The organism is Nocardia sp. NPDC051750, assembly GCF_044453135.1.
Taxonomy (GTDB): Bacteria; Actinomycetota; Actinomycetes; order Mycobacteriales; family Mycobacteriaceae; genus Nocardia.
In genome coordinates this window covers 569415-684757 of the sequence record NZ_JBITCK010000001.1, presented here as the reverse complement: position 1 = coordinate 684757, position 115343 = coordinate 569415, and the positions used below count along the sequence as shown (strand labels likewise).

The window sequence follows — 115343 nt, the reverse complement described above, 5'->3', positions numbered from 1 at the left end:
GTCATGGGTGACGTACACGGTGGTGGTCGCCAGCCGGCGCTGCAGTTGCGCGATCTGGGTGCGGGTCTGCACCCGCAGTTTCGCGTCGAGGTTGGACAGCGGTTCGTCCATCAGGAACACCTGCGGATCGCGCACGATCGCCCGGCCCATCGCGACCCGCTGCCGCTGCCCGCCGGACAGCGCCTTCGGCAGCCGGTCCAGGAACGGTTCCAGGTCGAGCAGGCGGGCCGCCTCGAGCACCCGGCGCTGCTTCTCGTCCTTGTTCACCTTGGCGAGTTTCAGCGCGAAGCCCATGTTCTCGGCGACGGTCATATGCGGGTACAGCGCATAGTTCTGGAAGACCATCGCGATATCGCGGTCCTTGGGGTCGCTGCTGGTGACATCGCGATCACCGATGAGGATCCGCCCGCCGGTGACGTCCTCGAGCCCGGCCAGCATCCGCAGCGAGGTGGATTTCCCGCAACCCGAGGGGCCGACCAGCACCAGGAACTCGCCGTCGGCGATCTCGAGCTGCAGTTGATCGACAGCGGGCGTCTTCGCTCCCGGATACTGCCGGGTGGCGCGATCAAAGGTCACCGTGGCCACGGCTGTTCACTTCCCTTCACCGATTGGAACACGCGAAGTGGAGCGAATTCGCAACATGTGCGTGGTCATGGCGTCAGAGGCTACCGCTGGTGTTCTCGAGCTCCGCATGGTCTGTGGTTTTCGGTGCAAATCGTGCCAGTGAACCTGTCCACTGTCCACCTGTTCGCCCCATCCCGGCCCAGGTGCCGCCGCCTCGTCTCGGGTGCGGCCGGCGCGGCGGCGCACCGTCGTCAGAAATCATGGATCGGTGTGAGCTCCACATCCGGCGGCGGCCGCAGCCGCCGTAGTGTGCCGTCGAACGAGGTGACGTACAGCGCGTAACCGTCCCCGTCGGACGCGACCCGGACCGAACTCGGCCCGGCCCAGCCCATGGGCAGTGCCGAGGTGACGGCGCACGTAGCGCCCGAATCAGGGTCGACACGATGGATGGTGCCGAGCAGGTGGGCTGTGACGTAGATATCGCCGTCGCCGGTTGTGGCCAGATCGTCGAGGCCGGGAATCAGCCCCGGCACCGTGGTGACCACGGACCAGCGGTCCGGTGCGTCGAGCGGAATCCGGTAGACCTGACCGGTGAACAGATCGTCGGTGTAGACGATTCGCCGATCCGGGCTCGACGCCAGCCCTTCACCCCGCGGCACCGCCGCCCAATTCGGCGTGACCACTCCGGTTTCGCTGTCATAGCGCGAAACACCCCGTGGCGGTCCGCCCTCGGTACCCACCCAGGTGGTCAGGAAGTCCCCGTCGGGCAGCCGCAGCAGGCCGTTGCCCGGTAGATCGGCGAGCCAGGTGAACTCGCCGGTGGTGGTCTCCAGCCGCCACAGCTTCCCGTTCTGGCGGGTGAGGACGTACAGCGTTGTCCCGTCGAGCTGCAGGCCACCGGGTGCAGCCAGATTCTCCAGAATCGTCCGAACCCGCCCGGAACCGTCGACGTGATACACCTTCGTATCCCCCGAGAGGTAGAAGCCGCCCCGCCGGTCGGGTTCGAGGTTCTCCACCTGTTCGAGGCCCGTGGCGAGTGTCTCGATCTGCCAGCCGCCACACTCGGCCGGTTCGGAAGCGAATGCCGGTGCCGCGCAGCCGACTCCCGTCGCCACGGTCACCGCGAGAAGGAGCACCCCGAGGCGCCGCCGATATGTCCCCACTCCCGGAAGTCTAGATCGCGCGAGTGCGCCGATGGTTTCGCCGACCGCTCGGTACCCCGTAATCACTGTTTTGCAGTCTCGTGGTCGTCGAACGCTGTGTCGGGCCTCAGTCCGTGGCTGGACCCGGGTTAGCTTTTGTCCGGCGTGACGCACTCGCGTCGTGTCGTGGCGTGACTGCGCCGTCGTCCCGGTTCTGATGCCGAACCTGTTGATGCCTGCCGCTAGTTTGGCCGGATGGCCGTCCAATCATCGACTCCGCACGATGGACTGTTCAAGGGGGTCTACTCCCGCAAGGCCGAGATCGCCGGAATATTGCGGGCCAACCTGCCGAAAGCGATCATCACCCGCATCGACTTGGGGTGCTTGGAGTTGCAGCCGGGCAGTTATATCGAACAGAACCTGCGCCCGCTCTACAGCGACCTGTTGTTCCGTACCCGCCTGTCGGGCCACGATGCCTACATCTACGTCCTCGTCGAGCACCAGTCCGGCCCGGACCGGTTCATGCCGATGCGGATGCTGCGCTACATACTCGGAATCTGGACCCAGCACCTCGACGCCCACCCGAAGAGCAAGGCCCTTCCCGCAGTTATCCCGCTCGTCGTGCATTCCGGGCCCAGAGGTGAGCGGTGGAACTATCCGACCGAGTTGGCCGAGCTGATCGATGTCGACGACGAGGCCCGCGCCGAACTGGCCGAGCACTTACCGAGCCTGACAATCCTGCTGGACGACCTTTCCCAGGTCGGTATCGCCGCGATCCAGGCCCGGGATCTCACCCCGCCCGCCAGGCTGGTGCTGATCCTGCACAAGATCACCGCCAAGAACCCGAACCTCGGTCACGACCTGCAACCCTTTCTCGCCGACCTGAGCGCGCTGAGCGTGGATGACCTGTGGCGGGTATTCGAGTACATTTTTCTCGAGGGCGATACCGGTCTAGAGGATCTGCAAGCCCTGCTGAATCAACTCGGTCCGCGAGCCAAGGAGGTAGCTGTGACCACAGCAGAACGACTCCGCGCCGAGGGCCGCGCGGAAGGTCGCGTCGAGGGCCGTGCCGAGGGTCGCGTCGAGGGCCGCGCTGAAGGTCGCGCCGAAGGGGAGGCCCGGATACTGCTCAAGCTGTTGGGGGCCAAGTTCGGGACGCTGCCGGCCCAGGTGGTCGACCGGGTGCGCTCGGCGGACACCGACGAACTGGAGGTGTGGACGCCGCGCGTGCTCACCGCGCCCACCCTGAACGAGGTTTTCGGGCCTGCCTGATCCGATCGGAGCAGCGCAAGGTTTGCCCAGGCGCGGCCGAACAGAGACGTCAGGAATCGTGGATCGGTGTGAGCTCCACGCCCGGAGGCGGTCGCCGGCGCGTGCCGTGCAACAGCCTGTGCAGCACGGCGAACCAGCCGGAGCCGTCACAGCGAGAAACAGCGTTCGGCTGGGTCGCCGTTATTCAGCGGGCGAATCGGGCGACCGCTTCGAGGACGGCGGTTTTCATGGCGGGGCCGCCGGTGTGTCCGGAGTCATCGATGACTTGAAGTTCGGCGTCCGGCCAGGCGCGGGCGAGTTCCCAGGCGGTGCGCAGGGGTGCGGACAGGTCGAGGCGGCCGTGGATGAGAATGCCCGGGATTCCGGCGAGCCGGTGCGCGTTGCGCAGCAATTGGCCGGTCTCGAGCCAGGCGGCGTGGGCGAAGTAGTGGGTGCAGATGCGGACGAACGCCGATCGGTCCGCATCCTGGATGGCGCTGTATTGACCGGGTGCGCCGAGGTTTTCGTGTGCGATCGCCGCGTCCTCCCAGGCGCACCAGTTGTGTTCGGCGGTTGCGCGGACCGCCGGGTCGTGGTGTTCCATCAGCCGTCGGTAGGACTCCACCAGGTTCCCGTCCTGCTCCGCAGCGGGTACTCCGCTGCGGAACCGTTCCCACTCGACCGGCAGCAGCAATCGGAGTCCGTGGTAGAGCCAGTCGATTTCCTGCGGGCGGGTCATGGTGACACCGACCAGCACGATCCCGGCGACCCGCTCCGGATGACGTTGTGCGTAGGCGAGAATCAGCGTGGAACCCCACGAACCGCCGTAGAGCAGCCAGCGCTCGATACCGAGGTGTTCCCGCAGCAGCTCCATATCGGCGAGTAGATGCTCGGTGGTGTTGTGCGCCATCTCGACCGAAGGGTCGGCGGCGTGCGGCCGGCTCTCGCCGCATCCGCGCTGATCGAACAGCACGATCCGGAACGCCTCCGGGTCGAACGTGCGCCGGGCCCCGCGCTGTCCGCCGCCACCGGGACCGCCGTGCACCACCAAGGCCGGTCGGCCGTGTGGGTTACCGCTGGTTTCCCAGTAGATCCGGTTGCCGTCGCCGACGTCCAGCAGTCCGGACTCATGGGGGTCGATCGCGGGAAACGGTCTCGGTGATTGAGATGGCGGCATCCGGGAAACGATACGAGCAGGCGATATCCGGCGCTACCCGCCGTTCCCGGTAAATGAAAGCGTTTGCCCCGCTGAGCCATAGGATTCGGCCACCGACGGCCGGCGTTAATTCGGCTCCGCCGCGCGGATTCGGAATTACCGGAATCCGAAAAAGGCTTGTGTAAGAATGATTTCGGGATTCTCGCTCGAAGAGGGGCTGTGCTAGGGTCGGGCGCCGTGAGTAAAGGGTGCGTACGTAAGAAAAAGACTTCGGCGATCGTCCGGATTTCGACTGCCTTGGCGACGGGGGCGCTGGCAACACTCGCTCTGGCACCAGCGGCCAATGCATATCCGGCCGGCCCCTGGGGTGTCGAAGGGCCGTGCCCGGGTAAGTCGTCCGCCGAATGCCAGTGGGTACCGGATCCCGACGGGCTGACCTGGAAGTACTACCTGAACGGCGAGGTGTACAGCACCCAATACTTCGACAAAACCGGCAATTCGGTATGCACCGAGAGTAAGGGTGCGCCTCCTACCGGCCTGTTCTGCGTGCCGATAATGGGCCTAATTCGTGCGTTGCCGCCGTTTCAATTCCCGATCTGACTTCCGACCAGGTATTCGACTCCTCGAATACCTTTGTAGATAACGGATCCATCTGTCCGTCGACCGCGCTCTAGAAAAGGATGAATCGGGCGAAACCGGAAGGCTGTGCCCGAATTGGCACCGGAACCGCTCGGCGGCCTTTGTCGGTGCCTCATGACGAACGCGCCGCGTAACCCTCATCGGTTACGCGGCGCGTTCGGTGCCCGGCTGTTACTGCGCCGGGGCGAGTTCACCTTCCGGCCCGACCTGCGGGCGTTCCGGCTCCTTGGTGAAGAACAGCATGGCGGCCGCGCCGATCAGGCACAGGACCGTCATGACGATGAACCCGCCGTTGTAGGTGCCGGTGCGGCCCACGATGAAGCCCATGACCGAGGGGGCAATGATGCCCGACAGCGCGAAGCAGGCGTCGGCGAAACCGGCGGCCGTACCCGGCTGACTCGGCGCCGCGTCGATCGAGGCAACCCACCAGATTCCGCCGGTGACGAAGCCGAAGCCGACACCGGCCGAGATGCAGATCAGGGCGACCGTGAGATTCCCGGGGAAGAACAGGATCGGGATGATCGAGGCACCCGCGAGCAGTAGCGCTACACCGATGATGAGGAACCGCGACCGGATGCTCTGAGTGCGCTTGTACACCCGGTCGACCAGGATGCCGCCCAGGAGCGCGCCGACCACACCGGCTGCCCACGGTGCCACCGAGAAACCGCCGACTTCCTTGATGGAAAGCCCGAATTCGTGTTCCAGGTACTGCGGCAGCCAGTACATGAACGCCCAGAACATGAAGCCCCACGCGAAGTAGCCGAGGCCGACGAGCCACAGGTTGCGGTTGCGCAGGATCTCGCCCCAGTCGGTGGTCGACTCGTGGCCGCTGTCCTCGCCTTCGAGCTGCCCGGACCGGATGTAATCCAGTTCTTCCTTCGAGACGAACGAGGCTTCGCTGGGCGAGTTCTTCAGGAACGGGTAGGCGAGGACAATCCAGACGATGCCGGCGACCGCGAGCACCCAGAACATGCCCTTCCAGCCGGTCAGCGCGATCAGCTGAGTGAGGATCGGCCCGCCGACGAGGAGGCTGCCGGATACCGCGACGCCGCCGATGAGCGCGAGCGCCTTACCGCGTTCCTGCGCCGGCAGCCAGCGGCTGGCGAGCCGGGTGGCGGCCGGGAAGCACGGTGCTTCACCGGCTCCGAGGACGATGCGCAACAGGATGAGGCCGATGAACCCGCCGGCGAACGGAGTCAGCGCGGTGGCGGCCGCCCAGATGACCATGCCCACCATGAGCACCTGCCGGGAGCCGAACCGGTCGACCAGCGGTCCCGACAACAGCGCGAACAGCATGTAGCCGATCGAGAATGCGGAACTGATGATGCCGTACTGCCCGGGTGTGATCCCGAATTCGGCCTTCAGATCGGTGGCCGCGAACGAGATGGCACTGCGATCGACGTAATTCACCACCACCAGGCCCAGAATGATGGCGATTGTCCACCAACGCGATTTCATTACGTACTCCTCGGATGAAGCAGTCGCGGGGTCAGATGACCCCGCGGGCCCGCAGGTCGTCGATGTCCTCGGGACTGCGTCCGAGGTGGGTGAGGACCTTGTCGGTATCGGCACCGGCGGGTCTACCGGTGTGACGGATCGCACCGGGGGATCGGGTCATGCGCCACATGACGTTCTGCATGCGCATGGGGCCGAGTTCGTCGTCGTCGACAGTGGTGACCATGTCGGTGGCGACGACCTGCGGATCTTTGAGCAGATCGCTCGGCCGGTAGACGGGCGCCACGGCGGCGCCGGCTTCTTCGAAAACGCTGGTGACCTCGTCGCGGGTCCGGGCGGCGATCCAGCCGCCCACGTATTCGTCGAGCAGGTCGGCGTGTTCGGCACGGGTGCGTCCGGTGGCGAACCAGTCCTCGTCGATCACTTCGGGATGCCCGACGATCCGCAGCACCTTTTCGGCGATGGCCTGGGCGCTGGTGGAGATCGCGAGCCAGTGATCGTCGGCGGTGCGGTACAGGTTGCGCGGGGCGTTGTTCTGCGACCTGTTGCCGGTGCGCTGCTGGTCGATGCCGAGCTGATCGGCGTAGATCACCCCGGGCCCGACCGCGGTCATGATCGGGCTGAGTAGATCCAGGTCGATTTCCTGGCCGGTGCCGCCGTTGCGTTCCCGCTCGAACAGCGCCATCGAGACCGCCGACGAGCCGGCGACGCCGGCAATGGAATCGGCGAGCCCGAAGGCGGGCAGGGTGGGTGGCCCGTCGGGCTGGCCGGTGAGATGGGCGAAACCGCTCATCGATTCGACCAGGGTGCCGAACGCGGGACGTTTCGAGTACGGGCCGTGCTGCCCGAACCCGGTGACCCGCAACAGGATCAGGCCCGGATTACGCTCCGACAGTTCGGTGTAGGAAAGACCCCAGCGTTCGAAGGTGCCGGGCCGGAAGTTCTCGACCACGATATCGGCTTCGGCGGCCAGATCCCGGAAGATCGCCTGGCCGTCGGGGGTGCTGAGGTTCAAGGTGACGGTCTGCTTGTTGCGGCTGACCATCTTCCACCACAGCGGAACACCGTCCTTGTCGAGACCGTGCCCGCGCATCCCGTCCGGTTTCTGCGGATGTTCGATCTTGATGACTTCGGCACCGAAATCGCCCAGGATCTGCGCGGCCAGTGGTCCGGCCAGGATGGTGGAGGCATCCAGGACCTTGATACCGCGCAGCGGGCCGGTCGGCTGATTCTCGTCCGTCAACTCCGGTTCCCCTCAGTACGGCCGGGAGATGTAGCGGCCGGTGGGCTCACCGGTGACCACGCCGTCGGTGAGCACCCGGTTGCCACGCACGAAGGTGTCGGTGACGGCCGCGCCGAGCTCGAAACCTTCGAACGGTGTGTATTCCTGGGTGGATTCGGAATCGGCGGCGCGCACGGTCCAGGTGCGGTTCGGGTCGACGATGGCGATATCGGCATCGACACCTTCGGCGAGGCGGCCCTTGCCGGGCAGACCGTAGCGGTCGGCCGGGTTCGAGGCGATGAGCTGGGCGATCCGGCGCAGCGACAGGCCGCGCTTGCGTCCTTCGGTGACCAGTCCTGGCAGCAGATACTCGGTACCGCCGAATCCGGACTTGGCGGCGAACACGTCGTCGCGGTCCTCGCCGAATTTCACCTCGTCCTTGCAGCAGGCGTGGTCGGAGACGACCCAGTCGATATTGCCGGCGAGCAGGTGCTCCCACAGCGCCTCGACGTCCTCGCGCGGGCGGATGGGCGGATTCACCTTGGCGCCCAGGCCGTTCGCGTTGTCGATATCGGTGAGCAGATGCCCGATGGTGACCTCGCGGCGGAAGTTCACATGCGGGAACGCCTCGGCCATCTTCATGGCGGCTTTCAGCGCCTTGGCCGAGCTCAGGTGCAGCAGGTTGATATTCGGCAGACCCGTCTCGTCGGCGAGGAAGGACGCGATGGTCACCGCCAGGCCCTCGGAGTGCTGCGGGCGGGAAGCGCTGTAGGCGGCGAGTCCGCTGAGCGTGCCTTCCTGCTCGACGATCTTGGTGTAGGCGCTCATGATCTCGGCGGTCTCACAGTGCAGCGAGAGCGAGATATGCGGGGCGAGTTCGGGGAACTGCTCGCGGGCCTTCTGCACGCCGCGCATCACGAACTCGAAATGCGCGATGTCGTAGCGTTCGTCCTCGGGGATCATCAGGAAATCGCTCTGCGAGGTAGAGCGCCCGTGCAGCCCGTGGCTGCCGTAGAACATGAAGATCTTGAAGGAGGTCACGCCCTGGTCCGAGGCCAGGTCGGGGATCTCGCCGATATGTTCCTTGGACATCGGCGCCAGGTGGAAGGCGTAGTCGATATAGCTGCGGCCGGCCGAGGCGTCCAGCACCTCGGGGAAGAAGTCGGCGTAGGCGCCGCCCTTGTTCAGGTAGTACTGGCCGGTGCGCATATAGGTGAGCGCGGTGGTGACGCCGCCCTGCGCGCTGGCGCGGGATTCGGTCTGCGTGTCCTCGGCCAGCGGGTTGTAGATACCCCAGTGCTGATGTGCGTCGACGACGCCGGGAAAGACCAACTTGCCTGTCGCGTCGACGATTTCGGCGCCCTCGGCATTCAGATCGGGCCCGATGGCCGCGATCTTGCCGTCGACGATGAGGATATCGGCGGTTTCGCCCTCGGCGGGAGCCGCGTCCTCGGTCCGTACGACGGTGCCGTTCTTGATCAGGTAGGTGGTCATTTCTTCTCCTGGCGAATATCTGGATATGTGTTCAGTTGTCAGGCGGCGACTGCGCTGGTCACGTGCTCGGCGGCGAGGAAGGCCAGGCCGAGTGCGGTGATCAGGCCGTTGCCCGCGAGGTAACCGCCGGCGCCGTGGCCGGAGATTCCGATGGCCGCGCCGCCCGAGGCGTACAGGCCGGGGATCGGTGTGCCACCGGCGAGCACCCGTGCGTGTTCATCGACGACGAGGCCGCCCTGGGTGTGGAACAGCGCCGGCGTGATGGCGATCGCGATGTAGGGCGCGGTCAGCGGGTGGCGGGTATCGGTGCGTCCCTGCCGGTCGGGTTCTTCCCCGGTTGCGGCGCGGTGCGCGGCGGCGAGTTCGTCCTCGAGGGCCGCGGCGGGCACCCCGATGCTCTCGGCCAGCCCCGTCGCGGTGGCAGCCCGGATCAGCGACCCGCTCGCGACGACGGTGCGGAAATCGTCGAATACCGAGCACAGCTCTTCGATGTGCTCGTCGATGACGATCCAGCCGGCACCGCCCGGACGGCCGGCGAGAATGGCGGCGAACTCCGAGTAGCCGGTCGTTTCGGGGGCGAAGCGGCGGCCCGTGCTGTCGACGATGATGCCGCCGTGCACGACGGTGGCCCACCCGATGAGCGTCTGGCTGCGCGAGGAGAGCGCGGCATGGCCCTGGTAGGCGTCGAGGAAACCGCTGTCGGCGCCCAGCTCGCGGCCGATGCGCAGCGCGTCACCGCGGCTGAACTGGCCGCCGTGATAGTGGGCGTCGGCGATCTCGGGCAGATGGCGGCGGACGAGGTCGCGGTCGGCGCCGAACCCGTTCGTCGCCAGCAGAACGGCGGGCGTGGTCAGCTGCTCGCTGTTGCCGTCGGGGGTGGCGATCTCGACCCCGGTCACCCGGCCGTCGGTGGTGTGCACATCCCGCAGGCTCATCGGGGCGATCAGTTCGATCCCGGGATGCGCCTGCGCCCGCTGCACCAGGTGACGCAGCAGCTTGGAGCCGTGCCGGCCCGGGATGCTGTGGCAGCGGTCGGCGGTGTGGCCGGGGTAGCGGAAGTCGGTGACCAGTTCGAGCTCGAGCTCCTGCGCATCGGCCAGCCATGTGACCAGCGATGCGCTCGACTCGGCCAGTGCGCGGGCCACCCGCTGATCGGCGGTGCCCGCCGTTTTGCGGGCGATGTCGTCGAGGAAGCGGTCCGGGCTGTCCTGCACGCCCGCGGCCTGCTGCCAGCGGGTGCCGGCGGCCGGGATCATCGCGGTGCACATCGAGGTGTTGTTACCGCGCTGGAAGTGCTCGTCGGCGTCGATCACCAGGACATTCGCGCCCAGCTCGGCGGCGCGCAGCGCAGCGACCAGCCCGCCGCCGGCACCCGCGACGACGAGATCGAAATCCGGACCCTCCACGCTTCCTCCAATCGTGTTCCGGCTAGCGGAACGCAAGAATGTGGTCCCCTGCACTATGCACGTTCCGCAATCTGGACACAAGTGCCTGATTAAACGATTAACTCCGCAGAAACAGCTAATCCAAGCGCTGGCCGCGTCTGGACAATCGTTTCGCTAAGCGGTACAACTTGTTCAGTTCCTGGTCGATCGCGTCGCTCCCGGCGCGCCCGGCGGAACGACAGATCCCTGACGACAGACGAACCGATCCGGAGAACGGAGCCACGATGGAGACCTCCAGTGGCGGCACCACGTCCGCCGCGCGGGCAGCCGAGGTGCTGCTCGAGTTCGGTCGCCGGTCGAGCGCCCTCGGTGTCTCGGAGATCGCCCGCTCGACCGGGATCTCCAAGGCGGTCGCCCATCGCATCCTCACGACATTCGTGGAATGCGGGCTCCTGCTCTACGAGCCCTCGACCCGCCGCTACCTGCTCGGTCCGGCCGCCGCGACGCTCGGCGCGCGCGCCCTGGACGTCTCCCCGCTGCGCCGGGTGGCGCGCGAGGCGCTGGTCGATCTCCAGCGGGCCACGGGCGAGACCGCGACGGTGACCGGCCGGCTGCCGGGCGGTCGCGTGTACCTCGACCAGGTCGAGAGTACCCAGGAGATAAAAATGACCGTTGAACTGGGCCGTCGCTTCGAACTGCACAGTGGCTCGTCGGGCCGCGTCATCCTTGCCCATCTCTCCGCGGCGGAGCAGGAGGATCTCCTGTCCCGGCCGCTGCCGCGGCTCACCGCGACCACGATCGTCGATCCGGACGCGCTGCGGGCGGCGCTGCGGGAGGCACGCGAACGAGGTGTGTGCCGGTCCACGGGCGAACGCCAGGAGGGTGCGGGGTCGATGGCGGCCCCGGTTTTCGGCGCCGACGGTGCGGTGGTCGGATCGGTTTCGGTCTGCGGGCCGAGCTACCGGATGACCGACGAAGCCTGCGATCGGCACCAGAGCGCCCTGGTCGACGCGGCGCAGCGGGTGTCCCGCGCGCTCGGCCACCGGCCCGCGAACGCCCCGGCGGTGGAGCCGGTATGACCCCGCGCAGCTGGCTGTACGTACCGGGACATCGCGAGGACCGGATCGGTAAGGCGATCGACAGCGCCGCCGACGCCGTGGTGATCGACCTGGAGGACGCGGTACCGGTGGGCGCGAAGGACCGCGCCCTGGAAAACGCACTCGACGCATTGCGCACCGCTCCGCCGGACCGGGCGATCTGGTTGCGGCTCAACGCCATCGGATCGGACTGGCTCGAACAGGAAATCGCCGCGCTGGCGTCCGCTGTGTGTGCGCCCGCCGGGGTCCGGCTGCCGAAAGCCGACAGTCCCGAAACGGTGACGGCGACCGCGGACCGGCTCGGCTGCCCGGTGCACGCCATCGTCGAATCCGCCGCGGGCCTGCTGGCGGCACCGCAGATCGCGCGCTGCCACCCCCGGGTCACCGGGATCGCGCTCGGCGAGGCGGACCTCGCGGCCGATATGCGTACCGAACCCGAGGGACTCGCCTGGGCGCGCGGCTGGATCGTCACCGCGGCACGTGCCGCCGGATTGTCTTCGCCGGTCCAGAGCGTGTGGACGGCTGTGGATGATTCGGCCGGACTGGCCCGGACCTCCGGCGCCGGCCGTGCCCAGGGCTTCTTCGGGCGTTCCGTCATCCACCCGAATCAGATCGACATCGTCAACGAGGCCTATACGCCGTCGGCGGAAGAACGGGACCGGGCACAGCGGATCGTCGACAACGCGGCCGCATCCATGGCAGCCGGCGAATCCGCGGTTCTCGACGAGAACGGCCGATTCATCGACCCGGCCGTCGTCGCGAACGCTCGCGTCGTCCTCGACCGAGCCCGGGCCACAGCAGCACGAGGAGTGAAAGCATGACCGAACAGACCGTCACCGCGGGCCCCGATGCACTGTTGAACGCCGTGGTGGGCAGCGAACTCGACGTGGTCGAGCTGGGGCATCCCTATACGACGGGTATGCCGTGTTCGCCCAACCATCCCGGCTTCCGGATGACCCTGATCCGCCGGCACGGCGATATGGTCCGCCCCGACGGCGGTTCGGCCTCCAACGAGATCATCGTGACCGGCGGGCACGTGGGCACCCATGTGGACGCCCTGTCGCACGTCAGCCACTGTGGCAAACTGCACGGCGATATCGACGCCGAGGAGGCGCAGCGCGGCGGCCGCCACTCCCGGCACGGCGCGGAGAACATCCCGTTCATGCTCCGCCGCGGGCTGCTGCTGGATATCCCGCGGGTGCGCGGTGTCGACGCTCTCGACGCCGGCCAGGCCGTCACCGAACAGGACCTGCGCGCCGCCGCCGACGCCGCCGGGGTGACCCCGCGCCGCGGTGATGTGGTGCTCATCCGCACCGGCTGGGCCCGCCACTTCGACGACGCGCAGCGGTATCTCGGCCAGCAGGACGGTGTGCCGGGCGCCGAGGTCGGCGCGGCGCAATGGCTGGCGGACGCGGGAATCGTGGCGACGGGCGCGGATACCACCGCCTTCGAACACATTCCGCCGGGCAAGGGGCACAGCGTGCTCCCGGTGCATCGTATTCTGCTGGTGGAGAACGGTATCCACATCATCGAACACCTGAACCTCGAGGCCGCGAGCGAGCGCGGGCTCACCGAGTTCACCTTCGTCATGGCGCCGCTGCGGATCACCGGCGGCACCGGTTCGCCTGTTCGACCGGTCGCGGTGGTGTCCCGGTGAGTACTCGTCACGACTTCGAAGGCACTGTTGTCGGCCGCCTCGCGGCGCTCGCCGACCGGACCCGCACCGACGGACTCTCCGCGGACCTGCGCAAAGATGTCGCCCGGCGGGTCCTCGACGTTCTCGGCAACTCGCTCGCGGCGCATGCCCAGCCGTCGGCTCGCGCGGTCACCGCGGTGGCCCGCGATTGGGCCGGTGCGCCCCGGGCCACCGGTATCGGCACCGGGGAACAGTTCCCGGCAGCCACCGCCGCCCTGATCAACGGCACCCTCGCGCATTCGATGGACTCCGACGACACCCACCTGCCGTCGGTCCTGCACCCGTCGGCGTCGGTGATCCCCGCCGCGCTCGCAGTCGGAGAGGCCACCAGTGCGTCCGGCGCCGCGGTCCTCGACGCCGCGGGCGTCGGTATCGAGATCGCGGTCCGCCTCGGAATGGGCGGATACGACGAAGAACTCGGCAATTCCGAGTTCTTCGAACGCGGCCAGCACGCGACCTCCATCTGCGGCGCGGTCGGCTCGGCCGCCGCCGCGGCCATGCTCTACGGCCTGGACGCCGAAGGTATCGCCGACGCCATGGGTATCGCCGCCAGCTTCGGCGCCGGCCTGCTCGAAGCCAACCGGACCGGCGGCACGGTCAAACGCGCACATTGCGGTTGGGCCGCGCATTCCGGTGTCACCGCAGCGGAATTCGCGCGGCACGGTCTCACCGGACCGCCCACGGTGATCGAAGGCCGCTTCGGTTTCCTGCACGCCTTCTGCGGCGACCGCGCGGACACCGCGAAGGTCCTCGACCGGCTCGGCGACCACTGGGAACTCCCCGGTATCTTCTTCAAGCCCTACCCCTGCAACCACTTCACCCACGCCGGAATCGACGCGGCCCGTATCCTTCGCCACGACGTGGATCCCGCCGACATCGTGGAGATCCAGCTCGGCGTCCCGAAACCGGTGCTGCGGACCATCGCCGAACCGCCCGCCGCGAAGGCCGCCCCCGAATCGGGATACCACGCGGCGTTCTCGGGCCCGTTCACCGTGGCCCGCGCACTGCTCGGCGGCTCGGGACTCGGTGTGGGACATGCCGATTTCACCGACGAGGCCGCGAAGGATCCGCGCACTCTGGAACTCGCGCGGTTGGTCACCAGCCACAGCGACGACCGCTGCGACGAGATCTACCCGCACCAATTCCCGGCAGTCCTGCGGGTGCGTACCCGCGACGGCGCCTGGCACCAGGCGCGCGTCGACCACAATCGCGGCGGCCCGGCGAACCCGCTCTCCGACGACGAACTCACCCTGAAGTTCGACCTCAACGTCGAAGACCGGCTGGCCCCGGAAGCTGCCCGCACAGTCGCCGCATACGCGCTCGCCCTCCCCGCGGCGGAATCACTCGACACCCTGATGGCAGCCGTTCGAGGCTGATCCCGCCTCCGCGCCGGGCGAAGGACCGCGTTCCCCAGAAGGCGGGGAACGCGGTCCGGCTCCGCTCAGCTATCGAGGAAATCCAGCAGGTCGGCGTTGAAGCGCTCCTTGTCCCCGGGTACGAGCGCGATACCGTGCGAACCTCCCTCGTACACCTTCAGAGTCGAGTCGGCGATGAGCTCCGCGGATTTGCGGCCGGTGGCATCGATGGGCACGACCTGATCGTCGTCACCGTGCACGATCAGCGTGGGCACATCGAATTTCCGCAGATCCTCGGTGAAGTCCGTATAAGCGAATGCGTCAACGCATTTCACCCCCGCCTCGATGCTCTCGTGCATCGCCATGAACCAGAACGCATCCCGATTCCCCTGAGTTGCTTTGGTGCCCGGACGGTTCGCGCTGAAGAACCCCTCGGACGTGTCTTTCCAGAATTGTGAACGCTCGTTGACGATCCCGGATTTGATCTCCTCGAAAACCTTCTCCGGCACACCTTCTGGATTGGTCTCGGTCTTGATCATCAGTGGCGGAATCGCCGACAGCAGCACCGCCGACTGGACCCGCCCGGTCCCGTGCCGGCCTATATAGCGAGCGAGTTCACCACCGCCCATACTGTGCGCCACCAGCGTCGCATCGTGCACGTCGAGCGCGATGAGCAGGTCGTTCAGGTCGTCCGCGAAGGTGTCGAAGTCATAGCCGTTCCAAGGCTGGTCCGAGCGCCCGTGCCCGCGCCGGTCGTGCGCGATACCGCGATAACCGCGATCGGCCACGGCTTTCATCTGGTCGTCCCAGGCGTCCGCATTGAGCGGCCAGCCGTGGATGAACACCACAGGCCGCCCGGCACCCCAATCCTTGTAATAAATGTTCACATTGTCCCGAGTCGTGCACACAGCCATGAGCAAAAGCCTCCCTCTGTGCGTTATTCGCCGACCCCTCCGCAGGCCGTGACAACGAGACGCGCCCGAAATGCTACCGGCGAAAAACACTCGCAAAACGCCGGTATTCATCCGTTATGAAATCCATGCAGGACTGTCTCCGAGACGGGCAGGCAGCATCGTTGATGGGCAGCGGACCGGCATGCCCTACTCGGCCTGCCCGTCAGTTCGCGCGACGGGCAAATACTCGTCTGAAACGAGGGTTGTCAAGACAGGGGAGTGAATTTTCCTTCCCGGATACCTGCCGCGAGCGAGTCCCATTGCCCTCCGGTGAATACCAATGCGGGGCCATTCGGATCTTTCGAGTCACGAACGCCGACATCGCCGCCTTTCAGCCAAGCCACTTCGACGCACGCACTCTGGCTGCCGCTGCGGCTGCTCTTGAACCACGTCGCTCCGGATAGGTCAAGGATTGTCACGCTCAAACTCTCTCGTAGCCCGGCGGATCAGCTGGCCTGTGTTTCATCCGGGCCTATGGCTTTCGCGCGGGGTGTGGTCAGGTGTCCGTGGTGCGGTAGATGACGATCGGGCGGTCGGCGCGGTGCAGGAGGTTCTGGCTGGTCGAGCCGAGGAGGGCGCCGCGGAAACGGCCCCAGCCTCTACTGCCCACGATCGCCATCTGGGCATCGTCGAGGGCGTGTAGGAGTTCGCGGGCCGCGGACCCCCGCCGGGACAGTGGCTGGACGACGGCGTCGGGGTACTGCTTCAGATATGGCGCGATGATTTTCGAGAGTGTCTCCGCCTCGGCGCGCGCGATTGCTTCCCAATCGACCATCAGACCCGTCGGACCCAGTAATTGCATCGCGGTGGGCATCGCTGCGCCGACGACGGAACTGTCGGTCCAAGTCCGCAGCGGAACCACCGTGACGGATAACAGCTGCGCCCATTCGAACGCGAGATCGGTCGCGGCTTCCGAGGCCGGACTTCCGTCGGTTCCCACCACGATCGGGCGGTTGTCGAGGGCGGCGTTGTCCGGATCGCCGCGCCATATCGCCACCGGGCAGTGCGCGTTGTTGGCGACGCGCAGGGCGGTCGAGCCCAGTAACCACCGTTCGACCGATCCGGCGCCGGTCGCGCCCAATACGATCATCGCCCCCTGCGCTGCTGCCTCGACCAGCCCCTTGGCGGGCGATTCGGTGTCCGCGACCAACTTCAGCTCGACCTCCGGCGCCCACTGCCGCAGCGACGCTTCGGCCGTTGTCAGCAATTCGGTCTGATATTCGCGCTGCTTTTCCGCCAGCTCAGCAGGTGTGCAGGCGGCGTCCGGCATCGGCCCCGGTGCCGGTGACGAGTGCACCAGATGCACCGGTAAGCCCAGCGCGCGGGCGAACGACGCGGCCCATCTGGCGGCTCCCAGCGATGTCTCGGACCCATCGACTCCCGCCACGATGTATTTCCCCGAGGGCTGCATATCGTCCTACCTTTCCGTGTCGACGGCCGCGATGACCTGCCGGTGGCGATGCCGATCGGAGCAACCTGCCGGCCGGGTGACCGGATCGAACCTCCTTCCGCGCGAATTGCCGGCCGCAGGCCGTGACAACAAGACGCACCTGAAATGCTATCGGCGAAAACTACCTGGAAAACGGCTGTATTCATCCGTTACGAAATCCATGCACGATTGTTCGCGCCGATCCGCTCGGCCGGGCCGGCCACCGGATGCGTGGCATCATGTGGATCGGATATTTCGTGAAGTATCAGGGGGGTTCTCCGATGCACCGCTATCGACGGTCGGCATCCGAAGCGATGTCGGCGAAGACAGAAGTGATGATTGCGATCCGGCCGGACGCGGCCACAGCGGGCGCCGGAACCGCGCTTTTTCCGGTCGCCGAAGCACTACCGGACCGGTGTGTCCAGCACGGAATCGTCACTCGAGAACGACAGGCTGTCCGGGTGCGGTTCGCGACCCGTGTGCTCGGCTCCCGGCAGATCACTTTTCGGCAGGGTTTCCGAGGTGGCCGAAGCTGGTTCCGGCTCTTTCGAGATCCACGCGCGGACGCCGTGGTCACCGGGCCGTGGCCGCGCTGCCAACGCTGTCGTAACCGCCGGCTTTTCTTACGCTGCGCGGGAGCGCTTCTGCTGGTGGCCGCGCTGGCGCCGATCGGTCTGCTCCTCGGTGCGTTGGCGGCAACGATCCTGTCCGGCTCGATACCGGACTTTATCGCCCCGAGCTCCAGATCAGGAGCCTTCATGCTGGCAGCGCCCCTCAGCCTCGTCTACGGCATCGTCCTGGCCCGCGCCGCTTTCAGCTATGCACGTCCGATTCTGCGCGCCCGTCTAGACGACGACCGAACCGCGATCGTGGTGCGGGCGCACCCCGAATTCGCCCGGGCGCTGGATGAAATCCGGCGGAAACCACCGGCCGCATCCGCTAGCACGCTGTGGTGATCGGACCGAGCGCACGCACGCTGCTCGGCCGGAGGCCGCGGCGTGGACGCAGTAGCCTCGGATACGGGAGATCAACCCGACGACGAGGAGTCAAAGAAGATGAGCCGACCGGTTCGGATCGGAATTCAACTCCAGCCCCAGCATGCCCCCGATTACGGACTCATTCGCGACGCGGTGTTGCGGGGCGAGGACGCCGGCGTGGACATCGTGTTCAACTGGGACCACTTCTATCCGCTCTACGGCGACCCCGACGGCGCCCATTTCGAATGCTGGACCATGCTCGGTGCGTTCGCCGAACAGACCGAACGCGTCGAGATCGGCGCACTGGTGACCGGCGGCGGCTACCGCAACCCGGATCTGCTCGCCGATATGGCGCGCACGGTCGACCAGATCAGCGGTGGCCGCTTGATCCTGGGGATCGGTTCGGGCTGGTTCGAGCGTGATTACGACGAATACGGCTACGAGTTCGGGACGGCGGGGAGCCGGCTGAACCTGCTCAAGGAATACCTGCCCCGGATCACCGGGCGACTGGCGAAACTGAATCCGCAGCCGGTCCGGCAGATACCGATCCTGATCGGTGGCGGCGGTGAGAAGAAGACGCTGCGGCTGGTCGCCGAATACGCCGATATCTGGCACAGCTTCGGCGAACTGGATGTGTTCACCCGCAAGAGCGGCATCCTGGAGGATCACTGCGCGCAGGTGGGGACCGAGTCGAAGAAGATCGAACGATCGGTGTCCTGGCCCGGTGCCGAGGCGGCACCCGCCTATCTCGCCGCGGGCGCGACGCTGTTCACGATCGGCATCAACGGGCCCGATTACGACCTGACCGAGGTACGGGAGGCGATCGCCTGGCGGGACCAGGTCAATCCGGAACCGGTCGCCGGTATCGCCTGAGGTGCTGATGGTGCGTGCGTCCATGGCCGGCAAGTGGGCAGGCCATGGACGCACCAGTGTTATCGAGTAACACGTACAGCAAGTCCGGCGCAGAGAACCCGGGAGACGGTGCGATGGCACAACTCCCGGGTCACAGTTCCTGAGCGTGGTATCAGTTCTCCGATACAGCCTTCTTCGGTGCCCACTGGGTGGTGCCGGGGGCCGCGCCGAGCGTGTTGACCAGGTCTACCGCCGCGATCACGAGGGCAGGCCCGCCGACCACGATCGTGCCGATGATCCCGCCGATCGTGGCGCCGGTGATCACGCTGGCAATGACAGTCGGACCGCCGATGATGCCGGCGAGCCCGATGAGTGCGCCGATGGCAGTGCCGACGAATCCGCCGATGGCGGTGGCGATTCCGAACTGCGAGGCGAAATTGCTCTGGGCGGCCAAGTTTTCCTGCGGTGACGCCACGAACTCGGTCTCCGGCCGCGCTTCCGCCGGGCGCGCCTTCGCCGGGTCCTTGACCGCGGTGAGTTCCAGAACCCGGCCCTCGTCGCGGATCGCGTGCGGCAGTGGATATTCGGTGGTCCCCTCGCGTACCGCGAGCGGCAGGGTGACCACTGTCGCGCCGGATTCGTCGACGATATCGACGGTTTCGCCGTCGATATCGAACTTTCCGTGCGTCAGGGTGGTCACCACGTTTTTTCCGACGAGTTCGGTGCGGTAACCGATATCGGGGGTGGGGGTGGGGTTTGCGTGGGCGGCTGCCGAGCCGAAGGTCGCGGTGGCAAGCAACGGCACTACGGCCGCGGCAATCTTGCGGATCCTCATGGGTTCACATGTCCGATCTGATCACGATGTCGCCAAGGGTGGTTTACAGCTGGGACGAGCACGCTGTCCGAGTACCGCCGGACCGAATCGCCTGTGTCCCGGCGGTTTCGAACATTTGAGACATTACGCCGCGGAGGGCCTCCGAGCGAAGGAATTTTTTGGAAATCCCTAGAACAAAGTTTAGAGATCGGATGACTCGGTAACTCCACTGGCCCTCGCCGACCCCGCCACCGGGCTTCTGCGGGCTCGTCATCCGCAGGCCGCCGACGTCGATCGCGCTGTGCCGTGGCGGCCGGATCACGCCTTCGCCGCTGTGTTGCTGCGGTGTTCGGCGTATCGGGTCCGGACCGTCCCGGCGGGGTCGGGCGCACTGTATATCGGGAAATCGGTGAATGTCCAGCTATCTGCAGTGATGCGCACTTGATAATGTAACTGTGTGCGTAGTTCCAGCTGACCGATTCGAGGAAAGAAGGAACATCGATGACAACGGCACACGATCAGCACACCGAACACACCCATGTGCACGGCCCGGATTGCGGGCATGTCGCGGTGCCGCACGGCGACCACGTGGATTATGTCCACGACGGGCATCTGCACCGCGAGCACGCCGGCCACTACGACGAATGCGAACCCGAGGGGCATGCCGAACACAGCGCCCACGAGCATGTGCACGGCGAGGGCTGCGGGCATGTCGCGGTGCCGCACGGCGACCATGTCGACTACATCCACGACGGCCACCGCCATGCGCCCCACAACGGGCACTACGACGAACACTGACCGAGCGAACAGGAACCGGTAACCCGGACGAGAAGCCGGTAGGTGACCATCGGCCGGGTCTCAGCCCTGTCCGGCCCGCCGGACCGTGGACCGCGGGTCGTGCCCACCCCGAGATCGGGACGAATCGCTGACAACGCAGCGCATTCGTAGATCCCGCGTGCTATCGAAACGGTCCTGGAGCAGGTGGGGCCGTGTTCGGCGGGCGAGCGGTCAGCGCGGCCGCAGCACGATTTCGGTGGGATGGCCGTCGCGGGGTGTGTCGATCGCTGTGCGTACCGCGCGGGCGACGGTTTCCGGGCGCAGGAACTGCGCGGAGTCATAGGGGCGGCCCTCCCCGGCCACGATGTCGCGCTGCATATCGGTGTCGATCCGCCCGGGATGGATCGACGTCACCCGGATCGAGGGTTCCTCGAGCCGGAGCGCGTCGCCGAAGGCCCGCAGACCGAACTTGCTCGCCGCGTAGGAGGCCCAGCCGGCGTTCGCCCGCAGGCCGGCACCCGAATTGATGAGCACGACATGTCCGTTGGTAGCCCGTAAGGCGGGCAGCAGCAGCCGGGTCAGCTCCACCACGGCGATCAGGTTGCCTTCGAGCGTTTCGCGCCACTGGCGGACCGAGGACTCGGCGATCGTGCCGAGATCGGCGATACCGGCGTTGTGCACGAGGACGTCCAGCCGGTCGATCGGTCGCACGGCCTCGGCGACCGCCGGGTAGTCGGTGAGCTCCACCGGCCAGCTGGTCGCACCCGGGAGCTCGGCCAGGATGGATTCCAGACCGGCGGCCGTGCGCGCGCCCAGCAGCAACCCGTGGTCGGCGGCGAGTTCGCGGGCGATCGCCGCGCCGAGCCCACGCCCGGCTCCGGTGATCAACGCCAAGGGCCGGTCCCGGCCGGATTCATCCGCTGCGTACTCCACGGCACAACCTCCTGTGTTCTGCGGTGCACTTCCGCACGGGGCCCTTACTCCCCAAAACCTACAAGGGCCTCGCCGAGTTCGGCGCCGCCGCCGGGCACGTTCGCGAGCGGTCGGATCCGGCCGGCGCAGTCCGTGGCCGTGACGACGTGGGTGACGCCATGAACACAGCCCATAAACACAGCGGAAATATTGCGCACACAGACGCGAAACCGTAACTGGGTAGATATTGCGATCACCCTCACTGAACCGGGCGTGATGCCCGGCCGAACGAGCAAGATGTAGAGATGGCACACCCGGGTTTCACACCGACCCAACTCGCGGCCCGCGCGGCGTACCTGCTGCGCGGCAACGACTTGGGGACCATGACCAGCGCCGCCCCACGCCTGTATCCGCATATGTGGAGCTGGGACGCGGCGTTCGTGGCGGTGGGATTGGCACCGTTGAGCGTGGAACGCGCCGTGATGGAACTCGACACCCTGCTTTCGGCGCAGTGGAAGAACGGGATGATCCCGCACATCGTGTTCGCCAACGGCGTGGACGGTTACTTCCCGGGCCCGGCGCGCTGGGAATGCCGGCTGCTGGCCGCCGCCGCCCCGGACGGTCCGGATACCTCCGGGATCACCCAGCCGCCGGTGCACGCCATCGCGGTGCAGCGGATCCTGGACCATTCGCGGCGGCACGGGCGCAGCACCCGGTCGGTGGCCGAGGCGTTCCTGAACCGCCGCTGGCCCGATCTGGTGCGCTGGCACCGCTGGCTGGCGCACGCCCGCGACCCCCTGGGCAGTGGCCGGATCACGCTGTACCACGGCTGGGAATCCGGAATGGACAATTCCCCGCGCTGGGACCGGGCCTACCAGAATGTGGTGCCCGGCCCGGACCTGCCGCCCTACCGCCGCGAGGACGTACTCGTCATCGACGACCCCTCACAGCGGCCTACCGACCGCGAATACGACCGGTACCTGTGGCTGGTGGAACAGATGCGGCGCGCCCGCTACGACGACGTCGCATTGAGCACCGCGATGGATTTCGCCGTCGAGGACGTGTTCGTGACCGCGATCTTCGCCCTGGCCTGCGAGGTGCTCGGGCAGATCGGTGAGGAGTATCACCAGCCTCGGGCCGACACCAAGGAACTGTTCGGCTGGGCCGACCGGTTCCGCGCCGGCGTGATCGCCACCACCGATGCCCGCACCGGCGCCGCCCGCGACTACGACACCCGGCTGCACCGCTGGATCACGACCGAGACCCTGGCCATGTTCGCCCCGCTGATCTGCGGCGGGCTGCCCCGCGCGGCCGAACGCAACCTGCTGCGGCTGTTCGAGGGGCCGCGGTTCTGCGGTCACCCCGACCTGCGCTACGCACTACCGCCCTCGACCTCGCCGGTATCGAAGGATTTCCGCCCCCGCGAGTACTGGCGGGGCCCGGTGTGGCCGGTGATGAGCTGGCTGTTCTCCTGGGTCTTCGCTCATCGCGGCTGGGCGGAGCGCTCGTTCATGCTGCGCGCCGAGGCGCTGCGGCAGGCCAGTGACGGTAGCTTCGCCGAATACTACGAACCGTTCACCGGGGAGCCGCTGGGCAGTATGCAGCAGTCGTGGACCGCGGCCTCTGTCCTGGACTGGCTGGGCTGACGGTCAGGCCGGCTGCGATTCGGCGGCGGGTTCGCAGGTGGCCTTCAGCGAACATCCGCCGCAGGACCCGCCGCAGCCGCCGGTCTCCTCCGGTGGGGCGACGGCCTCGGCGGCCCGCGCCCCGGCGTTCGCGCCGGAACCCAGCGTGAACAGGGCGATGACCAGCACGCCGACGGTTACCAGGATCCCGGTGAGCGTTCCGGCGGCCAGGACGACCAGCCCGCCCGCGGCGAGCAGGGCGCCGGAGACGACCGAGGTCGGCGCGGCGACCCGGTTCGCGGTGCGGAAAGCGGTCTCGTCGCGCAGTGCGGCTTCGGTGTGGACGCCGATGTAGCGGTTGCCGGGTAGGCGGCCGATGAGTCCGAGCACGCCCGTCGTCAGGGCAACCAGGGCCAGGACGAACAGCAGAATCGCGACGACAAACACCAGGTGAGATTATCAGCGCCGGTTTCCGGCGCACACCCGAACCCACCGTGACCAGCGCCACCGGCTCCGCCTTTTTGGGCTTGTCAGGCGGTAAGTCTTAGGCTGTTCGACGACGGATTTCTCCCCATCAGCAGCTAGAGAAGGCAGGGCCGTGCAGGACACCCGCGCAACCGAGACCGCCGGGCAGAGCTCGGCAGATACCGGCGCTCCGGGCCGGGCCGACGATACGCCCGCCCACCGGTACACCGCCGGACTTGCCGGGGAGATCGAACGCCGGTGGCAGGAGCGCTGGAACGAGCGCGGGACCTTCCATGCTCCCAACCCGGTCGGTCCGCTGGCCGGGGAGGTGCCCGCCGACAAGCTGTTCGTGCAGGATATGTTCCCGTACCCGTCGGGGGCGGGGCTGCATGTGGGGCATCCTCTGGGCTATATCGCGACCGATGTTTTCGCGCGGTATCACCGGATGCACGGCCGTAATGTGCTGCACGCGCTGGGGTACGACGCCTTCGGGCTGCCGGCCGAGCAGTACGCCGTGCAGACCGGCGCGCATCCCCGCGACACCACCGAGTCCAATATCGCCACCATGCAGGGGCAGCTGGACCGGCTGGGCCTGGGGCACGACCGGCGACGGTCCTTCGCGACCACCGACCCCGAGTACTACAAGTGGACGCAGTGGATCTTCCTGCGCATCTACAACGCCTGGTACGACCAGGAGGCCGACCGCGCCCGGCCGATCGAGGAGCTGGAACGACAGTTCGCGACGGGGGCGCGCCCGGCGCCGGAGGGTAAGGACTGGGCGGCCATGTCCGCCGCGGAACAGCGGGCGCTGATCGACTCGTATCGTCTGGTGTACCAGACCGATTCGATGGTCAACTGGTGTCCGGGTCTGGGCACTGTGCTGTCCAACGAGGAGGTCACCGCCGACGGCCGCAGTGAACGCGGCAACTTCCCGGTGTTCCGTAAACGGCTGTGGCAGTGGATGATGCGCATCACCTCCTATGCCGACCGGCTGATCGACGATCTGGATCGGGTGGACTGGCCGGAGAACGTGAAGGCCATGCAGCGCAACTGGATCGGGCGCTCGCGCGGGGCCCGGGTCGAGTTCGTCACCGCGGCCGGCGAGGTGGAGGTTTTCACCACCCGCCCCGACACCCTGTTCGGCGCGACCTACATGGTGCTGGCTCCGGAACACGAGATGGTCGATCAGCTGACCGCGGCCGCGTGGCCGGACGATACCGACGCCCGCTGGACCGGTGGCAGCGCGACCCCGGCGGCGGCCGTCGCGGCGTATCGCACCGCCATCGCCGCGAAATCGGATCTGGAGCGGCAGGAGAACAAGGAGAAGACCGGTGTCTTCCTCGGTGCCTACGCCACCAACCCGGTCAACGGGGCCCGGATCCCGATCTTCATCGCCGACTATGTGCTGAGCGGATACGGAACCGGCGCGATCATGGCGGTACCGGGCCAGGATCAGCGCGACTGGGATTTCGCGACCGCGTTCGGGCTGCCGATCATCCGGACCGTCGAACCACCCGAAGATTTCGACGGCGACGCGTACTCCGGGGACGGTCCCGCGATCAACTCGGACTACCTGAACGGACTGATCATCGCCGACGCCAAGGCCGCGGTGATCGCGCGCCTGGAAGCCGACGGCCACGGCGCCGGCACCGTGCAGTACAAGCTGCGGGACTGGCTGTTCGCGCGGCAGCGGTACTGGGGTGAACCGTTCCCGATCGTCTACGACGAATCCGGGGCCCCGCACGCGCTGCCGGAATCGATGCTGCCGGTGCGGCTGCCCGAACTGGACGATTTCGCGCCGGTCACCTTCGACCCGGACGACGCGGATTCCGAACCCTCCCCGCCGCTGGCCAAGGCCACCGACTGGGTGCACGTGGAACTGGATCTGGGTGACGGCCCGCGCGTCTACCGGCGCGATACCAATGTCATGCCCAACTGGGCGGGTAGTTCCTGGTACCAGCTGCGCTACGCCGATCCCACCAATTCCGCCGCGTTCTGCGCGAAGGAGAACGAGAACTACTGGCTGGGCCCGCGGACGGCCGAGCACGGCGCGGACGATCCGGGCGGCGTGGACCTGTACGTCGGCGGTGTGGAGCACGCCGTGCTGCATCTGCTGTACGCCCGGTTCTGGCAGAAGGTGCTGTTCGATCTGGGTGAGGTGAGCGGTAGCGAACCGTACCGGCGCCTGTTCAACCAGGGCTATATCCAGGCCTTCGCCTACACCGACGCGCGCGGTGCCTATGTTCCGGCGGCCGAGGTCGTGGAACGGGACGGCAGGTTCTACTGGACCGACGCCGCGGGCACCGAGATCGAGGTGAACCAGGAGTACGGCAAGATCGGCAAATCGCTGAAGAACGCCATCTCGCCCGACGAGATCTGCGAACTATACGGCGCCGATACGTTCCGGTTCTACGAGATGTCGATGGGTCCGCTGGACACCTCCCGGCCGTGGGCCACCAAAGATGTGATCGGTGCGCACCGGTTCCTGCAGCGGGTGTGGCGGCTGGTGGTGGACGAGGAGACCGGCGAGACCCGGGTCACCGAGGACAACCCGTCCGACGAGACCCTGCGGCTGCTGCACCGGACCATCGCCGGAGTGGACGAGGATCTGGCGGCCATGCGCGACAACACCGCCGGCGCCAAACTGATCGAGCTGACCAATCACCTGACCAAGGCCTACCCGAAGGGCGCGCCGCGCTCGGCGGTGGAGCCGGTGGTGCTGATGCTGGCCCCGCTGGCCCCGCATATGACCGAGGAGCTGTGGGAACGGCTGGGTCACAGCCACTCCCTGGCGCACGGTCCGTTCCCGGTGGCCGATCCCGCGCTGCTGACCGCCGAGACCGTGGAGTACCCCATCCAGGTGAACGGGAAGGTCCGCAGCCGTATCCAGGTGGATCCGGACGCCGACAAGGCGGCGATCGAAGCGGCCGCGCTGGCCGACGAGAAAATCGCCGCGCTGCTGGACGGTAAGTCCCCGCGCAAGTTGATCGTGGTGCCGGGCCGGTTGGTCAATATCGTTTCTTGACCCGGCACGGTGGCCTGGGCAACCACCGGGCTACCGTGTTGGCCGGTCGTTAATCTGCGAGACTCCTCGGACTTGCCTGCGTCCGCTAGCGTGCGTGCGTTCAGCCCGGAACAGGAGTCCCACTGTGAAACCTCTTGCGCTCTTCGTCGCCCACGAACCGGCCGGCTCGCGGTCCCGCGTGACCTGCCAGTACAAATGCGGCAACGCCTGCTTCCACGAGGTACCCAACACCTCGTCGAACACCTACTTCGGGGATATCGTGGCCGGCATCTCCCGCCGCCGCGTGCTGCAGGGCGGTGCGGCCGCGGTGGTCGCGATCGGTGCCGTCGGCGCGCTGGCCGCCTGCGGTGACGACGCGGGCGCCGGAACCGCCGACGGCGCGCCGGGTACGGGGACCGGTTTCGCTCCGGTGGCTCCCAACACCGAGGATGCGGTCGTCATCCCGGAAGGGTACGAGCAGGGTGTGGTCATCCGCTGGGGTGATCCGCTGTTCGCGGACGCGCCCGAATTCGATTTCTTCGCGCAGACACCCGCCGCGCAGGCGAAGCAGTTCGGCTACAACAACGACTTCGCCGGGCTGCTGCCGATCGAAGGCCAGGCGGGTAAGTACCTGCTGGTGGTGAACCACGAATACAGCACCGAGGTGTTCATGTTCCCCGGCTACAAGCCCGAGGCCATCAGCAAGGAGCAGGTCGAAATCGCCATGGCCGCGCACGGCCTGACAGTGGTCGAGGTGCACGGCGAATTCGGCACCGGGCGGTTGAAGCCGGTGTTCGGCAAGTACAACCGGCGGATCACTGCCACCACCGAATTCCTGCTGACCGGGCCCGCCGCCGGCAGCCCGCTGCTGAAAACCACCGCCGACCCCACCGGGACCAAGGTGCTGGGCACGATCAACAACTGCTCCGGTGGCGTGACTCCATGGGGGACAGTGCTTTCCGGAGAAGAGAACTTCAACGCCTACTTCATCGGCACGTCCGCGGACCCGGCCACCGCCGCACGGCTGGAGCGCTACGGTATCGGCGAATCCGATTCCCCGCACTTCTGGGAGAAGTTCGACAAGCGGTTCGATGTGGCGGCCGAACCCAACGAGTCCAATCGCTTCGGCTGGGTGGTCGAGGTGGATCCGTGGGATCCGGAATCCACACCGGTCAAACACACCGCGCTCGGCCGCTTCAAGCACGAGGCCGCAAATATTCATGTGACCGAGGACGGCACCGTGGTCGCTTACAGCGGTGACGACGAGCGCTTCGACTACATGTACAAGTTCGTCTCCGCGCGCAAGATCGAACCCGGTACCGGCGCGGCCAGCCGCCGCCACAACCTGACGATCCTGGACGCGGGCACCCTCTACGTCGCGAAACTGACCGGCGATCACCCGGACCGGATCGACGGCTCGGGTTCGGTCCCCTCGGATCAGGGCTTCACCGGTAAGGGACAGTGGATCCCGATCCTGCGTACCGCCGAGGACGGGCGGGGCGAGTCACTGGTGGACGGTATGTCGGCGGAGGAGGTCGCGGTGTTCACCCGCCTCGCCGGTGACAAGGCCGGCGCCACCAAGATGGACCGCCCGGAGGATTTCGAAGCCAACCCGAAGACCGGCAAGGTGTATGTGGCGCTGACCAACAACACCAAACGCGGCACCGACGGTAAGGCCGCGGCCGACGAGGCCAATCCGCGCAACGAGAACAAGAACGGCCAGGTGCTCGAGATCACCGACGATCACGCCGGCACCGAATTCACCTGGTCGCTGCTGCTGGTCTGCGGTGATCCGGCCACCGCCGACACCTACTTCGCCGGTTACGACAAGACGAAAGTCAGTCCGATCTCCTGCCCGGACAACCTCGCGTTCGATCCCTACGGCAATCTGTGGATCAGCACCGACGGCAACGCGCTGGACGCCAACGACGGCCTGTTCGCGGTGGTTCTCGACGGCGACCGCCGCGGCGAAACCAAACAGTTCCTGTCGGTCCCGGTGGGCGGTGAGACCTGCGGTCCGGTGATCACCGAGGAGCGGGTCATCGTGTGCGTGCAGCATCCGGGCGAAACCGACGATGCGTCGGTGGAGAACCCCGCCTCGCACTGGCCGGACGGTGGCACCTGGCAGCCGCGGCCCGCGGTGGTCGCGGTCTGGAAGTCCGGTGGCGGCCGGATCGGCGTCGAGTAGTCCGGCTTCCACGCGGAAGCGGAGAGTTGCTTATCCGCTTCCGCTGCCGGTAAGCCCGCCCATCCGGGCGAACCGGGCGAAATCGCCTTGGGCGCCGCTGTACACATTCACATCGGTGGGGCCGTGGATACCGGGGATGGAACCGGAGTCGGTCTGCTGCCAGAAGGTCCAGGCCGGCCAGCGTCCGGGGACCTCGGGGGCGGGGCGGTCACGATAGTCGGCGATCCACAGCGGGTAGCGGTGGAACTGATCGCTGTCGGCCATCGCTGTCCGCCAGAAGGTCGGGTAGGTGTACACGATCGGGACGCGGCCGGTCAGCGCCTGCACGGTGTTGAGATAGCGGTGCGTCCAGTCGATCAGCGCCGCCGGTGGGAGTCCGCCGGAGTGTTCGATATCGAGGACCGGCGGCATATCCAGCGGCCCGTTCTGGCCCAGCACCACCGCGGCGTACAGCGCCGCCTGCGGTTCCGGCGGGAGTTCGGGGCGCGCGTAGTGGTAGGTCCCCCGGGCGATCCCGGCGACTCGCATGTGCAGGCTGTCCTGGACGAAGAACGGGTTGATGTAATCCAGCCCCTCGGTGGCCTTGACCATCGCGAAACGGTGTCCGGAGGCACGGACCGCGAACCAGTCGATGGGCCGCCCGCCGCTGTGCTGCCAGGACGAGACATCGGGGCCGGTCGGTTCGGCGGTCGCGGTGGAAGGGAAAGCGCCGAGCCCCGCGGTGCAGAGCAGCACCCCGGCCATCGCGGCTTTACGCGAGAGGCTCCGGATCGCGCCGCCGCTGCCGGACGCCTGCTTCCGGACTCCGCGTGGGAGCGCCGGCCCGTATCGACCCGGTGACCGGAGGGTCGCGGGCGCTTTCCGTGAGTTCGTGCAATTCACACCCACGGGGTGGGCCATGTCGAAAGTACGGGTTTCCTCGCGGCGGAAGTGGTCGTGATGCGGGGCTGTGGGCCCGCGCCGCAGGAGGCGGCGCAACGGTGCAGTCGGTCTCCGACGGTCAGGTTTCATGGGTATCGACCCTAGGCATCGACAAGGCCGCTACCTGGTAAGACGGCACCGTGAATCGCTATCGAAATCGAGGCGGTGCTGTGTTGCGTTGTCACAAACCCGGCTGCGGTTCCGCATCCGGCCCGTGCACCGGCGGGCGATAGCGCCGGATCTCCGCACCCTGCTGTGCGACCGGGGGTGAGCAGCGCTTACACCCGAACCGCCACATGTGGTTTACGGTCCTGCCACCGGACCGTCGTGGCGCCGTCGGGATTCGGTCCGGATACTGGTTTCAGCATCGTGCGGAGCCGGAGGTGGGTATGCGCGTAACCGGATGGTCGGCAGCTGAGTCTGTGCTGTCGGCCGGTGAGACCTGGGGGATTTCGAGCTCCGGCTTCCTGCTGCTGTACGTGCCGATCGCGATTTTCGCGGTGGGTGTCGGTTTCCGCTTGCGGTACCGGATGGTCAGCGCCCCCGCCGCCGCTCCCGCGGGAGAACTGACCGTGCCCGAACTGGGGCTGCTGACCAGCGATCGCCGGGCGGTGATGGCCTCGGTGGCGTTGCTGCGCAGCCATGAGTTGATCGACGCGGGCGGGCATCCGACCGGGCAGTCCGCCGCGTCGGCCGGACTCGACCCGTTCACCGCGGCGGTGGCGGGGCGTCTCGACGAGTCGAACCAGAGCATTACCGGGGTGACCCGCCGGGTCCGCGCGGAACTGGACGTACTCCGCGGTTCCCTGGTCGAACGCGGTTATCTTGCCGGTGGCCACTTTACGAAGGAACTGCGGGAGGCGGGGCTGCCGATCGTCGTGGTCGCGCTCTTCGGTGTGGTCCGGCTGATCGCCGGCGTGGCCGCCGGCAACCCGGTGATCTTCCTGGTCATCATCCTGCTGCTGCTGGCCCTGTCCTGGTGGCGGGTCGTGGCCGCCGTCCGGATCACTCCGGCCGGACGGGCCGCTCTGGACCGGGCCATCGCGGACAACCGCTACCTACGCCCGGAGAACGCCCCCGCCTACACGACGTACGGACCGGCGGCGGCCGGTCTTGCGGTGGCGGTGTTCGGGGTCCACGCGCTGGTACTACTCGATCCGGCTCTGAATACGGCGATGTCGGGGTTCGGCAATGAATCCGCGGGCGGCGGCGACAGCGGTGGCGACGGTGGCGGTGGTGACGGCGGAGGCTGCGGTGGTGGCGGTGGGGGCTGCGGCGGTGGTGGGGGCTGCGGTGGATGCGGTGGTTGATCGGTGACCGGTCCGCTCCCCGAATCGGCTCTCGGAATCGGCTGGCGGCCGCAGATCTGCGGGTTGATCGATCAGTTGGACGGTCTCGATTTCTGCGAGGTGATCGCCGAATCGCTGAGCCGTGACGGCCGGGCGGCGGACGCGGTGCGCGTACCCGATGAGCTGGAAGCGCTGCGGGCCCGGGGGACAGCGGTTGTCCCGCACGGTATTTCGCTGTCCCTGGGTGGGGCGGAGCCGGTGCAGGAGGCGCGGGTAGACCATTTGTCGGCCTGTGCGCGGGCGGTGGCGGCGCCACTGGTGAGCGAACATATCGCCTTCGTCCGGGCGGGTGGCCTGGAGGCCGGGCATCTGCTGCCGGTGCCGCGCTCGCGGGATGCGCTCGACGCGCTGACTGCCAATATCGCCCGCACCCGGGCGGCGCTCGAGGTACCGCTGGCCGTGGAGAATATCGCCACGCTGTTCGACTGGCCCGATGACGATTTCACCGAATCGGAATTCCTCGCCGAAATCGTCGAGCGTACCGGTGTGTACCTGCTGCTGGATATCGCGAATGTGTACGCCAACGCGCGCAACCGGGGGCGTGACCCGCATACCGAACTGGCCCGGCTGCCCACCGAGCGGATCGCCTACTGCCATGTCGCGGGCGGTCACGAATCCGGCGGCCGCTACCACGACACACACCTTCATCCGCTGCCGCCCGAGGTGCTCGCCCTGGTCACCGAATTCGTCCACGATCATCCCGTGCCGCTCATGCTCGAACGGGACGGGAATTTCCCGCCGGCGTACGAGTTGCTCGACGAGCTCGACGCCCTCGCCAACGCCGCGGCCCGCGCCCCGATCACCGCGACCGCGCGGGCCGGTCTGCGGTGAACGGGCCGGAAGAACCGAGCCTGGCCGACCGCCAGGCAGCCCTGGTCCGCGCTCTGGTGGCAGGAGAGGCCGTACCCCTCGGTTTCGATGAGGACGCGGTACAGGCGTCGGCCCACGCGCTGTTGCACAAACGCGCCCGGGAGACCGCCGCACGCTATCCCGCGCTCGTGGCGGCTACCGGCCCCGATTTCACCGCGCGCTATATCGGCTGGGCGCGCGACCGGCCGAAGAGCAACACCGCGGCCGATGCGCACCGGTTCGCGCACGACAACGATGTGCCGTGGCCGCCGAGGCCGGGTCCAGGAGCCCGGATCGGGAGACTGTTGCGGATCCGCGGCCCGCGCTGAGCCGGCTGTACACCATTGGCTTCACCGTGCGCGAATATCTCGTGGCGTAGCCCGTCGCCCGCCACTGTCTATGCCTACATGTGAATGTCCCTACCCGACTCGAGCGAAGGCTTGACCATGATGGTGACCGATGTGTCTAAGCCCCCGCGGCGGCGTGATCGCGGAGCCATTCCCGGTAGTGCGTGCCCGCCAGGTGCGCGTCCGGTCCCGCGGTCAGCACGTCGCCGCTGACGGCCGCGAACATACCGGCCGTATCGTCGGTGACAACCATCCGGTCGTCGTGCTGTGCCGCGAGGGTGAGGCGGCCGAGATCGTCCAAGCCGAAGACGTCCGGTCCGGCGATATTGCGTATCCCCTGCAGCGGAGCGTGGGTGGCGACCTCGACGACCCCCTCGACGACGTCCGCGGCGGCCATGGGCTGGATGCGGGTGGCGGGTAGCCGGACGGTGTCGTTGTCGGAAGTCCAGGACATCACCGAATCCATGAACTCGAAGAACTGAGTGGCCCGGACGATCGAGTACGGCGTAGGACCCTGTCGTAGCAACTGCTCCTGCAGGGTCTTGGCCCGGTAGTAGTCCAGTTGCGGCACCTGGTCCACCCCGACGATGGAGAGGACGACCTGATGTTTCACGCCGGCGCGCTCACCCGCGGCCAGCAGAGTGCTCATCGAGGTGCGGAAGAAGTCCAGCGATGCCTCGTCGAAGGTGGGTGAGTTCGCCAGATTGGTCACCACCTCGGCGCCGTCCAGCGCCTCATCCAAGCCCTTTCCGGTGAGGATGTCGACACCGGTGGACGGTGCCGCGGGGACGGCCTCGTGGCCGGCCGCGGTGAGCTTCTGCACCACCTGAGATCCGATTCGTCCGGTACCGCCGACGACTACGTGTTTCATGTTCCCGCCTCTCGCGGCATGCCGCCCCGGGGCTTTCCCGGAGATTTCACGAAGGTCGATTCCCTGCTGTCCGGTGATTCGCGCACGATGACCGCGGTCGATAACCCGCCCGCATCGCAGCGGCCGGTTACCACGGTGCGTGTCCAGCAAACCAGTCGCAGGCCCGATGGGGTATCGCCCGGTTCGGGTGAGGTTCGGTGCGGGGGCGGCCGCGCCATCGGATCCCCGCCGTCGACCGGCGGGATCCCGGCACTTCTAGTTGCGTTCGACCTCGATCGGGTGGGTGGCCAGCAGGGACAGCGGCAGCGGCTGGCGGCGCAGCACCTGGGCCCACATATCGGTGCGGCGACCCGAGAGCGGATCGCTGGGCAATGCCGACACCACGATCCAGTCGTCGTTGGACAGTTCGCTGTCCAATTGGCCGAAGGTCCAGCCGGCGTACCCGGCGAAGATCCGGACACCCTCGACCAGCGGGCCGATCCGGTCCGGATCGGCATCCAGATCCACCAGCACCACCCGGCCGTCCACCCGCCGCAGCCCGGGCACACCCTCGATGGACGAACCCACCCGGACGGTCCCGAGGCACAGTGCGGCGTCCCGTTTGACCGGCCCGCCGACGAACAGATTGCGCGGCTGCGCGCAGACCTCGTTCCACTGCGGCAGCACCTCGTGCACCGCGGTCTCGCTGGGCCGGTTCAGCACGACCCCCAGCGTCCCGGCGTCGTTGTGTTCGATGATGTAGACGACGGTCCGGCGGAACGTGGGCTCGGCCAGGTCGGTCGAGGAAACAAGTAGTGTGCCGGCCCGAACGACCTGCTCACCCTGCCGGTTGCCGCGACGACCAGGTTCGGGATCGTGCCCGCCACCGCGGCCGCCCCGGGTCTTGCGATCATCGGGGTCATCTGCCTGCGCCACCAGGCCATCATCGCAGTTATTGCCCGATCTCGCCCCACTGATCACCCGTTCGCTTCGCGCAGTGTTCGCGCGGGCGTCGGTTCCGGGCCACTCGGCGCTGTGCTGCCACCGCCGGGCCCGGCTCGTAGAGTCAGCCGTATGCGACCCCCAGAGGTGCTTCTCGGCAACAGCGACGACGTGTACGACTTCTACCGTGCGCACCGGCAGAACCGGTTCCAGGCGATGGGGGCCTACGCCCTGCTCGGGCGGCGGTACCGGCCGCGGATCAGCTACGCCGCCGGTGCCCGGCCCGCGATCCGGGACCTGATCCGGGCCCGGACCCCGCTGCTGATCGCCGTCAACCACCTCTCCCGGCTGGACCCCTACACGCTGGCGGCGGCCGCCTGGCGCAGTGAACTGCGGCCCATCATCGGGCGTACCCGGGTGCTGGCCAAGGACGAACTGTTCGAGGAGGCGAAGCTGCGCCGCCGCATCGACATGATGGGCGGGATCCCGGTTTTCCGGGGGAGCGATCACGGCTTGCGGGCGGTGAACGCGGCCGGGCAGCGGATGATGGATATCTGCGCCGAGCGCCTGGCCGACGGCGACAGTCTGGCGATCTTCCCGGAGGGCACCTGCAACGATGCGGACCCGGCGCAGGTACAGCCGATCGGCACCGGGATCGGGCATATCGCGTTCCGGACCGCCAAGCTGGGCGTCCGGCCTGTCCTGCTGAGTCTGGGGCTCAGCTACGGGCCGCGTGCGGACCCGGCGGTGGAACCGACCAAGGAGGAGGTGAGGTCGGCGAGCTTTCATTTCGCCGTGCCGCGCACCGAACTCCCGGCGCGGCCGGCGGAGATCTCCCGGCTGGCGCGGGCCGATCTGCAGCAGGCGCTGGACGGGGCGGTGGCGGCGTACTGAACTCGCACGACCCCGCCGAGTCCGGCGGGGTCGTGCGCGTGCTGATCTGGGTGGGCCTCACCGAGTACCGAGTCCGGCGGGCCCGACCCCGTACAGCGCCCGGCTACTGCGGCAGCCCCAGCCGGTCGCGGGCCCAGTGCGGGACCATCGACAGATACTGCGGCCGGGTTTCGATGAAATGCCCGACCACCCGGCACATGGGCAGGGCGCCGAGTCCTTCGGCTCCGGTCGCGTGCAGCGCCGCTTCGACCAGATCGCGGGCGTAGCCCTGCCCGTCGAAGCGCGCGTCTATCTCGGTGTGGACGAACGCGCGCTCACCGGCGGTGTCCTGGTATTCGATATAGCCCGCGACCGCGCCGTCGACCGTGATCTCGAAGCGTTGCAGGGCGTAGTTGTTGCGGACCTCCGTCGGCATGGCTCGACGCTACTCGGTCGACCGGGAAAATTCGCCTCGATCGACCAGGTGGCGCGGCGGCTCAGGACATTTCGATGATCGCGCGCCCGACGATTTCCCCGCGCGCCAGTGCCTGATAGGCCTCGTCGGCCTGCGCGAGCGGGTAGCGGCGGGTGATGACCTCCTGCGGCCGGACCGTATTCGCCGCGACCATCCGCAGTAGCGCCGGCATATCGGTCCGCGCTTTCGCGCCGTAGGAACCCAGGACCTGTAATTTGCGCCGGACCAGCCGGGCCAGGTCGATGCTGCCGGTCGATCCGGCCGGCGCGATCCCGACCACCACCGCCCGGCCGCCGTCGTCGAGAATATCCAGCGCCGTCGCGAAGGTGGCCGGGCTGCCGAGCGCTTCGAACGCGACCTCCACGCCGTAGCCGCCGGTGAGTTCCCGGACCCGCGCCGCGGCGTCCTCGGTGCGCGAGTTGACCGTGTGGGTGGCGCCGAGCTTCGCGACGGCGGACAGCTTTTCGTCGCTGATATCGATGGCGATGATCTGGCTGACCCCCGCGGCCGCCGCGAACTGAACGATCGACGAACCGACTCCGCCCGCCGCGACCACCGCGATCCGATCGCCGAGGCCCAGCTCGGCGGTGTGCAGCGCGCCGAGCGCGGTGAACGAGCTGCAGCCGAGGATCGATACGGCCTCCAGGCCGACCCCGGCGGGTACCGGGAAGACATCGGAGGCGGGGACGACACAGTATTCGGCCAGGCCGCCCATCGAGTACATGGCCAGCGGTGTCCCGTCCGCCTTGGCCAGCCTGGTGGTCCCGTCGTACAGGGTGCCGTTCAAGCGGTTGTGGGCGAAGAACTTCTCGCACAGATCCTCGGCGCCGCGGACGCAGTGCCGGCAGTCCCCGCACGGCATGATGAAACTGCACACCACACTGTCGCCCATCGCGATGGTGTCGACGCCGTCGCCGACCTGCTCGACAACGCCGGAAACCTCATGGCCGAGCACCGCGGGCGCCGGGAATTTCACCTCGGACCTGAGCACGTGCAGATCCGTATGGCAGACCCCGCACGCGGTGACCCGCAGCAGCACTTCGCCCCGCTGCGGTACCGGGACCGGGATGTCCTCGACGACCAGCCGGGGTTCGGTTCCGTAGAAAACTGCGGCCTGCACAGCACCCTCCTCCACCACTCACTCGCTATACGCCCAGCGGATACCGGCGCCCCGACCACCGTCTCAGAAAACCCCGTCCCAGGCCCCCGATTCCTCCGGAAAGACGGCGACGGTATGCGGTCGGCATGCGGCTTCACCCCATTTCTGTACGTGCGACCGGGTCGGCATGCGGTGGTTCGGGGCCCGTCTCGGATCTGGAGCGACGGAGCGGGGGAGCGAAGCGGAGGAGCGGAGGAGTGAAGATTCGAGACACGAGGGGGCCCCGAACCCGCGCGCGCCAGCGCGCCAAAAACACAGCTCAACTGCGGAGAGCAAACCTGCGCCCGCAAGTTCCGTGACCAAGAGACCGCTCGCGGCCGAATAGAGAGCACTGCTCTTGACTTCTGCGCGCAAGAGTGCGATTGTTGTTCACAACAGAGAGCACCGCTCACAAAGGAGTAAGTTATGACCGCCGCGACCCGCTACCTTGCCCCCACCGGTCTCGACCCGATCTTCAACCGGGTCGTCAATCTGCTGCCCAAGCTCGGTATCAGCGTGGCGGGGTCCCGGCTGCTGGCCGTGCGCGGCCGCACGTCCGGCGAATGGCGGACCACCATGGTGAACGTGCTGACCGCCCCCGACGGAGCCCGCTACCTCGTCGCGCCGCGCGGGCACACCCAGTGGGTTCGCAATCTGCGGGTGGCCGGAGGCGGCGAGCTGCGGCTCGGCCGCAGAACCGAAACGTTCACCGCGGACGAGGTCGCCGACGCCGGCAAGATTCCCGTGCTGCGGCACTACCTCGAACGCTGGGGCTGGGAGGTCGGCCGGTTCTTCGACGGCGTGACAAAGGACGCCACCGATGCTCAGCTCGCCGAAATCGCCCCGGGGTTCCCGGTGTTCCGAATCGCGGGAGGTCAGTCCGCCTGAACGGTCCGGGTCAGTAGGAAGTCGATCGCGGCGACGTAGCCGTAGCTGCCCATCCCGGCGACCACCGCGGCGGCGATGGGCGAGATGTAGGAGTGCCGGCGGAATTCCTCGCGGGCGTGCACATTGCTGATGTGGACCTCGACGATCGGCACCGCCGGGATGACCAGGGCGTCGCGCAGCGTCACCGACGTGTGGGTCAGCCCGCCCGGGTTGATCACGATCCCGGAGACCGTGCCGTACGCAGCGTGGATCCGGTCGATGATCTCACCTTCGGAATTCGATTGGAAATGCGAGATTTCCCGGCCGCGCGCCGCGGCCGAGCGACGGCACAATTCGATTACATCCTCGAGGGTTTCCGAGCCGTATACCTCGGGTTGCCGGGTGCCGAGCATATTCAGATTCGGCCCGTTGAGGACCAGGATCGGGCTGCTCGAGGTTTGCGGGAAGGTGCGATCGGACATGGCAGCAACCCTACCGACACCCCGAGCGGACGCCGATGGTTCTGAGCTACCGTGGCGGGGTATCTCTGCAGTGGACGCGGACTTGCGGGGTAACAGTGCACCGCTGCGGGCCGATCGGTAGCGTAGCGAAGCCGGGTGTGCTCGGCGGGTCCGGTAATTGATCATGGTCGGTTCGGCGGCGAGTTGGGAACGGCCACAACTACACACGGTGGGACCGGCTATGGTTTCGGGTTTGCGATCACTCGCAAGCAGGCATTTTTCAGGTACGGTGGTCTTGTTACCGGAGTGGCAAGAGTGAAGAGTGGGCGACATGGGTGTGTGGGGATCCGGCCGCTTTCGCTTCCGGGGCGCATTGGCCCTTACGGGGGTGGCGGCTCTGGCAATCGCAATGGGATCGTGCGGGACCGGAACCGAGAAGGCCGGTCCCGAATCGGTCGTCGATCAATTCACCGAACTGCTCGACGAGCGTGATCACGCCGCGGCAGCCGAACTGACCTCCTACCCCTCGGCCGCTTCGGCAACTCTGGAGCAAATGTTCGACGGGCTCGAGTCGGGCACGGTCGACTACGAGAAAACGCAATTCATCGAACTGGATGCCGAATCGGGCATCTTCAGCCTGGACGTGCACTGGAACTTCGGCGAGCGCAAGGACTGGTCCTACGGACTGGAAGGCACCGTGCGCAAGCTCGCGAACGGCTGGAAGATCTCCTGGGACCCGGCGGTGGTCATGCCGCAGCTCGCGCACAACCGCACCGTCCAATTGGTTCGCACCACTCCTGATCCGGCGCCGCGCGTAGTGGACAATATCGGCAAACCGCTGATGACCGAGCAGGACATCAATGTCATCCAGCTCGACCCGGCGCGGATGCCGGACCCGGTCCGCTCCACCGACGCGCTGGCCGGTGCCATCGAACCGGTCGCGCCGCTGATCACCGGTGCGACACTGCGCGACAAACTGGCCGCCGCCGACGGGAAACCGGTTACCGCGGTGAGCCTGCGCGAAGGTGATTTCGCCATCCTGGAACCGGAGATGGCACCGATCCCCGGCGTGGTGATGAAGAAGGAACCGCGGCTCATCGTTTCCGACCGCCGGATCTTCTCGCCCCTGCTCGACGCCATGACCAATGTCTGGGAAGACAGCCAGGACAAGCATTCCGGCTGGGGCGTGCAACTGTTCGAAAACGGGCGGTTCGTCAAGCAATTGGCAGGTCACCAGGGTCCGGCCGGCCCCGATATCGCCGGCACCATGGATCAGCGGCTGCAACGCGCCGCCGAGGACGCCGTGGTCAGTGTGGGCTCACCGGCCTCGATCGTGGTCACCCAGCCCTCCACCGGCGCCGTGGTCGCCGTCGCGCAGAACAACTACTCGAGCGCTCAGGGTCCGGTCGCGTTCACCGGGCTGTACCCGGTGGGCGGTGCGATGGAGGTGTTCCGCGCGGTGGCCGGGGCGTCCAAGGGGAAAGCCGCGAAGGACGTCACGGATCAGGAAGCGGTGGAAGCGGCGGCCGTGCTCGGGGTCGGGGTGGACTTCCGGGTGCCAGGCCTGGAAGAGGTCACCGGCCGGCCCGCGGGCGCGGGTGACGCCGAACCGGTCCGCCAAGGTGGTGGCTCGGACGCACTGCTGGTCAGCCCGTTCGGGATGGCGATCGCGGCGGCGGCGATCACCAACGGCACGCTGCGGCCGCCGATGATCGAACGGGGCCGTCCGGGCGAGACGGACGCCCCGGCGGGACCGCTGCCCGGCCCGGTCGCCGACGCGGCGCGTCGCGTGCTGCGGGACGGAATGAACGCCCCGCAGATGGCGCGGCTACGCGGGTTCCGCGATGTCACCGGGTATTCCGCCAAGGCCGGTGACGACGGCTGGCTCATCGCGAATATGGGTGATCTCTCGTTCGCGATCCATATCGCCGATGTCGACAGCGGCGATATGGTCGTGCGGATGGGTGAGCGGATGCTGGCGTCCTTCGCCAAGCCCGACGAGTGAGGCGGGCGGGCCGGAATTCAGCTGATCGCCCGGACGGCTCCCCGCCAGCCGAGCAGGAACAGCGCCAGCACCAGCGCCGCCACCACGATGAAACTGGCCGCAGTCCCCTGACCGCTGACCACCCGCAGCACCATGCCGATGACCAAGGTGCTCAGCCAGACCACCAGACCGGTCGGCCGGATCCGGGCGCCGTTGAACGGCTCGTCGGCGCCGCGCCCGCGGTTCACGAAGTACACCGCGATCCAGCCGGCGGCGAGCCCGGTCGCGAACGGCCATACCGTGTTCAGCAGGCCGGTGAGCACGGCCTCGTCGTGACTGCGGCGTCCGATGGCGCAGAAAACAACCACCAGCAGCGCATCGGCAACGATCGGTCCCAACCATTTCACAGGAGCAGCCTAGTAGGCGGTGGCTGGGCGAAGTCGTTCAGCAGACCGCGCCGGGCGGTGTGAACGCGGAGCTACTCCCGGGCGGGCGACGCTGTTGGGGACCGCCCTGCGCCGGGTTCAGGTGTTGCGCCGGGTGAATTCCTGCTCGTACTCGTCGTCCTCCGCATTGCGGTTGCGGAAAAGGAAGGCGAAGACGATCCAGCCGATGATCGCGATCAGCACGAAACTCACCAGCCGGTAGACGAACGCGGCGGCAACGGCCTGGGCCGCCGGCAGACCGGCCGCCGCGGTGAGGCCGTAGATCAGCGTCGCGTCGACGTAGACGATGCCACCTGGCGCGAACGGGATCGACCCGACCGCCTTGCCCGCGGCGAAGGCGATCAGCAGACCCGTCCATCGGGGGTCACCGCCGATGGCGTAACAGGCGGCACCCAGACAGGCGACATCGGCCACCCGGTGGACCACCGCCCACCAGACGACCCCGACGCCGTCGCGGGTGCTCAGGTCCACCGATTCGACCTGGTCGAGCATCTCCCGGATCTTCTCGCGCCCCACCTCCGGCGCACGTTTCCGCGCCCGATTGACCAGTGCCAGCCCGCGGCGTAACACGCCCTCGAGCGTCCCCGGATGTCGCGACGCGTAGTTACCCGCCCAGACCACCGCGACCACGGCGGCCAGCGACAGAATGAGGTTGACCGGACCCACCTGCCGGCCTGCCAGCACCGTGCCCAGAACACCGAGCAGGGCGAGGCCGGCGGCCGACACCACGCCGGAGAAGACGAGCTGCCAGGAGGCGACCACCGGACTGGCGCCCCAGCGCCTGGTCTGGCGGTAGGTGAAGGCGGTGGAGAAAACCTGCCCGGCCGGTAGCGTCACCGACATGGCTGTCGCACCGTAGACAACGGATACCGATTTTCGCTGTGCGATCTCGACACCGCCCGCCCGCAACAACTGTTTCTGGACCCGGCCGAAACCGGACATCGACAGCATTTGCAGGGCGATACACGCGGCGACCCAGCCCCAGTGGATTTCGGTCAGTTTCTGCCAGGATTCGTGCAGCCGGGGATAGAGGTAAACGCCCTCGCCGATCAGCAACAACAGCAGAATGGACGCGGCGAGCCATTTGAGCCAGCGGAATCTACGGCGGCGATTACCGCCGGCTGACGGATCTCCGGCCGGGGACACAGCAGAAGTATCCGCTGTATCTCCGTTGGCAGTCACGAGGCCAGCCTAATGGACGCCGCGGGCCGGTCGGTGTGCCCCGCTGTCCGGGTCGTGCGAACCAGGTGTTATGCGGGATCGGCCTGGTCCGCGGGGGTCTCCGGCTCGGCCGTTGCCGGCTCCGAGAGGGCGGCGGGCAGGGCCGTGGAGCCGCTGGGCCAGGCCAGCCGGGTCTGGCGGCGCCGCCCGCGCAGCTCCACTTCCTCGCCCGTAGTCCAATTCCGCTGTTCGCTCTCTTCGGCGAAATACAGCGCCGAACCCGACGCCAGGACCCGGCCGGGATGATCCTTGGCGAGTTCGGTCAACCGGGAGGCTTCGTTCACCGGATCACCGATCACCGTGTATTCGAACCGATTGGCCGCGCCGATATTGCCGGCCACCGCCAGACCCGCCGAAACTCCGATACCGATATCCAGTCCGGAAATCGGGCGCAGCGCCTCGCGTAGTTCGCGGGCCGCGGCCAGTGCGGCGGTCGGCGCATCCGGCCGGTCGAGCGGGGCACCGAATATTGCCAGGGCGGCGTCGCCGACGAATTTGTTCACGAATCCGTGGTGGCGGTCGATGACATCGACCACGACGCGGAAGAATTCGTTCAGCAGGTTGACCACCTCGGTGGGCGGGTGTTCGGCCGCGGTGGCGGTGGAACCGACCATATCCACGAACAACACCGCCACGAAGCGGGTTTCTCCGCCGAGCTCGGTGCCGTAGTCGAGGGCGCGCTGCGCCACCTCGGCGCCGACATGCTGGCCGAAGAGCTCCTGCAGGCGCTGCCGGCTGGCCGCTTCCTCCATCATCCGGTTGAAACCGACCTGGAGCAGGCCGATCTCACTACCGTCGAACACCTCGACCTCGACATCGCGGGAACCGTTCTGCACCTGGTCGATGGCCTGGCGGAGCTGGCGGACCGGGTCGGAGATGCTGGAGGCGGTGAGCATGGACAGCGCCAGTGCCTGCATGATCACCACCCCGCACAGCAGCAGGATCGACACCGCCAGCGACTGCGCCGAGAACTTGATATCCGACGAGATCTGGGTCACGCACAGCAGCACGATCGCGATGGTCGGGGCGAAGGTGCCCATTCCCCAGGTCATCGCCATCCGGGTGCCGACCCCAGGGGTGAGCGTGTGGTCGAAGCGGCCCGCGCTGAGCGCCTCGGCGGCGACCGGGCGCAGGATGCGTTCGCCCAGCATGTAGGTGAAGCCGAAGACGATGGTCGCGGCCATACATTCGGTGATGATGACGGTTCCGGCCAGGGCCGGGGTTTCGGAGATGATGGCCGTGGCCAGCACCGCGCCACCGAGGACCCACAGCGCCAGATGCAGGATCGCCTGCCGCAGCGGCGCGTGCAGGGCCGCCATCTGTTCCTGCCGGCTGGGTGGTCCGCCGCGCACCTGCCAGCGCATCACCGGGCGCAACATCAGCGCCGAGGCGAGCACACTGAGCAGTCCGCCGGTGAGGAACACCACCGCGGGCACGAGCAACCCGATCTGCCGCGGTCCGGGTTCCTCGCCCTCCGGTACCGGCAACCCGTACTGGATGAACGCCCACACCAGCACTGCGCCGAAGGCGTTCGCGAGCAACATCGAGGTGAGGTACAGGGGCCAGCGCGTATGCATGGTCTGTTTGACCGCTTCCAGTGGCGCTGACACGTGTACTAATCTAGCGTCCGGCCTCCGCGGCCCGGTCCTCCCGGGCGCGGGCGATCGGCGGGCCTCTCTCTCAGCTCCCGCCGCGCGGGGCCCGTGGCTGGGCTTCATCGAGCCGTGCTCACTAGGGTCGAGCGGGTGACCGAGCCGAAACCCACTGCCGCGGACGCGGTTCATCCGATAGTCCGGCAGACCGCCGAATGGGCTTGGCGGCTGCTGGTGATCTTTGCTCTGGTGGCGGTACTGGCGGCGGCCGTGCGCCGGCTCGACACCGTGGTGATTCCGCTGGCCATCGCGTTGCTCGCGGCCGCGTTGCTGGCCCCGCTGGTGGACTGGATGCAGCGCCGCGGCCTACCGCGGGTGCTCGGGGTGATCGTGGCGCTGGTCGGTTCGCTCGGCCTGGTCGCGGGGGTGGTCACCTTTGTGGTCGAACAGTTCGTGGTGGGCATACCGCAGTTGTCGGACGAGTTCACCAGCAGTATCCACAAGGTGCAGGATTGGCTCATCACCGGTCCGATGCATCTGAGCGACGACCAGATCCGGACCGCCGGCGATGCGGCGATCCGCGCGATCCAGTCCAATCAGGACACGTTGACCAGTGGCGCGCTCACCACGGCGACGATGATCGGCCATATCCTCACCGGCACCTTCCTCACCCTGTTCATCCTGATCTTCTTCCTCTACAGCGGATACCAGATCTGGGAGTTCGTCACCCGGATCGTGCCCCGCGCCCATCGCGAACGGGTGCGGACCGCGGGGGAACTGGGTTTCGGTTCGCTCGTCGGGTTCGTCCGGGCCACCGTCGCCGTCGCGGCCGTGGACGCGATCGGTATCGGCGCGGGATTGGCCGTGCTGGGGGTTCCGCTGGCGCTGCCGCTGGCGTCGCTGGTCTTCATCAGCGCGTTCATCCCGATCATCGGTGCGTTCCTGGCCGGTTTCGTGGCGGTGTTCATCGCGTTGGTGACCAAAGGTCTCGTGACCGCGCTGATCGTGCTGGGCATCATTGTCGCGGTGATGCAGGTGGAAGGCCATGTACTGCAACCCCTGCTGCTCGGCCGCGCGGTGCGTATCCATCCATTGGCGGTGGTGCTGGCCATCGCCGCGGGGCTGGTGCTGGGCGGGATCGCGGGCGGCTTGCTCGCGGTGCCGCTGGTCGCGGTGCTGAACACCGCGATCCGCTCGCTGCTCGCCGAGGACCCCGAGGAACTGCTCGCGGAATTGACCGCGGACCGCAAGGGTATCTATGCGGCCGAGCCTGATTCGCCCGAACACGGTGGTGCCACGCCCGCGGGTGGGCATGACACCACAGGCCGTTTCGATATCATCGCCGCCCTGCTCGCCGAAGCGCAGCGGCGGCTGCCCCTGCCCCGGACGACCGGCCAGGACGGCGGTCCGTCCGACGCGCGGCCGCCGGAACCGCCGGTGCGGATCCGCGAGAACGGGTCCGAGGAGAACCGCTACGAGAGCACGGTCCGAATGGACGGATACGACTCGGACCGGCCGGTGGAGTCCGGTGAAAGCGGAGGTCAGAAGGTCTGATCCGACCGGGAACGCCCACCGTATCCGGGAATGCCCTGATGCGGGAGCGGGCCGGTGCTGGGTAATCTCGGAGCTATGAGCGGCCTCGATCCGGTTTTCGACGGTGCGGGTTCCGGTGGCCAGGTGGGCAACCGGGACCTGCGGGTTTCCGATGCGGAACGGGAGCACGTCGGGGAGCTGCTGCAACGTGCCGTCGGGTTGGGCATGCTCTCGCTGGGGGAATTCACCGAACGGATGGATACCGCCCTGGCCGCGAAAACCCGCGGCGAGCTCAACGTAGTACTCGTCGATCTCCCGGGGGTACGGCTGATCGGTGAACCCACCACCCGGCAGCAGGGGCACGGTAGACCCGCTCCGCTTCCGCAACCCGGCGGTGCGGCGCGGGCGCCGCTGTCGGGTGTGGTGCAGGGCGGGGCCATCCGGCCGCGGATGTCGGGGGTGAACCGCCGCGGCAACTGGCAGGTCGCGCCGTTGCTGCGGGTCAACAGCTGGCTCTCCGGCGTGACCCTGGATTTCACGCAGGCGGTGATGACCACGCAGGTGGTCGAGATCCAGGTGGACGACTACGCCAGCTCGCTCACCCTGATCGTGCCGCAGGAAGCCACGGTCGACCTGGACGGGCTGGAACTGATCGGGTCCAGTGTGAACAACAAGGTGCGCAGCGGTCCGCCGATCGGCCCGCTGCACCTGCTGGTTCACGGCCGGGTCCGGTTCGGATCGGTCACCGCCAAACAGCCGTTCATGGCCCATTGGCGGCGTCTGCTGGGTCACTGAACCTGTTTGCGACAACAGTTTCCGCTGTCCGGCCGAGGCCGGCACGACATTACCGACTGCTGCTACTCCGAATCCTCGCGGCGCCGCAGTAATTCGTTCACGCTCACCGAACGACCCTCGCCGTGTTGATGCCGGCCGGTGTCCTCGGCGCTGGGCGGCATCCCGGCCTGCTGACGCCGGGCCGACCGCAGTCCGGCCATCCACGCCTCGATGCTGTTGCGTTCCCGGGGATCCGGGTCCTGCTGCGGTCCGGCGGATCCGGCGGGCCGCTCGGGCGGGCCGCCGGGCCGCGGCCGCGCGGGAGGCGCGGGCCGGGGCGGGGGCTCCGGAGCGCGATTCTGCTGCGGCATCTCCGGCGGCAGGCCGCGGGGGACGCGCCGGGGCAGCTCCGGCAGACCGGACTGCGGCCCGGCCGGCGGAGTCTGCTGACCGGGGCCGGAGATCCGGGGCAGCGGACGAGGCTGCGAACCCTGGTCCTGGGCAACCCCCGGATCGGTCGCGCCGGGCCGCTGATTCGGCGCCGGTCGTGGCGGGGCCGGCGGCCGGCCGAGGCCACGGTCGGGGACGGGCCCGCCGCCGGGAGGCTGGGTACCCGCGGGTCGTGGCGGGGCCGGTGGCCGGACGGGTCCGCCGGGCCGGGCCGGCGCACCCGGTAGCCGCAATGAGCTGTCCGGCCGGGGCCGGTCGGCGTCCCTGGTAATCCGGGCCTGCTGGGGCGTCGGGGGGAGCGGGGGCGCGTCCGCCGGAGTCGGGTAGACGGTCCGCCCGGTCATCTCGCGGCCCTCGGCATCCTCGACCGGTTCCGAGGCGAACAGACCGCGGAGAGTCGGGGTCGCGAAACCTGAACGGTCCGGGGTCGCGCCGGTTCCCGGCGTGGGCCCGGTATTCGGCCGGCCCGGCGCACCGGCGCCCGGCGGGGGCTGCTGACCGTTGAGGGTTGCGGGCTGAGCCGGGGTGGTCTGGTTTCCGGGTCGGCCGGTCTGGTTCCCGGGGCCCGGGGGCCGGCCGGGGCCGGTTTCGCGGATCGGTCCCGGTGGTGCCGGCCGGGAAACGTTGCCGCGGTGGGGTTCCGGGCTCGCTGTACCGGGGGAGCGGCCCGGCTCCGGACGACTCGGGGCTGCCCCGGTGCCGGCCGGTCCCTGGCCGGCGGGGCCGTGCGGACCCCGGTCCGGACCGCCGGCCGGGGGCCGGGAGCCGTCGGGCTGTTGCGGGCCGCGAACCGGCGCGCGATTGTCCTCCGCGCCCGGCCGGGTGTGCCGGCCCGTCGCGCCCGGCCCGTCGTCGGGCAGGTTCCGGGCCGGTTCGCCCTCGGCCGGTCGTGGAGTGGCGCGCGGCCGGGTGGGGTCCGGCGGGGTGGGCATCGGTTGTTTCGGGCCGGTCGGACCGGAACCGGCCGGGGCCTGCTTACCGGCCGGGGCCTGCTTATCCGGCTTGTCCGACCCCTTGCGTGACCCCTTGGGCACGGCCTGCAGATGCGCGGTCGGCGCGGCGGCTTCGATTTCCTCGCGGCTGCGCTCGAGCACCGGTGTCTTGCGCTGTTTATCGCTCGGGATCGCCGGCATCTGCATGGTGACCGGATCGGTGACCGGAGTGGTCTTGACCAGGTCGACCACATCGCCGCTGCCGGGACGTTCGTCATCCAGGATGGGTTCGCCCAGGCCGATCTTCTGCTGGATCCGTTTCATCCAGGCCGGCGCCCACCAGCAGTCGTCCCCGAGCAGTTTCATGGTCGCCGGGACGAGCAGCATGCGCAGAATGGTGGCATCGATGATCAGCGCGGCGATCATGCCGTAGGCGATGTACTGCATCATCACCAGATCGGAGAACGCGAACGCGCCGGTCACCACCAGTAGGATCAGGGCCGCGGCGGTGATGATCCGGCCGGTGTGCGCGGTGCCGATCCGCACCGCTTCGGTGGTCGAGGCGCCCTGGGCGCGGGCCTCGACCATCCGCGACAGCAGGAACACCTCGTAGTCGGTGGACAGGCCGTAGATGATCGCGATGATCAGCACGAGCACCGGCGACATGATCGGCTGCGGGGTGAAGTTCAGGATTCCCGCGCCGTTACCGTCGACGAATATCCAGGTCAGGATGCCGAGGGTGGAGCCGAGACCGAGCGCGCTCATCAACGCGGCCTTGATCGGCAACACCAGCGACCCGAAGGTCAGGAACATCAGCACCGTGGTGACCAACAGCACCAACGCGATCATCAGGGGCATCCGGTCCAACAGTGCGTCGATACTGTCGCCCTGGAGCGTCGGCTGCCCGCCGACCAGCATCGTCACATCGTCCGGTACATCGATCGCCCGGAGATATTCCACGGTCGGCCGGTAGTTGTCGGAGTCGACGAGCGTCGCACTGGTGCGGAACACGTTCGGCTGGGTCGGCGACTCCGACGGGACGGCGAACCCGGCGGTATCGGCCAGGCCGGGAGCCTTGTCGGCCTCTTTCAGGACCTTCGCGATGGACGAGGTGTTCTCGCCGAGGAAGATCAGCTGGATCGGATCGGATTGGCGCAGCGGAAAGGTTGTGTCGAATTCCTGCTGTGCGATCCGGGTCGCGTTGTCCGGTGGCAGGTACTTCTCGCTCATTCCGCCGAAGGCCAGATTCTTCACCGGGATGATCAGCAGCAGGAGGAGGATGCAGATCGGGATCGCGATCTTGAGCGGATGCTGCATGACCCAGGTGGTGGCCCGGCCCCAGAGACTGGACTCGACCTCCTCCGCGGATTTGGTCTTGCGCATCTTCTTGAAACTCAGCATGTCCACCCGCGGCCCCAGCACGCCCAGCATGGCGGGGAGCAGGGTGATCGAGGCGAGCGCGGCCAGGGCGACGGTGGCGATGGTGCCGTAGGCCATGGATTTCAGGAAGCCCTGCGGGAACAGCAGGAGCCCGCCGAGACTGGCGATGATCATGGTCGCGGAGAACACGACGGTCCGCCCCGCGGTCATCACCGAACGCCGGACCGCGGCCCGGGTGTCGTAACCCTCGGCCAGTTCTTCCCGGAATCTGCTGACTATGAACAATCCGTAGTCGATGGCCAGGCCCAGGCCGATCATCGAGACCACGGCACCGACGAAGGTGTTCACCTCGGTGAACTTCGTCAGCGCCATGATGATGCCGTTCGCGGCGATGATGGTCAGACCACCGACGATCAGCGGGAGCCCGGCGGCCACCACACCGCCGAAGACGAAGAACAGCAGAATGCCGACCGCCGGGATGGCCAGGATCTCCATCCGCTTCTGGTCGTGCGCCATGGTGTCGTTGAGTGTGCCCGCCACCGGCTGCAGGCCCGCGACCTGCACATCGACCCCGTCGATGAAGAAAGCATCCTTCACGGCGCGGTAGTTGCGCACCATCTCGTCGTCGTTGTTACCGACGATCGCGATGGAGGCGAAGGTCTTGGTCTTGTCCTTGGAGCCGACCACCGCGGGCTGGGCCTCGCCGGTCTCGGTCTTCCAGTACGCCAGATTCACCTTGGCGATCTGGTCCGGATGTTCCTTCGGCAGCCGGTTCAGACTGTCGACGATCTTGTCCCGGAACGCCGGATCGGAGTCGACCGTCTGCCCCTCGGGCGCGGTGTAGAGCACCAGCACGTCACCGTTGTGGTCGCGCCCGAATGCTTCGTCGGAGATCTCGGCGGCCTTCACCGACTCCGAGCCCGGATCGAACAATCCGCTGGAACTGAGATGATCTGTCAGCCCGAGACCGTAGGCGCCCAGCCCCAGCATCCCTGCGACAACGACTCCGATAACGGCGAAACGCAGCCGGTAGACCAGATCGCCCCAGCGGGTGAACACTTTACGCGACTCCTTGTGCGGGGCGTGAGGTGAGCAGCGCCGACAGCGGCCGGAACGGCTGCAGCCAGGCACCCTCGTCGGGCAACGAGTCGAGGCTCACCCGGGGGAGCGGTTCACGGAACACACCCGGGATGTCCTCGAGGTCGACGAATTCGAGGGTATCGGATGTTACCGCCCAACTCGCGTGCTCGCGGAAGCCGAGTACCTGAACCGGGATGCCGTCACCGGCCAGTTGTTCGAGTGGTTCCCGGAAGGCCTGGCCGTCGGCCGAGGCCACGATGATTCCGGCCAGGCCCGCGCCGCGGGTGCGTTGCGCGATATGGCCGAGCATGTCCGAGTCGACATCGGAATCTTCGTCGATCTTGGGTTTGGCGAAGACGGCGTAGCCCACATTGCGTAGCGCCTCGACCCACGGCCGGACCACATCGGCGGTGCCGGGGGCGATATTGGTGAACACGGTCGCCTCGGGCTCCACCCGCTGCTTCTCGCCGGCCGATAGTTCGGCGGTGCGCGCCAGCAGCCACCGGCCGAGCGCGTCGAACCGGGGCCGGTAGGCGGCAGTGGGACGCCCGCCGAGAATCGCGCCCAGACCCATGTCCAGGTTGGGTGCATCCCAGACCAGCAATACGCGGCGCAAACGGTCCGAATCCGGCCCGGCGGCCTCGCTGCCGGTTTCGTGCAGACTTTCGGCAACCTCATCACCGGCGGGGGCCATCTCACTGACGCTCATCATTCGATCTTGCCCCATATGAACTCGTTGATCGCACTACCGGCCCGATGTGCCTTGCTCTCGAACTTGGTGACGGGGCGTTCGAAACCGATCGGCGCCGACTCCCGATGATCGGCGCTGACTCCGCCCGTTGTCTCGTTCAAGCCGACGAGCAGGGGTTCTGCCGCACCGACTTCCGCGATGTGCTCGGCGTATCCGGCGTGGTCGGTGGCCACGTGCAGAACTCCGCCGGGACGTAGGCGGTCGGCGATGAGTGCGACGGTGGCCGGTTGCAACAGCCGGCGCTTGTGGTGGCGGGCCTTCGGCCACGGGTCCGGAAAGAACACGCGCACGCCGGTCAGCGATCGGGGAGCAATCATGTTCTCCAGCACATCTACCGCATCGCCGCGCAGCAGCCGGATATTACCGATTTCCTCGCGCTCGACCCGCTGGACGAGCTGCGCCAGCCCCGGCTGATAGACCTCGATACCGATCAGGTTCAGCTCCGGTTCGGCCTGGGCCATCTCCGCGGTCGCGGTACCGGTACCGCAGCCGATCTCGATGACCAGCGGCGCCGGGCGCCCGAACCAGGCGTCGGCGTCGAGCGGCTCGTCGGCCACCTCACGGCCGATCAGCGGCCAGGTGCGGTCCCAGGATTTCTGCTGGTTCGGGGTGAGCGCGCCGCGCCGGGAGCGAAAACTGGTGACCCGTGGGTAGAGCCGGGAACCGGCATGCCGTCGCCGGGGGCCTCCGGTGCCGCCGGAGGTGTCCGACAGGGCGACCGGAACGGACTCGGGGCTGGGGTGCACGGCGTCGTTCACAGCCTCATTGTCCCGCATCGCCGGTTCTGGGACGCACCGGACCGGGCACGGCTACTCGTTGGTAGGGCGGGCCGGGTCCGCGCCCGGCGCACCGCGGGCGGTCTTCTGACAGAATGCGCACCGGAACAGGGGGTGCGTACGGTGACAGTCGAGGGATCGGACAGATACATGCGTGAGGCGGGGGCGGCTGATCCGCTCGAGCGGATGATTTCGACGCTGCGGATGGGCGACGGCGTGGACGCCGGCATCGCGAACGGGATCGAGGTGGCGGTCCAGCGCTGGCGGACCCTGCCGCGGGCGCAGGTGGCGGGCCGGACCCGATCGGGTCGTACCACGGTGGCCAAGGCACTGGGGTTGCATCAGGGCGCCGAGACCGCGCCGGTCGACGAACCCGGCTTCCCGGACCCGGTACTGGACGCCGACATCATCATCTATGTTCTGGCAAGCACCCCGTCTCCCGGTGATCGGCGCATCCTGGCCGAACTCCCGCCCGAGCGCACGCTCGTGGTGCTGAACAAGGCCGACGCGATCGGCACCGGGTGGGCCGATGCGGTAGCGGCCGCCGACCAGTACTCCCGGGCGTTCGGGCTACCGGTGCACCCGATTGTCGGAACACTCGCCGCGCGCACGGTCGCCGGTGCGATGCGCGAGGCGGATCTGGCGCTGCTGCGCCGGCATGCCCGCGGCGGTTCCCTGTCGGCGGTATCGGCCGAGGCCTTTGTCTCCCCGAGCGCGGGGCCCGATACCGGGGAGCGGGCGGAGCTGCTCGACCGCTGGGATCTGTACGGGCTGGGCTGTGTGCTGGCCGCGCTGGAACGTGAACCGGAGCTGTCGCCGCAGACCCTGCTGCAGATCCTGCACACGGTCAGCGGGATCGAACCCGTGGCCAAGCTGCTCGGACTCCGGTACCAGCAGGCGATATCCCGGCGGGCCGGCGGACTCGTGGACGAACTTACCCGGCTGGCGGCACGAGCGGTTCCGCAGGGGCAGAGCCGGGCGCGGGCGCTGATCGCCGAATATCTCGCCACCGACGAGGCGAGCTGGCTGGGCCTGTGCGGGGGGCTCGTCGACCCTGAGGTATCGCATCTGGCGGCGGGCTATCCCCGGCCCGAGCCGGAGGATGCCGATGATGCCCTGGCCCGCGCCATCCGGTGGCGGGCCGTGGTGGCCAGTGAGATGTCACCCGCCGCGCGCCGGGCCGCGGTCCGGGTACACAACGGATACGTCCGGGTATGGGAACGGATGAGCAGTGTCGGACTCTGACCGGAGTCCGGGAGCCGGGCACTCCGGTTCGGTTCCCGGCCCCGGTGGCGCGCAACCGGCGCCGCTTCCGGAAGCGGTCGCCGCAGTGGTGGGCCGCTGGAACCCGCAGGGCATGTCGCTGCTGAGCACGATGACGGTCACCGGGAACAACTCGGCGGTCCGGCTCATCGCCCCGGACGACGCGAACACCACGCTGCTGCGCACCGAGCTGGCGCGTTTCGAACCGCGGATCGAGCTGAGCGCCCCGGTGGCCGATACGGCGAATGCGGCACCGGGGTCCGTAACGCTTCTGGTGCTGGACGCCGGCGTGGTGATCGGCGCGGCCGAACTCGATCTGGTCCGGCGGCTGTGTGCGGAGGGAAGTCGCGTGCTGCTGGTGTTGAACGGGACCCATGCCCACCTGGATTGGCAGCTCGTCCGTGACCGCAGCGCCGAACTGCTCACCGCCGCCGGGCTGGACTGCGAGATCGTGCCGGTTTCCGCCCGCCTGGCGCTCGCCGCCCGGACCTCCGCGGATTCGGCGCTCCTCGACCGTTCCGGGCTGGCCCTGCTGCACTGCCGCCTCGCCGCGCTCACCACCGATACCGCCACCGTCGGTACCCGCCGGACCGCCGCGACCGCTCAGGTGGTCGCACAGACCATCGAAAGGATCACGCAAGAGGAAGCGCTGCTGGCTTCGGGTAGTGAATCCGAACAGCTGCGCGCCGAACGGGCGCGGCTGCTCGCCGAACGCGACGGTGGCCGGGCGGTGGCCGTATCCACCCTGCGGGCCCAGCTCAACCTGGCGCGGGTGGATCTGCTGACCCAGGTGGGGCACCGGGTGCGGGCGCTGCACGCGGAGGCGCGCGCCGAACTGGACCGCCTGGACCGGGCCGGCCGGCGTAACTTTCCGGATCGGCTGCGGTCCGCGGTCGCCGCGCTGACCGATACCGTCGACCGCGATATCGCCGCCCGGCTCACCGAGTTGCGGGCACGGGCTGCCGCCGCGCCCGCGGGAGGTGCCCTACCGGATGGGACACCCGGTTTCCGGCACGATCCGGCGCCCACACTCGGTCCGGATCCGCAACCCCGGGGCCGGGGTGTCGAAGATCACCTCATGATCGTCTTGGGTGCTTCGGCCGGTGTCGGTCTGGGTCGGTTGCTGGTCTCGCCGCTGGCCCTCGTGCCCGCACTGGACGTGGCCATGATCCCGGTGACCCTGCTCCTGGGCGCCGGCGCGGCCGCCTGGGTGGTGCGGGCCCGCCGCCAACTCGCCGACCGCGATCACCTGCGGCAATGGGTCTCGGACGCGATCGCCAATGTGAAGGCTCAGCTCGAACAGCGCGCGGTGACCGCGCTGGTGGAGACCGAGACAGTACTGTCCGACGAGATGGTCCGGTCGGCTGCCGATCGGATGCTGGCGGTGGATCGGCGGGTCGCCGAACTGGAATCGGCGCTGCGCCGCGCCACCACCGGACAGCCTGGTCGGCTGGCCGCCTGTGCCCGTGACCGGCAGATTCTCGAGCAATGGGTGCCTGATACCGGAAAATAGTTTGTCCACCCCTATTGATCGGCAACCCGCTTCCATAGGGACCGCAATACCGCGTTAACCTCTAGACAGGAACCTGGGCGTCCGCTTCGTCCTGGTGCACCCTCGGTAGCTCCGGAGGTGTACACCGCGGGCCGTAGTGCGCGCCTCACCCGCCAATGGTGGCGCTAGGTGTTTTCGCGCTGGTCACGGGCCCGAGGGCCAGGGCGGAGGCATCAGTGCCGCCCATTTCAGGAGAGTTTTCATGACCTCAGCGACCATTCCCGGTCTTCGTGGATCCGACGGCACCGCGCCGACCGAACACAGCGAACTGCTCGCCTGGGTTCAGGAGGTCGCCGAACTGACTCAGCCGGAGCGAGTCGTGTGGGCGGACGGTTCCGACGCCGAATGGGATCGGCTCACCACCCAGCTCGTCGAGGCGGGCACCTTCCAGAAGCTGGACGAGAAGAAGAAGCCGAACTCGTTCCTGGCGTTATCCGACCCCTCCGATGTGGCCCGGGTCGAATCGCGCACCTATATCTGTTCCAAATCCGAATCGGACGCCGGCCCGACCAACAACTGGGTCGACCCCACCGAGATGCGCGCCACCATGACCGAGCTGTACCGCGGCTCGATGAAGGGCCGCACCATGTACGTGGTGCCGTTCTGCATGGGCCCGCTCGGTGCCGAGGACCCCAAGCTGGGCGTCGAACTCACCGATTCGGAATACGTGGTGGTGTCCATGCGCGTGATGACCCGGATGGGTCGTGCGGCGCTGGAACTGCTGGGCACGGATCGGCCGTTCGTGAAGGCGTTGCATTCGGTGGGCGCGCCGCTGGCCGAGGGCGAGGCCGATGTGCCGTGGCCCTGCAACGACACCAAATACATCACCCACTTCCCCGAGGATCGCGAGATCTGGAGCTACGGCTCCGGCTACGGCGGTAACGCGCTGCTCGGCAAGAAGTGCTACTCGCTCCGGATCGCTTCGGCCATGGCCCACGACGAGGGCTGGCTGGCCGAGCACATGCTGATCCTCAAGCTGATCTCCCCCGAGGACAAGGCGTACTACGTCGCCGCCGCGTTCCCGAGCGCCTGCGGTAAGACCAACCTCGCCATGATCCAGCCGACCGTGCCGGGCTGGCGCGCGGAAACCCTGGGCGACGATATCGCCTGGATGCGCTTCGGCAAGGACGGCCGCCTGTACGCGGTGAACCCGGAGTTCGGTTTCTTCGGTGTCGCCCCCGGTACCAACCGTTCCTCCAACCCGAACGCGATGGAGACGCTGGAGGCCGGTAACACCGTCTACACCAACGTCGCGCATACCGACGACAACGATGTGTGGTGGGAGGGCCTGGAAGGTGAGCCCGATCATCTGATCGATTGGAAGGGTAACGACTGGTACCTGCGGGAATCCGAGACCCTGGCCGCGCATCCGAACTCGCGGTACTGCACGCCGATGTCGCAGTGCCCGACCCTGGCGGCCGAATGGGACGATCCGCAGGGGGTGCCGATTTCGGCGATCCTGTTCGGTGGCCGGCGCAAGACCACGGTCCCGCTGGTCACCGAGTCCTTCGACTGGCAGCACGGCGTGTTCATGGGCGCCACCCTGTCGTCCGAGCAGACCGCGGCCGCCGAGGGCAAGGTCGGCACCGTGCGCCGCGACCCGATGGCCATGCTGCCGTTCATGGGCTACCACGTCGGCGATTACATGGCGCACTGGATCAACGTCGGCAAGAACGCGGACTCGGGCAAACTGCCGAAGATCTTCTACGTGAACTGGTTCCGCCGTGGTGACGACGGCCGGTTCCTGTGGCCGGGGTTCGGCGAGAACTCGCGGGTCCTGGAATGGATCGTCGGCCGGATCGAAGGAACCGCTGCGGCCGAGCCCACCGCGATCGGCAATGTGCCGACGGCCGCCCAGATGGACCTGGCGGGTCTGGATGTGGACGCGGCGGATGTCGACGAGGCGCTGGCGGTGAATCTCGACGAATGGCGTGCCGAGATTCCGCTGATCGAGGAATGGTTCGAATTCGTGGGTGACAAACTGCCCTCCGGCGTGCGGGACGAATTCGAGGCCCTGAAACAGCGCATCGAGTGAGCCGGTCTCACTGAGAGCCCACAGCGGCCCGTGCCGAAGTATCTTCGGTACGGGCCGTTCTGTATTTCCAGAGTCTGTGAGAACTCATCGGTGCGCGGATGGGTCGTGCGGTGATCTGTGCCTTATCCTGGAAGGGAATCGAATCTCGAGCTCACGCAATTCCCGATTGCCGGACTGTCCTACTCCCTGATCGGCCCGCCTGTCGCGCGTTCCGTGGCCGAGCCGATCACCCCGCGAGAGGTGGTTGGAAGATGGCCGAAGGGCATGTACCCCCGCAATCCCGTGCCGATGTTCCGGTGAGCACGCCACTGCATCGTGCCGCGGACCGTTTGCAATCGGCGCTACCCGAGGGGTGGCAGGTGGATGTGGTCGACAGCGACGACGGGTCTCGAGATCCGCACCAGGTGCTGCGGGCGTTGCTGGTTACCGATTAGTTTGCTCGGCAGAAGCTTCCCGGTCGGTCCGGGATGTCGTGTCGCGGGGGTTGTTTCACGTATTCGCCATGTCGGCGGCCTGTCTGTGGCAGGGTTTGTGCTGTGCGGCAGCTGAACTCGCGCGCCCGTCTGCCCCGGTCGGGGCCTGTCTACCGGGGTTCCGGCGCGCTCTGAGTGAGCCGTCGCCGAATTCCTACCTCGCGGTTCGTATTTCATCGAACGCACTATTGCGTTTTGTTGCTGCATCGCGCATGATGTTAGCTAGATATCAGCTCGCTCCATTCATCGAACCGAAGACCCACGGGGAGTACGTTCATGGCGGTGCAAGTGATCGGCCGGGCGCTCATGACCAGCGACCAGACCGACCATCAAGCGAAAAGCGTTGGCAGCGGCGGCTGGGTCGTCTCGTTCCTACCGGGGCGCACCTTGACCACCGAACAGGCAATGGCCGCCATGCAAGCGGCGGAGGCGGTCGCATACGTCGGGGGGCTGGCCGACCTGGTCGGGCTCACCGCCCTCGAAACCGTCGGACTCGCCATTCAGGAGTCGCCGTGGACCCGGGCCGAACCGGTTGTGCGCAGCGGTCTGCGCGGCCGGATCGGTCGAGACCGCCCGCAGCTGGCGCTGTAGCCGCGAGGGTGGTCAGCCGGGCTTACCGGCCACAACCACCAAATTGCTGACGAGTAGCTCCCGGATCACCGGCACCCGCACCAGCCACCACGCCCAGCGCGGGTGATATCGCGGGAACACCGCGTACACGTTCGCGGGTGTGCGCTCGGACCAGCGCACACCGTCGCGGGCGCGCACTGCGAAAAGCGAAACACCGAAACGGTTTTTCGGCTCCCGTCCGTGCTTCCGGCGATACCGCCGCGCCGCGTATTCGCCGCCGAGATAATGCCAGGGCCCGGTCTCGTGGCCCCCGAACGGGCCCAGCCACACCGTGTAGGACAGGATGATCAGCCCGCCGGGTTTGGTCACCCGCACCATCTCGTCGGCCATTCGCCACGGATCCGGGACGTGCTCGGCCACATTCGACGAGAAACAGATATCCACGGCATCGTCGCGGAAGGGCAGCGCCATCCCGGAGCCGCGCACCGCCGCCGGAACCGAGATACCCGCGGCATGCATTTCGGACGGGTCGGGTTCGACCGGGATGTACCGGGCGCCGGCCCGCGCGAACTCATCGGCGAAATAACCAGGGCCGCCCCCGACGTCGAGCACGGTGACGCCAGCGAGATCGCAACCGGTGATATCGGCGTAGAAATCACCGAGCAGATCGACACTGTCGGTAGCGATACCACCGTAGAACCGGGCGGGATCGGTCTGCTCGAAACGGAAACTCCGCAGCAACCCCGCAGACCTGCGCAATGTGGCCCGCCGCGCGAACCTGAACCCTCTCGGTGGCCGACCCGCCGCCACCGGCCGCGCTGCCCCGAGCCCCGCAACATCGGCGCTGGGGGCGCCATCGTCCATCGCCCCGGGCGATATCCGGACCACAGGTGATTCCTCCGCATCGAGCACGCCGCCGAGTTTCCCACATCGGTGGCGCCGCCCCCGGCCCGCAGCACCGAACCCCCTGCTCAGCCCCGATCGTCACTCCCGTCGGCTGCTCCGGATAAGGGCGGGCCCCACCCGCGAGCCCAGCCGTCGACCGTATCCAGCCTGCCCGGCCCACAACGCCTCGCGACCGGCCGGCCTCCGAGGTCGGGGCCCGCCCTGGTTCTGGAGCGACGGAGCGGGCGAGCGTAGGAGTGAAGAACCGGGTTGACAGGGCCCCGGCCCACACCGCGGAGGCGGCGCCGAAAACACGGCCCTGCGGTGCCGGAGGCGGTGCCGACGATAGGGTGTAGCGCGATGCCCATGTCCTGTTCACAGGACCCGAACCGACCGGAGAAGCCTCACGTGCGCGAAGTACTTCTGCTCTGCTGGCGTGATACCGGCCATCCGCAGGGCGGCGGTAGCGAACGGTACCTGGAGCAGGTCGGCGCGCAACTGGCGGCCCGCGGGGTGAAGGTCACCTTGCGTACCGCCCGCTATCCGGGGGCGGCGCGGCGGGAGCGGGTCGACGGGATCGATATCAGCCGGGGCGGGGGCCGGTTCACCGTGTACCCCCGGGCCCTGGCGGCGATTCTGCTCGGGCGGCTCGGTGTGGGGCCACTGAAGGATGTCCGGCCCGATGCGGTGATCGACACCCAGAACGGGATCCCGTTCTTCGCGCGGCTGGTCTCGGGGGTGCCGTCGGTGGTGCTGGTGCATCACGGGCATCGGGAGCAGTGGCCCGTGGCGGGGGAACTGGTGGGCCGGATCGGCTGGTGGATCGAATCGACGCTGTCGCCGCGGCTGCACCGCAACGATCAGTACCTCACGGTTTCGCTGCCTTCGGCCGAGGAACTGGCCTCGCTCGGCGTCGACCCGTCCAGGATCGCGGTCGTGCGCAACGGCGCCGAACCGGTGCCCGCCGACATTCCTACCGGCGCCGCCGGGGTGCGGACGGCGGAGCCGCGAGTGGTGGTGTTGTCCCGGCTCGTGCCGCACAAACAGATCGAGGACGCGCTCACCGCGATCGCCCGGCTGCGCAGCCGGATCCCGGCCGTCCATCTCGATGTGATCGGTGGCGGCTGGTGGGCCGGCAAGCTGAAGGACCAAGCCGCGGCGCTCGGAATCGCCGACGCGGTCACCTTCCACGGCCATGTCGGTGAACAGCGTAAACACCAGTTGCTGGCCCGCGCCTGGGTGCATGTGCTGCCATCCCGCAAGGAAGGCTGGGGACTGGCGGTGATCGAAGCCGCCCAGCACGGGGTGCCCACGGTCGGCTATCGCTCCTCCCGCGGGCTCACAGACTCCATCATCGATGGCGTGACGGGGGTGCTGGCCGACGATGCCGACCAGCTGGCCGGCATCGTCGGTGAACTGCTCGACGATGCGGCGGCGCGGACCATCATGGGCGAGAAGGCCCGGGCCCGGGCCCGGGAGTTCTCCTGGGAACATACGGCCGCGGGTGTGCACCAGGTGCTGGCGGCGGCCGCGGCGGGCCGGCGGATCAGCGGGCTGATCTCACCCGGTGAGGAGATGCCCGCGGTGGACGCCGAGGTAGCGGCGGGCGCTTGACGGCTCACTGACCCGCGAGTAGCCCGAATCCGGGGACCGGCGCCCTATCGGGCTGAAAGCTGCAGCGGCCTGCGCCCGGTTGTTGTCGGCGCTTCGCTCCCGACCTACGTGCTACACGCCAGGAGGTCGAGTCGCGGGTAGCGGCCGAGTTCCTCCGCGAACCATGTCCGGATGATCACGACCGACAATCAGTCGAGCAGTTCGCTGGCCTGGTTGACCTCCAGGGCCCGGCGCAGCCACTTCTGCAGCTGATCGAGGTCGCTGCACGAAGTGACCGTGTCCCGCACGTGCACCGGAACGTCGATTCCACGAGCGTCGAGAACGGTGAGGATTGATTTGGCTTCTCCGAGCGCCTCGCCTTCGGCCCGCCCTTCGGCTCGCCCCTCGGCGATATATTTGCGGGCGAAGTCGCTGGTGAAGTTGTAGTCACGCAGACCGGTAGACATAAACGCCTCCCAAACAGGACGAACAGCTGGCGGCAGCATCGTCAGGATGAAGTCATGGTATCGCAGGGCAGGGTCGGCTCCGAGGGTTCGCAGACCGGTGGCCAGGGCCTGCCAGATCCGGGCATGGTCGGGGTGGCGCGGGTGCGCGACCGCCGACAGCACCGCCAGCTCGGGCAGCGCGGTGGCCACCTCCGGGTCGGTGACCACCGGAACCGATGAGGGATCCAGAACCAGTGGTGTCAATGTGATAGGTGGATTGCCGAAACCGAAATCGAGCGGTTTGGCCGCCCACTTCGCGGTACGCGCGTCCGCGCAGAAAACCAAGAGAAGTACCGGACATTTCATCCGCGACCGCAGCGACGCCGTATAGACCGGCCAGGACCACGGCTTGTCCGGATCGGGACGTAGCTGAACCTCCAGCACGACGGCCAGCACGGGGTTACCACCACGCTCGAACGCGATGACCGCGTCGGCGTAGTACTCGGTGGGCGCCACCACGGCTGCCCGCTCCGATCGAGGTACCACGGTCTCGTAGTCCGGTAGTTCGCAGCCGAGGGCAGCGAGGAGCGGAGCGACCAGTCCGGGCCGCTCCGTGAACATGTCGATCACCACTTCGTGCGGGGTCGAGGGCATGACGCGAACGATAGCGCGCACCGATCATTTTGAGCCACAGTGGTTTTGGGTGAGCTGCGGAATACTGAGTGCCACCACCTGCTCGAAGCGGCTCGCCGCCCCAACCCTGCCGTCACCACCGGGCGAGCCGGGTAAGCAGCTGGGAGGATGGCAGCACGACAAAGGTCATCGGCGCTGGCTGCGGACCCAGTTTCGAATTCGCTGTTCGAGATGAGCACTCAGCCGGTCCGCTGCGGCCGACCGGGGAGTCACTTCGTCGAAGCATTCGCAGCCCTTACGGGCGATCAGCCGGCCGATATTGTCCGAACTCGGCGCCGGGAAAGCGAGGTGGCACTTGGATTGCGTCAGCTCGCTGCCGAGACCGAGAAACGCCCGACCGATACCGAGGCCCGGCGGGGTGTGCACGACCGTCTCGTCCGGGAGCGTGTACAACCGATCATTATGCCGAAGTGGTGTTCGTGGGAGACCGCTTCGCCTGGCAGTTGCTTACACGGGTCGGGGTGCTCGGCGACAGTTACGTGAGAGGTAGCCGAGGAGGACCGTGAGCACGGGCGAAACCAGGAGGAACGCCCACAGGATATGGGCGCTGAGCACCAGTGCCCGGTGCTCCGGTGCGGGACGCGGCCGGACCTCGGGGACCCGGTAGAGGATCAGTTCGTCCGTCGTGAGCACCTGATCGAGCCGGGCGAGGGTGGTGGCGGATTCACCCATAGGGCCGGGAGTATCGCGTTCGACCAGGACCCATCCGACACCGAGTCGCGCGAGTTCACTCGCCTCACCGCCGGCGAGCAGCAGATCTTCGACCTTGTGCGCGCGACCGCCCTCACCGGCCACGATCCGGCCGCGGACGGGGAGTTCACCGGTTTGCAGGACGTCGCGTGGCAGCATCCGCGGAGCCGGGTCGAGGACGGGGGCGGAACCGCTGTACGGGAAACGGCGGAACATCCCGCCCGGAAGCACCGCGATATCGCCCGGGCCGTCGATCCGTTCTGCCACCTCACTCCAGGAATCCGGGTAGTGAACCGCCTGCATCTGCCCGCCCACACCCCAGCCGAGGTCGGGTAGCGGGAGGACGAGCATCCCGATCAAGAGCGCTGCCAGCGCGGGCGACACACGCATCAGCCGGTGGCCGCCGGCGTCCGGGGAGGGCGCGGTCGGTGAGTCGGGGGCGGTCGCGGAATGCCGGGCATCCCCCGCGGACTCGCCGAACTCACTGTCGAGTTCGGCTGCGGGGTCGGCGGCCGCGGCAGGCCGGTCCGTGAGCCGGGGCGCGGCAGGGGTCATTGGTGTCATAAAGTCCGCAGGTCCGGCGGTCGGCCGCGCCGACGCCGGGAGGCCGTGTCGGCCGGCGAAAACTGAGCAGGCGGCCGCGGCGCAGAGTGTGTATGCGGGGACGGCCAGTGCGACGAATTTCTGTGTATCCCGCAGCAGCCCCGCCCCGGGGATGTGCACGACCAGCCACTCCATGAGGGTCAGGCCGGCCGGGGTCGCGGCGAGCGCGGGGAGAGCGATCGCTGCCAGTGCGAGGACCAGCAGGATACGGCGGGCCCGGGTGCGTTCGGGATCGCCGTCCGCGGCCGCCACGGTACGTATTCCGAGCACCACGACGGCCAGGAACAGAATCGTCGCGATCGCGGCCAGCGGGGTCGTCCGGGAGCCGGGGACCGCGTCGGCATTCCAGATACCACCCAGCCCGGCGAGGCTGCCGAGGGTGCCCAGCCCTGGCTCCGCGCGGGCGGCGAAGGCCGGGACACCGGCGGGGTCGGAGGGTTCGGCGGCCACTCCGGAGACTGCCGTCGCCATCAGCCACGGTGTACAGGCAAGCGCCACCAGAGCGAGGACACGCACGAGCCACCGCCGGCCGATCACCACCACGGCGACGATCCCGGCGAGCAGCGCGCCGGTCGGGGTGAGACCGGCGGCCGCGAGGCAACCGGCCAGCGCCGCCCAGTGCTGTGTTCTCGGCGCGCTGCCGCGCGCGGGGGCTCGTAAGACTCGGCGCCGCCGCTGGGCACGTCCGGTCGGGCTCGGGTCGAGATCTTCGAGGGGCTTCGCCGGCCTCGGAGCTTCGCTGGGGAGGTGCGGTGGTTGGTCGGCATTGCCGGTGGAGTCGGTTCGGACCCGTCGGAGGGGGATCTCTGGAAGCCGGGTGCGGATGCGGAGTGCGGCGAGGACGGTCCAGGGGAGGGCCGCGTAGCCGGTGAGGAGGCTCCAGTGCCCCTGCAGCAGGCGTTCCGCGACGTAGGGGTTCCACACTGCGAGGGTTGTGGCGACCAGTTGCGCGGCGAGAGGAGCGCGTAGCAGGTCGCGGACCAGGACGGCGGCGCCGAATCCGGCGGCCCAGAGCGCGATCAGCAGGATCGCCTTCACCAACAGCCCACCGTCGACGATCGGTGAGAGCGTGGCGAGCAACGCATCCTGCGGTACCGCGCGGGGCGCCGCATCGCCGAGGCCGAGGGCGGTATCGGTGAAGTAGGAGCGCGGGGTGCTTACGGCGTCGCGCAGCAGCAGATACCCGGCCGGGAGTAGCGGCGCGGTGATCAGCAGAGTGAGCAGCAGGCTGTAACCGGCCGGGAGCCACCGTGTCCACCGGCCTGCTCGTTGTGCACCCACGGCCAGTCACCCTACGTTCGCCGGCCCGGGCGGGGCGGACCGGTCCATGTGTCGGTTCGGTGGGAGACTTGCCCGCGTGCAGTCCGTTCGCCGTCTCCCCGCTGTGGCGGACATGACCCTGGTCACCGCGGGGGCGATGACCGCGAATATCGCGAGCTATCTGCTGCAGCTGCTGGCCGGTCGTTGGCTCGGCGTGGCCGGATACAGCGAATTCGCCAGCTTGCTGGCCGTCCAGCTGCTCTGCGCCGTTCCGGCGCTGGCCCTGCAGAACGTGGTGGCGCGCGAACTCGTGCACGGGACCGATATCGCGGCGCTGCGGGCGCTGCGGTGGCGGTGCGCCGCGCTCGTGGCGGCCGCGGTGGTGGTGCTGGTGCCGGTGGTGAGCGTGCTGCTGGATGTGGGTATCGCGGCGGCCGCGGCCGCACTGGGGTCGGCCCCCGCGCTGGTCGTGCTGGCCGGTGAGCAGGGGGTATTGCAGGGACAGAAACGGTTCCGGGGGCTGGCGGTGGTGCTGGGGGTGACCGGTATCGCGAAGGTGGCGCCGGCCCTGCTGGTGCTGGCATGGGGTGGTGGGGCCACGGCGGCGCTGTGGGCCGCGGCGGGCGGTATCGCCGGGGCGGCGGTGTGCGGGCGGATCGTGGCGGGGCCCGGGCGTGGTCCGGTCGAGGATCGCGGCGTGCTCGCGGGGGCGGGCGTGCCGGGCGATTCCGGTGCGACGGATGTGGGCGCCGGTGCGCGGTCCGGGGTGGCGGATGTGGCGGCGGTATTGCGGGCCGCGCAGGTGCAGGCGGCGTTGATGGCTTTGTCGTCCGCCGATCTGATCGTGGTCCGGATCGTGCTGGAGGAACCCGACGCCAGCCGGTATGCGCTGGGCACCATCGCCACCAAGATCGCGTTCTGGTTACCGCAGGCTGTTGGGGTGGTGCTGTATCCGCGGATGGCGCAGCCCGCCTCCTCCGGCTCGGCGGTGCGTTCGGCGCTGGCCGTGCTCGCCGGTATCGGAGTGGTCGCGGTGCTGGGTGCAGCGGTGGCGGCGCCGCTGGCACCGCTGTTCGCCGGGCGCGATTACGCCCCGATCCAGGGACTGCTGTGGTTGTTCGCGTTGCACGGCGCGATCTTGGCGGTGCTGCAGGGCGCGCTGCTCTCGGCGATCGCAGTGAACCGGACCGCGCTGGCGGCCCTGGCGTGGGTGGGCCTCGCGCTCGAGGTGGTGCTGATGCTGACCCTCGCGAGCACGGTGACCGGGCTCATCGTGACCGCCGCCCTCGTCGCGGGAGCGACTACCGCACTGGTGTCGCTGCTGGTCGTTCGGTCGGCGCAGCCGCATCCAGTGGTCACGGGCGAGGGCCCTGCGTGGTGATGCTGCGCTACCGCCTCCGGGCCTGACCCGCTCATGCGTCCGGCGGCCGCTGGGTGATCCGCGGCAGCGCCGCCAGTCCGACCGCGATCACCGCGACGAGCGCGGGGACCTGGACCCACATCGAGTCGCCCATATAGCCGCCGGGCATCCGCCAGGGCCCGGTCGACAGGGCGGCAGCGGAGAGCGCGGTGCCGAATCCCGCCACGGCGGTGAGAGCGCGGCGTGGCAATCCCGGCACGAACCGCACTACCGCCAGACCCGCGACCGTGAGTACGGTTCCGACGGGTCCGGCGATGACCGTCGCGGCGCCCGTGAGCGCGAGACCACCCAGGGTCCAGGGCGTCCGCCACGTTGGGACCGGTGCGCAGGCAGTGCCGCGGGGTCCGCGCGGAATCGCCAGGAGCAGCAGTGGGATCAGCAGGAGCAGCCCGCCGAATATGGCCACCCGGTACCACTTGTCGATCGGGAACGATACGGTGACCGGCCCGGTGGCGCCGGCGGGTAACAGCCAGCCCTGTTGCCAGCCGTCCACTACGACGGGCTCGAGTTCCCGGCCGTCTGCGAGATGAGCCGACCAGCCGGAGTTGGTGCTGAGCGGCATGGTCACCAGCTGCGCTCCGGTATCGGCGGCAGGCGGCGGGGGCTGGGTGTTCACCAGGCGCAGCCGGTCGACGAAGAACAGTTCGGTCGGCGCGACCAGAACATCGACTTCACCGTCCGGCAGGGAAACCGGTTGGGCGGCGGCCGTATCGGTGCCCGGTGCCGGCAGCGCACCGGGGTCGGGGCAGGCTTGGGCGGGAACCGGTGCGCCGGAGCGTAGTTCGCCTGCGGTGGCGGTGACGCTGGTGTGTACCAGTCGCCCACCCACGGCGATGGTCGGCCCGATATCGCAGCCGACCGTGACGAGCCGGTCGTCCGGTGCCGGTGCGGGATACTGCGGACCCAGCACGTTCACTTCCGCCAGCCCGGCCGGTTGGGCCTGGTGGTATCCCAACGCGGTGCGATCGAGGACGGATTCCCAGCTGCGGATACTCAATTCGATCCGATCGGTCACCGTGGGATGCACATCGATCCGGGAGACCTCGTGGGGCTCGTCGAGTTCGCGTATCTGCGGCCCGTTGCCGAGATTCACCGCGACCGAGGTCGGGGCGGCCGGCAGCCCGCCGAGCGAAGGCGTCAGTTCCAGCCCCGTCACCAGCGTGGGTTCCGGGAGTTCGATCGTCAGTGTCGGCTTCGGGCCCTTGGTGTCCCGGACGGTCTCCTCCGGGGCGGTCCAGCTGGTGCGCGGATCCCCGTCGGTGGCGGCGAAGGCCGACCCGCGCAGGTCGCCGACGTCGGATTCGCCGCGCGCGACGGGTCGCGCCGGATCGGTCAGCAGCGCCTCGAGCGCCGGGCCCTGGCGGGGGCGGACCGTGAGCTGTGCAGCGACCGTGACCGGAGCCGGTACCGACAGCGTCCGGCTGAACGCACCCATTTCTTCCGGGGCCAGTGCCAGGCCCTTCCCACAGCGGATCCGGTCGGGGGCATCGAAACATGCGCTGCGGCCGGGGAATTCCTGTCCGAGATCCCAGCCGCTGATCGGGGCCCCGGGTGGGGTGTCCGGAAGGACGGTCCGGTGCCGGATATCGACCGGGACGGGAACATCACGCACCGTGTAGTCGTCCATACTCAGTTCGCTGATCCCGAATTGGCCGCCGGTACTTCCGCGTTCGGTTTGCCGGGCGGTGATCTTCACCCATTCGGTCGACCCCACCGGCAGGGCGACCGACACCGGCTCGCCGGGTTTTGTGATCCGGGCGGAAACGCTGCCGTTGTTGGTGCGCACCTCCACCCATTTCACCGGGTCGCCGATGGCGGCGGGAGTGGTCGTGAAACGTAACAGGCCGGACCGGAACGGTTGGTCCAGATCGAGCCGCAACCATTGGCCGAGTGCGTACTCGCCGGCATTGCTGATCCAGGCCGTGGTGGGATCACCGTCCACGATCGCGGCGGTCGAATTGCCCGGGGCGACACCGCCGATCTGGGTGGCGTCGGCGGCCGAACTGGACGCGGTGACCGTGGCTCCCGTCCACTCGCCCCGGGCCGGTTCGGTGCCCGGGACCGCGTAGTCGGGCACCAGGTTGTGGGTGCGGCGGGCGTCGTCGGGGGCGCGCAGTGCGGAGTTGTGGTTGTCGACCTTGCCGAAGTCGGTTTCCCGGTCCATCGGAGTGTCGGTCACCGTGACCGGGCCCACCGGTAGCCCCGCGGCGGCGGCGTCGGCGGCCATCAGGGTCGGTTCGTGCGAGGTCGCGGGGTCGCGGTGCAGTCGTTCCAGTACTTCCGGCCCGCCCTGTACCACCGGTACCGAGGCGAGCGGGACGGTATAGGCACCGGGCAGGTCGGCGGGTGCGCCTGTCCCGCTGCGCAGTTCGACCGGCGTACCCGGCGGTGGAACGTCGACCCGGTAGATCTCGACCGCTGGGTAATCGGGCCGCATATCGGCGTCGACCACGAAATCGTCTCTACCGGAACCGTGTTCGATCGGATCACCGAATTCGGCGACCTTCCGCAACCCCGGTGAGCCTTCGACCGCGCTGTGGGCCAGCAGCGGGCGGGTCGACCGTGCGGTATCCGGGTCCAGGTCGTTGCGCAGCACCAGCACGCCGATTCCCTGCCCGCGCAGCGCGGCCGCGAGGCCGGCGGAGGGCCGGCCGTCGGCGATGAGACGCTGGATCGAATCCATGGCCCGGATGGTTCCGGGCGGGGTCAGCGGCACGGCGTCCCGGACCGCCCACGGTGTCTCGGCGAGCGCCTGCAGGGGTTCGTCCCGGGTCAGGCCCCACACCTGGCTGCCGAACGGCGCCCCCGGCACCACCAGCGCCCGGGTGTCGGCGGCATTGTCGCGCAGCCAGTCCGCGGTCTGCTGCCAGTAGGCGGGCACCTGGTCATAGGCGCCGCGCGGGGCGAGTTTGCCGGTCCAGGCCAGCGAGGTGGACAGGGTGAGCGCGGCCAGGATCAGCATCGCCACCGCGACCCGGCGGTCGCGATGCGGATTGGCGAAGGCCGTACGCCACTGCCCCGCGCGTACCGAGCCGGGTAGTGGCACCCGGGCCAGCAGCTGGGCCAGGCCCAGCACCAGCGGTAGCCGGATCAGCGGTTCCAGTTTGTGCACATTGCGCAGCGGTGCACCGCCGGAATCGAGGAAGATCCGGACCGATTCGGCGAACGGACCGCCCAGCTGCCCGGCGTAGCCCGCGCAGATACCGGTCAACCCGACGCAGAGAATGAACACCAGCCGCCCGCGCCCGGGCATCGAGCGCAGCGCCAGACCCGCCATGCCCGCGGCGGCGATGAGTCCGGTGGCCAGTACGGCGGCCGGCTGGGTGACCAGCACCGCGCCCGCGATCCGTTCCGGCGAGACGAACGGTGTCCAGCTGTCGGTACCGCGCAGCACCTCGCCCAGCGACGCCCACTGGGTGGTCACCCCCGATGATTCGATGTAGTCGAGGAACGGCGGGCTGACCCGGCCGAGCAGCAGCAGCGGCACCGCCCACCACGCGACCGCGAGCACCAGCAGCGGCACCCAGGCGAGCGTGAACCGCCACCAGGCCCGGTTGGGCCGGTAACTGGCCCACCACAGCAATGCGGGCAGGAAGGCCGCGACCGTAGCGACCGCGTTCACCGCGCCCATCAGCGCCAAGGCCAGCGCGCTGCCGGCCGGTGAGCGCAGCCCGCCGCGCCGCCGGCGCCGATACACGGTGCCCAGCGCGGCGGGCGCGAGCAGCACCCACGGCGCCAGCATCATAGGCAGGGTTTCCGAGGAGATCGACCCCAGGGTGGTCAGCACCCGGGGTGACAGTGCATAGGCGAGTGCCGCGATGATCCGCGAACCGCGCCCGCCGATCCCGAGGGTCTCGCAGAGTTTGACCACGCCCCAGAACCCGGCGAGCAGCAGTAACGCCCACCAGACCCGCTGCGTCACCCACGCCGGTACGGCGAGGAGATCACCCAGCGCGAAGAAGGCGCCGTGCGGGAAGAAATAGCCGTAGGCCTGATTCTGGACCTGTCCCATCGGGGCCTGACTGCTCCACAGATGGGCGGCCCGGGCCAGGAAGCCGAGCGGGTTCTCGGCCAGGTCGTATTTGGTATCGGCGACGGTGAGCCCGGGGGACTGCAGGAAACTGAGCAGGAAAGCGATAACGGCCGAGCCGGCGAACCAGCGCGGGCCCAGCCGGTCGGCGGGCGGTGGTTCCGGCACCGGAGCGGGGGCCGCGCCGGGCGAATCGGCGGGATCGGACTTCTCGGGCACCGTGGGTCAGGCGTTCGGAGTCCCCGCCGCGGGCACCTGGCGGGGACGGGGCGGGGTCGAGGTGGGACTCAGCGCTGGCCGTATTCGACGCTGTTCAGCAGCGAACTGTCGGCGTTACCGCTGCGGTCCACTTCGGGCCGGGTGTTCTGCTGCAGCGCGGCGGTGACGGCGAAGACCGCGATCGCGCCCAGCAGGGCGCCGCCCACCGCACTCGCAATACCGGGGACAGCAAACTTCATCGCAGCTCCAAACTCGACGCAGGCAGTATCGGGGCCAACCTAGCAGGATCGCCCGGGTCTGTGTTTTTCGGCGCGCGGGTTTCGGCCCCTCTCGGAGGGGCCAAAACCTATGAAAGCCGCGCTGAACTCGGCGCCGCCGCTGGGTGCGTCAGGGTACGGGTGCCGGCAAAACTTCGAAGCGCGGCGCCTGACCCGGGCGCCGGCAGCTCATAAGCCGGCCTCTCGATCCGGCGGCGCCGGTGTGCACAGTGCACCGAGCAGCGTGCGCAACTTGCTGGTGGTCTCCTCCAGTTCCTCCTGGGGGTCCGAGGCCGCGACAATGCCCCCACCGGCGTAGGCGCGCAGTGACCGCCGGTCGGCCGCCAGTTCCGCGCTGCGGATCGCGACCACCCAGCACCCGTCGCCGGTCGCCTCGCACCACCCGGCCGCGCCTCCGTAGAAACCGCGGTCCTCCTCGTGACCGGTGATGTATTCGAGCGCCTGGGCGGTGGGGGTGCCGCAGACGGCCGGGGTCGGGTGCAGCAGCAGCGCGAGTTCGAGCGCGCTGGGCGCGGGCTGTCGCAGTACACCGTGGATCGGGGTGCCCAGATGCCAGACCTCGCGGGTGTTCACCAGCTGCGCGTGGGGCGGCACCGTGAGCCGCGTGCAGAGCGGGGCCAGCCGCTCGGTGATCCAGTCGACGACGAACGCGTGTTCCGCCCGGTTTTTCGTGCTCGCCGCGAGTCTTTCCGCCTGCGCCGCGTCCGCTTCGGGGTCGTGGAGCCGGGGGAGTGTTCCGGCCAGCGGGAACACCGTGACCGTGGTTCCGGTCCGCTGGACCAGGGTCTCCGGGCTCGCGCCCACCAGGGCCGCGCCGGTCTGCCCGGCGGGCGTGAGATCCACCGCGAAGATATTCGCGCGCGGATGCGCGGTCAGCAGGTAGGCGGCCAGGATCTGGGGGTCCAGCGGGCTATCGGCCGTGGCCAGCACCGACCGCGCGGCCACCACTTTCTGCAGCGGCTGTGCAGGATCAGTGAGAATTTCCACCAGCCGCGCCACCCTGGAGCGGTGCTCGTCCGCGGCGGGCTGTTCGCTCACCACCCGGATGCGGGGCAGCTCGGGGAGCGCGGCCGGTTGCCACGGGCCCGCGGTGTGGACCAGTTCGGCGGGTTCGATCAGTGCGGCCGGGCGCCGCGGGTCGAACGGTAGAGCCCCGGCGATCGCCGTGCCGCGGTGCGCGGCATCGACGGCCTGCCACGGATCGCGGTATTCGGTACGCACACCGGTCGCGCGGACCACGCTGTCGGGTCGAGCCAGCAGGAACCCGGTCATATCCCGACCGTAGCGCCCTGTCGCGGCGGGCCCGTGCGGCCACGCACAGCTTGCGGCGCCGGGCGACGCTGTCAGGTTCCGGCGCGCTGGTTGTGCCCGTTTTCGCGGGCGCGATCCGGCTGGACCGGCGGAACCAGGAAGACCGGGCGATGGCAGTGTTTGAGTACGGCATCGGCGACACTGCTGTGCACCAGCGCCCGCAACCCGGTGGCGCCGCGGGTGCCCGCGACGATGATGTCCACATCGAGTTCGTCGGCGACCTCGACGATCGCATGCCAGACGCTGCCCGCGAATTCTTCGGTGCGGGCCTCGGCGTTCAGTCCGGCCAGACCCGCCAGGTGCACACCTTCCGCGTTGATCTCGCGCGCGGTCGTGTAGGCGATGTCCTCCATCTCCTCGTCCGGCACCCATTCCGGTTGCACCATCCCGGAGATTCCCGATATCCGCGCCGCCTGGCGCACCATCGGCTCCCAGGCGGTCAGCACTATCGCCCGGTTGGCGGTGAGGAAGCGACCGGCATAGTCGACCGCGCGTTTGGCGTGTTCGGAACCGTCGTAGGCGATGAGCATCAGATCGCAGGGCATGGCGACCTCCGAGGGGCGGAATCCTGACGGATGATTCCAGATTACCTCTCTTCCGAAACCGAGCCGGGCTTTTCCGGCCGTGGTGGTCCGGCTACCGTCGAACGATGCGGAAGATGCCGTTCGTGCTGCTCGCGGTGCTCGCCATGATCGTTACCGCCTGTTCGGGCGGTGACGGTGGTAGCCCCGGAACCTCTACACCGGGTGGTGCTTCACCGGAGGCCGGGACAAGCGCCGCGCCCGCACCGCCGACCGAGACGGAAGCCGGCTGCGCCGCCGAGTACCTGGGCCAGTTCAGCACCCGGGAGAAGCTGGCACAGCTGCTCACTGTCGGTGTCACCGGCACCGAGGACGCGCTCGCCGTGGTGCGCGATCACCAGGTCGGCGGCATTTTCGTCGGTAGCTGGACCGATCTGTCGATGCTCTCCGACGGCGGGCTGCAGCAGGTGACGGCGGCGGCGAAGGTGCCGCTCATGGTCACCACCGACGAAGAGGGCGGTCGCGTATCCCGGCTGGGCGACCTGATCGGCACCGCTCCCTCGGCCCGCGTGACGGCGGAGACGATGACCGCCGACGAGTTCTACGACGCGACCCTGGAACGCGCCCGCGCCATGCGCGATCTGGGTATCACGGTCGATTTCGCGCCCGATATCGATGTGAGCTCGCAGCCCGACGATTCGGTGATCGGTGACCGCTCGTTCTCGGACGACCCGGCGGTGGTCACCGAATACGCGGACGCCTATATCCGGGCCATGAACGAAGTCGGCCTGGGCACGGTGCTCAAGCATTTCCCGGGGCACGGTGCCGGGACCGGCGATTCCCATCTCGGCGCGGTCCAGGTGGCGCCGCTGCCGGAGTTGATGGACCGTGATCTGGTGCCGTTCCGGGAGTTGATCGACAGCGGTTCGGCCGTGATGGTCGGGCATCTGGACGTGCCCGGTCTGACCACCCCGGGGGTACCGGCCAGTATCAGTCCGGAGGTCATGTCCCTGTTGCGGGAGGGTTCCGGGTACGGCGCGGCACCGTACGACGGCGTGATCTTCACCGATGACCTCAGCGGCATGGCGGCCATCACCAACCGGTTGTCCATCGAGGAGGCGGTCGAGGCCACTCTGGTGGCCGGTGCCGACAACGCGTTGTGGATCAGCACCGATGCTGTCGGGCAGGTGCTGGACCAGTTGGAGGACGCGGTCGCGGCCGGTCGCCTGCCGATGGACCGGGTGGATGCTTCGGTGCTGCGGATGGCCGATTACAAGCGCGTCCCCCGCGCCTGCTGACCTGCTGACGCGCGGTGATCACCCGAGGGCCCGCGCCCCGGGCGCAGCGCTGATCGATGGACCCGGAGCTCCCCGGGCAGTCTCGGAGGTGCCGGTGGCGTCAGTGCGCCGCCGGGGTGGTTCCGGACCTGGTCAACTTACTTTGGAGTAATATAAAGGGCTCACTGCGGTAGGAGAACGTGATGGCGGGCGGTACGAAAAGACTTCCGAGAGCGGTGCGTGAGCAGCAGATGCTCGACGCCGCGGTCGAAGTCTTCTCGCACAAGGGCTTCCACGAGACTTCCATGGATGCTATCGCCGCCGAGGCCGCGATCTCCAAGCCGATGCTGTATTTGTACTACGGCTCCAAGGACGAACTCTTCCGCGCCTGCATCCAGCGCGAGGGGATGCGTTTCATCGAATCGGTCGCCCCGGCCGGTAATCCGCTGCTCAGCCCGCACGAACAGTTGCGCACGGCGCTGGAGGGGTTCCTCGGTTTCGTCGACACCCACCGCAACTCCTGGCAGGTCCTCTACCGGCAGGCCCTCGGACAGCAGGCGTTCGCCTCGGAGATCGAGAACGCCCGTCAGCGGGTGATCGAACTGACCGCCAAACTCCTGGAGTCCAGCGCCAAGCACGCCGAACCCGGTACCAATTTCGATATCGTCGCGGTCGCCGTGATCGGTGCGGGGGAAGCGATCGCCGATACTGTGGCCAGCGGGCGGATCGATGTGGCCGAAGCGGTGGACCTGCTGGACGCGCTGGCCTGGCGCGGTCTGTCCGGGCGCAAACCCGAATCCGGCGAGCGCGCCGAAACGGGCGAATAGTCCGAATTACCCTGGCGCCACGGTCTTCTGCCGGTTTGCGCGGTATCCGGATGCTCCGTATTTTCTATCCGAACTAGCGGGCTGTCGCGGAGGACGGCGTCCGCGGGGAGGGCAGTGTGTTCGGAATGTTGCGGCCGTGCCGGCACGGCGCAGCGAAATACGGTATCGACCCCGGGCTGTGGCAATCCCATATGTGCGGCCTGTGCCTGGGCCTGCGCGACGGCGGCGGACAGCTGGCCCGCGCCGCCACCAATACCGACGCCATCGTGCTGAGCCTGCTGACCGAGGCGCAGGCCGATACCCCGGCCCCGCGCCGCACCGCCGGACCCTGCCCGCTGCGCGGGATGCGGACAGCGCGCGTGCCGGTCGGCGCCTCGGCCCCGGTCCGGCTCGCCGCCACCGCGTCACTCCTGCTGGGCTCGGCCAAGGTGCAGGACCATATCGACGATGGTGACACCCGCCCGCGGCTGCACCGGCCCATGCGCCGGGTGGCCACGAACTGGTCGGCGGGTGCGTATGCCCACGCGGCGGAGATCGGTCTCGATATCGGACCGCTGGTCGCCACCATCGAGGCGCAGGCCGGTACCGAGCGCCGGATCGCCGCGGCGCCGGGTCCGTCCGGTAGTTCCGATCTCGACGAGCTGACCGTCGCCAGTCGCCGCTGCGCCGCCGAATTCTTCGCCCATACCGCCGTGCTGGCGGGACGTCCGGACAATGCCGGCCCGCTGCGCGCGGCGGGCGCCGAGTTCGGCCGGATCGCCCATCTGGCCGACGCCCTCACCGACTACGCCGCGGACGCCGCGGCTGACCGGTTCAACCCGCTCACGGCCACCGCCACGCCACCCGCCGCGGCCTACGACCTCGTCCGCGAATCGGACCGGTCGCTGCGCGAATCGCTGCGCACTGCCGGACTCACTCGGGTCCCGGCCCTGCGGTGGGCCCTTCTGGACCCGCTCGCTACCGCATTGCGCCGCCTCGGCGCTGTGGTCGCTGCCCCGGCCGGCGCGTCCATCCGGCCTACGGCGGGTGCCCGCAACTCCACCGACCGGGACGCCCCGCCCCGCCGCCCCGGTGCCGGCGAATCCATCCAGCTGATACTCACCCAGTACTGCACCGGTTATGCCTGCTGCGCCGACCACACCAATCCGTGCAGTGGCGAGCAGCGGAAATCGTGGACGAGCCGGGGCTGCAATTGCAGTAACTGCTGTGACTGCGCCGGTTGCTGTTCGGATTGCGGTGGGTGCTGTGGCGGAGACGGTTGCTGCTGTGGATGCTGCGATTGTTCCTGCTGAACCGGCGATCGCCCGCGGCGGCACTCAGTCCCGCGCCGGGCGGGGCCGGTCGAAGCGGCGCGCCCACTGCCGGCAGGGTTCCTCCACCAGTGCGTGACTCGCCGCGGCGATCGGCAACGTGAAGGCGACGGTGAGTACGAGCACCTCCAGGAAATCGCCGTGGAACGGCAGAATCCCGAAAACCGGGAAGATCACCGACAGTACGGCCAGGTGCCAGATGAAGATGCCGTACGACCAGCGTCCGACCGTCGCGGCGGGCGCCGAGGTGAGCCAGCGATGGCGTTTGTCCGCCGGTCCCAGTACCAGTGGGGCGAGCAAGGCGAAGCCGACCACCGCGCCCAGGGCCATCTTCGCCGCGTACTGCCACGGTTCGGCCCGCGTCAGCCCGGCGACCCCACCCAGATCGGTTGCCGAGAACACGAAGGCCGCAGCGGCGATCGACCACATCAGTGGCTGATTGCCGAGGATCCGGCGCCATCCTGCCCGCCGCTCGTCGCAGATGAGTTCGGCCAGCAGCATCCCGCCCGCGAACCACGGCAGATACGCCGGCAGCCAGTTGTCGGCGTGAATCGCGTCCGGGGTCGGCACCGGGATGAAATTCCAGCTCAGGCAGACCAGCCCCAAGGCCAGCACGACCGGGACCCGCGCGGCGGCCGCCCGGCCACGCAGGCGGTGCAGCAGCCAGGCCAGCAGCGGCAGCACCAGATAGAAGGCCACCTCCACCGACAGACTCCACATCTGGGTGAGTCCATCGGTCAGGGTGAGCGGTATGAAAACCTGCAGGAGCAGCAGGTTCGAGAACCACACCTGCAGCCCGGCCGTACCGGCGGCGGCCGGTACCAGGATGAGCACCGCGCACACCACGACCCAATAGGCGGGCATGATGCGCGCCACCCGATGCCGCAGATAGTGCCCCACGGTGGGTGCGTCACCGAGACCCCGTGCGGCGAGCGCGTGCGGCCGCCACAGCAGGAATCCCGACAGGGCGAAGAACACCGCGACCGCCATATCGAAACGTTCCAGCAGCCGGCCCAGCACGGGGATGCCGGTGGTACCGGTCTGGAATGCCACATGGGTGACCAGTACCCCGAGCGCAGCCAGACCGCGCATACCTTCCAGCGCGGGCAGAAAGGACCGTTGACGCGCGGCCGCCACCCGTGGTTCGGATGACGCAGGCGGGTGCGGACGGTCCGTCGCGTGGGCCGGTCGGCCCTGGCCGACGGTGGTCGCCCCGCTGGTCACAGGACACCCTTCGGAGCCGATTCATGCGGTCCGCGGAGGCCGTAGCGAAGGCAGAGGTATCGCATCACCGGACCTCCTTCGGGCCTGATTCATGCGGTCGGCGGAGGCCGTAGCGAAGGCGGAGGTATCGCATCATCGGCTTCCAGTCTGCCGGGCCGGTCAGGTCGTGGGGAAGCCGGTATTTCACACCGCGCGCTAAACTCCTCGCGATTTGGTCGGATTCCGGCCTTGCCAACGCCCGGGTAACGATCCGGCTGTTAGTGTCAGGGCTCACGAGTGCCGCGGCGCCCCGCTGTACCCGCGGAACGACCTGTGTTCTACGACGAGGAGACTTTGCATGGCACTGAGTGCCGGAACCAGAAGGACGGTTGCCTGCGTGCTCGTGGGTCTCGGCGCGTTGCTGATCGTTGCCGCGTTGATGATTCCTACCTACACCGTCAGCAAAATGGCCAAGACTCCTCTCGACCTCGAGATCACCACGGTCGCGGTCAACCAGAAGGACCAGGAAAGCCTGGTCCTGGACTCGTCATCGCTGACCGAAGAGGGGCGCTCGGCAGAGGTCAACGAGAACGTTCCGCTCGTCTCCCAGCGTTTCCTCACCGTCGAAGACCCGTCCGATGCCGACGAGATGACGATTCAGGCCGGTAACACCCTGCGCCGGATCGACAAATCGGGCGATACCGGTGTGCTGACGGCCTACGTCGACCGGATCACCATCGACCGCAAGACCGGTGAGCCCGTGGCCAGCGATCCCAACGGCTCGATCGCGATGACCACCAACAGCAAGGGCGAGAGCATCGCCGATCCGGTGCACCGCACCGGCCTGCAGTACCGGTTCCCGATCGGCACCGAGAAGAAGACCTACCCGTACTTCGACGTTCTCGCCCGGACCACCACCGATATGGAGTTCCAGGAAGAGACCGAGATCAACGGCACCAAGGTCTATCACTTCCGGCAGAACGTCCCGGTCACCGACCTGTCCAAGGTCGCCAAGGGCCCGACCAACCAGCTGAGCCTGCCCGCGGAGAAGTGGGGTGTCGAGGGCGGCGAGGAGCCGGTCACCATGACCCGCTTCTACAGCAACGTCCGCGATGTGTGGGTGGAGCCGCAGACCGGCACCATCGTCAAGGGCGGTGAGCAGCTGAACATCTTCTACGCACGCTCCGCCGACAAGCCCGAGGTGCCCGCGCTCAAGGCGAATATGGTGTTCGACACCGACACCGTCGAATCGCAGCTCGCGGTGGCCAAGGACAATATCGACCAGCTGTCGCTGTTCGGCCGTATCCTGCCGATCGTCTTCGGCATCGTGGGCGTCCTCGCCCTGATCGCGGGTATCGTGCTCGGTCTCATGGGTGGCGGGTCCGGCCGGCCGGTTCGCACCGCCGGCCCGACCGGTAGCCGCCCCGGCGGTCCGGCGCCGTCCCCCGCGGGTTCGGACGCACCGACCACCACGCTGCCGCGCAGCAGCGGGGCGGACGCACCGACAGAGACGATCAGGATGCCCAAGAATCTCTGAGAACACAGGCAAAAAGGCAAGGCTCCCCGGACATCGTGTCCGGGGAGCCTTCCCTTTTCTGGGCTCCGATCAGCCCAAGGTGGCTGTGAGGTGGGGATATCCCTTCTTCGGATGCTTCATGGCCAGTTCCCAGCCGTCCGCGACCTGATCCGCGTATATGTTCACGGTCGAGGGCAGCAGTACCGGTTTGCCGAACTTCACGGCATAGGAAGTCCGGCCCGGGATCCGGCCTTCGAGGGTCGCGAGGATGGCCGCGGCCGACCACATACCGTGGGCGATCGCGCGCGGGAATCCGAACGCCTTGGCACCCAATGCCGACGTATGGATCGGGTTCTGATCGCCGGAGGCGTTCGCGTACCGGGTGATCGTCTGCTGGTCCACCTTCATGGTCCGCAGCGGTGGCGGCGGGACCTCTTCCGGTTTCGGTTCGGGTTTGGGGCCGCCCGACAGCGACGTCTTCTGCTGATGCAGGAATGTGGTGACCTGCCGCCACACGAGTTCGCGCCCCACCCGGATCTCGCTGATCGCGTCCACCAGCAGGCCTTTGGGGTGCTCGCGGAGGTTCTCGATATGCGCGGTGATATCGAGCGGTTCGCTCACCGAGATATCTCGGGTGCGTTCGATCAGGTTCTCCGCATGCACCGCGCCCACGGCGACGAACGGGAAATCGCGCTGCACAACGAGTTTCATCACCATGGGGAACGTGATGACGAACGGGTAGGTCAGCGGCAGCGTATCGCCGAAACGCAGCCCGGTGGCCCGGCAGTACGCGGCGAGATGCTCCGGGTCCACCCGCAGGCCGTCGAGCCGGACCTCGCGGTCCGGGATCACCGGCTTGCGACCGGAGACGAACGGCAGCGGAACCGCGCCCAGGGCCGCCTTCACATACAGGCTGCCGTTCTTCGGCGGGGTGTCGAGCGAAATGGTCTCGGTCATCACGCGCCGATCATGCTCTGTCCGCAGACGCGGACGATATTGCCGTTCACCGCGTTCGACGCCGGGCTGGCGAAGTACGCGATGGTCTCGGCGACATCCACGGTCTCGCCGCCCTGGTTGAGCGAGGCCATGAGCCGGCCGCCTTCGCGGGTGGCCAGCGGGATCGCCGCGGTCATGGCGGTTTCGATGAAACCGGGCGCGACCGCATTGATCGTGATGTTCTTCTCGGCCAGGCCGGGCGCCTCGGCATTCACCATGCCGATGACACCGGCCTTGGAGGCGCCGTAGTTGGTCTGCCCGCGGTTACCGGCGATACCCGCGATGGAGGACACGTCGATCACCCGGCCGCCCTCCTTCAGCGCGCCCGAGGCCACCAGGCCCTGGGTGATCCGGTGCGGGGCGGCGAGGTTCACGTTCAGGACAGCGTTCCAACGGCCCGCATCCATGTTCGCCAGCAGCTTGTCCTTGGTGATACCGGCGTTGTGCACGATGATGTCGATCCCGCCGAAGCGTTCGGTGGCGAACTCGGCCAGCCGCTCGGCGGCGTCGGGGGCGGTGACGTCCAGCGCCAGCGCGGTACCGCCGACCTTGTTCGCGGTCGCGGCCAGGGCCTCACCCGCGGCCGGGATATCGGCGACGATCACGGTGGCGCCGTCGCGGGCGAAAACCTCGGCGATGGTCGCGCCGATACCGCGAGCGGCACCGGTGACTACGGCGACCTTCCCGTCCAGCGGGCGGTTCCAGTCGGCCGGTGCGGTTGCGTCGTCCTTGCCGACGCGGATCACCTGGGCGTCCACGAACGCGGATTTGGCCGAGAGCACGAACCGCAGTGTCGAGGCCAGACCGGTGGCTGCCGGGGCGGCTTCGGGGTGCAGGTACACCAGCTGCGAGGTGGCGCCGCGCAACAGTTCTTTACCGACCGAGCGGGTGAAGCCCTCGAGCGCCCGCTGGGCGATCTGACCGTCGACGCTGCCCGCGAGTTCCGGGGTGGTGCCGATGACCAGGACGCGGCCCGACGGCGCGATGCTGCGCATGGCCGGCTGGAAGAATTCGAACAGCTGCGAGAGGTCCTCGACGCTGCCGATACCGGTGGCGTCGAATACGAGCGCGCCGTACTTGGTGCCGGAGGTCAGCGAATCGGCGAAGGTGTAGTCGCCGGTCAGCAGCGCGCGCAGCGGTTCGGCGACGCGGCCCTTACCGCCGAGCAGCACCGGCCCGGGAAGGGCGGGCTCGCCGGCGGCATAGCGCCGGAGCTTCTCCGGCTTCGGCAGGCCCAGCTTGTTCGCGAGGAACCCGCCCGGCGCGGAATTGACGAACGATCCGTAGAGGTTGGGTGCGCCCTTGCTCTTGGCTGCCACTGTTCCCACCTTTTCTGTTGCTCGATGTGGTGTCGGTACCGGCGACCGCCCGGCGGGCTGCCTCGATGGCCTTGACCTGCGCAAAGGCCAGGCCGCGAGGTTATCCGGCCCACAGTCGCCGGAGGAGGTGTCGACATTGAACTTACTCCGGAGTAAGTTTATCGTAAACCGATCGCGGGCGGGCGTCCGCCGCGGCGGCCGGGTACCGCCACCCGGAGTCCCGAAACACCCGATCATCTCGCCGACTCGACACCTGGGAGACCCGAGTGACCACCACACCCCGTCCGACCCGTCCGGTCGCCATCCTCGGCGGCAACCGCATCCCGTTCGCCCGTTCCGACAAGGCCTACGCGCATGCCTCCAACCAGGACATGTTCACCGCCACCCTGGACGGCCTGGTGAGCCGGTTCGGCCTGCAGGGCGAACGCCTGGGCATGGTGGCCGGTGGCGCCGTCCTCAAGCGGGTCGGCGAACACGGCATGATCCGGGAGAGCGTGCTCGGCAGCCGGCTCAGCCCCTACACCCCCGCCCATGATCTGCAGCTGGCCTGCGGAACCGGGCTGCAGGCCGTCGTCACCGTCGGTGACGCCATCGCGGCCGGCCGGATCGAGGCCGGGATCGGCGGTGGCACCGATACCACCTCCGACGCCCCGATCGGCGTCAGCGAGCGGATGCGCGAATGGATGCTGAACATCAACCGCGCCCGCACCAATGCCGAACGCCTCAAGCTGGTGGGCCAGCTGCGCCCGGGCATGGTCGGTATCGAGATCCCGCGGAATGCCGAACCGCGCACCGGCCTGTCCATGGGGGAACACGCGGCGATCACCGCGAAGGAATTCGGCGTCGCCCGCGAGGCGCAGGACGAACTGGCCTACCTGTCGCACAAGAACATGGCCGCCGCCTACGAGCGCGGTTTCTTCGACGATCTGGTCACCCCGTTCCTCGGGCTGACGCGGGACGACAACCTGCGCCCCAACTCCTCGATCGAGAAGCTGGCCACGCTCAAACCCGTGTTCGGCGTGAAGCTCGGCGATGCCACCATGACAGCGGGTAACTCCACGCCGCTCACCGACGGCGCCTCGGCGGTACTGCTGTCCAGTGAGGAATGGGCCGCCGAACGCAATCTGCCGGTGCTCGCCCACCTGGTGGACAGTGAAGTCGCCGCCGTCGATTACATCCACGGCCCCGACGGTCTGCTGATGGCCCCCACCTACGCGGTGCCGCGGCTGCTCGCCCGCAACGGCCTGACCCTGCAGGATTTCGACTACTACGAGATCCACGAGGCGTTCGCGTCGGTGGTGCTGGCGACCCTGCAGGCGTGGGAGTCCGACCAGTACTGCAAGGAGCGGCTGGGCCTCGACGGCGCCCTCGGATCGATCGACCGCACCAAACTGAACGTGAACGGTTCCTCGCTCGCCGCCGGGCACCCGTTCGCGGCCACGGGCGGCCGTATCGTCGCCCAGACCGCCAAGCTGCTGGCCGAAAAGGGCTCGGGCCGCGCGCTGATCTCCATCTGCGCCGCCGGTGGCCAGGGCGTGGTCGCCATCATCGAACGCTGAGACGTCGGCGCCCCGGTCGAGGGGCCGGGGCGCCGGGGCGGCTTCGACGCCGTTCGACGGACTCGGTTCTGCTTACCCCTCGCCGGGGAGTTCGTGGTGCCCGCCGAAGGCTTCGCGCATGGCCGAGAGGGTTTTGCCGGCGTACTCCGATTCCCCGCGTGAGGCGAAGCGCTGAAACAGGGCAGCGGAGAGCACCGGCGCCGGCACCCCGATATCGACCGCGGCGTCCAGGGTCCAGCGGCCCTCACCCGAATCCGAGACCCGGCCACCGAACGAGTCCAGGTTCGGGTCGGCGTGCAGCTGCGCCGCGGTCAGGTCCAAGAGCCACGACGCCACCACCGACCCACGCCGCCACACCTCGGTGACCTCCGCGATATCGATGTCGTAGCGGTAGTACTCGGGATGTTCGAGCGGGGTTTCCTCGGCCGAGAACTCGCTCGCGGCCCGGTTGCCGTAGTCGGCCTTGTGCAGGATGTTGAGCCCCTCCGCGTACGCGGCCATCACTCCGTACTCGATGCCGTTGTGCACCATCTTCACGAAATGCCCGGCCCCCGCCGGTCCGCAGTGCAGATACCCCTGCTCGGCCTGACCGGGTTCACCGTCTCGTCCCGGCGTCCGGGGTGCGGCCTCGACTCCGGGTGCGATCGCGCGCAGCAGCGGTTCCACCTGCCGCACCGGGTCCGTCTCGCCGCCGATCATCAGGCAGAAGCCGCGCTCGCGGCCGAAGACTCCGCCGGAGGTCCCGATATCGAGATAGTGGATGCCGAGCGGGCTCAGTTTCGCGGCCCGGGCGATATCGTCGTGGTAGCGGCTGTTGCCACCGTCGATCACGATATCGCCGGGTTCGAGCAGTTCGGCCAGTTGGTCCACGACCTTGCCGGTCGCGCCGGCCGGGATCATCACCCACACCACCCGGGGGGTGTCGAGCATCGCGAGGAATTCCGTCAGATCGGTGCTGCCGCGGAAACCGTCGCCGAGCTCGGTGGTGAGGTCGGTGATGACGTCCGGGTGGCGTTCACATCCCACCGCGGTATGCCCGGCGGCGACGATGCGCCGCACGATATTGGCGCCCATCCGGCCGAGCCCGATCATGCCCAACTGCATGTCACGTCCCCTTTTCCTGGGTAGGAGTCCGGATCGCACGTCGTAGTCGATTGTGCCCGGCCGCGGACGAATTTCTGTGGAGAAGGGTGTAACGACCTGTCCTCGGCGTCGATATACCGGTTGGCTCCGTGTATTCGCCTGACCCCCGACCCGGCGACTACACGGGGCCACTTTGCTGTCCGGGCCCCAACCGGGCATTGTCTCAATTGCGCCGCTGCATCGGCCACCCGATGGCGCAGCTGTGATCGATCAGGCACTGAAGATTACAGTTCGGACAACTATCGTTGGCGAAGGCTCGCACCCGCGGGTCCCCGGACATATCGAGTGGGGAGGACGGTTCGTGAGCGGCGAATCGAACACCGACCGCGGCGACAGACACGACCCCGGCCACCAGCAGCCGGTGGACGGCGGCCCACAACAGCCGCTCGGCGCCGGCCGCGCACCGCAACCGCCCGCACCAGCGAATCCGGCGGATACCGTCGCGCCCGGTTGGCGCGGCGGCAGCTCGTGGTTGAACCCGCCCGCCGGCCCGCCCGCTGCTGCGTCTCCGGCGCCCGCACCGAATCAGCCGGAACCCTCCCCAGGTTCAGTATCCGCCGGTGCTCCCGCCCAAACCTCCGGCCCCACCCACGCTGTCTCTCGCGGTGCCCAGCCGCCGGCCGCCGCATACCCGGGTCCGGTCCCCGGTGATCCGGCCGGCTCGGATTTCGCGACCCAGCAGCTGCCGCGTCCGAATATTCCCGCCTCGTCCGCAGGCGCCTATTCGGCCGCGGGCCTCGACAACGACGCCCCGACGGAAGTCTTCGATTCCGCGGACCTCACCCGGCGCCTGGCCGAGGGCTCCGCGGCCCAGCCCGCATACTCCGAGCCCACGGCGGCCACCGATGTCCTCGCCCAGGGCGGCTCGGTTCCGCCGGCACCGCCCCGGGGCCCGCGTCCCGGTGGGTCGGGCGGCTCCGGTGGGGACGACGGCAACGACGGCCGCCCCGGCCCCCGTGCCCGGCTGCGCGATTCCGCGACCGCCCGGCGAGTGCTGCTGGTGGCAGCCGTGGTGTTCGGCATCGCGCTGGTGGGTTATATCGCGGACCTGATGATGACGTCCGGCAAAATTCCGCGCGGCGTCGAGGTCGCCGGGATTGCGATCGGCGGTATGGACAAGGACGAGGCCCGCGCGAAGCTGCAGAGCACACTCGACCCCCGCGCCGGCGAAGCGGTGCCGGTGAAGATCGCCGATGTGCAGACCCAGCTGGTGCCCAGCGCCGCGGGTCTGGGCGTGGACTGGGAAGCCACCTGGGAGCGGGTCGGCGGCCAGCCGCTCAACCCCGCGTCCCGGCTGCTGTCCTTCGTCGCCACCCGCGAGGTCACGGTGGCCAGCACGGTCGACGAAGCCGCGCTCACCCGTACGTTCGACGAGCTGCGGGTACACGATCAGCCCGCGGTGGAGGGCGGTATCGCGTTCGAGGGCACCCGGCCGGTCGCGGTGAACCCGACTCCGGGCCGGGTCCTGGACCTGGCCGCCGCCCGGACCGTGCTCACCGACCAGTGGGCGACGGCGAGCACACTGGACCTGCCCGTCACCCCGGCACCGCCCGCGGTCCGGCGCGACGCCATCGAACAGGCGCTGCACCAGATCGCCGAACCGGCGGTGAGCGCACCGGTGACCTATTCGGGCAAGGGCTCGGCCGGTGCGACCCTGAACCCGGAGCAGATCGCCGCCATCGTGAGTTTCGTACCGGACGGTCACGGTGGGCTGCGCGTCGAATTCGACCACAAGGTGGCCCAGGATCTGCTCGCTCCGCAACTCGTCTCGACCGAGGTGGAACCGAAGGACGCGACGTTCACCTTCGCCGGGGCGCCTACCGTGGTTCCCGCGGTGATCGGCGACAAGATCAACTGGCCGAAATCGCTCGAACAGCTGCCGGCGATGCTGGCCGCGGCCGGTCCCCAGCGCACCACCGCCGCGATCTACGAACGGATCGAACCCAAGCTCACCACCCAGGCCGCGGAGTCGCTCGGCATCACCGAGGTGATGGGTGAGTTCACCACCAGCGGTTTCTCCGGTCCGTCGGGTGTGAACATCCGTACGGTCGCACAAGAGGTGAACGGCGCTGTCGTCAAACCCGGCGACACCTTCTCGCTCAACGGGCACACCGGTCACCGCGGTGCCGCCGAGGGCTACGTGGAATCCGGGATCATCGACCACGGCCGCCCGAGCATGGCGGTCGGCGGCGGGATCAGCCAGTTCGCGACCACCCTGTACAACGCCGCGTATTTCGCCGGGCTCGAGGATGCCGGCCATACGGAGCACAGCTACTACATCTCCCGCTACCCGGCGGCCCGGGAAGCGACGGTGTTCGACGGCGCCATCGACCTGCAGTTCCGCAACAACAGCCCGCACGGCCTGTACATCCAGGCCTTCGCGGACAGCTCCGAGGTGACGGTCCGGATCTGGGGCACCAAGACTGTGAACGTCGAATCCATCACGGGCGAGAAAACCAAGCCGACCGAACCGGAGACCCTCACGCTGCCCAAGGGTGACGACTGCATCGCCTCCACGGGCGCTCCGGGTTTCACGATCTCCGATACCCGGGTGATCACGGATATCAATACGGGCCAGGAAGTTTCACGGCACACGCGGACGGTGAAATACGATCCGGTGCCCGAGGTGAAGTGCGTGTCACCGGACGAGGAGAAATCGGACGAGGACAAGCCCGAGGACACACCGGCACCGACAGCGGTACCGAGCAGCGGCAACGAAGGAAGTCGCCCCGGTAACCGCGCGGGGAGCCGTTGAACCTACCCGGGCGCCCGAGCTTCCCCGGTGACTCCGGCTTTCCCAACGCGACTGTGATCCTCGCCGACGAAGCCCCGCCGCTCGATCCGGTGTGCGGGTGGGTGCAAGTATTTGCTCCGTGACAGCGGAATTCCGGGTCCCGGGCCGGCACATCCAGGTTGGATGGCCGGAGCCGATCCTGTGCGGTCAGCGCCGCTGCTACTGCCGAGCACCGCCCGCGACAAGGGAGCGCTCGGGGCGTCGCTCACCCGAGCCGAGCCCTAGGGGTTTCGGAAGCTGCCCGGCTGCACGACGGGCCTGGTGGTGAGTCCGGTCGCCTACCGGATGCGCCGGCGTGCCGGAATCACAGCGGTGTGCGCATCAGCAGTACGTTGTACTGCCGGTGCACCGTGAGCATGAAGTACAGGTCGCTGCCCGTTTGATACGGGAAGATCATCGGTGCGTAGGCCGTCGGCAGCGAAGCCGCTTCCACCAGCACCCGGGCCGGGCTCCACGGGCCTTCCGGGGAGTCTGCGGTGCGCAGCACAACCGAATTGAACGGATCCGTCGTCAGCATGACGAACTTGCGCAGGTGGTCGTTCCACTGCACCGACAATTCGGCTACGCCCTCGACGATGGGTGCGGCGGCCTTGGCGTCGTTCGCCTTCCAGCCGCGCCCGTCCCAGTACTCGTAGGCGTCGAGATTCGCGATTTCGGCTTCGCGGACGCGGGAGATGAACCCGGGGTTTGCGCGCCCGGCCGGCGTGCCGTACCGGTACACATAACCGGCGTTCTTCACGAACGCGTTCTGCTGGAAACGTTCGTGCCCGTCCACATTCGCCCGGCGGGTGGTGGGCAGCTGAACCCACGTCCGGCCGCCGTCGCCGGAGGATGCGAGGGTGGAGAAGTTGGTGGTCCACTTGCCGTGGTCGCCCCACTCCTTCACCGACATCATGCTCATGTACTGCACGCCGCCCACCGCGATACCGGCGGTGGGGATCAAACTGATCTCGATACCGGGAATCTTCGGGCTGGGCAGCGGGTTCGAGACCGAGCCGTCGAAGATGATGCCCTGGGACGGGTCTTTGGTATGGCTGAAGAACACCACATTGCTGCTCCACGCCCATGCACTGCCGGCCAGGATATTCGGGAAGCCGAGGCCCGCGGAATCGCCGAAGGCGGTCAGCAGGGTGCCGGCCCCGTCGTCCCACATGACCCCTAGGTCGGTACCCAGTACATTGACCTGCTGGGTCTTGTTCGGACTGTCCATCCCCGTGACCTGGAAAACGGCCTGGGTGTCGCCAGGCAGTACCGGCAGTCCGCGGGGCTCCCCGTTGAGCCCGGGGATCGGGTTCACATTGTTCGGGTCGGCCACGGACGGCCCGGCCAGGACGAGCGCGGCGGTGGCGCCCACGATTCCGGCGCGCACAAGTACAGACAGCGGGCGACTCATTCTCGGGGTCCTCCTGGGGGCGGCGCGGTCTGGACGACAGCTTAGATGTTGCACCACCCCTGTGCCGAAGTTCGGCCGGGCCTGTTGCGGCCGAACTTCGGCGCCACCTTATTCGCGCCGACGGCGGAGGCCGCGCAGGTGAGCCGCTCTGTGGAGTGCGCGCAGGCGGAACGCCCGCGGCCGGACACCGCTCGGGTGTCCGGCCGCAGGCAAAACCGACTCAGAAGGCGGCTTCGTCGAGCTCCATGATGTCGTTGTCGAGGTTCGACAGGATGGTGCGGGTAGCGGTCAGTTCCGGCAGGATGTTGCGGGCGAAGAACTGTGCCACGCCGACCTTGCCCTGGTAGAAGGCCTTGTCCGCGTCTTCCGCGCCGGCATCCAGTGCGGCCCCGGCGACCTCGGCGTGGCGGAGGAGCTGCCAGCCGATCAGCAGGTCGCCGACCGAGAGCAGGAAGCGGACCGAACCCAAGCCCACCTTGTACAGCTCGTCCGTCTGCTCCTGCGCGCCCATCAGATGCCCGGTGAGGGTGGCGGCCATGGCCTGCACATCCTCGAGCGCGGTGGCGAGCAGTTTGCGTTCGGCCTTGAGCCGGCCGTTGCCCGCCTCGGAGTCGATGAACTTCTGGATCTGGCCGGCCACATGGGCCAGCGCCACACCGCGGTCGCGGGCGATCTTGCGGAAGAAGAAGTCCTGCGCCTGGATGGCGGTGGTGCCCTCGTACAGCGAGTCGATCTTGGCGTCGCGGATGTACTGCTCGATCGGGTAGTCCTGCAGGAACCCGGAGCCGCCGAGGGTCTGCAGCGATTCGGTCAGATACTGGTAGGCCCGCTCGGAACCCACGCCCTTGACGATCGGCAACAGCAGGTCGTTGACCCGGGCCGCGGTTTCGGCGTCGGCGCCGGAGACGGCCTCGGCGATATCGGCGTCCTGGTGTGCGGCGGTGTAGAGGTACACCGCGCGCAGGCCCTCCGCGTACGCCTTCTGGGTGGCCAGGCTGCGCCGGACATCCGGGTGGTGCGTGATGGTGACCCGCGGCGCGGTCTTATCGCTCATCTGGGTCAGATCGGCGCCCTGGACCCGCTGCTTGGCGTAGTCGAGCGCGTTCAGGTACCCGGTGGAGAGGGTGGCGATCGCCTTGGTGCCGACCATCATCCGCGCGTGCTCGATGACCTCGAACATCTGCGCGATGCCCTGGTGTACCTCGCCCACGAGCCAGCCCTGGGCCGGTACGCCGTGCCCGCCGAAGGTGACCTCACAGGTGGCCGAGACCTTCAGGCCCATCTTGTGCTCGACATTGGTGACGAAAACGCCGTTGCGCTCGCCCAGTTCGCCGGTTTCGTGGTCGAAGTGGAACTTCGGCACGAAGAACAGCGACAGGCCCTTGGTGCCGGGGCCCGCGCCCTCGGGGCGAGCGAGCACCAGATGCATGATGTTCGGGAAGAGGTCGTCGGAGTCGGCCGAGGTGATGAAGCGCTTCACACCCTCGATATGCCAGGAACCGTCCTCCTGCTGGACGGCCTTGGTGCGGCCCGCGCCCACATCGGAGCCGGCGTCGGGCTCGGTGAGCACCATGGTGGCGCCCCAGCCCTGCTCGACGGCGATCTTCGCCCACTTCTTCTGCTCGTCGGTGGCGTTGTTGTAGAAGATATTGGCGAACCCGGGGCCGGCGGCGTACATGAACGCCGCGGGCTGCGCGCCGAGGATCAGTTCGGCGATGGCCCAGTAGGCCGCGCGCGGGACGTCGATACCGCCGAGTTCGGGGTCGACGGAGAAGGAATCCCAGCCGCCTTCCTGCAGCGTCCGGTAGCTCTTCTTGAAGGATTCGGGGAGGGAGACCGTATGGGTTTCCGGGTCGAAGACCGGGGGGTTGCGGTCGGCGTCGGCGAAGGATTCACCCAGCGGGCCTTCGGCCAGGCGCCGGACCTCGTTGAGCATCTCCTTGACGGTGCCGGCGTCCAGGTCGCCGTAGGCGCCGGATTCCAGGATGCTGCCCAGCCCGAGGACCTCGAAGAGGTTGAACTCCAGGTCGCGGACGTTGCTCTTGTAATGACCCATTGTGATACTCACTCTCCGTTGAGTCGGGTGCGGTCGGTGTCGATAGCCGTTCCCGCCCGTTGCTGCCACCGGGTAGCTACCGAAAACGGCAGGCTACTCGCGGGTAACTTACCTAGTATATTACCGACGGGTAAGGCAGTCGGCAAAGGCTTGCGCGGCAATGTGACGCGCGGAACAGGTCGCACCTCGATGACCTGCGAAAATGGGTTGTTCGTGGGTGGACAGGCCTGATCACGGTCCTATCTCCGGCGCCGGAGACCCATTACGGGCGGTGATATCCGCCTATCGCACGGGCCGCCTGAACCGCCTCCCATCAGCGAGTTGTGTATCGACTGTGCCGCGGACGGCGCCGCGCGACCCCCACCCGATTCCGGCGAACCCGATCTCGGACTCGTTAGGGTGAGGTGTGCGGATCGAGACGAGCGCCGGCCCCGCCGAGGCCGAGATCGACCACCCGGACGACCCCGCGTTCCTGCTGGTCTTCACCCACGGCGCAGGCGGCGGCGTGGACGGCCGGGACGTCCTGACCGTCCGCGACACCGCGCTGGCGGCGGGCGGGGTGGTGGCCCGGGTCCTGCAGCCTTACCGGGTGGCCGGGCGGCGCGCTCCGGGTAAACCGGAACCGCAGGACAAATCCTGGATCGAATTGGTTACCGCGCTGCACTCCGAACTCGGCCCCGATCTGCCGCTGGTACAGGGTGGGCGGAGCAATGGGGCGCGGGTGGCATGCCGGACCGCCGGAGAACTCGGCGCCCGCGGAATCGTGGCGGTGTCCTTCCCGCTGCATCCGCCGGGCAAACCGGAGAAATCCCGGCGGGAGGAATTACTGGCTGCCGCGCCCGCCGACGTGGTGGTGCTGAACGGTGGCAGCGACCCGTTCGGAATCCCCGACCCGGCCGACGCCGCCGAGGTCCGGGTGATTCCCGGCCAGCCGCACTCGTTCAAGAAGGGTTTCGACACAATTGCGGAAACGCTCACCCCCTGGTTCCGGCGCTGGGGTGCTTGAGCGCGGCCGGCGCGATATGCCCGCGCCGGCGGAGTGTCGCTACGGGACGGGTTTGCCGGCCACGACCAGCGCGTCGATCGCGTCTCCGCTCTCGGTCGGGCGCAACACCTGCTGAGCCGTATCGATCTCGACTCCCGAATCATCGCCCAAGTCGGCGATTACGTCGTCGCTGGTGAACAGGATCGCCGGATCCTGCGGTCCGCCGTATCCGTGCTCCGGATTCGCGCTGTCGTGCCCGAGCACCAGGAGCACGCCGCCGGGGGTGAGCAGGTCCGCCGCGCGCCGGACCATGCGGCGCCTTTCCGCGGCCTCCAGGTGCAGGAACACCATCAGAACCAGTTCGTAGGGACCGCCCAGATCGACATCGGGTTCGGTGAGATCCGCGCACTGCCAGGTGATCCGCTCCCGGATCGATCGGGCCAGTCGAGTGGCCACGGTCCGGCCCTTATCGATTCCGACCTGGGAGAAATCCACCGCGTGCACCTGCCAGCCGTGGGTGGCCAGCCACAACGCATTGCGGCCCTCCCCGCAGGCGAGATCCAGTGCGCGCGGGAATTCGGGGACCTCGCCGTCCGGGCCGGGCAGCCGCGGTACACGCCGGTCCAGCCCGTGCACGAACTCCACTACCGTGTTGTTCGGCGGGGCGCCCCACACCAGCTCGCTCTGCACATACCGCGCATCCCATTCGCCCGCATCCATACCGGCCAGTGTATGGACGCGCTGCGCTTCTCGACGCCTCCCGGGCCGGATAAAACGCCGACGCCGTCGAGCCGAACGAGGCAATCGAAGGATCTCGGCCCGCGTGCAACCGCCGTTCTCCACGACGGCATCGAGTCCCGCCGAGGTCTTTGAAGACCCTCGGCCGTCCGTCCCGGACATGCCCAGCGGCGGTGCCGAGTCTTACAAGGCCCTTGGAGGTTTCGGACCGGCCCTGCTTTCAGTCCTCGAAGCGCATGCGGCGCAGCCGCGAGTCTCGAGGGTTGAAAGCAGAGCTCGAGGGGGCGAAACCCCGCGTCGCCGCAGGCGGCGCCAAAATCACAGCTGCGTGCGCATCAGCACGACGTTGTACTGGTTGTGGACGGTGGTGAGGAAGTACAGGTCGTTGCCCGTCTGGTACGGGAAAATCGACGGGGCGTAGGCGGTCGGCAATTCGCGGGTGTCGATCAGAACGCGCGGGGGGCTCCACGGGCCGGCCGGAGCAGGGGCGGTGCGCATAACCACCGAATTGAACGGGTCGGTGGTCAGTGAAACGTATTGGCCGAGATGGTCGTTCCACATCACCGATAATTCGCCGACCCCGTGCATAATCGGCTGCGCGGCATTGACATCGCCGTGTTTCCAGCCGCCGCCGTCCCAGTATTCGTAGGCTCCCAGGTTCTGGAAATCGGCCTCGCGGACGCGGGAGACGTAGGCGGCGTTGTCGCGACCCGACGCGGTGCCGTAAACGTACACATAGCCGCCCTCTTTCACGAAGGAATTCATCTGGAAATTACGGTTTCCGCCCTCGTTGGGCCGGCGCGTGAATGTCAGGTCCGCCCAGGTTTCGCCGTTGTCCGCGGATGCGGCCAGGCCGGAGTAATTGGTGGTCCATTCTCCCGGGGTGTCCCAGGTTTTCACCGACATCAGGCTCATGTACTGCACGCCGTTCACCGAGATACCGGCGGTGGGAATACGGCTGATCTCCAGGAAGGGGATCTTCGGGCTGGGGATCAGATCCCGGGCCTGGCCGAAGACGTCACGCACCACACTGTCGAAGAAGATACCGTGCCGGGGGTCCTGGGTATGGCTGCGGACCAGCACGTTGCTGCGCCAGGCCCACATGCTGCCGGACAGCAGGTTGGGGAATCCGACCCCGGCGGTATCGCCGAACGCGGTGAGCATTTCGCCGTGTCCGTTGTCCCACATGATGCCGAGATCGGTGCCCAGCATGTTGTAGTTGTGGGTGCTGTTCGGACTCGCCATTCCGGTCACCTGGAAAACGGCGCGAGTGGCGCCGTGTAACTGCGGCAGACCGGCGGTGCCGTTCAGCACCGGAATGGGATTGATGGCGTTGGGGTTCGCCGTGGCCGGTGCGGTGGCCGTCAACAATGCGGCCGATGCGCCCGCCAGCAGAGATATCAGTATTGATCCGGTTCTCTTCAAATCCGTCGGACCTCCGGGTTGCGTCGAATCGCCGCGGGCATATGCGGGGAATCTCGGGATCGGATGCGCGGCACATTTCGACTGGCTGGCAGATCGCGGTCATGTTAGCAGTGGATATGGCCTGATCAGAGGCAATGAGCGGCAGTTCTGCGCTGGTGTCACAGGTGTGGTCGGCGCTGTTGCTGAATTGTCACCAGCAGCGCAGCGCAGCGGGAGCTGTCCGCGAGCGACATAGAGTGCTCCATGGTCTAATCGAGAAGTTAACCGTGCATTTCGGACGGTTGTTTCAGTGAAGAAGCGGAGGACGCATGCTGCCAGCCGGAATGGACCCGCGCACACCGGTGCTCGTCGGAGTCGGACAGATCGTGCACCGGCCCGGTGAACCAGGTCTGCCGGGGCCGGTCGAGTTGGCGGCAGAATCGTTGCGCCGGGCCGGCGCGGACAGCGGGACCGGCGATGCGCTGCTGCGATCGGCGGATGTCGTCGCCGCAGTCGCCACGGTCAGCGGCCCCTACCCCAACCTGGCCGCGACGGTCGCCGCCCAGCTCGGCGCCACCCCGAAACGGACGCTGCAATCCGCGCCCGCGGGCGGTGACGCGCCCCAGCGGCTGGTCAACCTGCTGAGCCGGCAGATCGCCGAAGGCAAATCCGATATCGCGCTGATCTGCGGCGCGGAATCAGTGGCCTCCTTGAACAAGGCCAAAAAGACCGGTGTCGACCCGGGCTGGATCGAGCAGCACGAGAACGTGGTACCGGACGAGATCATCGGAGCCCAGGACGCCCCCAGCTCCGCCATGGAAACCGCGGCCGGACTGTGGGGGCCGATCTATGTGTACGCGCTCATGGAATCCGCCATGCGCAACCGGCTCGGCCTGGACCCCGACGCCCATCTGGCCCGTATCGGCGGCCTCTGGTCCCGCTTCTCCGCGGTCGCGGCCCGAAATCCCTATGCGTGGCTGCCGGACGAACGCACAGTCGCCGAACTCGTCACCACCGGACCGGACAACCGGATGGTGTCGAGCCCGTATCCGAAACTGCTGATGGCGAACCTGACCGTCGATCAGGGTGCGGGCCTCATCCTGTGCAGTGCCGCGGCGGCGGATGCGGCCGGGGTACCCCGGGACCGGTGGATCTTCCCGCACGGCGGCGCCACCGCTACCGATACCTGGTACGTCTCCGAACGCACGGATATGGCCGCGTCCCCGGCGATCGCCGCGGCCGGCCGCGCCGCGCTGGCCGGAGCGGGTGTGGGCATCGACGATATCGCGCATATCGACCTGTACTCGTGTTTCCCGGTGGCCGTCCAGGTGGGCGCGGCGGCGCTCGGCCTGCCGATCGACGATCCGGCGCGGCCCCTCACCGTCACCGGCGGCCTGACGTTCGGCGGTGGGCCGGGCAACAACTACAGCACCCACGGGATCGCCACCATGGCCGGGATTCTGCGCCGCAACCCCGGCGACTACGGGCTCACCACCGCCCTCGGCTGGTACATCACCAAACACGGGGTGGGCGTGTATTCCGCGAAACCGCCGGTCCAGCCGTTCCGGCCGGTGGAAGCCGATGTTCCGGTGGCCCGCCGCGAGACCGCCCCGGGCTATACAGGCCCGGCAGTTATCGAGGCTTACACCGTGCCGCACCGCAAGGGCACTTCCGGCGACGAGGCCGAAGCCGTCGTGGTCAGCGCCTTGAACCCGGCCGGTGCCCGCATACTTGTCCGGGCGACCGACAGCGAAACCGTCGCGGCCTGCACCACCGGTGACCGGTTGGGCGCCGCCATCGAGATCACTGCCGCCGACCGTTTCATTCTGCGTAGCGAGAGGACAGCCTGATGACCGACACCGTGCTCCTGGACCGGTGTGACGCGATCACCGTGCTCACCGTCAACCGGCCCGCGGCGCGTAACGCCGTCGACCTGGCCACCGCGAAGGCGATCGAGGCGGCCCTCGACGAATTCGAGGCCGACGACACGGCTCGGGTGCTCGTGCTGACCGGTGCCGACGGAACCTTCAGCGCCGGAATGGATCTGATCGCCATGTCGCGTGGCGAGGTACCGATGACCGAACGGCGCGGACCGCTCGGTATCGCCGCGAAACCACCGGTCAAACCGATGATCTCGGCGGTGGAGGGTTTCGCTCTGGCCGGCGGGTTCGAGTTGGCTCTCGCCGGTGACCTCATCGTCGCCGCGCGGGACGCGAAATTCGGTATCCCCGAGGTGAAACGCGGTCTCGTGGCGGCGGCCGGTGGTGTGATGCGGTTGACCCAGCGGCTGCCGCGCAGTATCGCCGCCGAGCTGGCCCTCACCGGCGGGCGGATCAGCGCGGAGCGGTTGTATCAGCTGGGGCTGGTCAACCGGATCACCGAACCCGGTGAGGCGCTGGAGGTCGCGTTGGAGCTGGCCGGTGAGATAGCGGCCGCCGCCCCGCTGGCGGTGGCGGCGAGTAAACGGATCATCGACGAGACCCCGGATTGGAGTGCGGCCGAGGGTTTCGCGAAGCAGGGAGAGATCGCCCTGCCCGCCCTGGTTTCCAAGGATGCGGCCGAAGGTGCGCTCGCGTTCGCGGAGAAGCGTGACCCGGTGTGGCGGGGTCGCTGAAGTAGCGACCACACAGGTCGGCGGGGCGTGATTCCCCGACCGGCGGGTTTGCCGGCTATCCGGACCGGGGGCCGCTCGACTTGCCTCCACGCCGCGTCTCCGGCTGCACCCGAGCTCCCGGTCCAGATCGTCACGACCCCGGTGATGGCGATGCACGGTACCGCGTGCCCCGGGACAAGCGCCGGGATGGCGATATTCGGCGACCGCCGATCTCGGTTGAGATGGTGTTATGACGCGGGCAGCCGGTCGAGGATCACCCGGGCGCAGGCGGCGGGGTCATCGTAGAACGGTGTGTGGCCGCTGCCCTCCAGCGTGATGTGCTCGGCATGGGGCAGCACCTCGCGGGCGCGCTGGCTCTGGGTTTTGTAGGTGAGCAGGATGTCGCGACTGCCCCACGCGATCGTCACCGGTAGATCCACCAGTGCGGCCGGGTCCGCGAGTTTCGCGTCGGTGAACGATTCCAGCGCCGGCGAAAATCCCAGGGCGTCGATGGCGCCGCGGGCGGTGTCCAGGGCGGTCTGCGCGTCGACCGCCCACGGCTTGCCGAAGACCAAGCCCAGGAACATGGTCCGGCCGAGCGGTGTGGCGAGCACCTTCGGCAACGCCGGGCCGAGGAGGCGGCCGAGCGTTTTCGCCTGGCCCAGCGATTTCTGGCACCAGATCCGGCCGCCTCTGTCCCAGAAGAAGATCGGCGAGAAGGCGGTCACCGAGCGGGCCAGCCCGCGCGCGCCCAGGTTCAACGAGATACCGCCGCCCATCGAATTGCCGGCCAGATGGGGCCGGTGCAGGCCCTGGTCGGCCAGGAAACCGGCGAGGGCGTCGGTCAAGGTGTCCACGGTGGTGCGCGGCAGCGGTGCGGAATCACCGAAACCGGGCAGGTCCACCGCGATCACCTCGAAGCGTTCGGCGAGCGCGCCGATGATCGGTTCCCAGACCTGCCACCGGCTGCCCACCCCGTGGACCAGGACCAAGGGCTCACCGCGGCCTTCACGGTGGTGGTTGAGAATCGCCATATCCAGCTCTCCGATCACGACACGAACTGCGGAATCAGCCTAACAGCAGGCGGGGGCCATCAGTTTGTTTCGAGAGGCGTTCGCCGGTGCGCGCGGCGTGCGGCCGGTGGGTCGGGTGCAAGCGGGCCAGACGCTGGTACCGGCCCGTCCCGCCCGAACCCGGTTTAAGAGACGCAAACCGCAAAATGTCGCTTTTGTGCAGATAGTTCCCGCCGCGGACTTCGAACGCGGTACGTAGCAGGTGCGGTCGCCCGGACTACCTGGTCCGACACTCGATGTGAGCCTTCTCGAAATATCGCCCCCCGAGTTGCGGCACGAGTGTGACTGCGACTACACACATGCGTGGACGTTATGCGGCCGAACCGTGGCAACGACCCCGGTCACCGCGACGTCCACGTGATACATCTGAGAGAGGAACCCGGTGCGGAAGACCCTTTTTGCCGCGACCCTAGTAATTCTGCCGCTGCTGGCGGCCTGCGGTAGCGATACCGAATCCGCGCCCGCGATCAACGAGGCGGACCTGTCGAAATCCCTGCAGGAGAAAGGTCTTCAGGATCCCGCCTTCGCTGACTGCGCCGCCAAGCTGTACATCGCGGAGGGTATTTCCCAAGAGGGCCTGCAAACCATGGTCGGCGATGAATTCGATACCCGGATGGCCGATCCGGAGACGCTGGGTATGAGTCAAGAGGACGCCGACAAGGCCCGCGCGGCGACGAACAAGATCGTCAGCGAATGCCTCGGTAAGTCGCAGTAGCCGCGTCGCGGCCGGGTGCGGGCGGGCCGTCGGGAGTCACCGGCTCGCCCGGCGACCGTAAACCGAAATGATAGGCGGCCGGCAGCAAGTCTGCCGCCGGCCGCCTGATCCCGCTTCAGCGGTCGGCGCCGGGTAGCGCGGCGCCGGCCTGAAACGCCCCGCTGTAGTCGGGCGCCCGCTCGTTTCCGATCGCGTCGATCCCAACCCTGGCCGTCGCGCGGGCCCGGATGCTGAACTGAACGCACAGCACCAAACGAGCCCGGCATCGGCCGGTGACAGGAGGCGCCGGCGTGACTGTGACGGTGGTGGTCGGTAACCCGAAACCGGCATCGCGCACCCTGTCCGCAGGAGTCGCACTCGCGGCGGCCCTGCGCCCGGACACCGAGCCCACGGTGATCGACCTGGTCGATTTCGGCGCCGGTCTGCTCGGTTGGGGTGACCCGGCGGTCACCGCGGCCGCGCGGACCGTCGCCGACTCGGAATTGGTGGTCTTCGCCAGCCCGACCTTCAAAGCGACCTACACCGGCCTGCTGAAACTGTTCCTGGAACAGTTCGACGGCGGCACCGGACTGGCCGGCGTGCTGGCCGTCCCCCTGATGCTGGGCGCCGGCCCCGCCCACGCCCTCGCCCCGGATCTGCTGCTCAAACCTGTGCTGGTGGAGTTGGGTGCGACCACGGCACTACCCGGGCTCTACCTTTCCGACCGGACCTACAGCGAGGACGGCGTACTCGCCGCCTACGCCGAACGCTGGCGGCCGGTCGCACAGGCATTGTCGGTTCCCCCCTCGCAGTGAAGGCCGGATCATGAACGAACTCTTCGAAACTCCCGCCGACGGCACGGGCCTGCGCCGCGCGTTCGCCAACTTCCCCAGCGGGGTGGTGGCGGTCTGCGCCCGGATCGACGGGAAACCGCACGGCCTCGCGGTGAGTACCTTCGTCCCGGTCTCCCTGGACCCGCCGCTGGTGTCGTTCTGCATCCAGAACACCTCGGCCACCTGGACCCGCCTGGTTCACGCAGGCCATCTGGGGCTCAGCCTGCTCGGCACCGACCAGCAGGACGCCGCCCGCTCCCTCAGCTCCCGCGACGGTGACCGCTTCCGCGGTCTCGACGTCCACGACGGCACCGGTGAGGCGGTTTTCGTGCACGGTGCGTCGGTCTGGATCGAAGGCACCCCCGAAGCGCACGTCCCCGCCGGCGACCACACCGTGGTGATCCTGCGCATCCACCGCCTGGCCATCCATCCCGGCCGCGACCCCCTGGTCTTCCACGGTTCCCGGTTCCGCCTCCTCAACGCCGGCTGAGCGGAGTTGCCATAGGGCGACAGCGCGAAGAAGGCGGCCGTGCAGCGAACCCGCGTGGATATCTGTCCGCTCCGGTGACGCGCGGCCACCCGCATCCCGCCGATCGCCCGGCGACTATTCGATCACCGAGGCGGCGACGGGTGGCGCGGCTGATAGATGGGAAGCGCACTCCCGTCCGGCATTTCGATCGCGGCTGGCAAACCCCAACCCTCATCGGTGATCTCCGCGGACACCCCGACCCCCTTGGCCCGCAGCTCTGCCAAGGCCTGCTCGATGTCCTCGCACATCAAATACAGCCCGTGACTTGTGGTCTCCGCCGGGTGGGCCGGCAGTTCCGCCGGCGGCATCGCGAAAATCGGCCACCCGCCCCCGGCGTCGATCGAGTCCAGTTCGAGCACATCCCGGAGAAAGGCCCGCACCTTCTCGGCCTCCGGCGTGAACACGATCGCATGCGATCCGGTCAGCGTTTCGCCACCGTAACCCCCTCCGCCGCGGTCACAGCGTCAACACGACGGGCCGCAGATCTGCTGTCCGCTCCGAAACCCGGATGCGGCTGACCCGGGGCGGCAGGAAGATCTCCGACATCACGTTCGCCGGCAGCAGCGATTTGTCCCGCAGGAACGACCCTCGCCGGGTTTGCCGTTGTGAGAGAACCGGATCGCTACGGCGACAAAGTGATCCCGCCGCGAAAGTGGATGTCAAAGCCGGGGCTGACAGCCTGCGAAACCTACGATGACAGCTCGTGCGCGCACAGGCGCGAACCCCCGAGGAGATTTGATGTCTGTCGTCCGTACCGGTCACCAAATGCATGCTTACCTGATCGAACAGGTGAATCACATGATTCGCAGGCTGGGAATGTTCGGTGGGGAACCCGCCCTGTGGACGACCTTCGAACACCTGTATCACCTCGAAGGCGACGATAACGGCCGCGCGGACCTGTGGCAGTCCTGGGAGGAACGCAAGGAGTTCCGGTCGACCGGTCTGAAAGGCGCACTCGCGCAATTACTTCCGGACAAAATCGTCAGCGATGCCGTCGCGTCGATGTATGCCGAAGCCGCTCGTTCCCGGGGCTGGCTCGAACTGGACCGGACCTTGACCCCAGGTGAGCTCGGCGAACTGAACGAATCGATCGAGTCGTTCGCGGCCGACGACCATGTCTGGAGCGAAGTCGTCGCCGCATTCGGCGAACCCAGTGTCCTGATCGGCGGCTCCAACCGCTACTACGGGAAAACGCTCGCCTACGCCACCGCCGATGCGGCCGATCCCATGGTGTTCTTCCACCTCTGGAACGGCACCGAACCCGGAACACAGCACACCTGGCCACCCGCACGCCTCGAGCCGATACTGCTCGCGATCCGATACGGGGCAGGTATGTGGCCCGACGCGTTCGTCTTCACCCCGCAAGGCAATAGCCTGCGCCGACATCTGCAGGCGGACCCTACGCAGACCGAAACAAGCAGCCGGAAATAAGAGTGGTCCCTGCAGATGAACTGTGCATTGTATGAGTGGTGTGGTGGAGCCGGTGACGGGAATCGAACCCGCGCCATCTGCTTGGGAAGCAGAAGTTCTGCCATTGAACTACACCGGCGGCACGCCTGTCGGCGCGAAGGCGAGCTTAGCAGAGCGCCGGCCCGAGGCCGAAATCTTTCGTCGATTCCGGGCTTCGGTGGAGGCGGCCGGTCGGATCAGGTTTCCGACCAGACGCCGAGCTGGTTGCCGCTCGGGTCGGTGAAGTGGAAGCGGCGGCCGCCGGGGAAGTCGAAGGGGCCTTCGGTAACCGTGCCGCCCGCGGCGCCTACGGAGCGCAGGGTGGTGTCGAGGTCGTCGGAGTACAGGAGGACGAGCGGACCGCCGGTGCGGACCTCGGTGCCGGGGGCCAGGCCGCCCGCCTCGCCCGCACTGCCATCGAAGCGGCGGATACCGGCGTAGTCGGGGCCGTAGTCGTTGAATTCCCAGCCGAAGGCCGATCGGTAGAAGGTTTTGGCCGCGTCGAGGTCGGTGACGGTGAGTTCGATGTAGTCGATGCCGTGGTGGGTGTGCGCGCTGGTCTCTGACATGGGCGTACCTCCTGTTTCGCTCCGGCGATGCGGTCTGCGGATGGGCTTCGCCCAACTGCGCCTGTCGCGTGGAGTATGCCCGGAGTGTGTGACAGGAAACGGAGCCGTAGGACCGGACCGTCCGGCCGTGAGTGCGGTCGCTACTCTCGTGGCGTGCTGCTTTCCGATCGTGATATCCGGGCGGAGTTCGCCGCCGGGCGGCTCGGGCTCGAACCTTTCGAGGACAACCTGGTCCAGCCGTCCAGTATCGACGTGCGGCTGGACCGGATGTTCCGGGTCTTCAACAACACCCGGTACACCCATATCGACCCGGCGCAGCGCCAGGACGAGCTGACCAGCCTGGTGGAGCCGGACGCCGGTGAGCCGTTCGTCCTGCATCCGGGGGAGTTCGTGCTCGGGTCGACACTGGAAGTGTGCAGTTTGCCCGACGATCTGGCGGGCCGGCTGGAGGGTAAGTCGAGTCTGGGCCGGTTGGGGTTGCTCACGCATTCGACCGCCGGTTTCATCGACCCCGGTTTCAGTGGGCACATCACCCTGGAACTGTCGAATGTGGCGAATCTGCCCATCACTCTCTGGCCGGGAATGAAGATCGGGCAGCTGTGCCTGTTCCGGCTCACCAGCCCGGCGGAGAATCCGTACGGCAGTGCGGGTGCCGGCTCCAAGTATCAGGGGCAGCGGGGGCCGACGCCGTCGCGGGCGTATCTGAATTTCCCCCTGCCGAGCTGACCCGACCGGCGGTTACGCCCGCAGGCGCATGCTGTCGTCCATGGTGGCGAAGGCGCGCCGCACACACTCGGGCAATTCGCCGGGTGGGCAGGCGGGTAGCCATTCGTCCAGCGCGCAGCGCCAAGTGGCCACGCAGAACTCGGTGAGCAGCCGCAGTTCGAGGCGGTGCGGGTCGCCGAGCCGGTGCGCGATCCCTTCCTGGACCTCCGCGCAGTGTCGCAGGGAATGCCCGTTCAGCGCGGGCGACTGCTCGATCAGCCTGAGTGTGGCCGGGAAGCGCCGGTACCAATCGTCGTCCATGCGATCGAGGGTGACCAGCATCGTGTCGCGGAAGACGTCGACGAGCAACCCGGACTTTTCGGTCTCGTCCAGCACGTCGAGGTAGGTGCTCCAGAGTTGCGTGACGGCGGTGAGCGCGACGTCTTCCTTCGAGCGGAAGTTGCGGAAGAAGGTCCGCCTCGACACCTCCACCGCGTCGAGAAGCGCATCGAGCGGCGTGGCGTCGAAACCGTGTTCGCTGAACATCGAGATCGCGGTATCCGCCAGCGCCTGCCGGGTGCGCAGCTTCTTGCGTTCGCGCAGCGTGGTGGGCTGCTCGGAGGTCGTCATCGACAGCAGTCTAGCGAACGCGCATAGATTGAGCATGTGCTCTAATAGGGCAAGTGCCACACTGTGGCACATTGATGCGAAGGAGCTCCCTGTGCGTGCACTCGTTGTCGACCACACCGCGACGACACACCTCTCGGCGGCCGAGGTGGCCGACCCGGCACCCGCGCCCGGCGAGGCGCTGGTACGAGTCGAAGCGGTATCCCTCAACTATGGCGAGGTAAAGGGCGCCACCAGCCCGGATGCACCGGCCGGGGCCGTGATCGGCTGGGACGCGGCGGGCGTGGTCGTCCAGGCGGCGGCCGATGGTTCAGGCCCCGCGGTGGGGACCCCGGTAGTCACGCTGGGTGAAGCAGGCTGGGCCGAGTTGCGTGCGGTCCCGGCTACCCTGCTCGGTGTCGTGCCGGATGGTGCCGACCTCGGTGCGGTCAGCACGATTCCGGTCGCCGGCCTGAGTGCCCTGCATGTGCTGCGCCGCATGGGGCAGGTCGTCGGGCGGCGGGTGATGATCACCGGTGCTTCCGGCGGTGTCGGCCGCTATGCGGTGCAGCTCGCCGCCCGGGCGGGGGCGGAGGTCGTGGCGATCAGCGGGAATCCCGCCCAGGAGGACGGACTGCGGGCGCTGGGTGCGAGCGAGGTGTACGCCGAAGCGGCAAAAGTGGACCGGCCCGTGTTCGCGGTGCTGGACAACGTCGGCGGGCCGCAGCTGGTGGACGCCTTCGCGGCTCTGCAGGCTGGTGGCGTATTGGTGAGCGTGGGCCGGTCATCCGGGGCTGACGCCGTATTTCCGCCCGAGGCGCTGCTGGCCACCGAGGGGCGGCACGATCGGTCGATTCGTACGTTCTTCCTGCTCGCCGACCCCGCCGCCGACTTCTCCGCTGACCTGACCTGGCTGGCCGCGGAGGTCGCCGCCGGCCGCCTCGATCCCGGAATCAGCTGGCGCGGCCCGTGGACCCGCTACGACGAGGCGGCCCGGGCCCTGCTCGACCGCCGCCTGCACGGCAAAGCGGTACTGGACATCAACTGAGCCGGCTTCTCCCGGGTTTCTACACCTCTTCGGGTGGCCCGCCGAGCACGATATCGGCGGCCCGGGTCATCACCGCGGAGCGGTCGGCGCCGTCGAGTGGGTCGGCGGCGAGAAAGTGCATACCGATCCGGGTGCTGAAGGCGAGCAGGCTGCGGGCCTCGATCTCTACGGGGTCGGTGAAGTAGGTGCCGATCATTTCGCGCAGCAGCCGCATCCGCTGGTTGTCCACTCGGCGCAGGCGGGCGGCAACGGTCTCGTCGCGCCGGGCCCAGTCGCGAATCGCGAGGTCGATCGGCAGCAGTTCCGCAGACAGGGTGAGGGCGCCGGCGCGCTGGATCTTCGTCCGCGCGTCGCCGCCGTCGCGGGCGACGCGGTCGAGCACTTCGTCGACACTGCGGCGTTCCCAGGTGTCCAGCATGGCCTCCAGTAGGGTGTTCCGGTCGGCGAAGTAGCCGTAGAAACCACCCTTGGTCACGCCCAGCGTCTTCGCGAGCGCCTCGACGCGGACCGCATCGGGACCTCCGCGGGCCAGCGCGCGCAGCCCTTCATCGATCCAGTCGGCACTCGGCGTGCGTGCCGTACCCATATCCGTTCTCCCTTCGCCGTGCCGCGTCTATACGCCACCGTATATTTCCGGTAGCGTTGATATACGCCACCGTATATCAAACAGAGGGAGGCACGACGATGACAGACGGTCACCCGATTCGCGCGGCCGGCGAGCACGCCGATCCCGTCGCATTCCAGCAGCATGAGATCGCCGAATCGACCAGAGCGCACTGCCCGATGACCGAGTACGACTACGCCGACCAATTCACGTTGGTCACGGACGCGGCGGAGGCCTGGAATCCGGAAGAGTGGGCGTGTGCGGCGCTCGACTCCGTTGCCGGGCTCCAAGGTCAGCTCATCTGGCGCGGCCTGCTGGGGTTGCGGCTCGCACGGCGGTCCGCGCCGGGGCAGGTGGCCGGCTGGCGGATCGCCGACCGCGGCGACACCTGGATCACCCTGGCGGCCCGGTCCTGGATGCTCACCGGCAATCTCGTCGTCGAGCTCGGGGAGGGGAGCGTTTCGCTGGCCACCTTCGTCCGGTACGAGCGGTCGATCGGCAAGCGCGTCTGGGCCTTTGCAGCCCGAGGGCATCGTCGCTTCGCGCCCGGATTACTGCCCGACGCGCAACGGGTGCTGCGGAAACTTCCGTGATACCGGGCCGGTCGTGGCACGCGGCCGGCCCGGTACCTCAGCGGCTGTCCTGGACAGCCGATTCCCGTGGATCGCCCGTCGGCGCCGCGGGTGGGTTACGTCCGGCATGCCTTGTGAGCTGCCGGACGTAACCCCATCCCCGGTCATTCCCGGTCGCCGCCCGCCAGGAGGGCGGCGTTGATCACCGAGGACAGTGGTGGGAGCAGACCGTCGCGTTCGGGCGGGACCACCCAGTTGCAGCCCTCCCGGTTCCAGCGGCCCATCCCGGTCGGCAGCATGACCGCACTGCCCACGCCCGGAATATCGATATCGATCCGCTGCAGCATCTCGACCACTTCCGGATCCGGCCGGCGATCCGGGTACGCCACGAAACTCCAGCGAATCTGGCGGGCCAGCACAGGAACTCGGATATCCCGGGAATCCAGGAGCGCACGTACGGCGCGGGCACGGTCGGTGGGGAGGTGGATGACGCAGGCGCGGCTGGTGATCGGCAGCATGACGAATCCGCCGCGTTCGGTGGCCGGTAAGCCGAATTCGTGGCGGTAGTAGGTGGCCCAGTCATCTACCGTTCTGAGCTTTTCCACATTCACAGTGAATTCCCTTGCCTCCCTGGCATACTGAGCGTCCCTGGCATGCCGAGCCACGGCCGGTGGCGGTCTCGCTGACCTCTCGTTCCAGGATCCCGCGTGCATACGCTTGCCGGAACCGCCTACACGCTCGCGTTCCACTGCCCTTGCGCTGCCATTCGCGCCGGTACCGGATTTCTTTGTGGTTGCAGTCACATTCGGCTCGTACTCTGGGGAGGAAATCGTTCGGAAAGGGTGACAACGTGGTCGGCCAGTGGTCTGGAAGGGAGGCCCGGGCGCTTCGCGAGGCCAAACGGATGAGCATCCGGGAGTTCGCGGCACATCTGGGTGTGCACGAACGACTGGTGTCCAAATGGGAAGCCGGGGGCGACCGGGTCCATCCGCGTCCGGTCAATCAGGCTGCCCTTGACACCTGCCTGGCCCGGTCCGATGAGGTCGAGCGGAGCCGGTTCGCCGCGCTGACCGCCCCCGGGCCTGTCGTCGCCCCCGGTGCGACCGCCGGGCACTCCGCGGTGCCCGGCAGTTATTCCAATGACGCCGAACTCCTGGCCCTCATCGACAGCGGTGCGGTCCGCGGGGACGGGTCTGCGGCGATTTCGGAGAGGGATCTGATCATGGCGGCAGCACACGAGGCGAGCGATCACGCCGGCCGGGCCGAGGCGACGAATATCGGTCCCAGCACGCTGGACCAGCTCGACGCGGATGTCACCCGGATCGCGAACGACTATGTGCACACCCCGCCGATGCCGATGATGGTGGAGATGTTGCGGGTGCGGCGCCGGGTGTACCGGCTGCTGGAGGGACATCAGCGCCCGTCCGACACCAGCCACCTATATCTGCTGGCCGGCTCGTTGTCGGGGTTGCTCGCCAACGCGAGTACCGATCTGGGCTACCTGGATGCCGCCGGCGAGCAGATCCGTGCGGCCTGGGCGTACGGGGAGATCTCCGGTCACAACGGGCTACGCGCGTGGGCGCGGGGGATGCATGCGCTGATCGAATACTGGTCCGAACGGCCGCATCGCGCCTTGGCGCTGGCGCAGAGCGGGCAGCAGTACGCGGATTCGGCCACCGCCGCGGTGCGGTTGCACAATATCGAGGCGCGGATCTGGTCGAAGATCGGCAGTACTGCCGATACCGAGCGCTGTATCCGTGCCGCCGCTGCGGCGAGCGAGGGCGCCGCCGCCGACAGCCTGCACGACGAAATGGGCGGGGTGTTCGGATTCTCCGACGCCAAAGCCAGCTACTACGCGGGCGCCACCTATATCCATCTGGGCTTGGCGGAGCCGGCCCTGGCCGCGACGCAACGCACAATCGAGCTGTATCGCACCGGCCCGGCACGTCAGCGTTCCTATGGCGCCGAAGCCCTGGCCCGGGTCGATTCGGCGGCCGCGCATCTGATCAACGGAAGTCTCGAGGGCGCGGCGGAGGCGCTCTCGCCGGTGCTCGAACTGGCCGAAGACAAGCGCATCGCGCAACTGGAAGAACGGCTCACCGGTGTGCGCCGCCGCATCTGTGCGCCCACCTACCGCGGCGTCGCCGAGGCACGATCCCTGGACGAACAGATCGAGGAATTCTGCGGCTCGACCGCCGCGCGCAGCCTGCCCCCGGGAAATGAGTGAGTGGTCCGGACCCCGCGGATCTGCCCGGGAGGGCAAGGCGGCGGATGCTCAGCCTGCCGGTTCGGTGAGTGGTCCGGCTCCGAAGGTAGGAGCTGTCGTATCCGCGGACATGAAAATCAGGTCGTGGACGGCCCCGCGCATCCGGTGCACGAACCCACCGGCCAGTTCGCGCGTTTTGTGCAGGCGTTCGGCCACCGGTGTCCGGATCGATTCCGTCGCCACGACGCCGGTTCCGCACAGCGCGAACACACCGGCCAGGACGGCGGCCACGATAAGCGTTCCGCGCCGCCGGCGGCTGCGCCGGGGCGGCGGGTCGGGAGCCGCAAGTCGCGTGGTCGCCGCTGGTGCGGCGGTGCCGGTGAGCGCGTCGGCCGCGGCCGCGGCGAGCTCACCGCAGGAGTCGAAACGGTCGGCGGGATCCTTGGCCATTGCCCGGGCGATCACGCTGTCGAACGCGCCCGGCAGGGCCGGATTCGATGCGCTGGGCGCGGGGGCGGGCTGGTTCAGGTGGCTGTGGATGAGCTGTGCGGAGTTCGTCCCGGGATACGGGTGGGAGCCGGTGAGCATATGGTGCAGCGTGCCGCCGAGGGCGTAGATATCAGCGCGATGATCGATGGCGGTGCCGGTGAACTGTTCCGGGGCCGCGTAGCGGAGGCTCGCGAATACCTCGCCTGTCCGGGTGAGCCCCACGGATTCGTCGAGGATTTTCGCGATACCGAAATCGGCGAGCAGCACTCGGTCCCGGTGCCCGGAGGCGAGCAGGATATTCGCGGGTTTCACATCCCGGTGCAGTACCCCGGCACGGTGTGCGTGATCGAGCGCGGCGGCGGTTTCCTCGACGATGCGGACCGCGCGCCGCGGGTCGAGCGGGCTCGAGCGCAGCAGTTCGTCGACGTCGGTGCCGTTCACGTATTCCATCGCGATCCACAGCTGACCGTCCAGTTCACCGCGGGCATGGACGGCCACGATATTCGGATGGGCGAGCCGGGCGGCGGTATCGGCTTCGCGCCGGAAGCGCTCGACGATGCCGAGGTCACCGGTCTGGGCGCGGCTGAGCAATTTCAGGGCGACGTACCGGGGCAGTTCCGGGTCGTGGGCGAGGAACACTTCCCCCATCCCGCCTACCCCGAGCAAGCGCTCGATCCGATAACCCGCGAACACCTGGCCGCTGACCAGCGACTGCCCCACCTGGCTCTCCTCTGCCTACGTTCAGCGGTAACGGTACTGCACGCGCCGGGGCCGGGCCGGATATCCGTTTGCGTCTGGTGGCACCATGGACCGGGTGAGTACTGGCCATTCGCATCCCACGCCCCGGATTCTGGAGCAGTCGAAAAAGCTGCAGAACGTCGTCTACGAGATCCGTGGACCGGTGCACGCACATGCGGCACGGCTGGAGGCCGAAGGTCACCGGATCCTGAAGCTCAATATCGGCAATCCCGCGCCGTTCGGGTTCGAGGCGCCCGATGTGATCATGCGGGATATGATCGCCGCCCTGCCGACCGCGCAGGGGTATTCCGAGTCCAAGGGGATACTGTCCGCGCGGCGGGCGATTGTCACCCGCTACGAGCTGGTGCCGGGGTTCCCGGAGCTGGATGTCGATTCCGTGTACCTGGGTAACGGCGTCTCCGAACTGATCACCATCACCATGCAGGCGCTGCTGGACAACGGCGACGAGGTGCTGATCCCGGCCCCGGACTATCCGCTGTGGACGGCGATGACCAGTCTGGCCGGCGGTACACCCGTGCACTATCTCTGTGACGAGTCCACCGGCTGGCAGCCCGATATCGCGGATATCGAGGCGAAGATCACCGACCGGACCAAGGCGCTGCTGGTGATCAATCCCAACAACCCGACCGGGGCCGTGTACTCGGCGGAGGTCCTGCAGCAGCTGGTGGATGTGGCTCGTAAGCACCGGCTGCTGCTGCTCGCCGACGAGATCTACGACAAGATCCTCTACGACGACGCCAAACATATTTCGCTGGCGACCCTGGCGCCCGATCTGCTGTGTCTCACGTTCAACGGCCTGTCCAAGGCGTACCGGGTGGCGGGTTACCGATCGGGGTGGCTGGCGATCACCGGTCCGAAAGACCATGCGGCCGGGTTCCTCGAAGGTATCGACCTGCTCGCCTCGTCCCGGCTCTGCCCGAATGTGCCTGCGCAGCACGCTATTCAGGTGGCGCTCGGGGGTTATCAGAGCATCGAGGATCTGATCCTGCCGGGCGGGCGGTTGCTGGAACAGCGGGATGTGGCCTGGGAGCGGTTGAACGCGATTCCCGGCGTGTCGTGCGTGAAACCCAAAGGCGCACTGTATGCGTTCCCTAGGCTGGACCCCGAAGTTCACGAGATCCACGACGACGAGAAGCTGGTACAGGACCTGCTGCTACAGGAGAAGATCCTGATGGTGCAGGGCACCGGCTTCAACTGGCCCAACCATGATCATCTGCGCATCGTAACCCTGCCCTGGGCCCGCGATCTGGCGGTTGCCATCGAGCGATTCGGCAACTTCCTGGCGGGCTACCGTCAGTAGCGGGGCGGCTAACCCTGGGTTAAAACAGACCCCTCGTCCGGATTCTGGCCAATTTTCTGAACCCACTGGCACAAAAGAGGATCGTGTGTGTACAGTGGGCTTCGGCACTTCGAGTGCCCGGCCAGGTTGTCTACCCCCCCTGGGCAACCTGGTCCTCGGGTTAGGCCGCCTACCCCCCTGGGCGCCTGCCCCGGGCGGCGGAGACATCCCCCTGCTCTCCGCCGCCCCTTCCCGAGATCTTCTGGTTGATCAGCGAATTCCCAGCGTAGGCCCCATTGTCGGCCGCAGTGCCGCTGTATGGATCCTCTAGGCTGAGCCGGGTGAGCGACCACCATCACCATCACGATCACTCCCGGCCGATCGCCATAGGCGCCACCGCCGCCCGTGTCGTGGTAGGACTGCTGGTCGCGATCGGTATCGCCGTGGTCATCGCCACCATCGCGCTGTGGCCCGACCGGCAACAGATCGATATTCCGCTGCCGATGCAGAACGCGGACGGGTCCGCGGTGGTCACCGAAGCGGGCACGGTGATCCGGCAGGATCTCGGAGCGTGCGGTAGTCCGTCCATCGGCCGGGTCTTCGACGGCGAACCCACGCCGCCACCCGCGCAGGTCTACGACTGCCAGCGCAGCCTGATCGCCATCGAGTCCGGGCCGCACGCGGGCAAACACACCCTGCTGGAAATCGCTCCCGGGCCCGGGCAACCCGATCTTGCCGCCGGCGACGAACTGCGGATCGTGCGGCAGGCCGGCCCGGACGGTACTCCGCTGTACTCGTTCGACGACTATTCGCGCGGGCTCCCGCTCAGTGTCATCGTGCTGGCCTTCGTGGTGGTGATCATCGTCATCGCCCGCTGGCGCGGTTTCCGGGCACTCGTCGGCCTCGTCTTCGCCTTCGCGGTACTGGTGGTGTTCCTGCTCCCGGCTCTGCTGGACGGAAAACCGGCGATACCCGTTGCGCTGGTGGCCGGTTCGCTGATCTTGTACTCGGTGCTGTATCTGGCCCACGGGGTGAATCTGCGGACCAGCTCCGCACTGCTGGGGACGCTGACATCGATGGTCATCGCGGCGGTGCTGTCCTGGCTGGTTATCGACGCGACCACGCTCACCGGACTGTCCGAAGAACAGAACACCAATGTCGCCACCTATATCGAGCATGTCAGCATCACCGGACTGCTGCTCGCCGGCTTCATCATCGGTTCCCTGGGTGTGCTCAACGATGTGACCATCACTCAGGCGTCGGCCGCCTTCGAACTCGCCGAACTGGACAAGGGTGCCACGCGGGGAGAGATTTTCGCGGCGGCCATGCGGGTCGGGCGCGACCATATCGCCAGCACCGTATACACGCTGGTACTCGCCTACGCCGGTGGCGCACTGCCGCTGCTGTTGCTGTTCAGCGTGGCCGGCCGGCCGATCCGTGATGTGCTGGTGGGCGACGCGGTGGCGATCGAAATCGCCCGGTCGGCGGTCGGCGGTATCTGTCTGGCGCTGTCGGTTCCGCTGACCACGGGGATCGCGGTAATGCTGGCGCGTCCGTTCGGTTCGGCGAAACCGCCTGTCCCCGCGGGGCGCGCGAGGTCCCGGCGGCGCACCGAGGCCGGCGGGCGGCGGGCCGATACCGGCAGTCATCGGGCGGTCGCACGGCCGGAAGGTGGTGTCGCGACCGGAGATCGCTCCCGGTCGAGCCGCGACCGCGAGCCGTGGCCGACGACAGGGGACCAGCCCAAAGTCCGGCGTCCCGGGTCCGGCGATCCGCGGCCGGGCGCGCGATCCGGTGCCGGTCCACAACAGCCCGATCCGTCCCGGGGATCGTGGCCGCCTCCCCGATCCCCGGGACCGCAGCAACCCGGATCCCTGCCTTCAGGACCCCAGCAACCATGGAATCAGCGGGGTCCAGGTCCGCGCCCGGGGCCGCGACGGCCGGAGCACGGGTACGGGGAAGCCTGACCGGTTGTCGCCCGGTCAGCGGGCAGGGCGCGGAAAAGGTAACGCCTCCGGCGGGATGGTCGGTACGACGATCGGCGGCAGACCCGGGACCTGAACGGTGTTCGGACCGGTCGTCACCGGCGGCGGTTCGGGCTCGGGCTCGAACACCGGTGGCGGTTCCGCCAGCGGTGCGTGCTCCGGCGGGGTCGTCGAAGTGGTTGCTCCCGCCGTTCCCGGGGTGGTCGAAGGGATGGCAGCCGTGGTGGGTTGCGGGTGGGAGGTGCTCTCGGCGGTGGCCGAATCCTGGCTGAACATCTGCTGCCCGTAACCGAGACCGATTCCGATCGCGGCCACCACCACCAAGGCGCTCACCGCGACCACTGCCGCGCTGATCTCCCGGTTGCGCCGCTGCGGCGGCTCACCGAACGAGCGGCGGGGCAGCAGCTTGGCCGGTAGCCGCAGGGCGACAGTCGGCGGATCCTCCTCCGGCGAGAGCCGTGGAACCGGGGTACTGATCGGGTGCGGCAGCGCGGGGGACGATTCGGCCGGGTTGCTGTTCGGGCCGGGCCCGGCGCCCGAGCTCGCTCGATCGGGGCCCGCACTCGCGGTCCCGTGGCCCGAGGCCGGGGGCCGGGCGCTCGGCGGCATGGGCGCGGTGCCCGCCGGGGGTCCGAAGATGCCCGGTTGCGGTATCGGCAGATCGGGTCGCGACGAGGCGGTGCCGTTCTGCCGGGCAGAGGCCGTAATGCCTGTTGAGCCACTCGTACCCGGTTGTGTGACCGCCATGCCGGAATAGCTGACCGTTGCACCCGAGGGGGTCATGGCCGCTCCGGGGTACGCCGGAACGGAACCGGGATTCGCGGGCCCGGTGTTGCTACCAGGGTGCGCGTGGCTTGTGCCTTGTTGCGTGGGGCTGGTGGCGAACTGTTGTGCGGAAGTTGTTCCCGGATGTTCGGGATACGGTCCGAAATCGGCGGATCGAGCAGGGGTGGTGCCCGGCTGCGGGGAGGTCCCGCCGGGAGATGCGGATGCGGGAACCGAATCGGGGTGCACAGTATCCGCAGCAGTCGTGCTCGGCTGGGTGGGTACCGAACCGAGACGCGCGGTGTCCGCAGCAGTCGTGCTCGGCTGGGTGGGGACCGGGCCGGGATAAGTGGTGTTCGAAGCAGTGGAGTCGAGCGGTGGGGCTGTTCCGCTGTGCGCGGGAACCGGGCCGGGCGGTGCGGGAACTCGGCCGAGAGGTGTGGTGGCCGGAGTGGTCGTGCCGGGCTGCGGGGCGGGTGCGCCGGGATGGGCGGACGCCGGCTCGGCGGGAGCCTGCTGATGCGGTTCGCTGAGCGGCGCGGAAGCTGTTGTCTGTGCCGGTTCCTCGGCGGGCTGCCGGGTGAGCGCCTTCCGGGCCAGCAGTGCGGCGCCACGGGCAGTGGCGGTTTCCGGCTCCGGCGGTACCAGAACGGGGATTTCCAGGGTGTCCCGGAGCGATCGGCTGACCAGTGGGATGCGCACACCACCACCCACGGCCAGCAGCGCCTGGGCCGCCCGGCCCGAACGTCCGATGACGTCGCGGGTGGCGCGGGCCGAGGTTTCGACCGACCGCGCGATCAGCGCGGTGAAATTCTCCTGAGTGAGCAGTACCGGACCGTAGCTGCTGGGTAGCGCGACCGCCGCGCTGCCCGAGAGCCGTTCTTTGGCGGCCCGGCACAGCGCGTCCAGTTCGGCCAGTCCGGACGGATCGGGCGGGTGGGCGATCCGTCCGGAGTTGATCTGTTGTTCGCGGATCAGTGAGTCGAAGTATTCGCCGCTGATATCGCCGGTGCGTTCGGTGTGCTGGACCTTACGGCTCGGCACATCGACCACGGTCACCGAGAGACCGGAGGAGCCCAGGTCGTAGATCGCGAGTGTGGTCACGTCTTTGAGCGCGCCGGAGGCCACGGCGAATTCGAGGACGGCGTCGATATCGGGGACGAGCTCGTAGTCGTGCAGCCCGTGGTCGGTGAGCGCCGCGTGCAGCGCCCGGGCCTGCTGTTCGTCCCGGCAGGCCAGGACGGTGCCGGTGATCGCGGGGTTGGAGTTCAGGGCGGCCGCGACCGAGAGCGCGGCACGTTCCGCACTCGGCGTTTCCGGCGGCACCACGAAGGTGCGCAGTTCGAAGGATTCGGGTTCGGCACCGGGTGCCGCGCCCGCCGGTGGGCGCGCCAGGCGGATCGCGCCGGCCCCCACCGACACTCCCAGTACTGAACTCATCGGCAGCCCATCCGTACTTCCCGCTTACACTATGCGAGCGCCGGCCTGTCGATGATGACGGTCATCCCCCGAACCAGGCGGCTTCTTCGACAGTACCGCTCGGTCCCGTTGTTACGGGAGGCAGGAACCCATGCCGCACGTCCGGCTCACGTACCCGACTCTACGGTGTGCCCAGCCCTGCGTACACCCATCCGGCCGAGCGCCAAGCGGCTTTGTCGAGACAATTACGGCCGTCGATGACCGAGCGGGACCGGACCACCGTCTCCAGGTCCTGCGGCCGTAGTTCGACGAATTCGTTCCATTCGGTCAAGACCAGGACCACGTCGGCGCGCTCGCATGCCTCACGCACCGAGGTCGCGTAGCTCAGGGTGGGAAAGACGCGGCGGGAATTCTCCAGGGCTTTCGGGTCGTAGACGGTGACCACGGCACCGTGCAACTGGATCATTCCGGCCACATTGAGCGCGGGGGAATCCCGGACGTCGTCGGATTCGGGTTTGAAGGCCGCGCCGAGCACGGCCACATTCGCGCCCAAGAGCGATCCGCCGCACGCACGGGCCGCCATATCCACGATCTTGGTGCGGCGGCGCATATTGATGTTGTCGACTTCCCGGAGAAAGGCCAGGGCGTGGTCGGCGCCCAGTTCGCCGGCCCGTGCCATGAAGGCCCGGATGTCCTTGGGCAGGCAGCCGCCACCGAAACCGACGCCGGCGTTGAGGAACCGGCGGCCGATGCGGGCGTCGTAACCGAGCGCGTCGGCCAGCACGGTGACATCCGCACCGGTGGCCTCGCACACCTCGGAGACCGCGTTGATGAACGAGATCTTGGTTGCCAGGAAGGCGTTGGCCGATACTTTGACCAGTTCCGCGGTGGCGAGATCGGTGCGCAGGAAGGGGACCTCGGCGGCGAGCAGATCGGCGTAGAGCTCCTCGACCAGTTCGCGGACCCACGGGGACCGTGGCCGGGTGCCGTCGACGCCCAGGACCAGCCGGTCCGGGCGCAGGGTGTCGCGGACCGCGAACCCTTCCCGCAGGAACTCCGGATTCCAGGCCACCTCGATATCCACCGGGCTCAGCGCGCGGGCGCGTTCGCCGAGTGCGGCGGCGGTGCCCACCGGTACGGTCGATTTGCCGATGATCACGCAGGGCCGGGTGACCAGCGGGGCGAGCGTATCCACCACAGCGTGGACGTATTTGAGGTCCGCGGCGTATTCGCCCTTTTTCTGGGGCGTGCCCACGCCGAGGAAATGCACATCGGCATGGTCGGCGGCCTCGGCATAGGAGGTGGTGAATCTGAGCCGGCCGGAGTCCAGGTTGCGGCGCAGTACCGCTTCGAGGCCCGGCTCGTAGAAGGGTGTGACGCCGTCGGATAGTTTGGCGACCTTACCCGGGTCGATATCGACTCCGAGTACATCGTGGCCGAGTTCGGCCATACACGCTGCGTGCGTGGCCCCCAGGTACCCGGTTCCGAAGACTGTGCATCGCATAATCGATTGGTAATCCGCACCGATGGCCTCACCGGAAAACTGGGGCGAGGTGCCGGGCAACAGCAGATGTACACCGGGCGACGTGGCTCGCCGACCTGGGCAAAGCCGGTGCGGCACGAGGTTTACCGCCGCGGTCCCGCCGCTGACTCCGGCCCGGCCGCACCCATTAGTATCGCGGCAGTGCGCCGACCGATGACCCTCGCTGCCGGGATGGTCGCCGTCGTGGTGCTGGTGCTCGCGTTGTGGCCCGTGTACGTCCGTCCGCAACGCGAGGATCCCGCACCCGCGGATGCGATCGTCGTGCTGGGCGGGGCGCACGACGGCCGGGAAGCGCTGGGGTTGCGGCTGGCCCGCGAGGGTTACGCGCCGCGGGTGCTGATCTCCAACCCGTACGAGGACAGTCCGCTGGTCAATCGGATCTGTCACGGCGGTTACAGCTTCGAGGTGGTGTGTTTCGATCCGTCGCCGCGGACCACCCGGGGCGAGGGCCGGTACCTGGCCGAGCAGGCCCGCGTGCACGGCTGGGATCGGGTCATCGTGGTCACCTTCACCCCGCATATTTCACGGGCGCGCTATGTGCTCGGCAAATGCTGGGACGGGCAGACGCTGTTCGTGGACACGCGCCCCGACCTCGCGCTGCCGCGGTGGGCCTACGACTACGTGTACCAATCGGCGGGGTACGCGAAGGCGGTTTTCGAGGACTGCTGACCGCGGCCGGAACGTTTCCGGAAACTGTGATGGCATCTGCCTTCAGTTTGACGCGATGAGAGAGAACTGGCTACATTCCCTCTAGCACCGGTAGTCGCCGGACCTGCTGCGACGACGCATGAAGCCTTCGGGAGCGTGTATGGATTACGACTGGTCGGAGGCCGACAAGGCCTTTCGAGACGAGGTACGGGCGTTCCTGGCCGAGAAGCTGACGCCCGAGATCAGCACCGCGGGCCGGTTGATGACGAGTGTCTACTCCGACCACGAGGCAAGCCTGGAATGGCAGCGCATCCTGCACGAGCGGGGCTGGGCGGCGCCCCACTGGCCGGTCCACTATGGCGGCTGCGACTGGTCGCTGACCCAGCACTACATCTTCAGCCGCGAACTCACCCTGGCCGGTGCGCCCGCGCTCTCGCCGATGGGTATCCGGATGGTCGCCCCGGCGCTGATCGCCTTCGGCACCGACGAGCAGAAGAACTACTTCCTGCCCCGCATCCTCACCGGTGAGGTCTTCTTCTGTCAGGGCTACTCCGAACCCGAAGCCGGATCCGACCTGGCCGCCCTCACCATGGCGGCGGTCGACGACGGCGACGATTTCCTCGTCTCCGGCAGCAAGATCTGGACCACCCACGCCACCGAGGCGAACTGGATCTTCTGCCTGGTCCGCACCTCGCGCGAAGGCAAGAAACAGCAGGGCATCACCTTCCTGCTGATGGATATGACCGCCCCCGGTATCGAGATCCGGCCACTGGTCATGAGTTCCGGCGAGCAGGTGCAGAACCAGATCTTCTTCGACAATGTGCGGGCGCCCAAGAGCAATGTGCTCGGGCAGATCGACGACGGCTGGACCGTCGCGAAGTACCTGCTGGTCCACGAGCGCGGCGGTGGCGCGATGGCGCCGGCGCTCCAGGCGATGGCCGAGAACATCGCCACCGCCGCGGCTACACAGCCCGGCCGGGACGGTGAACCGCTGAGCGCCGACCCGCACTTCGCCGCCCAGCTCGCCGATGCCCGCATCCGCACCGAGGTGCTGGAGGTGCTGGAATTCCGGACCCTCGCCGCCATGGCCTCCGGTAAGGACCTCGGCACCTCCTCGTCGATGCTGAAGATCCTGTCCACCGAACTCAGCCAGCAGCTCACCGAGCTCGCGCTCACCGCGGCCGGACCGCGCGGCCGGGTCTACCAGCCGCACGCCACCGCCCCCGGCGGCCCGATCGCCGAATACACGCCGCCGGCCGACGGCTACCTCAGCGGTGCCGACTGGCAGGCTGTGGCGCCCCTGCGCTACTTCAACGACCGCGCCGGTTCGATCTACGCGGGCAGTAACGAAATCCAGCGAAATATCCTCGCCAAGGCAGCATTGGGGCTCTGATGGACTTCACCTTCACCGATGAACAGCAGATGCTGCGCGACGCGGTCGCCGGTTTCCTCGCTGCCCGCTACGACCTCGAGAAGAGTCGTACGGCGGTCAAAACGGGGCTCGGTTGGCAGCCGGAGATCTGGCGCGGCCTGGCCGAACTGGATGTGCTCGGCCTGACCCTGCCCGAGGAGACCGGCGGGTCCGGCGGCGGCCCGGTCGAATCCATGATCATCGCCGAGGAACTGGGCCGCGCCCTGGTCGTGGAACCCTACGTCGACACCGTGGTGATCGGCGGCGGACTGCTGCGGCGCTCCGGCGGCGCACCGGCCCGGGCGCTGCTGGCGAAGATCGCCGAAGGCAGCGCACGGATCGCCTTCGCCGCGCTCGAACCCGGCTCCGGCGAAGTGCGCCACGATGTTTCGGTCACCGCCCGCCGCGACGGTGACAGCTGGGTCCTCGACGGTGCCAAGATCGTGGTGACCAGCGCGCCCATCGCCACCCACCTGATCATCTCCGCCCGCACTGCCGGGGAACGGCGTGACCAGGACGGTATCTCGCTGTTCCTGGTGGAGTTCGACGCCTCCGCGCCGCCGGCGGGTGTCGAGGTGCACCGCTACCGCACCATCGACGACCGGACCGCCGCCGACCTCACCTTCACCGATTTCCGGATCCCCGCCGGCGCGCTCCTCGGCGCCGAAGGCCAGGCCTGGCCGATCATCGACGCGACAGTCGACGATGCCATCGCTGCGGTGGCCTCTGAAGCGGTCGGGCTGATGCGCAAGGTGCTCG

Annotated in this window: 98 protein-coding genes, 1 tRNA gene and 1 pseudogene (2 of these 100 cut by a window edge); 49 read left to right on the top strand and 51 right to left on the bottom strand. The window is 68.1% G+C overall.

Going from position 1 to position 115343, the window contains the following annotated elements:
- Positions 1–585 carry the 5' portion of an ABC transporter ATP-binding protein gene (locus ACIA75_RS02950; RefSeq protein WP_397099256.1) on the bottom strand. It extends 489 nt beyond the left edge of the window, so the window shows 585 of its 1074 coding nt (coding positions 1–585); its start codon is at positions 583–585; the stop codon falls past the left edge of the window.
- Between the two features lie 230 nt (positions 586–815).
- Positions 816–1727: an SMP-30/gluconolactonase/LRE family protein gene (locus ACIA75_RS02945; RefSeq protein WP_397099254.1), complete on the bottom strand. Its 912-nt coding sequence runs from the start codon at positions 1725–1727 to the stop codon at positions 816–818.
- Between the two features lie 234 nt (positions 1728–1961).
- Between ACIA75_RS02945 and ACIA75_RS02940 the strand changes: the two genes are divergently transcribed.
- Complete coding sequence (locus ACIA75_RS02940; protein WP_397099252.1) at positions 1962–2978, top strand: Rpn family recombination-promoting nuclease/putative transposase; 1017 nt, start codon at positions 1962–1964, stop codon at positions 2976–2978.
- A gap of 184 nt (positions 2979–3162) precedes the next feature.
- Here ACIA75_RS02940 and pip read toward each other — a convergent pair whose 3' ends face one another.
- Positions 3163–4134, bottom strand: coding sequence for a prolyl aminopeptidase (gene pip, locus ACIA75_RS02935; RefSeq protein ID WP_397099250.1), 972 nt, complete (start codon positions 4132–4134; stop codon positions 3163–3165).
- 216 nt (positions 4135–4350) lie between these two features.
- Here pip and ACIA75_RS02930 point away from each other — a divergent pair, with 216 nt between their 5' ends.
- Positions 4351–4713: a hypothetical protein gene (locus ACIA75_RS02930; RefSeq protein WP_397099248.1), complete on the top strand. Its 363-nt coding sequence runs from the start codon at positions 4351–4353 to the stop codon at positions 4711–4713.
- Positions 4714–4923: 210 nt separating this feature from the next.
- On the opposite strand, the gene ACIA75_RS02925 is transcribed toward ACIA75_RS02930, so the two are convergent.
- Genes ACIA75_RS02925 through ACIA75_RS02910 form a run of 4 tightly spaced genes read right to left on the bottom strand, consistent with a single transcriptional unit; the run spans position 4924 to position 10329 of the window.
- The gene (locus ACIA75_RS02925) at positions 4924–6210 is read right to left on the bottom strand and encodes an MFS transporter (protein WP_397099246.1); all 1287 of its coding nucleotides are present in this window, start codon (positions 6208–6210) and stop codon (positions 4924–4926) included.
- 31 nt (positions 6211–6241) lie between these two features.
- A complete protein-coding gene (locus ACIA75_RS02920; RefSeq protein ID WP_397099244.1) occupies positions 6242–7450 on the bottom strand; it encodes a CaiB/BaiF CoA transferase family protein in 1209 nt (402 codons plus the stop codon).
- A gap of 12 nt (positions 7451–7462) precedes the next feature.
- The gene (locus tag ACIA75_RS02915; RefSeq protein ID WP_397099242.1) at positions 7463–8923 is read right to left on the bottom strand and encodes a dihydroorotase family protein; all 1461 of its coding nucleotides are present in this window, start codon (positions 8921–8923) and stop codon (positions 7463–7465) included.
- Between the two features lie 38 nt (positions 8924–8961).
- On the bottom strand, positions 8962–10329 hold the full coding sequence (locus ACIA75_RS02910; protein ID WP_397099240.1) for an FAD-binding protein: 1368 nt from the start codon (positions 10327–10329) through the stop codon (positions 8962–8964).
- 263 nt (positions 10330–10592) lie between these two features.
- Here ACIA75_RS02910 and ACIA75_RS02905 point away from each other — a divergent pair, with 263 nt between their 5' ends.
- Genes ACIA75_RS02905 through ACIA75_RS02890 form a run of 4 tightly spaced genes read left to right on the top strand, consistent with a single transcriptional unit; the run spans position 10593 to position 14477 of the window.
- Positions 10593–11387, top strand: coding sequence for an IclR family transcriptional regulator (locus tag ACIA75_RS02905; protein ID WP_397099238.1), 795 nt, complete (start codon positions 10593–10595; stop codon positions 11385–11387).
- The gene (locus ACIA75_RS02900) at positions 11384–12226 is read left to right on the top strand and encodes an HpcH/HpaI aldolase/citrate lyase family protein (RefSeq protein ID WP_397099235.1); all 843 of its coding nucleotides are present in this window, start codon (positions 11384–11386) and stop codon (positions 12224–12226) included. The genes ACIA75_RS02905 and ACIA75_RS02900 overlap by 4 nt, the downstream gene beginning before the upstream one ends.
- On the top strand, positions 12223–13062 hold the full coding sequence (locus ACIA75_RS02895; RefSeq protein WP_397099233.1) for a cyclase family protein: 840 nt from the start codon (positions 12223–12225) through the stop codon (positions 13060–13062). The genes ACIA75_RS02900 and ACIA75_RS02895 overlap by 4 nt, the downstream gene beginning before the upstream one ends.
- The gene (locus tag ACIA75_RS02890; protein WP_397099231.1) at positions 13059–14477 is read left to right on the top strand and encodes an MmgE/PrpD family protein; all 1419 of its coding nucleotides are present in this window, start codon (positions 13059–13061) and stop codon (positions 14475–14477) included. The genes ACIA75_RS02895 and ACIA75_RS02890 overlap by 4 nt, the downstream gene beginning before the upstream one ends.
- A 65-nt stretch (positions 14478–14542) precedes the next feature.
- Here ACIA75_RS02890 and ACIA75_RS02885 read toward each other — a convergent pair whose 3' ends face one another.
- From ACIA75_RS02885 to ACIA75_RS02875, 3 genes are all read right to left on the bottom strand, one after another.
- Positions 14543–15370, bottom strand: a complete 828-nt coding sequence (locus ACIA75_RS02885) for an alpha/beta fold hydrolase (RefSeq protein ID WP_397099229.1) — start codon at positions 15368–15370, stop codon at positions 14543–14545.
- Between the two features lie 245 nt (positions 15371–15615).
- Complete coding sequence (locus ACIA75_RS02880) at positions 15616–15828, bottom strand: DUF397 domain-containing protein (RefSeq protein WP_397099226.1); 213 nt, start codon at positions 15826–15828, stop codon at positions 15616–15618.
- A 77-nt stretch (positions 15829–15905) separates the two neighbouring features.
- Positions 15906–16820 carry a universal stress protein gene (locus ACIA75_RS02875; RefSeq protein ID WP_397099224.1) on the bottom strand — a complete coding sequence of 305 codons (915 nt, stop codon included), beginning with the start codon at positions 16818–16820 and terminating at the stop codon, positions 15906–15908.
- Between the two features lie 668 nt (positions 16821–17488).
- On the opposite strand from ACIA75_RS02875, the gene ACIA75_RS02870 reads away from it, so the two are divergent.
- Complete coding sequence (locus ACIA75_RS02870; RefSeq protein WP_397099222.1) at positions 17489–17794, top strand: hypothetical protein; 306 nt, start codon at positions 17489–17491, stop codon at positions 17792–17794.
- 99 nt (positions 17795–17893) lie between these two features.
- Entirely contained in the window at positions 17894–18688 is a 795-nt protein-coding gene (locus ACIA75_RS02865; RefSeq protein WP_397099220.1) for an LLM class F420-dependent oxidoreductase, read from the top strand.
- A 151-nt stretch (positions 18689–18839) separates the two neighbouring features.
- Here the strand turns inward: ACIA75_RS02865 and ACIA75_RS02860 are convergent, their stop codons facing one another.
- Entirely contained in the window at positions 18840–19502 is a 663-nt protein-coding gene (locus ACIA75_RS02860) for an ammonium transporter (protein WP_397099218.1), read from the bottom strand.
- Positions 19503–19982: 480 nt separating this feature from the next.
- Between ACIA75_RS02860 and ACIA75_RS02855 the strand changes: the two genes are divergently transcribed.
- A complete protein-coding gene (locus tag ACIA75_RS02855) occupies positions 19983–20279 on the top strand; it encodes a hypothetical protein (protein ID WP_397099216.1) in 297 nt (98 codons plus the stop codon).
- 210 nt (positions 20280–20489) lie between these two features.
- Here ACIA75_RS02855 and ACIA75_RS02850 read toward each other — a convergent pair whose 3' ends face one another.
- Positions 20490–21191, bottom strand: coding sequence for an SDR family oxidoreductase (locus ACIA75_RS02850; RefSeq protein WP_397099214.1), 702 nt, complete (start codon positions 21189–21191; stop codon positions 20490–20492).
- Positions 21192–21475: 284 nt separating this feature from the next.
- Between ACIA75_RS02850 and ACIA75_RS02845 the strand changes: the two genes are divergently transcribed.
- Positions 21476–22816, top strand: coding sequence for an MGH1-like glycoside hydrolase domain-containing protein (locus tag ACIA75_RS02845; RefSeq protein ID WP_397099211.1), 1341 nt, complete (start codon positions 21476–21478; stop codon positions 22814–22816).
- 3 nt (positions 22817–22819) lie between these two features.
- On the opposite strand, the gene ACIA75_RS02840 is transcribed toward ACIA75_RS02845, so the two are convergent.
- Positions 22820–23242 (bottom strand): SdpI family protein, encoded by a 423-nt coding sequence (locus tag ACIA75_RS02840; RefSeq protein ID WP_397099209.1) that lies wholly within the window; start codon positions 23240–23242, stop codon positions 22820–22822.
- Between the two features lie 151 nt (positions 23243–23393).
- Between ACIA75_RS02840 and leuS the strand changes: the two genes are divergently transcribed.
- Both leuS and ACIA75_RS02830 read left to right on the top strand, forming a co-directional pair.
- Complete coding sequence (gene leuS, locus ACIA75_RS02835; RefSeq protein WP_397099207.1) at positions 23394–26285, top strand: leucine--tRNA ligase; 2892 nt, start codon at positions 23394–23396, stop codon at positions 26283–26285.
- 124 nt (positions 26286–26409) lie between these two features.
- Positions 26410–28452: a PhoX family protein gene (locus ACIA75_RS02830; protein ID WP_397099204.1), complete on the top strand. Its 2043-nt coding sequence runs from the start codon at positions 26410–26412 to the stop codon at positions 28450–28452.
- Positions 28453–28482: 30 nt separating this feature from the next.
- Here the strand turns inward: ACIA75_RS02830 and ACIA75_RS02825 are convergent, their stop codons facing one another.
- A complete protein-coding gene (locus tag ACIA75_RS02825) occupies positions 28483–29196 on the bottom strand; it encodes a glycoside hydrolase family 25 protein (RefSeq protein ID WP_397099202.1) in 714 nt (237 codons plus the stop codon).
- Between the two features lie 566 nt (positions 29197–29762).
- Here ACIA75_RS02825 and ACIA75_RS02820 point away from each other — a divergent pair.
- Genes ACIA75_RS02820 through ACIA75_RS02810 form a run of 3 tightly spaced genes read left to right on the top strand, consistent with a single transcriptional unit; the run spans position 29763 to position 31900 of the window.
- Positions 29763–30683 carry a TIGR04222 domain-containing membrane protein gene (locus tag ACIA75_RS02820; protein ID WP_397099200.1) on the top strand — a complete coding sequence of 307 codons (921 nt, stop codon included), beginning with the start codon at positions 29763–29765 and terminating at the stop codon, positions 30681–30683.
- A 3-nt stretch (positions 30684–30686) separates the two neighbouring features.
- Positions 30687–31553 (top strand): DUF692 domain-containing protein, encoded by an 867-nt coding sequence (locus ACIA75_RS02815; RefSeq protein WP_397099198.1) that lies wholly within the window; start codon positions 30687–30689, stop codon positions 31551–31553.
- The gene (locus tag ACIA75_RS02810; protein ID WP_397099196.1) at positions 31550–31900 is read left to right on the top strand and encodes a hypothetical protein; all 351 of its coding nucleotides are present in this window, start codon (positions 31550–31552) and stop codon (positions 31898–31900) included. The genes ACIA75_RS02815 and ACIA75_RS02810 overlap by 4 nt, the downstream gene beginning before the upstream one ends.
- 136 nt (positions 31901–32036) lie before the next feature.
- On the opposite strand, the gene ACIA75_RS02805 is transcribed toward ACIA75_RS02810, so the two are convergent.
- Together ACIA75_RS02805 and ACIA75_RS02800 are read right to left on the bottom strand one after the other, a co-directional pair.
- The gene (locus ACIA75_RS02805; RefSeq protein ID WP_397099194.1) at positions 32037–32789 is read right to left on the bottom strand and encodes an SDR family oxidoreductase; all 753 of its coding nucleotides are present in this window, start codon (positions 32787–32789) and stop codon (positions 32037–32039) included.
- A 255-nt stretch (positions 32790–33044) separates the two neighbouring features.
- Positions 33045–33704 carry a YqgE/AlgH family protein gene (locus tag ACIA75_RS02800; RefSeq protein WP_397099192.1) on the bottom strand — a complete coding sequence of 220 codons (660 nt, stop codon included), beginning with the start codon at positions 33702–33704 and terminating at the stop codon, positions 33045–33047.
- 138 nt (positions 33705–33842) lie between these two features.
- Between ACIA75_RS02800 and ACIA75_RS02795 the strand changes: the two genes are divergently transcribed.
- Positions 33843–34604, top strand: coding sequence for a lysophospholipid acyltransferase family protein (locus ACIA75_RS02795; protein WP_397099190.1), 762 nt, complete (start codon positions 33843–33845; stop codon positions 34602–34604).
- 103 nt (positions 34605–34707) lie between these two features.
- Here ACIA75_RS02795 and ACIA75_RS02790 read toward each other — a convergent pair whose 3' ends face one another.
- Both ACIA75_RS02790 and ACIA75_RS02785 read right to left on the bottom strand, forming a co-directional pair.
- Complete coding sequence (locus tag ACIA75_RS02790) at positions 34708–35019, bottom strand: GNAT family N-acetyltransferase (RefSeq protein WP_397099188.1); 312 nt, start codon at positions 35017–35019, stop codon at positions 34708–34710.
- Between the two features lie 61 nt (positions 35020–35080).
- The gene (locus ACIA75_RS02785) at positions 35081–36178 is read right to left on the bottom strand and encodes a zinc-binding dehydrogenase (protein ID WP_397099186.1); all 1098 of its coding nucleotides are present in this window, start codon (positions 36176–36178) and stop codon (positions 35081–35083) included.
- Between the two features lie 444 nt (positions 36179–36622).
- On the opposite strand from ACIA75_RS02785, the gene ACIA75_RS02780 reads away from it, so the two are divergent.
- Positions 36623–37084, top strand: a complete 462-nt coding sequence (locus tag ACIA75_RS02780) for a nitroreductase/quinone reductase family protein (RefSeq protein WP_397099184.1) — start codon at positions 36623–36625, stop codon at positions 37082–37084.
- On the opposite strand, the gene aroQ is transcribed toward ACIA75_RS02780, so the two are convergent.
- Positions 37072–37545 carry a type II 3-dehydroquinate dehydratase gene (gene aroQ, locus ACIA75_RS02775; protein ID WP_397099182.1) on the bottom strand — a complete coding sequence of 158 codons (474 nt, stop codon included), beginning with the start codon at positions 37543–37545 and terminating at the stop codon, positions 37072–37074. The genes ACIA75_RS02780 and aroQ overlap by 13 nt on opposite strands.
- A 367-nt stretch (positions 37546–37912) precedes the next feature.
- Between aroQ and ACIA75_RS02770 the strand changes: the two genes are divergently transcribed.
- Positions 37913–39529, top strand: coding sequence for an NTF2-like N-terminal transpeptidase domain-containing protein (locus tag ACIA75_RS02770; protein ID WP_397099179.1), 1617 nt, complete (start codon positions 37913–37915; stop codon positions 39527–39529).
- A gap of 17 nt (positions 39530–39546) precedes the next feature.
- Here ACIA75_RS02770 and ACIA75_RS02765 read toward each other — a convergent pair whose 3' ends face one another.
- The 3 genes from ACIA75_RS02765 to ACIA75_RS02755 form a co-directional block, all read right to left on the bottom strand.
- The gene (locus ACIA75_RS02765; protein WP_397099177.1) at positions 39547–39915 is read right to left on the bottom strand and encodes a DUF3054 domain-containing protein; all 369 of its coding nucleotides are present in this window, start codon (positions 39913–39915) and stop codon (positions 39547–39549) included.
- Positions 39916–40032: 117 nt separating this feature from the next.
- Entirely contained in the window at positions 40033–41136 is a 1104-nt protein-coding gene (locus tag ACIA75_RS02760) for a YbhN family protein (RefSeq protein WP_397099175.1), read from the bottom strand.
- A 68-nt stretch (positions 41137–41204) separates the two neighbouring features.
- Positions 41205–42752, bottom strand: coding sequence for an adenylate/guanylate cyclase domain-containing protein (locus ACIA75_RS02755; RefSeq protein WP_397100877.1), 1548 nt, complete (start codon positions 42750–42752; stop codon positions 41205–41207).
- 168 nt (positions 42753–42920) lie between these two features.
- Here ACIA75_RS02755 and ACIA75_RS02750 point away from each other — a divergent pair, with 168 nt between their 5' ends.
- Positions 42921–44321, top strand: coding sequence for an AI-2E family transporter (locus ACIA75_RS02750; protein WP_397099173.1), 1401 nt, complete (start codon positions 42921–42923; stop codon positions 44319–44321).
- Between the two features lie 123 nt (positions 44322–44444).
- Positions 44445–45095, top strand: a complete 651-nt coding sequence (locus tag ACIA75_RS02745; protein ID WP_397100875.1) for a DUF1707 domain-containing protein — start codon at positions 44445–44447, stop codon at positions 45093–45095.
- A 62-nt stretch (positions 45096–45157) separates the two neighbouring features.
- Here ACIA75_RS02745 and ACIA75_RS02740 read toward each other — a convergent pair whose 3' ends face one another.
- Genes ACIA75_RS02740 through trmB form a run of 3 tightly spaced genes read right to left on the bottom strand, consistent with a single transcriptional unit; the run spans position 45158 to position 50443 of the window.
- Positions 45158–48895 carry an MMPL family transporter gene (locus ACIA75_RS02740; protein ID WP_397099171.1) on the bottom strand — a complete coding sequence of 1246 codons (3738 nt, stop codon included), beginning with the start codon at positions 48893–48895 and terminating at the stop codon, positions 45158–45160.
- 1 nt (position 48896) lies between these two features.
- Positions 48897–49625: an NYN domain-containing protein gene (locus tag ACIA75_RS02735; RefSeq protein WP_397099169.1), complete on the bottom strand. Its 729-nt coding sequence runs from the start codon at positions 49623–49625 to the stop codon at positions 48897–48899.
- Positions 49625–50443: a tRNA (guanosine(46)-N7)-methyltransferase TrmB gene (gene trmB, locus ACIA75_RS02730; RefSeq protein ID WP_397099167.1), complete on the bottom strand. Its 819-nt coding sequence runs from the start codon at positions 50441–50443 to the stop codon at positions 49625–49627. The genes ACIA75_RS02735 and trmB overlap by 1 nt, the downstream gene beginning before the upstream one ends.
- A 186-nt stretch (positions 50444–50629) precedes the next feature.
- Here trmB and ACIA75_RS02725 point away from each other — a divergent pair, with 186 nt between their 5' ends.
- The 5 genes from ACIA75_RS02725 (at position 50630) to ACIA75_RS02705 (ending at position 56357) form a co-directional block, all read left to right on the top strand.
- Entirely contained in the window at positions 50630–51688 is a 1059-nt protein-coding gene (locus ACIA75_RS02725) for a hypothetical protein (RefSeq protein ID WP_397099165.1), read from the top strand.
- The gene (locus ACIA75_RS02720) at positions 51675–53219 is read left to right on the top strand and encodes a hypothetical protein (RefSeq protein WP_397099163.1); all 1545 of its coding nucleotides are present in this window, start codon (positions 51675–51677) and stop codon (positions 53217–53219) included. The genes ACIA75_RS02725 and ACIA75_RS02720 overlap by 14 nt, the downstream gene beginning before the upstream one ends.
- 241 nt (positions 53220–53460) lie before the next feature.
- Complete coding sequence (locus ACIA75_RS02715; protein ID WP_397099161.1) at positions 53461–55293, top strand: phosphoenolpyruvate carboxykinase (GTP); 1833 nt, start codon at positions 53461–53463, stop codon at positions 55291–55293.
- A gap of 251 nt (positions 55294–55544) precedes the next feature.
- Positions 55545–55727, top strand: coding sequence for a hypothetical protein (locus ACIA75_RS02710; protein WP_397099159.1), 183 nt, complete (start codon positions 55545–55547; stop codon positions 55725–55727).
- A 315-nt stretch (positions 55728–56042) separates the two neighbouring features.
- Positions 56043–56357 carry a hypothetical protein gene (locus tag ACIA75_RS02705; RefSeq protein WP_397099157.1) on the top strand — a complete coding sequence of 105 codons (315 nt, stop codon included), beginning with the start codon at positions 56043–56045 and terminating at the stop codon, positions 56355–56357.
- 12 nt (positions 56358–56369) lie between these two features.
- On the opposite strand, the gene ACIA75_RS02700 is transcribed toward ACIA75_RS02705, so the two are convergent.
- Positions 56370–57077 carry a methyltransferase domain-containing protein gene (locus ACIA75_RS02700; protein ID WP_397099155.1) on the bottom strand — a complete coding sequence of 236 codons (708 nt, stop codon included), beginning with the start codon at positions 57075–57077 and terminating at the stop codon, positions 56370–56372.
- Positions 57078–57629: 552 nt separating this feature from the next.
- Between ACIA75_RS02700 and ACIA75_RS02695 the strand changes: the two genes are divergently transcribed.
- Positions 57630–58835 carry a glycosyltransferase family 4 protein gene (locus ACIA75_RS02695; protein WP_397099153.1) on the top strand — a complete coding sequence of 402 codons (1206 nt, stop codon included), beginning with the start codon at positions 57630–57632 and terminating at the stop codon, positions 58833–58835.
- A 188-nt stretch (positions 58836–59023) separates the two neighbouring features.
- Here ACIA75_RS02695 and ACIA75_RS02690 read toward each other — a convergent pair whose 3' ends face one another.
- The 3 genes from ACIA75_RS02690 to ACIA75_RS02680 all read right to left on the bottom strand — a co-directional run bounded on the left by ACIA75_RS02690 (position 59024) and on the right by ACIA75_RS02680 (position 62533).
- The gene (locus tag ACIA75_RS02690; RefSeq protein WP_397099151.1) at positions 59024–59914 is read right to left on the bottom strand and encodes a hypothetical protein; all 891 of its coding nucleotides are present in this window, start codon (positions 59912–59914) and stop codon (positions 59024–59026) included.
- Positions 59915–60079: 165 nt separating this feature from the next.
- Complete coding sequence (locus ACIA75_RS02685; protein WP_397099149.1) at positions 60080–60346, bottom strand: hypothetical protein; 267 nt, start codon at positions 60344–60346, stop codon at positions 60080–60082.
- A 54-nt stretch (positions 60347–60400) separates the two neighbouring features.
- Positions 60401–62533, bottom strand: coding sequence for a hypothetical protein (locus tag ACIA75_RS02680; protein ID WP_397100873.1), 2133 nt, complete (start codon positions 62531–62533; stop codon positions 60401–60403).
- A gap of 130 nt (positions 62534–62663) precedes the next feature.
- Between ACIA75_RS02680 and ACIA75_RS02675 the strand changes: the two genes are divergently transcribed.
- Positions 62664–63887, top strand: a complete 1224-nt coding sequence (locus ACIA75_RS02675) for a polysaccharide biosynthesis protein (RefSeq protein ID WP_397100871.1) — start codon at positions 62664–62666, stop codon at positions 63885–63887.
- Between the two features lie 31 nt (positions 63888–63918).
- On the opposite strand, the gene ACIA75_RS02670 is transcribed toward ACIA75_RS02675, so the two are convergent.
- The 4 genes from ACIA75_RS02670 to ACIA75_RS02655 form a co-directional block, all read right to left on the bottom strand.
- The gene (locus ACIA75_RS02670) at positions 63919–68124 is read right to left on the bottom strand and encodes an alpha-(1->3)-arabinofuranosyltransferase (RefSeq protein ID WP_397100869.1); all 4206 of its coding nucleotides are present in this window, start codon (positions 68122–68124) and stop codon (positions 63919–63921) included.
- Positions 68125–68243: 119 nt separating this feature from the next.
- Complete coding sequence (locus ACIA75_RS02665; protein ID WP_397099147.1) at positions 68244–68414, bottom strand: DUF2613 domain-containing protein; 171 nt, start codon at positions 68412–68414, stop codon at positions 68244–68246.
- A 207-nt stretch (positions 68415–68621) separates the two neighbouring features.
- Positions 68622–69725 carry an isochorismate synthase MenF gene (locus ACIA75_RS02660; RefSeq protein ID WP_397099145.1) on the bottom strand — a complete coding sequence of 368 codons (1104 nt, stop codon included), beginning with the start codon at positions 69723–69725 and terminating at the stop codon, positions 68622–68624.
- A gap of 71 nt (positions 69726–69796) precedes the next feature.
- Positions 69797–70309 (bottom strand): universal stress protein, encoded by a 513-nt coding sequence (locus ACIA75_RS02655; protein WP_397099143.1) that lies wholly within the window; start codon positions 70307–70309, stop codon positions 69797–69799.
- A gap of 104 nt (positions 70310–70413) precedes the next feature.
- Between ACIA75_RS02655 and ACIA75_RS02650 the strand changes: the two genes are divergently transcribed.
- The 3 genes from ACIA75_RS02650 (at position 70414) to ACIA75_RS02640 (ending at position 73681) form a co-directional block, all read left to right on the top strand.
- Positions 70414–71583, top strand: a complete 1170-nt coding sequence (locus tag ACIA75_RS02650; RefSeq protein WP_397099141.1) for a glycoside hydrolase family 3 N-terminal domain-containing protein — start codon at positions 70414–70416, stop codon at positions 71581–71583.
- 182 nt (positions 71584–71765) lie between these two features.
- Complete coding sequence (locus ACIA75_RS02645; protein ID WP_397099139.1) at positions 71766–72389, top strand: TetR/AcrR family transcriptional regulator; 624 nt, start codon at positions 71766–71768, stop codon at positions 72387–72389.
- A 125-nt stretch (positions 72390–72514) separates the two neighbouring features.
- Positions 72515–73681, top strand: a complete 1167-nt coding sequence (locus ACIA75_RS02640; protein ID WP_397100867.1) for a DUF5685 family protein — start codon at positions 72515–72517, stop codon at positions 73679–73681.
- Positions 73682–73705: 24 nt separating this feature from the next.
- Here ACIA75_RS02640 and ACIA75_RS02635 read toward each other — a convergent pair whose 3' ends face one another.
- Entirely contained in the window at positions 73706–74791 is a 1086-nt protein-coding gene (locus ACIA75_RS02635; protein ID WP_397100865.1) for an acyltransferase family protein, read from the bottom strand.
- 469 nt (positions 74792–75260) lie between these two features.
- Here ACIA75_RS02635 and ACIA75_RS02630 point away from each other — a divergent pair, with 469 nt between their 5' ends.
- On the top strand, positions 75261–76439 hold the full coding sequence (locus ACIA75_RS02630) for a DUF3068 domain-containing protein (RefSeq protein ID WP_397099138.1): 1179 nt from the start codon (positions 75261–75263) through the stop codon (positions 76437–76439).
- 69 nt (positions 76440–76508) lie between these two features.
- On the opposite strand, the gene ACIA75_RS02625 is transcribed toward ACIA75_RS02630, so the two are convergent.
- Entirely contained in the window at positions 76509–77375 is an 867-nt protein-coding gene (locus ACIA75_RS02625; RefSeq protein WP_397100863.1) for a MaoC family dehydratase, read from the bottom strand.
- Entirely contained in the window at positions 77375–78733 is a 1359-nt protein-coding gene (locus ACIA75_RS02620; protein WP_397099136.1) for a 3-oxoacyl-ACP reductase, read from the bottom strand. The genes ACIA75_RS02625 and ACIA75_RS02620 overlap by 1 nt, the downstream gene beginning before the upstream one ends.
- A gap of 266 nt (positions 78734–78999) precedes the next feature.
- Here ACIA75_RS02620 and ACIA75_RS02615 point away from each other — a divergent pair, with 266 nt between their 5' ends.
- Positions 79000–80292 (top strand): acetyl-CoA C-acetyltransferase, encoded by a 1293-nt coding sequence (locus ACIA75_RS02615; RefSeq protein WP_397099133.1) that lies wholly within the window; start codon positions 79000–79002, stop codon positions 80290–80292.
- Positions 80293–80364: 72 nt separating this feature from the next.
- Here the strand turns inward: ACIA75_RS02615 and gnd are convergent, their stop codons facing one another.
- Positions 80365–81396 (bottom strand): phosphogluconate dehydrogenase (NAD(+)-dependent, decarboxylating), encoded by a 1032-nt coding sequence (gene gnd, locus ACIA75_RS02610; RefSeq protein WP_397099131.1) that lies wholly within the window; start codon positions 81394–81396, stop codon positions 80365–80367.
- A gap of 340 nt (positions 81397–81736) precedes the next feature.
- Between gnd and ACIA75_RS02605 the strand changes: the two genes are divergently transcribed.
- On the top strand, positions 81737–84190 hold the full coding sequence (locus ACIA75_RS02605) for a VanW family protein (RefSeq protein WP_397099129.1): 2454 nt from the start codon (positions 81737–81739) through the stop codon (positions 84188–84190).
- Positions 84191–84533: 343 nt separating this feature from the next.
- On the opposite strand, the gene ACIA75_RS02600 is transcribed toward ACIA75_RS02605, so the two are convergent.
- Both ACIA75_RS02600 and ACIA75_RS02595 read right to left on the bottom strand, forming a co-directional pair.
- Complete coding sequence (locus ACIA75_RS02600) at positions 84534–85622, bottom strand: DUF4185 domain-containing protein (protein ID WP_397099127.1); 1089 nt, start codon at positions 85620–85622, stop codon at positions 84534–84536.
- Between the two features lie 220 nt (positions 85623–85842).
- On the bottom strand, positions 85843–87678 hold the full coding sequence (locus tag ACIA75_RS02595) for an acyl-CoA dehydrogenase (RefSeq protein ID WP_397100861.1): 1836 nt from the start codon (positions 87676–87678) through the stop codon (positions 85843–85845).
- Positions 87679–88084: 406 nt separating this feature from the next.
- Between ACIA75_RS02595 and ACIA75_RS02590 the strand changes: the two genes are divergently transcribed.
- The gene (locus tag ACIA75_RS02590) at positions 88085–88684 is read left to right on the top strand and encodes an alpha/beta family hydrolase (RefSeq protein ID WP_397099125.1); all 600 of its coding nucleotides are present in this window, start codon (positions 88085–88087) and stop codon (positions 88682–88684) included.
- Between the two features lie 39 nt (positions 88685–88723).
- Here ACIA75_RS02590 and ACIA75_RS02585 read toward each other — a convergent pair whose 3' ends face one another.
- Entirely contained in the window at positions 88724–89383 is a 660-nt protein-coding gene (locus ACIA75_RS02585; RefSeq protein ID WP_397099123.1) for a class I SAM-dependent methyltransferase, read from the bottom strand.
- A 336-nt stretch (positions 89384–89719) separates the two neighbouring features.
- Positions 89720–90826, bottom strand: coding sequence for a DUF4185 domain-containing protein (locus ACIA75_RS02580; protein WP_397099121.1), 1107 nt, complete (start codon positions 90824–90826; stop codon positions 89720–89722).
- Positions 90827–91134: 308 nt separating this feature from the next.
- On the opposite strand from ACIA75_RS02580, the gene ACIA75_RS02575 reads away from it, so the two are divergent.
- Both ACIA75_RS02575 and ACIA75_RS02570 read left to right on the top strand, forming a co-directional pair.
- A complete protein-coding gene (locus tag ACIA75_RS02575) occupies positions 91135–92655 on the top strand; it encodes a thiolase C-terminal domain-containing protein (protein ID WP_397099119.1) in 1521 nt (506 codons plus the stop codon).
- Positions 92655–93419 carry a crotonase/enoyl-CoA hydratase family protein gene (locus tag ACIA75_RS02570; RefSeq protein WP_397099116.1) on the top strand — a complete coding sequence of 255 codons (765 nt, stop codon included), beginning with the start codon at positions 92655–92657 and terminating at the stop codon, positions 93417–93419. Before ACIA75_RS02575 ends, ACIA75_RS02570 begins: the two co-directional genes overlap by 1 nt.
- A 227-nt stretch (positions 93420–93646) precedes the next feature.
- On the opposite strand, the gene ACIA75_RS02565 is transcribed toward ACIA75_RS02570, so the two are convergent.
- Positions 93647–94432 carry an alpha/beta fold hydrolase gene (locus tag ACIA75_RS02565; protein WP_397099114.1) on the bottom strand — a complete coding sequence of 262 codons (786 nt, stop codon included), beginning with the start codon at positions 94430–94432 and terminating at the stop codon, positions 93647–93649.
- A gap of 421 nt (positions 94433–94853) precedes the next feature.
- On the opposite strand from ACIA75_RS02565, the gene ACIA75_RS02560 reads away from it, so the two are divergent.
- The 3 genes from ACIA75_RS02560 (at position 94854) to ACIA75_RS02550 (ending at position 96488) form a co-directional block, all read left to right on the top strand.
- Positions 94854–95186 carry a hypothetical protein gene (locus ACIA75_RS02560; RefSeq protein ID WP_397099112.1) on the top strand — a complete coding sequence of 111 codons (333 nt, stop codon included), beginning with the start codon at positions 94854–94856 and terminating at the stop codon, positions 95184–95186.
- Positions 95187–95476: 290 nt separating this feature from the next.
- The gene (locus tag ACIA75_RS02555) at positions 95477–95980 is read left to right on the top strand and encodes an NADPH-dependent FMN reductase (protein ID WP_397099110.1); all 504 of its coding nucleotides are present in this window, start codon (positions 95477–95479) and stop codon (positions 95978–95980) included.
- 10 nt (positions 95981–95990) lie between these two features.
- Positions 95991–96488 (top strand): flavin reductase family protein, encoded by a 498-nt coding sequence (locus ACIA75_RS02550; RefSeq protein WP_397099108.1) that lies wholly within the window; start codon positions 95991–95993, stop codon positions 96486–96488.
- Positions 96489–96610: 122 nt separating this feature from the next.
- Here the strand turns inward: ACIA75_RS02550 and ACIA75_RS02545 are convergent, their stop codons facing one another.
- Positions 96611–96931: a VOC family protein gene (locus ACIA75_RS02545; protein WP_397099106.1), complete on the bottom strand. Its 321-nt coding sequence runs from the start codon at positions 96929–96931 to the stop codon at positions 96611–96613.
- A gap of 334 nt (positions 96932–97265) precedes the next feature.
- On the opposite strand from ACIA75_RS02545, the gene ACIA75_RS02540 reads away from it, so the two are divergent.
- Positions 97266–97958: a hypothetical protein gene (locus ACIA75_RS02540; protein ID WP_397099104.1), complete on the top strand. Its 693-nt coding sequence runs from the start codon at positions 97266–97268 to the stop codon at positions 97956–97958.
- A 44-nt stretch (positions 97959–98002) separates the two neighbouring features.
- On the opposite strand, the gene ACIA75_RS02535 is transcribed toward ACIA75_RS02540, so the two are convergent.
- Positions 98003–98076 (bottom strand) — tRNA-Gly (locus ACIA75_RS02535).
- Positions 98077–98173: 97 nt separating this feature from the next.
- Entirely contained in the window at positions 98174–98545 is a 372-nt protein-coding gene (locus ACIA75_RS02530) for a VOC family protein (RefSeq protein WP_397099102.1), read from the bottom strand.
- 153 nt (positions 98546–98698) lie between these two features.
- Between ACIA75_RS02530 and dcd the strand changes: the two genes are divergently transcribed.
- On the top strand, positions 98699–99271 hold the full coding sequence (gene dcd, locus ACIA75_RS02525) for a dCTP deaminase (protein ID WP_397099100.1): 573 nt from the start codon (positions 98699–98701) through the stop codon (positions 99269–99271).
- 12 nt (positions 99272–99283) lie between these two features.
- Here the strand turns inward: dcd and ACIA75_RS02520 are convergent, their stop codons facing one another.
- Positions 99284–99880, bottom strand: coding sequence for a TetR family transcriptional regulator (locus ACIA75_RS02520; RefSeq protein ID WP_397099098.1), 597 nt, complete (start codon positions 99878–99880; stop codon positions 99284–99286).
- Positions 99881–99971: 91 nt separating this feature from the next.
- On the opposite strand from ACIA75_RS02520, the gene ACIA75_RS02515 reads away from it, so the two are divergent.
- On the top strand, positions 99972–100904 hold the full coding sequence (locus tag ACIA75_RS02515; protein ID WP_397099096.1) for a zinc-binding dehydrogenase: 933 nt from the start codon (positions 99972–99974) through the stop codon (positions 100902–100904).
- A gap of 19 nt (positions 100905–100923) precedes the next feature.
- On the opposite strand, the gene ACIA75_RS02510 is transcribed toward ACIA75_RS02515, so the two are convergent.
- Complete coding sequence (locus ACIA75_RS02510; RefSeq protein WP_397099094.1) at positions 100924–101490, bottom strand: TetR/AcrR family transcriptional regulator; 567 nt, start codon at positions 101488–101490, stop codon at positions 100924–100926.
- A gap of 98 nt (positions 101491–101588) precedes the next feature.
- On the opposite strand from ACIA75_RS02510, the gene ACIA75_RS02505 reads away from it, so the two are divergent.
- Complete coding sequence (locus tag ACIA75_RS02505; protein WP_397099092.1) at positions 101589–102101, top strand: hypothetical protein; 513 nt, start codon at positions 101589–101591, stop codon at positions 102099–102101.
- A 143-nt stretch (positions 102102–102244) separates the two neighbouring features.
- Here ACIA75_RS02505 and ACIA75_RS02500 read toward each other — a convergent pair whose 3' ends face one another.
- Positions 102245–102685, bottom strand: coding sequence for a hypothetical protein (locus ACIA75_RS02500; RefSeq protein ID WP_397099090.1), 441 nt, complete (start codon positions 102683–102685; stop codon positions 102245–102247).
- A gap of 299 nt (positions 102686–102984) precedes the next feature.
- On the opposite strand from ACIA75_RS02500, the gene ACIA75_RS02495 reads away from it, so the two are divergent.
- Positions 102985–104307, top strand: coding sequence for a helix-turn-helix domain-containing protein (locus ACIA75_RS02495; RefSeq protein WP_397099088.1), 1323 nt, complete (start codon positions 102985–102987; stop codon positions 104305–104307).
- A gap of 48 nt (positions 104308–104355) precedes the next feature.
- On the opposite strand, the gene ACIA75_RS02490 is transcribed toward ACIA75_RS02495, so the two are convergent.
- Complete coding sequence (locus ACIA75_RS02490) at positions 104356–105495, bottom strand: serine/threonine-protein kinase (RefSeq protein ID WP_397099086.1); 1140 nt, start codon at positions 105493–105495, stop codon at positions 104356–104358.
- Positions 105496–105580: 85 nt separating this feature from the next.
- On the opposite strand from ACIA75_RS02490, the gene ACIA75_RS02485 reads away from it, so the two are divergent.
- Complete coding sequence (locus ACIA75_RS02485) at positions 105581–106834, top strand: pyridoxal phosphate-dependent aminotransferase (RefSeq protein ID WP_397099084.1); 1254 nt, start codon at positions 105581–105583, stop codon at positions 106832–106834.
- Positions 106835–107256: 422 nt separating this feature from the next.
- A pseudogene (locus tag ACIA75_RS02480) lies at positions 107257–108423 on the top strand (YibE/F family protein); the annotation flags it as partial.
- A gap of 372 nt (positions 108424–108795) precedes the next feature.
- Here the strand turns inward: ACIA75_RS02480 and ACIA75_RS02475 are convergent.
- Both ACIA75_RS02475 and ACIA75_RS02470 read right to left on the bottom strand, forming a co-directional pair.
- Positions 108796–111003, bottom strand: coding sequence for an Hsp70 family protein (locus ACIA75_RS02475; RefSeq protein ID WP_397099082.1), 2208 nt, complete (start codon positions 111001–111003; stop codon positions 108796–108798).
- Between the two features lie 160 nt (positions 111004–111163).
- Positions 111164–112486 (bottom strand): UDP-glucose dehydrogenase family protein, encoded by a 1323-nt coding sequence (locus ACIA75_RS02470; protein WP_397099080.1) that lies wholly within the window; start codon positions 112484–112486, stop codon positions 111164–111166.
- Positions 112487–112666: 180 nt separating this feature from the next.
- Here ACIA75_RS02470 and ACIA75_RS02465 point away from each other — a divergent pair, with 180 nt between their 5' ends.
- From ACIA75_RS02465 to ACIA75_RS02455, 3 genes are all read left to right on the top strand, one after another.
- Positions 112667–113194 carry a YdcF family protein gene (locus ACIA75_RS02465; RefSeq protein ID WP_397099078.1) on the top strand — a complete coding sequence of 176 codons (528 nt, stop codon included), beginning with the start codon at positions 112667–112669 and terminating at the stop codon, positions 113192–113194.
- A gap of 139 nt (positions 113195–113333) precedes the next feature.
- On the top strand, positions 113334–114566 hold the full coding sequence (locus ACIA75_RS02460; protein ID WP_397099076.1) for an acyl-CoA dehydrogenase family protein: 1233 nt from the start codon (positions 113334–113336) through the stop codon (positions 114564–114566).
- Positions 114566–115343 carry the 5' portion of an acyl-CoA dehydrogenase family protein gene (locus ACIA75_RS02455; RefSeq protein ID WP_397099074.1) on the top strand. Its footprint extends 365 nt past the window's final position, so the window shows 778 of its 1143 coding nt (coding positions 1–778); its start codon is at positions 114566–114568; the stop codon falls past the right edge of the window. Before ACIA75_RS02460 ends, ACIA75_RS02455 begins: the two co-directional genes overlap by 1 nt.

Coding starts and splice junctions, on each gene's coding strand:
- ACIA75_RS02675 (WP_397100871.1), top strand. CDS start 62,664: ATGACCGCGAATATCGCGAGCTATCTGCTGCAGCTGCTGGCCGGTCGT.
- ACIA75_RS02825 (WP_397099202.1), bottom strand. CDS start 29,196: ATGGCCGGGGTGCTGCTCTGCACCGCGGGGCTCGGCGCTTTCCCTTCC.
- ACIA75_RS02625 (WP_397100863.1), bottom strand. CDS start 77,375: ATGACCGAGACCATTTCGCTCGACACCCCGCCGAAGAACGGCAGCCTG.
- ACIA75_RS02875 (WP_397099224.1), bottom strand. CDS start 16,820: ATGCAGCCCTCGGGGAAATACATCGTGGCGGGAGTCGATGGGTCCGAG.
- ACIA75_RS02805 (WP_397099194.1), bottom strand. CDS start 32,789: ATGAAACACGTAGTCGTCGGCGGTACCGGACGAATCGGATCTCAGGTG.
- ACIA75_RS02820 (WP_397099200.1), top strand. CDS start 29,763: ATGCGCGTAACCGGATGGTCGGCAGCTGAGTCTGTGCTGTCGGCCGGT.
- ACIA75_RS02705 (WP_397099157.1), top strand. CDS start 56,043: ATGGCGGTGCAAGTGATCGGCCGGGCGCTCATGACCAGCGACCAGACC.
- ACIA75_RS02485 (WP_397099084.1), top strand. CDS start 105,581: ATGGACCGGGTGAGTACTGGCCATTCGCATCCCACGCCCCGGATTCTG.
- ACIA75_RS02585 (WP_397099123.1), bottom strand. CDS start 89,383: ATGGATGCGGGCGAATGGGATGCGCGGTATGTGCAGAGCGAGCTGGTG.
- ACIA75_RS02575 (WP_397099119.1), top strand. CDS start 91,135: ATGCTGCCAGCCGGAATGGACCCGCGCACACCGGTGCTCGTCGGAGTC.
- ACIA75_RS02630 (WP_397099138.1), top strand. CDS start 75,261: ATGGCACTGAGTGCCGGAACCAGAAGGACGGTTGCCTGCGTGCTCGTG.
- ACIA75_RS02915 (WP_397099242.1), bottom strand. CDS start 8,923: ATGACCACCTACCTGATCAAGAACGGCACCGTCGTACGGACCGAGGAC.
- ACIA75_RS02475 (WP_397099082.1), bottom strand. CDS start 111,003: ATGAGTTCAGTACTGGGAGTGTCGGTGGGGGCCGGCGCGATCCGCCTG.
- ACIA75_RS02925 (WP_397099246.1), bottom strand. CDS start 6,210: ATGAAATCGCGTTGGTGGACAATCGCCATCATTCTGGGCCTGGTGGTG.
- ACIA75_RS02600 (WP_397099127.1), bottom strand. CDS start 85,622: ATGAGTCGCCCGCTGTCTGTACTTGTGCGCGCCGGAATCGTGGGCGCC.
- pip (WP_397099250.1), bottom strand. CDS start 4,134: ATGCCGCCATCTCAATCACCGAGACCGTTTCCCGCGATCGACCCCCAT.
- ACIA75_RS02530 (WP_397099102.1), bottom strand. CDS start 98,545: ATGTCAGAGACCAGCGCGCACACCCACCACGGCATCGACTACATCGAA.
- ACIA75_RS02940 (WP_397099252.1), top strand. CDS start 1,962: ATGGCCGTCCAATCATCGACTCCGCACGATGGACTGTTCAAGGGGGTC.
- ACIA75_RS02710 (WP_397099159.1), top strand. CDS start 55,545: ATGGCCGAAGGGCATGTACCCCCGCAATCCCGTGCCGATGTTCCGGTG.
- ACIA75_RS02640 (WP_397100867.1), top strand. CDS start 72,515: ATGTTGCGGCCGTGCCGGCACGGCGCAGCGAAATACGGTATCGACCCC.
- ACIA75_RS02655 (WP_397099143.1), bottom strand. CDS start 70,309: ATGCCCTGCGATCTGATGCTCATCGCCTACGACGGTTCCGAACACGCC.
- ACIA75_RS02470 (WP_397099080.1), bottom strand. CDS start 112,486: ATGCGATGCACAGTCTTCGGAACCGGGTACCTGGGGGCCACGCACGCA.
- ACIA75_RS02495 (WP_397099088.1), top strand. CDS start 102,985: ATGAGCATCCGGGAGTTCGCGGCACATCTGGGTGTGCACGAACGACTG.
- ACIA75_RS02540 (WP_397099104.1), top strand. CDS start 97,266: ATGTCTGTCGTCCGTACCGGTCACCAAATGCATGCTTACCTGATCGAA.
- ACIA75_RS02520 (WP_397099098.1), bottom strand. CDS start 99,880: ATGACGACCTCCGAGCAGCCCACCACGCTGCGCGAACGCAAGAAGCTG.
- ACIA75_RS02860 (WP_397099218.1), bottom strand. CDS start 19,502: ATGAGGATCCGCAAGATTGCCGCGGCCGTAGTGCCGTTGCTTGCCACC.
- ACIA75_RS02725 (WP_397099165.1), top strand. CDS start 50,630: ATGATTTCGACGCTGCGGATGGGCGACGGCGTGGACGCCGGCATCGCG.
- ACIA75_RS02790 (WP_397099188.1), bottom strand. CDS start 35,019: ATGCCGACGGAGGTCCGCAACAACTACGCCCTGCAACGCTTCGAGATC.
- ACIA75_RS02665 (WP_397099147.1), bottom strand. CDS start 68,414: ATGAAGTTTGCTGTCCCCGGTATTGCGAGTGCGGTGGGCGGCGCCCTG.
- ACIA75_RS02570 (WP_397099116.1), top strand. CDS start 92,655: ATGACCGACACCGTGCTCCTGGACCGGTGTGACGCGATCACCGTGCTC.
- ACIA75_RS02510 (WP_397099094.1), bottom strand. CDS start 101,490: ATGGGTACGGCACGCACGCCGAGTGCCGACTGGATCGATGAAGGGCTG.
- ACIA75_RS02855 (WP_397099216.1), top strand. CDS start 19,983: ATGACAACGGCACACGATCAGCACACCGAACACACCCATGTGCACGGC.
- ACIA75_RS02595 (WP_397100861.1), bottom strand. CDS start 87,678: ATGGGTCATTACAAGAGCAACGTCCGCGACCTGGAGTTCAACCTCTTC.
- ACIA75_RS02795 (WP_397099190.1), top strand. CDS start 33,843: ATGCGACCCCCAGAGGTGCTTCTCGGCAACAGCGACGACGTGTACGAC.
- ACIA75_RS02715 (WP_397099161.1), top strand. CDS start 53,461: ATGACCTCAGCGACCATTCCCGGTCTTCGTGGATCCGACGGCACCGCG.
- ACIA75_RS02550 (WP_397099108.1), top strand. CDS start 95,991: ATGAACGAACTCTTCGAAACTCCCGCCGACGGCACGGGCCTGCGCCGC.
- ACIA75_RS02650 (WP_397099141.1), top strand. CDS start 70,414: ATGCGGAAGATGCCGTTCGTGCTGCTCGCGGTGCTCGCCATGATCGTT.
- ACIA75_RS02645 (WP_397099139.1), top strand. CDS start 71,766: ATGGCGGGCGGTACGAAAAGACTTCCGAGAGCGGTGCGTGAGCAGCAG.
- ACIA75_RS02780 (WP_397099184.1), top strand. CDS start 36,623: ATGACCGCCGCGACCCGCTACCTTGCCCCCACCGGTCTCGACCCGATC.
- aroQ (WP_397099182.1), bottom strand. CDS start 37,545: ATGTCCGATCGCACCTTCCCGCAAACCTCGAGCAGCCCGATCCTGGTC.
- ACIA75_RS02865 (WP_397099220.1), top strand. CDS start 17,894: ATGAGCCGACCGGTTCGGATCGGAATTCAACTCCAGCCCCAGCATGCC.
- ACIA75_RS02895 (WP_397099233.1), top strand. CDS start 12,223: ATGACCGAACAGACCGTCACCGCGGGCCCCGATGCACTGTTGAACGCC.
- gnd (WP_397099131.1), bottom strand. CDS start 81,396: ATGCAGTTGGGCATGATCGGGCTCGGCCGGATGGGCGCCAATATCGTG.
- ACIA75_RS02635 (WP_397100865.1), bottom strand. CDS start 74,791: ATGCGCGGTCTGGCTGCGCTCGGGGTACTGGTCACCCATGTGGCATTC.
- ACIA75_RS02565 (WP_397099114.1), bottom strand. CDS start 94,432: ATGGCGATTCTCAACCACCACCGTGAAGGCCGCGGTGAGCCCTTGGTC.
- ACIA75_RS02900 (WP_397099235.1), top strand. CDS start 11,384: ATGACCCCGCGCAGCTGGCTGTACGTACCGGGACATCGCGAGGACCGG.
- ACIA75_RS02735 (WP_397099169.1), bottom strand. CDS start 49,625: ATGAGCGTCAGTGAGATGGCCCCCGCCGGTGATGAGGTTGCCGAAAGT.
- ACIA75_RS02755 (WP_397100877.1), bottom strand. CDS start 42,752: ATGCATACGCGCTGGCCCCTGTACCTCACCTCGATGTTGCTCGCGAAC.
- ACIA75_RS02885 (WP_397099229.1), bottom strand. CDS start 15,370: ATGGCTGTGTGCACGACTCGGGACAATGTGAACATTTATTACAAGGAT.
- trmB (WP_397099167.1), bottom strand. CDS start 50,443: ATGCGGGACAATGAGGCTGTGAACGACGCCGTGCACCCCAGCCCCGAG.
- ACIA75_RS02690 (WP_397099151.1), bottom strand. CDS start 59,914: ATGCCCTCGACCCCGCACGAAGTGGTGATCGACATGTTCACGGAGCGG.
- ACIA75_RS02845 (WP_397099211.1), top strand. CDS start 21,476: ATGGCACACCCGGGTTTCACACCGACCCAACTCGCGGCCCGCGCGGCG.
- ACIA75_RS02660 (WP_397099145.1), bottom strand. CDS start 69,725: ATGACCGGGTTCCTGCTGGCTCGACCCGACAGCGTGGTCCGCGCGACC.
- ACIA75_RS02505 (WP_397099092.1), top strand. CDS start 101,589: ATGACAGACGGTCACCCGATTCGCGCGGCCGGCGAGCACGCCGATCCC.
- ACIA75_RS02905 (WP_397099238.1), top strand. CDS start 10,593: ATGGAGACCTCCAGTGGCGGCACCACGTCCGCCGCGCGGGCAGCCGAG.
- ACIA75_RS02460 (WP_397099076.1), top strand. CDS start 113,334: ATGGATTACGACTGGTCGGAGGCCGACAAGGCCTTTCGAGACGAGGTA.